Source organism: Microbacterium oxydans, from assembly GCF_000956525.1.
Lineage (GTDB): Bacteria > Actinomycetota > Actinomycetes > Actinomycetales > Microbacteriaceae > Microbacterium > Microbacterium oxydans_A.
In genome coordinates, this window is sequence record NZ_JYIW01000026.1 from 623,644 (window position 1) to 734,466 (window position 110,823).

Annotated in this window: 113 protein-coding genes, 3 tRNA genes, 1 other RNA gene and 1 pseudogene (2 of these 118 cut by a window edge); 41 read left to right on the plus strand and 77 right to left on the minus strand. The window is 68.0% G+C overall.

Going from position 1 to position 110,823, the window contains the following annotated elements; translation table 11 throughout:
• Both ffh and RS83_RS15640 read right to left on the minus strand, forming a co-directional pair.
• A protein-coding gene (gene ffh / locus RS83_RS15635; RefSeq protein ID WP_045280394.1) for a signal recognition particle protein crosses the window boundary here: on the minus strand, positions 1–66 show its start. It extends 1,494 nt beyond the left edge of the window; 66 of the gene's 1,560 nt are visible here — the first part of the coding sequence; the start codon lies at positions 64–66; the stop codon falls past the left edge of the window.
• Positions 67–124: 58 nt separating this feature from the next.
• Positions 125–709, minus strand: a complete 585-nt coding sequence (locus RS83_RS15640) for a TetR/AcrR family transcriptional regulator (RefSeq protein ID WP_045280395.1) — start codon at positions 707–709, stop codon at positions 125–127.
• 110 nt (positions 710–819) lie between these two features.
• Between RS83_RS15640 and lipB the strand changes: the two genes are divergently transcribed.
• A complete protein-coding gene (gene lipB / locus RS83_RS15645; protein ID WP_045280396.1) occupies positions 820–1,458 on the plus strand; it encodes a lipoyl(octanoyl) transferase LipB in 639 nt (212 codons plus the stop codon).
• Positions 1,455–2,444, plus strand: a complete 990-nt coding sequence (lipA, locus tag RS83_RS15650; RefSeq protein WP_045280397.1) for a lipoyl synthase — start codon at positions 1,455–1,457, stop codon at positions 2,442–2,444. Before lipB ends, lipA begins: the two co-directional genes overlap by 4 nt.
• A gap of 7 nt (positions 2,445–2,451) precedes the next feature.
• Here lipA and RS83_RS15655 read toward each other — a convergent pair whose 3' ends face one another.
• Both RS83_RS15655 and ftsY read right to left on the minus strand, forming a co-directional pair.
• Positions 2,452–2,952, minus strand: coding sequence for a DUF2004 domain-containing protein (locus RS83_RS15655; RefSeq protein WP_045280398.1), 501 nt, complete (start codon positions 2,950–2,952; stop codon positions 2,452–2,454).
• A 44-nt stretch (positions 2,953–2,996) separates the two neighbouring features.
• A complete protein-coding gene (ftsY, locus tag RS83_RS15660; RefSeq protein WP_045280399.1) occupies positions 2,997–3,869 on the minus strand; it encodes a signal recognition particle-docking protein FtsY in 873 nt (290 codons plus the stop codon).
• A 28-nt stretch (positions 3,870–3,897) separates the two neighbouring features.
• Between ftsY and RS83_RS15665 the strand changes: the two genes are divergently transcribed.
• Positions 3,898–4,614: an alpha/beta fold hydrolase gene (locus tag RS83_RS15665; protein WP_045280400.1), complete on the plus strand. Its 717-nt coding sequence runs from the start codon at positions 3,898–3,900 to the stop codon at positions 4,612–4,614.
• A gap of 55 nt (positions 4,615–4,669) precedes the next feature.
• Here the strand turns inward: RS83_RS15665 and smc are convergent, their stop codons facing one another.
• Positions 4,670–8,218 carry a chromosome segregation protein SMC gene (smc, locus tag RS83_RS15670; protein WP_045280401.1) on the minus strand — a complete coding sequence of 1,183 codons (3,549 nt, stop codon included), beginning with the start codon at positions 8,216–8,218 and terminating at the stop codon, positions 4,670–4,672.
• Between the two features lie 520 nt (positions 8,219–8,738).
• Here smc and RS83_RS15675 point away from each other — a divergent pair.
• The 5 genes from RS83_RS15675 (at position 8,739) to RS83_RS15695 (ending at position 13,295) form a co-directional block, all read left to right on the plus strand.
• Positions 8,739–9,011 carry a hypothetical protein gene (locus tag RS83_RS15675; protein ID WP_045280402.1) on the plus strand — a complete coding sequence of 91 codons (273 nt, stop codon included), beginning with the start codon at positions 8,739–8,741 and terminating at the stop codon, positions 9,009–9,011.
• A 12-nt stretch (positions 9,012–9,023) separates the two neighbouring features.
• A complete protein-coding gene (locus RS83_RS15680) occupies positions 9,024–10,112 on the plus strand; it encodes a GNAT family N-acetyltransferase (RefSeq protein WP_045280403.1) in 1,089 nt (362 codons plus the stop codon).
• Complete coding sequence (locus tag RS83_RS15685; protein WP_045280404.1) at positions 10,109–11,188, plus strand: GNAT family N-acetyltransferase; 1,080 nt, start codon at positions 10,109–10,111, stop codon at positions 11,186–11,188. The genes RS83_RS15680 and RS83_RS15685 overlap by 4 nt, the downstream gene beginning before the upstream one ends.
• A 101-nt stretch (positions 11,189–11,289) precedes the next feature.
• Positions 11,290–11,985 carry an ABC transporter ATP-binding protein gene (locus RS83_RS15690; RefSeq protein ID WP_045280405.1) on the plus strand — a complete coding sequence of 232 codons (696 nt, stop codon included), beginning with the start codon at positions 11,290–11,292 and terminating at the stop codon, positions 11,983–11,985.
• Positions 11,982–13,295 carry a hypothetical protein gene (locus tag RS83_RS15695; RefSeq protein ID WP_045280406.1) on the plus strand — a complete coding sequence of 438 codons (1,314 nt, stop codon included), beginning with the start codon at positions 11,982–11,984 and terminating at the stop codon, positions 13,293–13,295. Before RS83_RS15690 ends, RS83_RS15695 begins: the two co-directional genes overlap by 4 nt.
• 35 nt (positions 13,296–13,330) lie before the next feature.
• Here RS83_RS15695 and mutM read toward each other — a convergent pair whose 3' ends face one another.
• From mutM to RS83_RS15725, 6 genes are all read right to left on the minus strand, one after another.
• Positions 13,331–14,197: a bifunctional DNA-formamidopyrimidine glycosylase/DNA-(apurinic or apyrimidinic site) lyase gene (mutM, locus tag RS83_RS15700; protein WP_045280407.1), complete on the minus strand. Its 867-nt coding sequence runs from the start codon at positions 14,195–14,197 to the stop codon at positions 13,331–13,333.
• Complete coding sequence (gene rnc / locus RS83_RS15705; RefSeq protein ID WP_045280408.1) at positions 14,190–14,882, minus strand: ribonuclease III; 693 nt, start codon at positions 14,880–14,882, stop codon at positions 14,190–14,192. The genes mutM and rnc overlap by 8 nt, the downstream gene beginning before the upstream one ends.
• A gap of 16 nt (positions 14,883–14,898) precedes the next feature.
• Positions 14,899–15,108 (minus strand): 50S ribosomal protein L32, encoded by a 210-nt coding sequence (rpmF, locus tag RS83_RS15710; RefSeq protein WP_017830754.1) that lies wholly within the window; start codon positions 15,106–15,108, stop codon positions 14,899–14,901.
• 2 nt (positions 15,109–15,110) lie between these two features.
• Entirely contained in the window at positions 15,111–15,659 is a 549-nt protein-coding gene (locus RS83_RS15715) for a YceD family protein (RefSeq protein WP_045280900.1), read from the minus strand.
• A 62-nt stretch (positions 15,660–15,721) separates the two neighbouring features.
• The gene (gene coaD, locus RS83_RS15720; protein ID WP_045280409.1) at positions 15,722–16,219 is read right to left on the minus strand and encodes a pantetheine-phosphate adenylyltransferase; all 498 of its coding nucleotides are present in this window, start codon (positions 16,217–16,219) and stop codon (positions 15,722–15,724) included.
• 53 nt (positions 16,220–16,272) lie between these two features.
• Entirely contained in the window at positions 16,273–18,453 is a 2,181-nt protein-coding gene (locus RS83_RS15725) for an ATP-dependent DNA helicase RecG (protein WP_045280410.1), read from the minus strand.
• A 61-nt stretch (positions 18,454–18,514) separates the two neighbouring features.
• Between RS83_RS15725 and rsmD the strand changes: the two genes are divergently transcribed.
• A complete protein-coding gene (gene rsmD, locus RS83_RS15730) occupies positions 18,515–19,120 on the plus strand; it encodes a 16S rRNA (guanine(966)-N(2))-methyltransferase RsmD (RefSeq protein ID WP_045280411.1) in 606 nt (201 codons plus the stop codon).
• Here rsmD and thiL read toward each other — a convergent pair.
• Positions 19,090–20,085, minus strand: coding sequence for a thiamine-phosphate kinase (thiL, locus tag RS83_RS15735; RefSeq protein ID WP_045280412.1), 996 nt, complete (start codon positions 20,083–20,085; stop codon positions 19,090–19,092). The two genes, rsmD and thiL, sit on opposite strands and share 31 nt — an antisense overlap.
• A gap of 23 nt (positions 20,086–20,108) precedes the next feature.
• On the opposite strand from thiL, the gene RS83_RS15740 reads away from it, so the two are divergent.
• Positions 20,109–20,591, plus strand: coding sequence for a DUF3515 family protein (locus RS83_RS15740; RefSeq protein WP_045280413.1), 483 nt, complete (start codon positions 20,109–20,111; stop codon positions 20,589–20,591).
• A gap of 26 nt (positions 20,592–20,617) precedes the next feature.
• Here the strand turns inward: RS83_RS15740 and RS83_RS15745 are convergent, their stop codons facing one another.
• The 6 genes from RS83_RS15745 to leuC all read right to left on the minus strand — a co-directional run bounded on the left by RS83_RS15745 (position 20,618) and on the right by leuC (position 26,974).
• Positions 20,618–21,700 carry a D-alanine--D-alanine ligase family protein gene (locus RS83_RS15745; protein WP_045280414.1) on the minus strand — a complete coding sequence of 361 codons (1,083 nt, stop codon included), beginning with the start codon at positions 21,698–21,700 and terminating at the stop codon, positions 20,618–20,620.
• A complete protein-coding gene (locus tag RS83_RS15750) occupies positions 21,606–22,739 on the minus strand; it encodes an NAD(P)H-dependent glycerol-3-phosphate dehydrogenase (protein WP_082071695.1) in 1,134 nt (377 codons plus the stop codon). Before RS83_RS15750 ends, RS83_RS15745 begins: the two co-directional genes overlap by 95 nt.
• Positions 22,729–23,484, minus strand: a complete 756-nt coding sequence (locus RS83_RS15755) for a lysophospholipid acyltransferase family protein (RefSeq protein ID WP_045280415.1) — start codon at positions 23,482–23,484, stop codon at positions 22,729–22,731. Before RS83_RS15755 ends, RS83_RS15750 begins: the two co-directional genes overlap by 11 nt.
• A 5-nt stretch (positions 23,485–23,489) precedes the next feature.
• Positions 23,490–24,857, minus strand: a complete 1,368-nt coding sequence (murA, locus tag RS83_RS15760; protein WP_045280416.1) for a UDP-N-acetylglucosamine 1-carboxyvinyltransferase — start codon at positions 24,855–24,857, stop codon at positions 23,490–23,492.
• A gap of 66 nt (positions 24,858–24,923) precedes the next feature.
• The gene (gene leuD, locus RS83_RS15765; protein ID WP_045280417.1) at positions 24,924–25,520 is read right to left on the minus strand and encodes a 3-isopropylmalate dehydratase small subunit; all 597 of its coding nucleotides are present in this window, start codon (positions 25,518–25,520) and stop codon (positions 24,924–24,926) included.
• A 2-nt stretch (positions 25,521–25,522) separates the two neighbouring features.
• A complete protein-coding gene (leuC, locus tag RS83_RS15770; RefSeq protein ID WP_045280418.1) occupies positions 25,523–26,974 on the minus strand; it encodes a 3-isopropylmalate dehydratase large subunit in 1,452 nt (483 codons plus the stop codon).
• Positions 26,975–27,161: 187 nt separating this feature from the next.
• Between leuC and RS83_RS15775 the strand changes: the two genes are divergently transcribed.
• Together RS83_RS15775 and RS83_RS15780 are read left to right on the plus strand one after the other, a co-directional pair.
• Complete coding sequence (locus RS83_RS15775; protein ID WP_045280419.1) at positions 27,162–28,457, plus strand: O-acetylhomoserine aminocarboxypropyltransferase/cysteine synthase family protein; 1,296 nt, start codon at positions 27,162–27,164, stop codon at positions 28,455–28,457.
• Positions 28,454–29,767, plus strand: coding sequence for an LLM class flavin-dependent oxidoreductase (locus RS83_RS15780; protein ID WP_045280420.1), 1,314 nt, complete (start codon positions 28,454–28,456; stop codon positions 29,765–29,767). The genes RS83_RS15775 and RS83_RS15780 overlap by 4 nt, the downstream gene beginning before the upstream one ends.
• Before the next feature lie 22 nt (positions 29,768–29,789).
• On the opposite strand, the gene RS83_RS15785 is transcribed toward RS83_RS15780, so the two are convergent.
• Complete coding sequence (locus RS83_RS15785) at positions 29,790–30,287, minus strand: DUF427 domain-containing protein (RefSeq protein WP_045280421.1); 498 nt, start codon at positions 30,285–30,287, stop codon at positions 29,790–29,792.
• Between the two features lie 36 nt (positions 30,288–30,323).
• Here RS83_RS15785 and RS83_RS15790 point away from each other — a divergent pair, with 36 nt between their 5' ends.
• Complete coding sequence (locus tag RS83_RS15790; protein WP_045280422.1) at positions 30,324–30,920, plus strand: LON peptidase substrate-binding domain-containing protein; 597 nt, start codon at positions 30,324–30,326, stop codon at positions 30,918–30,920.
• Here the strand turns inward: RS83_RS15790 and RS83_RS15795 are convergent.
• Positions 30,883–31,233, minus strand: a complete 351-nt coding sequence (locus RS83_RS15795; protein WP_045280423.1) for a DUF2834 domain-containing protein — start codon at positions 31,231–31,233, stop codon at positions 30,883–30,885. The two genes, RS83_RS15790 and RS83_RS15795, sit on opposite strands and share 38 nt — an antisense overlap.
• 12 nt (positions 31,234–31,245) lie before the next feature.
• Positions 31,246–32,250, minus strand: a complete 1,005-nt coding sequence (locus tag RS83_RS15800) for a TerC/Alx family metal homeostasis membrane protein (protein ID WP_045280424.1) — start codon at positions 32,248–32,250, stop codon at positions 31,246–31,248.
• Positions 32,251–32,493: 243 nt separating this feature from the next.
• Here RS83_RS15800 and RS83_RS15805 point away from each other — a divergent pair, with 243 nt between their 5' ends.
• Both RS83_RS15805 and RS83_RS15810 read left to right on the plus strand, forming a co-directional pair.
• Positions 32,494–33,051, plus strand: coding sequence for an RNA polymerase sigma factor (locus RS83_RS15805; RefSeq protein WP_045280425.1), 558 nt, complete (start codon positions 32,494–32,496; stop codon positions 33,049–33,051).
• Positions 33,048–34,157 carry a DUF4349 domain-containing protein gene (locus RS83_RS15810; protein WP_045280426.1) on the plus strand — a complete coding sequence of 370 codons (1,110 nt, stop codon included), beginning with the start codon at positions 33,048–33,050 and terminating at the stop codon, positions 34,155–34,157. The genes RS83_RS15805 and RS83_RS15810 overlap by 4 nt, the downstream gene beginning before the upstream one ends.
• Positions 34,158–34,291: 134 nt before the next feature.
• Here the strand turns inward: RS83_RS15810 and RS83_RS15815 are convergent.
• Positions 34,292–34,364 (minus strand) — tRNA-Glu (locus RS83_RS15815).
• A gap of 151 nt (positions 34,365–34,515) precedes the next feature.
• On the opposite strand from RS83_RS15815, the gene RS83_RS15820 reads away from it, so the two are divergent.
• Both RS83_RS15820 and RS83_RS15825 read left to right on the plus strand, forming a co-directional pair.
• Entirely contained in the window at positions 34,516–35,154 is a 639-nt protein-coding gene (locus RS83_RS15820; RefSeq protein WP_045280427.1) for an MBL fold metallo-hydrolase, read from the plus strand.
• Positions 35,154–35,690, plus strand: coding sequence for a GNAT family N-acetyltransferase (locus RS83_RS15825; protein ID WP_156153230.1), 537 nt, complete (start codon positions 35,154–35,156; stop codon positions 35,688–35,690). Before RS83_RS15820 ends, RS83_RS15825 begins: the two co-directional genes overlap by 1 nt.
• A 7-nt stretch (positions 35,691–35,697) precedes the next feature.
• Here RS83_RS15825 and pepN read toward each other — a convergent pair whose 3' ends face one another.
• Entirely contained in the window at positions 35,698–38,190 is a 2,493-nt protein-coding gene (gene pepN / locus RS83_RS15830; RefSeq protein ID WP_045280428.1) for an aminopeptidase N, read from the minus strand.
• A gap of 99 nt (positions 38,191–38,289) precedes the next feature.
• On the opposite strand from pepN, the gene RS83_RS18400 reads away from it, so the two are divergent.
• Together RS83_RS18400 and RS83_RS15840 are read left to right on the plus strand one after the other, a co-directional pair.
• A complete protein-coding gene (locus RS83_RS18400) occupies positions 38,290–38,724 on the plus strand; it encodes a MarR family winged helix-turn-helix transcriptional regulator (RefSeq protein WP_052679146.1) in 435 nt (144 codons plus the stop codon).
• A 59-nt stretch (positions 38,725–38,783) separates the two neighbouring features.
• Complete coding sequence (locus RS83_RS15840; RefSeq protein ID WP_045280429.1) at positions 38,784–39,641, plus strand: 3-hydroxyacyl-CoA dehydrogenase; 858 nt, start codon at positions 38,784–38,786, stop codon at positions 39,639–39,641.
• Positions 39,642–39,671: 30 nt separating this feature from the next.
• Here the strand turns inward: RS83_RS15840 and RS83_RS15845 are convergent, their stop codons facing one another.
• Positions 39,672–42,146 carry a tetratricopeptide repeat protein gene (locus RS83_RS15845; RefSeq protein WP_045280430.1) on the minus strand — a complete coding sequence of 825 codons (2,475 nt, stop codon included), beginning with the start codon at positions 42,144–42,146 and terminating at the stop codon, positions 39,672–39,674.
• 151 nt (positions 42,147–42,297) lie between these two features.
• Here RS83_RS15845 and RS83_RS15850 point away from each other — a divergent pair, with 151 nt between their 5' ends.
• Both RS83_RS15850 and RS83_RS15855 read left to right on the plus strand, forming a co-directional pair.
• Complete coding sequence (locus RS83_RS15850; protein ID WP_045280431.1) at positions 42,298–42,792, plus strand: hypothetical protein; 495 nt, start codon at positions 42,298–42,300, stop codon at positions 42,790–42,792.
• Positions 42,793–42,795: 3 nt separating this feature from the next.
• A complete protein-coding gene (locus tag RS83_RS15855) occupies positions 42,796–43,800 on the plus strand; it encodes a hypothetical protein (RefSeq protein ID WP_045280432.1) in 1,005 nt (334 codons plus the stop codon).
• Here RS83_RS15855 and RS83_RS15860 read toward each other — a convergent pair.
• The 10 genes from RS83_RS15860 to RS83_RS15905 form a co-directional block, all read right to left on the minus strand.
• Positions 43,766–44,779, minus strand: a complete 1,014-nt coding sequence (locus RS83_RS15860; protein WP_045280433.1) for a DNA topoisomerase IB — start codon at positions 44,777–44,779, stop codon at positions 43,766–43,768. The genes RS83_RS15855 and RS83_RS15860 overlap by 35 nt on opposite strands.
• 113 nt (positions 44,780–44,892) lie before the next feature.
• Positions 44,893–45,405, minus strand: coding sequence for a hypothetical protein (locus RS83_RS15865; protein ID WP_045280434.1), 513 nt, complete (start codon positions 45,403–45,405; stop codon positions 44,893–44,895).
• A gap of 88 nt (positions 45,406–45,493) precedes the next feature.
• Positions 45,494–45,565, minus strand: a tRNA-Gln gene (locus RS83_RS15870).
• A 98-nt stretch (positions 45,566–45,663) separates the two neighbouring features.
• The gene (gene gltX / locus RS83_RS15875; protein ID WP_045280435.1) at positions 45,664–47,169 is read right to left on the minus strand and encodes a glutamate--tRNA ligase; all 1,506 of its coding nucleotides are present in this window, start codon (positions 47,167–47,169) and stop codon (positions 45,664–45,666) included.
• Positions 47,170–47,181: 12 nt separating this feature from the next.
• Positions 47,182–47,952, minus strand: coding sequence for a class I SAM-dependent methyltransferase (locus RS83_RS15880; RefSeq protein WP_045280436.1), 771 nt, complete (start codon positions 47,950–47,952; stop codon positions 47,182–47,184).
• Positions 47,949–49,208 carry an MFS transporter gene (locus RS83_RS15885; RefSeq protein WP_045280437.1) on the minus strand — a complete coding sequence of 420 codons (1,260 nt, stop codon included), beginning with the start codon at positions 49,206–49,208 and terminating at the stop codon, positions 47,949–47,951. The genes RS83_RS15880 and RS83_RS15885 overlap by 4 nt, the downstream gene beginning before the upstream one ends.
• Positions 49,205–49,981: a fumarylacetoacetate hydrolase family protein gene (locus tag RS83_RS15890; protein ID WP_045280438.1), complete on the minus strand. Its 777-nt coding sequence runs from the start codon at positions 49,979–49,981 to the stop codon at positions 49,205–49,207. Before RS83_RS15890 ends, RS83_RS15885 begins: the two co-directional genes overlap by 4 nt.
• Before the next feature lie 84 nt (positions 49,982–50,065).
• Positions 50,066–51,166 (minus strand): branched-chain amino acid aminotransferase, encoded by a 1,101-nt coding sequence (locus tag RS83_RS15895; RefSeq protein ID WP_045280439.1) that lies wholly within the window; start codon positions 51,164–51,166, stop codon positions 50,066–50,068.
• A gap of 61 nt (positions 51,167–51,227) precedes the next feature.
• Positions 51,228–52,271: a 3-isopropylmalate dehydrogenase gene (locus tag RS83_RS15900; RefSeq protein WP_045280440.1), complete on the minus strand. Its 1,044-nt coding sequence runs from the start codon at positions 52,269–52,271 to the stop codon at positions 51,228–51,230.
• Positions 52,272–52,346: 75 nt separating this feature from the next.
• The gene (locus tag RS83_RS15905) at positions 52,347–53,882 is read right to left on the minus strand and encodes an MFS transporter (protein WP_045280441.1); all 1,536 of its coding nucleotides are present in this window, start codon (positions 53,880–53,882) and stop codon (positions 52,347–52,349) included.
• Between the two features lie 87 nt (positions 53,883–53,969).
• On the opposite strand from RS83_RS15905, the gene RS83_RS15910 reads away from it, so the two are divergent.
• On the plus strand, positions 53,970–54,524 hold the full coding sequence (locus RS83_RS15910) for a TetR/AcrR family transcriptional regulator (protein ID WP_045280442.1): 555 nt from the start codon (positions 53,970–53,972) through the stop codon (positions 54,522–54,524).
• 55 nt (positions 54,525–54,579) lie between these two features.
• Here the strand turns inward: RS83_RS15910 and serA are convergent, their stop codons facing one another.
• The 3 genes from serA to RS83_RS15925 form a co-directional block, all read right to left on the minus strand.
• Complete coding sequence (gene serA / locus RS83_RS15915) at positions 54,580–56,184, minus strand: phosphoglycerate dehydrogenase (RefSeq protein WP_045280443.1); 1,605 nt, start codon at positions 56,182–56,184, stop codon at positions 54,580–54,582.
• Between the two features lie 114 nt (positions 56,185–56,298).
• Positions 56,299–56,667 (minus strand): hypothetical protein, encoded by a 369-nt coding sequence (locus tag RS83_RS15920; protein ID WP_045280444.1) that lies wholly within the window; start codon positions 56,665–56,667, stop codon positions 56,299–56,301.
• Positions 56,664–57,122, minus strand: coding sequence for a hypothetical protein (locus tag RS83_RS15925; protein WP_045280904.1), 459 nt, complete (start codon positions 57,120–57,122; stop codon positions 56,664–56,666). Before RS83_RS15925 ends, RS83_RS15920 begins: the two co-directional genes overlap by 4 nt.
• A gap of 77 nt (positions 57,123–57,199) precedes the next feature.
• On the opposite strand from RS83_RS15925, the gene RS83_RS15930 reads away from it, so the two are divergent.
• On the plus strand, positions 57,200–58,141 hold the full coding sequence (locus RS83_RS15930; RefSeq protein WP_045280445.1) for a hypothetical protein: 942 nt from the start codon (positions 57,200–57,202) through the stop codon (positions 58,139–58,141).
• A gap of 15 nt (positions 58,142–58,156) precedes the next feature.
• Here the strand turns inward: RS83_RS15930 and RS83_RS15935 are convergent, their stop codons facing one another.
• Entirely contained in the window at positions 58,157–58,819 is a 663-nt protein-coding gene (locus RS83_RS15935; protein WP_045280446.1) for a GntR family transcriptional regulator, read from the minus strand.
• Between the two features lie 75 nt (positions 58,820–58,894).
• On the opposite strand from RS83_RS15935, the gene RS83_RS15940 reads away from it, so the two are divergent.
• Complete coding sequence (locus RS83_RS15940) at positions 58,895–61,729, plus strand: FAD-binding and (Fe-S)-binding domain-containing protein (RefSeq protein WP_045280447.1); 2,835 nt, start codon at positions 58,895–58,897, stop codon at positions 61,727–61,729.
• A 76-nt stretch (positions 61,730–61,805) separates the two neighbouring features.
• On the opposite strand, the gene ilvC is transcribed toward RS83_RS15940, so the two are convergent.
• The 7 genes from ilvC to RS83_RS15975 form a co-directional block, all read right to left on the minus strand.
• The gene (gene ilvC / locus RS83_RS15945; RefSeq protein WP_045280448.1) at positions 61,806–62,834 is read right to left on the minus strand and encodes a ketol-acid reductoisomerase; all 1,029 of its coding nucleotides are present in this window, start codon (positions 62,832–62,834) and stop codon (positions 61,806–61,808) included.
• Positions 62,835–62,903: 69 nt separating this feature from the next.
• Positions 62,904–63,413, minus strand: a complete 510-nt coding sequence (gene ilvN, locus RS83_RS15950; protein ID WP_045280449.1) for an acetolactate synthase small subunit — start codon at positions 63,411–63,413, stop codon at positions 62,904–62,906.
• A 3-nt stretch (positions 63,414–63,416) separates the two neighbouring features.
• Entirely contained in the window at positions 63,417–65,219 is a 1,803-nt protein-coding gene (locus RS83_RS15955) for an acetolactate synthase large subunit (protein ID WP_045280450.1), read from the minus strand.
• Between the two features lie 73 nt (positions 65,220–65,292).
• On the minus strand, positions 65,293–67,011 hold the full coding sequence (gene ilvD / locus RS83_RS15960) for a dihydroxy-acid dehydratase (RefSeq protein WP_045280451.1): 1,719 nt from the start codon (positions 67,009–67,011) through the stop codon (positions 65,293–65,295).
• Between the two features lie 9 nt (positions 67,012–67,020).
• Positions 67,021–67,818 carry a trehalose-phosphatase gene (gene otsB, locus RS83_RS15965; protein WP_045280452.1) on the minus strand — a complete coding sequence of 266 codons (798 nt, stop codon included), beginning with the start codon at positions 67,816–67,818 and terminating at the stop codon, positions 67,021–67,023.
• A gap of 60 nt (positions 67,819–67,878) precedes the next feature.
• Positions 67,879–69,288 carry an alpha,alpha-trehalose-phosphate synthase (UDP-forming) gene (locus RS83_RS15970; RefSeq protein ID WP_045280453.1) on the minus strand — a complete coding sequence of 470 codons (1,410 nt, stop codon included), beginning with the start codon at positions 69,286–69,288 and terminating at the stop codon, positions 67,879–67,881.
• Between the two features lie 100 nt (positions 69,289–69,388).
• A complete protein-coding gene (locus RS83_RS15975; protein WP_045280454.1) occupies positions 69,389–70,636 on the minus strand; it encodes an MFS transporter in 1,248 nt (415 codons plus the stop codon).
• Between the two features lie 218 nt (positions 70,637–70,854).
• Here RS83_RS15975 and RS83_RS15980 point away from each other — a divergent pair, with 218 nt between their 5' ends.
• Entirely contained in the window at positions 70,855–71,154 is a 300-nt protein-coding gene (locus RS83_RS15980) for a hypothetical protein (protein ID WP_045280455.1), read from the plus strand.
• Between the two features lie 21 nt (positions 71,155–71,175).
• Here RS83_RS15980 and RS83_RS15985 read toward each other — a convergent pair whose 3' ends face one another.
• From RS83_RS15985 to RS83_RS15995, 3 genes are read right to left on the minus strand one after another with little or no spacing between them, the layout of a single operon-like run.
• Positions 71,176–72,390 carry an acetyl-CoA C-acetyltransferase gene (locus RS83_RS15985; RefSeq protein ID WP_045280456.1) on the minus strand — a complete coding sequence of 405 codons (1,215 nt, stop codon included), beginning with the start codon at positions 72,388–72,390 and terminating at the stop codon, positions 71,176–71,178.
• Positions 72,383–73,054 (minus strand): CoA transferase subunit B, encoded by a 672-nt coding sequence (locus RS83_RS15990; protein WP_197072142.1) that lies wholly within the window; start codon positions 73,052–73,054, stop codon positions 72,383–72,385. The genes RS83_RS15985 and RS83_RS15990 overlap by 8 nt, the downstream gene beginning before the upstream one ends.
• Before the next feature lies 1 nt (position 73,055).
• Positions 73,056–73,844: a CoA transferase subunit A gene (locus RS83_RS15995; protein ID WP_045280457.1), complete on the minus strand. Its 789-nt coding sequence runs from the start codon at positions 73,842–73,844 to the stop codon at positions 73,056–73,058.
• A 102-nt stretch (positions 73,845–73,946) separates the two neighbouring features.
• Here RS83_RS15995 and RS83_RS16000 point away from each other — a divergent pair, with 102 nt between their 5' ends.
• The 8 genes from RS83_RS16000 (at position 73,947) to RS83_RS16035 (ending at position 80,164) form a co-directional block, all read left to right on the plus strand.
• The gene (locus tag RS83_RS16000) at positions 73,947–74,732 is read left to right on the plus strand and encodes an IclR family transcriptional regulator (RefSeq protein WP_045280458.1); all 786 of its coding nucleotides are present in this window, start codon (positions 73,947–73,949) and stop codon (positions 74,730–74,732) included.
• A 57-nt stretch (positions 74,733–74,789) separates the two neighbouring features.
• Positions 74,790–75,227: a MarR family winged helix-turn-helix transcriptional regulator gene (locus RS83_RS16005; RefSeq protein ID WP_045280459.1), complete on the plus strand. Its 438-nt coding sequence runs from the start codon at positions 74,790–74,792 to the stop codon at positions 75,225–75,227.
• A complete protein-coding gene (locus RS83_RS16010) occupies positions 75,224–76,453 on the plus strand; it encodes an MFS transporter (protein WP_045280460.1) in 1,230 nt (409 codons plus the stop codon). The genes RS83_RS16005 and RS83_RS16010 overlap by 4 nt, the downstream gene beginning before the upstream one ends.
• Positions 76,454–76,552: 99 nt before the next feature.
• A tRNA-Lys gene (locus tag RS83_RS16015) sits at positions 76,553–76,625 on the plus strand.
• A gap of 146 nt (positions 76,626–76,771) precedes the next feature.
• Entirely contained in the window at positions 76,772–77,614 is an 843-nt protein-coding gene (locus RS83_RS16020; protein ID WP_045280461.1) for a hypothetical protein, read from the plus strand.
• A gap of 81 nt (positions 77,615–77,695) precedes the next feature.
• Entirely contained in the window at positions 77,696–78,310 is a 615-nt protein-coding gene (locus RS83_RS16025) for a hypothetical protein (RefSeq protein WP_045280462.1), read from the plus strand.
• A 458-nt stretch (positions 78,311–78,768) separates the two neighbouring features.
• Positions 78,769–79,578, plus strand: a complete 810-nt coding sequence (locus tag RS83_RS16030) for an inositol monophosphatase family protein (RefSeq protein ID WP_045280463.1) — start codon at positions 78,769–78,771, stop codon at positions 79,576–79,578.
• A gap of 19 nt (positions 79,579–79,597) precedes the next feature.
• A complete protein-coding gene (locus RS83_RS16035) occupies positions 79,598–80,164 on the plus strand; it encodes a hypothetical protein (RefSeq protein ID WP_045280464.1) in 567 nt (188 codons plus the stop codon).
• Positions 80,165–80,167: 3 nt separating this feature from the next.
• Here RS83_RS16035 and RS83_RS16040 read toward each other — a convergent pair whose 3' ends face one another.
• Genes RS83_RS16040 through RS83_RS16055 form a run of 4 tightly spaced genes read right to left on the minus strand, consistent with a single transcriptional unit; the run spans position 80,168 to position 84,110 of the window.
• Positions 80,168–80,980, minus strand: a complete 813-nt coding sequence (locus tag RS83_RS16040) for an ABC transporter ATP-binding protein (RefSeq protein ID WP_045280465.1) — start codon at positions 80,978–80,980, stop codon at positions 80,168–80,170.
• Positions 80,977–82,020, minus strand: coding sequence for a FecCD family ABC transporter permease (locus tag RS83_RS16045; RefSeq protein WP_231587795.1), 1,044 nt, complete (start codon positions 82,018–82,020; stop codon positions 80,977–80,979). Before RS83_RS16045 ends, RS83_RS16040 begins: the two co-directional genes overlap by 4 nt.
• A complete protein-coding gene (locus RS83_RS16050; protein ID WP_231587796.1) occupies positions 82,017–83,024 on the minus strand; it encodes an iron chelate uptake ABC transporter family permease subunit in 1,008 nt (335 codons plus the stop codon). Before RS83_RS16050 ends, RS83_RS16045 begins: the two co-directional genes overlap by 4 nt.
• Before the next feature lie 39 nt (positions 83,025–83,063).
• On the minus strand, positions 83,064–84,110 hold the full coding sequence (locus RS83_RS16055) for an ABC transporter substrate-binding protein (protein WP_045280466.1): 1,047 nt from the start codon (positions 84,108–84,110) through the stop codon (positions 83,064–83,066).
• Positions 84,111–84,271: 161 nt separating this feature from the next.
• Between RS83_RS16055 and RS83_RS16060 the strand changes: the two genes are divergently transcribed.
• Together RS83_RS16060 and RS83_RS16065 are read left to right on the plus strand one after the other, a co-directional pair.
• Entirely contained in the window at positions 84,272–85,057 is a 786-nt protein-coding gene (locus RS83_RS16060) for an AraC family transcriptional regulator (RefSeq protein WP_052679148.1), read from the plus strand.
• Between the two features lie 44 nt (positions 85,058–85,101).
• A complete protein-coding gene (locus RS83_RS16065; protein WP_045280467.1) occupies positions 85,102–85,629 on the plus strand; it encodes a GNAT family N-acetyltransferase in 528 nt (175 codons plus the stop codon).
• Between the two features lie 60 nt (positions 85,630–85,689).
• Here the strand turns inward: RS83_RS16065 and ssrA are convergent.
• Positions 85,690–86,059: a transfer-messenger RNA gene (gene ssrA / locus RS83_RS18620) on the minus strand.
• Positions 86,060–86,194: 135 nt separating this feature from the next.
• Between ssrA and RS83_RS16070 the strand changes: the two genes are divergently transcribed.
• The gene (locus RS83_RS16070; protein WP_045280468.1) at positions 86,195–86,860 is read left to right on the plus strand and encodes an SIMPL domain-containing protein; all 666 of its coding nucleotides are present in this window, start codon (positions 86,195–86,197) and stop codon (positions 86,858–86,860) included.
• 18 nt (positions 86,861–86,878) lie between these two features.
• Here RS83_RS16070 and hflX read toward each other — a convergent pair whose 3' ends face one another.
• Positions 86,879–88,384 carry a GTPase HflX gene (gene hflX, locus RS83_RS16075; RefSeq protein ID WP_045280469.1) on the minus strand — a complete coding sequence of 502 codons (1,506 nt, stop codon included), beginning with the start codon at positions 88,382–88,384 and terminating at the stop codon, positions 86,879–86,881.
• Between the two features lie 68 nt (positions 88,385–88,452).
• Here hflX and RS83_RS16080 point away from each other — a divergent pair, with 68 nt between their 5' ends.
• Positions 88,453–89,094, plus strand: coding sequence for a class I SAM-dependent methyltransferase (locus tag RS83_RS16080; protein ID WP_045280470.1), 642 nt, complete (start codon positions 88,453–88,455; stop codon positions 89,092–89,094).
• A 57-nt stretch (positions 89,095–89,151) separates the two neighbouring features.
• Here the strand turns inward: RS83_RS16080 and dapF are convergent, their stop codons facing one another.
• The 16 genes and pseudogenes from dapF to RS83_RS16160 all read right to left on the minus strand — a co-directional run bounded on the left by dapF (position 89,152) and on the right by RS83_RS16160 (position 104,187).
• Positions 89,152–90,024 (minus strand): diaminopimelate epimerase, encoded by an 873-nt coding sequence (gene dapF / locus RS83_RS16085; protein ID WP_045280471.1) that lies wholly within the window; start codon positions 90,022–90,024, stop codon positions 89,152–89,154.
• 22 nt (positions 90,025–90,046) lie between these two features.
• Positions 90,047–90,493 carry a GNAT family acetyltransferase gene (locus RS83_RS16090; protein ID WP_045280472.1) on the minus strand — a complete coding sequence of 149 codons (447 nt, stop codon included), beginning with the start codon at positions 90,491–90,493 and terminating at the stop codon, positions 90,047–90,049.
• 43 nt (positions 90,494–90,536) lie between these two features.
• Positions 90,537–91,067 (minus strand): dihydrofolate reductase family protein, encoded by a 531-nt coding sequence (locus RS83_RS16095; RefSeq protein WP_045280473.1) that lies wholly within the window; start codon positions 91,065–91,067, stop codon positions 90,537–90,539.
• Between the two features lie 34 nt (positions 91,068–91,101).
• Positions 91,102–92,040: a tRNA (adenosine(37)-N6)-dimethylallyltransferase MiaA gene (gene miaA, locus RS83_RS16100; protein ID WP_230113592.1), complete on the minus strand. Its 939-nt coding sequence runs from the start codon at positions 92,038–92,040 to the stop codon at positions 91,102–91,104.
• The gene (gene miaB / locus RS83_RS16105; RefSeq protein WP_045280474.1) at positions 92,037–93,584 is read right to left on the minus strand and encodes a tRNA (N6-isopentenyl adenosine(37)-C2)-methylthiotransferase MiaB; all 1,548 of its coding nucleotides are present in this window, start codon (positions 93,582–93,584) and stop codon (positions 92,037–92,039) included. The genes miaA and miaB overlap by 4 nt, the downstream gene beginning before the upstream one ends.
• Positions 93,585–93,699: 115 nt before the next feature.
• On the minus strand, positions 93,700–94,572 hold the full coding sequence (locus tag RS83_RS16110; RefSeq protein ID WP_045280475.1) for a regulatory protein RecX: 873 nt from the start codon (positions 94,570–94,572) through the stop codon (positions 93,700–93,702).
• Between the two features lie 2 nt (positions 94,573–94,574).
• A complete protein-coding gene (gene recA, locus RS83_RS16115; protein ID WP_045280476.1) occupies positions 94,575–95,627 on the minus strand; it encodes a recombinase RecA in 1,053 nt (350 codons plus the stop codon).
• A 377-nt stretch (positions 95,628–96,004) separates the two neighbouring features.
• Positions 96,005–96,124: pseudogene (locus RS83_RS19270) on the minus strand (DUF3046 domain-containing protein); the annotation flags it as partial.
• Between the two features lie 19 nt (positions 96,125–96,143).
• Positions 96,144–96,452 (minus strand): helix-turn-helix domain-containing protein, encoded by a 309-nt coding sequence (locus RS83_RS16125; RefSeq protein WP_045280478.1) that lies wholly within the window; start codon positions 96,450–96,452, stop codon positions 96,144–96,146.
• A 137-nt stretch (positions 96,453–96,589) separates the two neighbouring features.
• Positions 96,590–97,081: a CinA family protein gene (locus tag RS83_RS16130; RefSeq protein ID WP_045280479.1), complete on the minus strand. Its 492-nt coding sequence runs from the start codon at positions 97,079–97,081 to the stop codon at positions 96,590–96,592.
• Positions 97,078–97,653, minus strand: coding sequence for a CDP-diacylglycerol--glycerol-3-phosphate 3-phosphatidyltransferase (gene pgsA / locus RS83_RS16135; RefSeq protein ID WP_045280480.1), 576 nt, complete (start codon positions 97,651–97,653; stop codon positions 97,078–97,080). Before pgsA ends, RS83_RS16130 begins: the two co-directional genes overlap by 4 nt.
• A complete protein-coding gene (locus tag RS83_RS16140) occupies positions 97,653–100,370 on the minus strand; it encodes an FtsK/SpoIIIE family DNA translocase (RefSeq protein ID WP_045280481.1) in 2,718 nt (905 codons plus the stop codon). Before RS83_RS16140 ends, pgsA begins: the two co-directional genes overlap by 1 nt.
• Before the next feature lie 74 nt (positions 100,371–100,444).
• Complete coding sequence (locus RS83_RS16145; protein WP_045280482.1) at positions 100,445–100,939, minus strand: GNAT family N-acetyltransferase; 495 nt, start codon at positions 100,937–100,939, stop codon at positions 100,445–100,447.
• A 76-nt stretch (positions 100,940–101,015) separates the two neighbouring features.
• On the minus strand, positions 101,016–102,692 hold the full coding sequence (locus RS83_RS16150) for a ribonuclease J (protein WP_045280483.1): 1,677 nt from the start codon (positions 102,690–102,692) through the stop codon (positions 101,016–101,018).
• A gap of 54 nt (positions 102,693–102,746) precedes the next feature.
• On the minus strand, positions 102,747–103,724 hold the full coding sequence (gene dapA / locus RS83_RS16155; RefSeq protein WP_045280484.1) for a 4-hydroxy-tetrahydrodipicolinate synthase: 978 nt from the start codon (positions 103,722–103,724) through the stop codon (positions 102,747–102,749).
• A gap of 28 nt (positions 103,725–103,752) precedes the next feature.
• A complete protein-coding gene (locus RS83_RS16160) occupies positions 103,753–104,187 on the minus strand; it encodes an EF-Tu/IF-2/RF-3 family GTPase (protein WP_045280485.1) in 435 nt (144 codons plus the stop codon).
• A 45-nt stretch (positions 104,188–104,232) separates the two neighbouring features.
• Between RS83_RS16160 and RS83_RS16165 the strand changes: the two genes are divergently transcribed.
• Positions 104,233–104,781, plus strand: coding sequence for an NUDIX domain-containing protein (locus tag RS83_RS16165; protein ID WP_045280486.1), 549 nt, complete (start codon positions 104,233–104,235; stop codon positions 104,779–104,781).
• A gap of 47 nt (positions 104,782–104,828) precedes the next feature.
• Here the strand turns inward: RS83_RS16165 and RS83_RS16170 are convergent, their stop codons facing one another.
• Genes RS83_RS16170 through RS83_RS16180 form a run of 3 tightly spaced genes read right to left on the minus strand, consistent with a single transcriptional unit; the run spans position 104,829 to position 106,893 of the window.
• Positions 104,829–105,590, minus strand: a complete 762-nt coding sequence (locus RS83_RS16170) for an SDR family NAD(P)-dependent oxidoreductase (RefSeq protein ID WP_045280487.1) — start codon at positions 105,588–105,590, stop codon at positions 104,829–104,831.
• Entirely contained in the window at positions 105,590–106,087 is a 498-nt protein-coding gene (locus RS83_RS16175; protein WP_269429894.1) for a dihydrofolate reductase, read from the minus strand. The genes RS83_RS16170 and RS83_RS16175 overlap by 1 nt, the downstream gene beginning before the upstream one ends.
• Positions 106,084–106,893 (minus strand): thymidylate synthase, encoded by an 810-nt coding sequence (locus RS83_RS16180; protein WP_045280910.1) that lies wholly within the window; start codon positions 106,891–106,893, stop codon positions 106,084–106,086. The genes RS83_RS16175 and RS83_RS16180 overlap by 4 nt, the downstream gene beginning before the upstream one ends.
• 117 nt (positions 106,894–107,010) lie before the next feature.
• On the opposite strand from RS83_RS16180, the gene RS83_RS16185 reads away from it, so the two are divergent.
• The 3 genes from RS83_RS16185 (at position 107,011) to RS83_RS16195 (ending at position 108,535) form a co-directional block, all read left to right on the plus strand.
• Positions 107,011–107,424 carry a thioredoxin family protein gene (locus tag RS83_RS16185; protein ID WP_045280489.1) on the plus strand — a complete coding sequence of 138 codons (414 nt, stop codon included), beginning with the start codon at positions 107,011–107,013 and terminating at the stop codon, positions 107,422–107,424.
• A gap of 22 nt (positions 107,425–107,446) precedes the next feature.
• Positions 107,447–108,025: a DUF4395 domain-containing protein gene (locus RS83_RS16190; RefSeq protein WP_045280490.1), complete on the plus strand. Its 579-nt coding sequence runs from the start codon at positions 107,447–107,449 to the stop codon at positions 108,023–108,025.
• An 84-nt stretch (positions 108,026–108,109) separates the two neighbouring features.
• Entirely contained in the window at positions 108,110–108,535 is a 426-nt protein-coding gene (locus RS83_RS16195; RefSeq protein ID WP_045280491.1) for an OsmC family peroxiredoxin, read from the plus strand.
• A 60-nt stretch (positions 108,536–108,595) separates the two neighbouring features.
• On the opposite strand, the gene RS83_RS16200 is transcribed toward RS83_RS16195, so the two are convergent.
• The 4 genes from RS83_RS16200 to RS83_RS16215 all read right to left on the minus strand — a co-directional run.
• The gene (locus tag RS83_RS16200) at positions 108,596–109,033 is read right to left on the minus strand and encodes a hypothetical protein (RefSeq protein ID WP_045280492.1); all 438 of its coding nucleotides are present in this window, start codon (positions 109,031–109,033) and stop codon (positions 108,596–108,598) included.
• Positions 109,030–109,770 carry a 4-hydroxy-tetrahydrodipicolinate reductase gene (gene dapB / locus RS83_RS16205; RefSeq protein WP_045280493.1) on the minus strand — a complete coding sequence of 247 codons (741 nt, stop codon included), beginning with the start codon at positions 109,768–109,770 and terminating at the stop codon, positions 109,030–109,032. The genes RS83_RS16200 and dapB overlap by 4 nt, the downstream gene beginning before the upstream one ends.
• Positions 109,771–109,829: 59 nt before the next feature.
• The gene (locus tag RS83_RS16210) at positions 109,830–110,432 is read right to left on the minus strand and encodes a histidine phosphatase family protein (RefSeq protein WP_045280494.1); all 603 of its coding nucleotides are present in this window, start codon (positions 110,430–110,432) and stop codon (positions 109,830–109,832) included.
• Between the two features lie 69 nt (positions 110,433–110,501).
• On the minus strand, positions 110,502–110,823 hold the 3' end of the coding sequence (locus RS83_RS16215) for an aldo/keto reductase (protein WP_045280495.1). It continues 707 nt past the right edge of the window; 322 of the gene's 1,029 nt are visible here — the last part of the coding sequence; its start codon lies off the right edge, out of view — the gene reads right to left on this strand; the stop codon is at positions 110,502–110,504.

The following is a 110,823-nucleotide window of genomic DNA, read 5'->3' on the forward strand; positions in this document are numbered from 1 at the left end:
TCCCTTCGTGCGCAGATTGCGGAAGGTCTCGGTGAGCCGGTCGGAGAGCGTGCCAAAGGTAGCCATGGTGCATCGATTCTACGCGAGACGGCGAGCGGGAACGGCGCACACGGGCGCCCGCCGCTCAGGCCCAGGGAAGATCGTGGATCGCACCGAACGCGCTGAGCAGCACGCCATCCGGGCTGCCGAGCCCTGCGCCGTGCTCCGCCCATACACGGAGCGAGGTCATGACGGCCGCTGCGTGAGCGGCGCCGAGGATGTCGGCACGCACGATGTCGACGCCCGATGCGACCGCAGCCCGCGAGATCGCAGCGGCGAGCCGCGCGTGACGCAGTCCGGTGTCACGGACGAGCTCGTCCTGCACCCCCATCGCCGCTGCATTCCGCAGGGCGAGTGCGAGCGGGTCGGGCGCGAAGTCGCGCACGATGACGTGGAGGATGCCGCGCACGGCCGTGCCGTCCGCTTCGCCGCCGAGTGCCTCGAGCGCCGAGATCGCGGAGACGATGCGTTCATCGACACCAGACCACAACACGTCGCTCTTCGAGGTGAAGTAGTTGAAGAAGCTGGACCGGCTGACGCCAGCGCGCTGCGTGATGTCGGCAACCGAGGTCGACTCGTAGCCGCGCTCGAGGAACAGCTCGCACGCCGCCTCGGCGAGGGTCTCGCGGGATGACGCCTTGGGGCGCCCAGCACGGCCGGTCACAGTCATGCATTCACGGTACCGCGCGCCGTGGCGCGTGCGCCCACGTCGCCGACCAGGCGTATTGTTGGACTCGATACAACTAGCTGTCCCAGGACCCTTCGATGCGGAGAGACGCCATGCTCGACATCCTCAGACCCGGACTCGCCCCCCAGTACGTGCCGTACACGGAGGGGTGGGATCTGCAGCGGCAGGTGCATTCGGCGGTGGTCGACGGCACCCGACCCGACACGCTGATCCTGCTCGAGCACGAGGCCGTCTACACGGCGGGCAAGCGCACGGAGCCACAGGAGCGTCCGCAGGACGGCACCCCGGTGATCGATGTCGATCGTGGCGGGAAGATCACGTGGCACGGCCCCGGGCAGCTCGTCGGATATCCGATCGTGCGGCTGCCCGAACCGATGGATGTCGTCGCCCACGTCCGTCGCCTGGAACGACTGCTGATCGACATCCTCCGTCCGCTCGGCGTCGACGGATACCAGGTCGACGGTCGCAGCGGTGTCTGGGTCCGCCGCCCCCTGTCCGAGGACAAGGTCGCAGCGATCGGGGTGCGCGTCCAGCAGGGCGTCACGATGCACGGCTTCGCCCTCAACTGCGACAACACCCTCGCCGGCTTCCGCGGCATCATCCCGTGCGGGATCACGGATGCCGGCGTCACGACCGTGAGCGAGATCATCGGCGCCCACGTCTCCCCCACCGACATCGTCGATCGCGTCGCGATCGCCTTCACCGACGAGTACGCAGGAGTGACCGCATGACCGCCGCCCCCGAAGGACGCAAGCTGCTGCGTCTGGAGATCAGGAACGCAGAGACACCGATCGAGCGCAAGCCCGAGTGGATCAAGACCAAGGCGAAGATGGGTCCGGAGTACACGGCGCTGCACTCGCTGGTGAAGAGCGAGGACCTGCACACCGTGTGCCAGGAGGCGGGGTGCCCGAACATCTTCGAATGCTGGGAGGACCGTGAGGCGACGTTCCTGATCGGTGGCTCGCAATGCACCCGCCGGTGCGACTTCTGCCAGATCGACACCGGGAAGCCCGATGCCTACGACATCGATGAGCCTCGCCGCGTCGCGGAGAGCGTGGTGCGGATGAATCTGCGCTACGCCACAGTGACGAGTGTCGCCCGCGACGACCTGCCCGACACCGGAGCATGGCTCAACGCCGAAACCGTCCGGAAGATCCACGAGCTCAACCCGAACACCGGCGTCGAGCTGCTCGCGAACGAGCACAACGCCGATCCGGCTTTCCTCGGCCAGATCTTCGATGCCCGTCCTGAGGTCTTCGCGCACAACGTCGAGACCGTCCCACGCATCTTCAAACGCATCCGTCCTGCCTTCCGCTACGAGCGCTCACTCGATGTGCTCACACAGGGCCGGAATGCGGGGCTCATCACGAAGTCCAATCTGATCCTCGGCATGGGCGAAGAGCCGGAAGAAGTGGTGCAGGCGCTGCAGGACCTGCACGATGCCGGCTGCGACATCATCACCATCACGCAGTACCTGCGCCCGACCCCTCGCCACCTGCCGGTTGCTCGCTGGGTGAAGCCGGCGGAGTTCGTCGAGTTCAAGGAGGAGGCTGAGCGGATCGGCTTCCTCGGTGTGCTCGCCGGTCCGTTGGTGCGCTCGTCGTATCGCGCCGGACGCCTCTGGGCGCAGTCGATGGTCTCGAAGGGACGCGAGATCCCGCCGCACCTCGCGCACATCGCCGAGAGCGCAGACCTGGGATTCGCTCAGGCCGTGTGAGTGAGCGTCAGTCGGCGCTCATCACCGACTGCACGCCGCCGTCGGAGCCGAGGTTGACGAGCAGCACGTCATCCGTCGAATCGGCGTCGAGCGCGTACTCGAGCACCGCGAAAGGCTCGGACCCGCCGTGCTCGTCGGCGAGGATCGTCATGCTCATCAGCCGAAGCGAGCGGATGATGTCGACGGCCGGGTCGCCGGAGACGTCGACCAGGACGTCGGCGAGCTCGTCGCCGTAGGCCTCCTGCTGCTGCAGGATGTACTCGGTCACTTCGCTGGTGCGGTCATCCACCTCGGCGAGCATGCCTCGGCGAGCCGTATCGTCGACGCTCTCGAGCCCGGCGATGAGCGATGCGGCGATGTCGAGCGCCTCGGACGACACGTCGTCCTGGTCGGGCGCGGTCAGATCGACGGTGACGCTCTGGTCACCCAGCTCGACGGTCTCAGACCAGAAGATCGAGCCATCTGGACCGGACGAGAGCAGTCCGAAGTAGTCGTGTTCGATCGCCATATTGCTATGAAACCAGCCCTGTGCCCACGGCGGTAGTCCCGTCGTCAACCGACAAGGGACTGCACGAACACGTGAGGGGTGAAACCGGTCAGATCGTCGATGCCCTCGCCCTGTCCGAGCAGCTTGACGGGGATGCCGGTGCGCTCCTGCACTGCGAGCACGAACCCGCCCTTCGCCGAGCCGTCAAGCTTGGTGATCACCAGGCCGGTGACCCCAGCGTGCTCGAGGAACGACTCCGCCTGCAGCACCCCGTTCTGACCCGTCGTGGCGTCCAGCACGAGCAGCACTTCACTGATCGGCGCCTGCTTCTCGACGACGCGGCGGATCTTGCCGAGTTCGTCCATGAGGCCGCCCTTGGTGTGCAGTCGGCCTGCGGTGTCGATGATGGCGATCTCGATGCCTTCCCGCTTGGCGTATTCGATCGTCTGGAAGGCGACGGATGCGGGATCCTGCCCCTCCTGCTGCGGACGCACGATCGCCGCGCCGCCGCGCTGCGCCCAGGTGGCGAGCTGATCGACCGCTGCGGCACGGAACGTGTCTGCTGCGCCCACCACGACGCTGCGCTGGAACCCGCGCAGGAACTTGGTGAACTTGCCGATCGTCGTGGTCTTGCCGACGCCGTTCACACCGACGACCAGGACGACGGCGGGACGTTCGGTGAGCTTGAGCGTCGTGTCGAACTTCGCGAAGTGCTCTTCCAGGGTCTCCCGCAGCATCCGCTGCAGGTCCTTCGGGTCAGTCGTGCGATAGCGCTCGACCTTCTCGCGGAGTTCCTCGACGATCCGCTCGCTGATGTCGGGGCCGAAGTCAGCGGTGATGAGCGCAGTCTCGAGGTCTTCCCACGTCGTCTCATCGATCGTGGGCTTGACGAACATGCCGCGCAGTGCGCGACCGAGGGACCAGGACTTTTCCGCCATGACTCCAGACTACGGGTAGCATCCGGGGATGAATCGCGAACAGGACGTCGATCGCCTGTTCATCCATGGCGCGGGCCGCCGCGGCGCAGATGCGTGGCCTGGTTTCGCTTCCGGCGACTTCCTCGAGTTCCCGGCGACGTCAACGATCGATGCGCAGGTGGACATGCTCATCCACGAGCATTCCGCGAGGCGATCGATCGTGTTCGCACACTCGATCGGTGCGGTGCCCGCTGTGCTGGCGGCGGCCACAGGGCGCATGGACATCGTGGGGCTGGTGCTGGTCGAGCCGGCGCTCTACGACATATCCCGCGGCTCGGTCTCCATCGAACGGCACATCGGAATCGTGTCCGAGGCCCGTGCCCAGGCAACGGCCGGCGACCTTCGGGGATTCTGGCGGATTCTCCGCCCGCTGATGTTCGGGGGCCCGTTCGATGCCGCGAAGTGGAACGCAGAACGTCCGCTGGCCGAACGTTGGGCGAGCACGAATCTCCCCTGGGGACACGGCGTGCGTCCCTCGGCACTGACCGGAGTCCCGACCCTGGTGGTGACCGGAGGATGGAACGAGGAGTACGAAGCGATCGCCACCGTTCTCGCGGCGCACGGCGCAGAGCATCACGTCGTCCGCGGCGCGGGGCACCGAGCTCAGGACATGGCGGAGTTCGGTCCGATCGTCGACCGGTTTCTGCGTCGCACGATGCGTGACGACGGGGACGCGTCCGGCGAATCACACCGCGATCGTCGCTGACTGGGGCGCCGCGTCGAACAAGCCTCTGAGCCCGTGCTGGCGCAGTCCGCGCCGGTCAGCTCACCGCGGCGGCGGCCCGGTCGCCCACGCGCTGGCCGACCACCGCCGAGACGCCGTCCTGGCGCATCGAGACGCCGTACAGCGCATCCGCGATCTCCATCGTGCGCTTCTGATGCGTGATGACCAGCAGTTGCGAGCTCTCGCGCAACTGCTCGAACACGGTCAGCAGTCGCCCCAGGTTCGCGTCGTCGAGCGCGGCCTCCACCTCGTCGAGGATGTAGAACGGGCTGGGTCGCGCCTTGAAGATCGCGACCAGCAGGGCGACGGCGGCCAGGGAACGCTCACCGCCCGACAGCAGTGAGAGCCGCTCGATCTTCTTGCCGACCGGGCGCACCGATACCTCGATGCCGGTCGTCAGCATGTTGTCCGGGTCCGTGAGCGAGATGCTCCCCGTGCCTCCGGGGAACAGCAGCGGGAAGACCTCGCCGAACGCCTGCTTGGTGTCTTCGAACGCGCTCGCGAAGATCGTCTGCATCCGCTCATCGAGGTCGCCGATGATCGTCAACAGATCCTGGCGGGTCTGCGTGAGGTCTGTCAGCTGCTCGGTGAGGAATGCGTGCCGCTGCTCGAGAGCCGCGAACTCCTCGAGGGCGAGCGGGTTGACCCGACCGAGCTGCGCGAGCTTCCGCTCCGCCTCCGCGAGGCGACGCTGCTGAATGCGGCGATCGAACGGGATCGCGGTGTCGTCGACCAGCTCATCGTCCGCCGAACCAGTGCCCGGATCCTTGGGAACCAGCTGATCCGGGCCATATTCCGCGATGAGAATATCTTCATCGAGTGCGAGTTCGGAGGCGACGCGTTCGAGCAGGCTGTTCAGATGCAGCTTCTTCTCGTGGATCTGCAGCTCGAGTCCGTGCACGCTCTCGGTGAGCCCGGCGAGGCGCTCCCGCAACGAGGCCTCCTGGGCCCGGAACGCGGTCAGCTCCTCGTTCTGCGCGGACCGCGCGGCTTCAGCCTCACCGAGCGCGATCCGTGCCTCGGCGACCGAACGATCGAGCGAATCCAGGATGCGCGGCAGCTCAGCGGCGACACCGGATGCCGACTCACGCTGAGCCCGCCGGATCACCGCGCGCCGTGCCGCCTCAGCAGCCGCGTCTCGCTCCTGCTCGCGCTGACGTTCGAGGCTTGCGACGCGTGCCTGACCTGCTCGCACGCGCTCGCGCAGCGTCTCGATGTCGAGACGGGCCCTGACCTCCGCCTCGCGCGCCGCCTCGAGCGCTTCGAGCAGTCCGTCGCGAGCTGAGGCGTCGAGCACGGGCCGCGGTGCTGCGACTGCCTCATCGACCGCGTCTCGCGTCGACTGCGCCTTGGCTTCGGCGTCGGCGACCGCTGCCTGCGCTTGTGCAAGACCCGCTTCCAGGCGCTCGCACTCGGCGACAGCAGCTTCGTGCTGCACCGTGATCCGGTTCACCTGCTCGGCGTGGCTGGCGAGTGCCGCGTCGTGTTCGCGCAGCGCGCGCAACGAGTCCTTCGCATGCCGACGGGTCGTCTCGACCGCCTCATTCGCGTCTTCCCGCGCCTCCCGCAGGGAGTCGACCACGATCTGAATCTCGGCGAGGCGTTCCATGGCGGCGTCGCGCTCTGCCGCGAGTTCCAGACGAGAGCGTTCACCGCCCGACCCGGTCCGCAGCGTCTGTGCGGTGACCACGTCGCCAGTGACCGTCACGATGGTCGTGGTGGTATCCCCTGCGGCGTCGAGCGCCGTGCGGGCGGCACGCGCCGAGTCGAGGCTGTCGGCGATCAGCACGTGCGCGAGCACACCCAGCACGCCGTCGGGCGCACTGACCGTCTCGACCGCCGGCGTCACACCACCGATGCGGGGCAATTCGATCGAGGGTCGGGCCGCGTCGGCGACGACGAAGTCGATGATCCCCCGGCGCGCGTCGGCTGACTCCTTGGCGAGTGTGAAGGCATCAGCGGCGGTGTCGACGAGCACGCCTTCGGTCAGCGGACCGAGCACCGCGGCCACGGCGGCCTCGAAGCCTGCGCGAACCTGCACGGCGTCGCCCACGAGTCCACGGACACCGGGTCCACCGGCCTTCACGACCTCGGCGGCGCCGCCCGACAGCGCGAGCGCACTGCTGAGCGCGGCAGACTTCGCAGTCAGCGCGTCGACTTCGCGCTCTGCAGCGTGCAGGCGCTCGCGAAGGGACTCCCGCTCGGCCTCCGCAGCGGTCGCTGCCCGCTGCGCTGCGTCGTATGCGGCGGAGTGCTCGGCAGCGGATCCCTCCGGCGCCTCCGCGTCATCGATCGACTCGAGCGCCTCGGCAGCCCCGCGTCGGCGAGCGTCCGCGGCTTCCAGCGCGTTCTCCTGCCGGAGCACCGCGCCCCGAACGGCAGCGAGGGCTGAGGCTGCAGCATCTGCCGTTCCCCGCAGCGATGTGATTCGCATGTCGTACTGCGAGACCAGCGCGCTCTGCTCCGCGATGTCCACATCGAGGGTGTCGAGCTCGGCACGAGCGTGCATGACCTCGCGGCTCGCGGAAGCCGCGGCATCCTGCGCATCGCCCAGACCGGCGGAGATCTCGGTGATCTCGTCTTTGGCCTCGTCGATCGTGGCCTGCGTGACGGTGACTGCGGTGACTGCGGCGTCATCCTCCTCCGAACCGAGCAGCGCGAGCCGCTGGTTCGCAAGCGTGTACAGGCCGCGCATGCGCTCCTGCACCTGCTCCAGTCCGAACGTCACGCCCCTGGCATGGTCGACGGCGACCGAGTTCTGGTCCTGCTCGAGTCGCGCGATCCCGGCCCGCACCGCATCCGCCTGGTCAGAGAGCACCAGACGCTCGGTGTGCCGCTCGTGCTCGGTGCGGGTGTGGTCGGCGAGAGCCGTCCGCAGGGCGACGACGTCGTCGGCGAAGATGCGTGCCTTCGCGTCGCGCACGACCGCGGCGATCGTCTGGGCCTCGCGCGCGATCTCCGCCTGGCGACCGAGCGGCTTGAGCTGCCGCCGGATCTCGCCGGCAAGGTCGCTGAGGCGGGTGAGGTTGGTCTCCATGGCGTCGAGCTTGCGGAGGGTCTTCTCCTTGCGACGCCGATGCTTGAGAATGCCGGCAGCCTCTTCGATGAAGCCACGGCGGTCTTCGGGTGATGCCTGCAGCACGGTGTCGAGCCGGCCCTGTCCGACGATCACGTGCATCTCACGCCCGAGACCGGAGTCGCTCAGCAGTTCCTGCACGTCGAGCAGACGGCAGTTCTCACCGTTGATGGCGTACTCGCTGGATCCGTTGCGGAAGAGCGTGCGACTGATCGTCACCTCGGCGTAGTCGATCGGCAGGGCGCCGTCGCTGTTGTCGATGGTCAGTTGCACCTCGGCGCGGCCGAGCGGACCGCGCGTCGAAGTGCCGGCGAAGATGACGTCCTCCATCTTGCCGCCGCGAAGCGTCTTCGCTCCCTGCTCGCCCATCACCCAGGCGAGTCCGTCGACGACATTCGACTTGCCCGATCCGTTCGGTCCGACGATGCAGGTCACGCCCGGTTCGAAGACGAAACTGGTCGGCTGGGCGAACGACTTGAAGCCTTTGAGCGTCAAGCTCTTCAGATGCATGCGGGCACCGTTCGTCCGGGAAGATTCACGCCCATACGCTATCGGAATCCCGCGCCAGCGCTGGCATCCCGCGCGGACGGAGCACGATCCCGCCGGAGACGCGACACGCCGAAGGGACGCCCGAATGCTTGACGTTCGCCGTGAGCGTTCGCTACGGTAGGCCACCGGATCGCCACACGAAAGGAGGTTACCGATGATCACTCAGCTCAACGCACAGGCCACAGGCCTCGCCGCGCCAGCGCACTCAGCGCCGCGCCTTGCGCTCTCGGTAGCCACCGGCATCCGTCTCAGCGCACGCGGATAGAACCGTAGGCCGAGCCCTCCTCCCACCGGGAGAGGACTCTCTGCGATACGTCCGCCTCCTCGACCATTCGATCGTCTGATCATGGTCCTCGCCGCATCGGCATCCGTCGATCACCCGGCCAGGGGCTGCCCCCATCTCGGCGCATGTCCCGCCTCGACCCGCCCGTACCGGGCGACGCGTCGCCATTCTTCACCTCTCTGCCTCGAAGGAATCATCGTGAACACCACGCTGCCTCTCAGCGCTGTCCGCCCTCCCGATACCGAGGACCGTCAGGTCCTCCAGATCCCCGCTCCCGAGGAGCTGCGTGAACTCGCATTCTCGGATCGGCTCTCGTTCCGCATCGGCCTCTGGCTGATGGAACGGGCGCAGCGTCCGCACGGTCGACGTGCACGCCGCGTCTCCGATCCGCTCCTCGAGCGCGATCACTCCCTGTCACCGCGTGAGTCCATGGCACTGCTCACCTTCGATCTGCAGCGACAGCTGCGCTGATCGGAGACACGCATGGCCATCGACCTCGTCGCAGGTGCGACGCTGCATCCGCTCGTGCTTCCGGCACAGGCGGATGCAGCGGATGCGGGCGAGTTCCGCGAACTCGCCCGCATCCGCAACCTCGTCTACCGGGAAGTCACCGGACGGGACGAGCAGGACCTCTCCCCCGTCGAGCTCCTCCCGCTCCTCCGCTCCCGCCGCGAGCGCACCACGCATGTCTGGACGGTGCGACTCGACGGCGAACTCGTCGGGCGTACCGTCGTCGACATCCCTCACGATGAGGGCTCGCGCATCGTCCACGCGGCGATCGAGCTGCTACCCCGGGTCTGGGGTCGCGGTATCGGCACTGCCGTGCTGCCGCACATCGACGCCGTCGCTCGTGAGCACGGCCGGAACGTGATCCAGAGCTGGGTCGAGCAGCAGGCCGGCGACGGCCCGCGTCTCGAAGCGCCGACAGGATTCGGCAGCGTGCCGAACGACCACGTCGCCCGATTCCTGCAGAGCAACGGGTTCACGCTCGAGCAGGTGTACCGGGTGAGCAGACTCAGCCTCGTGGATGAAACCCGGGCGCACGTGCAGCGGATTCTCGAAGACGCGCAGGCAGCGTCATCCGGATATCGAGTCGTGCAGTGGACGATGCCGGCACCAGCGGACCGGCTCGAGGGGTACGCCTGGCTCAAGTCCCGCATGTCGACGGATGCGCCGGCAGCGGGTCTGGAGGTCGACGAGGAGAAGTGGGATGCGCAGCGTGTGACCGAGATGGAGCAGCGCGTCGCCCAGATGGGCCGGACGATCCTGGTGGTCGCCGCCGAACACATCGAGACCGGGGAGCTGAGTGCGTTCACCGAGCTGGGCATCGGAGCGGACCGGACCGCAGCAACGCACCAGGAGGACACACTGGTGCTCGCCACCCACCGGGGGCACCGTCTCGGGATGCTCGTGAAGTGCGCAGCCCTCCTCGCATGGGAGCGCATCGCGCCCGCGTCGCCCCACGTCATCACATACAACGCCGAGGAGAACCGGCCGATGCTCTCCATCAACGAAGCCATGGGCTTCGAAGCAATCGCCTACGAAGGCGTCTGGAAGAAGGAATTGACATGACGATCGCCGATCTGACGATCACCCCGCTCACCGTCCCCCGTTCGCTCGATGCGCCGGACGCGGCAGACTTCATCGCGTTCGGCGAGCTCAGCAGGCTCGTCTGCGACGAGGAGGTCGGACTGCCCGAACTCGCGCCGTCCGCCGCACAGATGCTCCCGTCGTGGCAGGACCAGTCCGATTCCCTGAGCATCGGTTTCGTCGCCCGCCGCGATAGCGAGATCGTCGGCATGGTCTCGCTCAGCTATTCGCAGGAGGAGCACGCCAGAGCAGCCGAGTTCGATCTGCTCGTCCCCGCCGCATATGCGGACGACCGGATCGCGGAGTCACTGCTCGTGTTCGCTGAGGACGACGCGCGACGTCGTGGACGTGACGTGCTGCAGACGTGGACACTGCATCGACCAGCAGGCACGGGCGAGTCCCTGACCCCGAAGACCGGATGGGGACGCATCCCGACGACAGCGCTGTCGGCGCTGCTCCAGGCACATGGCTACGGATTGGAGCAGGTGGAGCGCAACAGCGAACTCGATCTGCGGGCCGACCCGTCGACGCTGCAGCACGCGCTCGATGATGCGCTGGCCGCAGCCGGCCCGGACTACCGCGAACTCGGCTGGCAGTTGCCGACACCGCCGGAGCTGCGGGACGGCTACGCATCAGTGCTGGCGCGTCTCGTGACCGATGCGCCGAGCGGTGACATGGAGTTCGACGAGGAGACCTGGGATGCCGAACGAGTCGTGCGCCGCGACGGACGGCTGACGAGCGCGGGCCAGCTGGTCTCGGTCTCCGCGATCGAACATGTGCCGTCCGGTGAGATCGTCGCGTACAACGAGCTGTTGATCGGAGCGGATCGTGCCGGCGTGACGCACCAGTTCGGAACGCTCGTCGCACGCGAGCACCGCGGTCACCGCCTCGGCACGATCGTGAAGTGCGCCAACCTGCTGCGCTGGCGCGAGCTTGCTCCGCTGTCGACGCGGGTCTCCACGTTCAACGCCGAGGAGAACCGGCCCATGCTCGATATCAACGAGTCGCTCGGATTCGCGCCGGTCTCGTACGCTGGCGCCTGGCAGAAGAAGATCTGAGGTCGTGCGGCGCCGAACTCATCCTCCCGGATGACGCCGGCGCCGCACCTTCATCCGCCGGGCCGACGCTGCCTTGCCGCCCTGCGACGAGGCTGGAGAGTATGAACAGTCTCGTCATCGAAGCCCATGCACTCACCAAGTCCTTCGGTTCGACCCGTGCCCTCGCCGGCGTCGACCTCGCGATCGCGCGAGGTGAATCCGTTGCCATCATGGGAGCCTCCGGTTCCGGCAAGACGACACTGCTCCACGTGCTCGCCGGCATCACCACCCCCGACACGGGTTCAGTGGTGTTCCATCCGGCTCAGGGCTCGGCGATCGAGGTCACTGCGCTTCCGGAATCAGGACGCTCTCGGCTTCGGCGTGAACGCTTCGGGTTCGTGTTCCAGCAGGGGCTGCTGATCCCGGAACTCACGGCGGTCGAGAACGTCGCGCTCGCGTCGATGATCAACGGCGTGCCACGGAAGGATGCGGTCCCGCACGCAGCATCCTGGCTCGCTGCCCTGGGGTTGGGTGGCATGGAGGATCGGCGGATCGGCGAGCTCTCCGGCGGTCAGGCGCAGCGCGTCGCGATCGCCCGAGCGCAGGCGACCGGCGCCGAGCTCGTGTTCGCCGACGAACCGACCGGTGCGCTCGACTCGCAGACATCGGCAGAGGTGATGGACGCATTGCTGTGGTCGACGACCGGCCAGGGACGCACCCTCGTCGTCGTGACGCACGACGCGGATGTCGCGGCGCGCTGCTCTCGAACCGTCGCTGTCAAGGACGGCCGGATCGTCTCCTCGGCGGTGGCAGCATGAACCGTCACGTACTCGCACTGCTGCTCCGCCCCGGCTCGGGACAACGGAGTCTGATCGCGCTGCCGCTCATCGCCTTCGGCGTCGTGACGGCGCTCGTGCTCACGGTGATCGGGGGTGCGCAGTCGTTCTGGACGTGGACCGGCGAGATGGCGCCGATCTATCAGGCGCTCGCTGCCATCGCGCTCGTGCTCCTCGTCGTCCCGCTGATGTCGCTCGGCGGTGCTGCTGCACGCCTCTCCGCTCGGCGTCGCGATGAGCGACTGTCGACGCTTCGGCTGCTCGGGGTCTCCCCCGCCGGCGTCACTGTGGCGACCGTCATCGAGTCCGTGCTGCTCGCCGGAGCCGGCGCTGCCGCGGGTGTCCTGACGTATCTCGCGGCGAGTCCGCTGATCGCGCTGATCCCGTTCCGCGGCGAGGCGCTCGGGCTCGCCGGTGTCCTGCTCCCGCCCGCCCAGGTGGTGATGGTCGTGGCAGGCGTGCTGCTGCTCGCGGCCGCCAGCGCAGTGATCGGTCTCCGGAAGGTCGTGATCTCCCCGCTCGGCGTGCGCATGCGCAGCACCGTCTCGACAGTGCACTGGATCCGCGCCGTCATCGCGGTCGGCGTGCTCGCGATCGCATACGCACTGATCTCGGTGTTCCCCTCGGTCGCCGGCTTCGTCACCACCGTCGTCGTGCTCGCCGGACTCTTCGCCGCTGCGATCGCCGTGCTGAATCTGATCGGCCCCTGGATCCTGCGGGTCACCGCCGCCGCGCAGCTTCGACGAGCAGAGCGGCCCGATCGACTGCTGGCCGCGCGTATCGTGCTCGACTCGCCGAAGGCAGCATGGCGTCAGATCGGAGGCATCGCGATGGCGAGCTTCATCGCCGTCTTCGCCGGCACCGGCGTCTCACTCATGAACGTGATGGGCGCGGCCCAGGTCGAAGCCGAGCTCGCAGCGGATATGCGCACCGGCCTCATCATCACGCTCATCGGGTCGTTCCTCATGGTTGCGGTGTCGGTCGGTGTGAACCAGGCATCCGATGTGCTGGACCAGCGTGAGCTGCACCGGAGCCTGCACCACCTCGGGATGACGCTCGACACCGTCGACCGCGCCAGGCGCCGAGCGATCATGTCGCCGCTGCTCATCACCGCGATCGGATCAGCGGTGTGCGCCGGAGTGCTGGTATTCCCTCTGATGGGGCTCGCCCTGATCACGGCGCCGGAGTCGCTCCTGACGATCGTCGCGGTGGTGACCGCCGGTATCGTTATCGTCTGGCTCACGACGAGGGCGACACGTCCGCTGTTGGCCAGGTCCTTCGCGCCCGCATGATCGTGGAGCGTGGCCCGTCCGCGAGCGACGACGCTTCAGCGCAGGCGCCGCTGGCAGCGGGGGCAGTAATGGCTCGACCGGTTCATGAACGCCTCGCGGCGGATCGGGCCACCGCATCGAGGGCATGGCTCGCCGCCGCGTCCATAAGCGTTCAGCGAGTGAGCGAAGTAGCCGGCCTGTCCGTTGACGTTGACGTACTGCGCATCGAAGCTCGTGCCACCCTCGGCAAGGGCCTTGGCGAGCACGGATCGCACCTCGGCGAGGAGCCGGTGGACCGCGCGCGTCGACAGCAGATTGGCAGGGGACTCCGGGTGGATTCGAGAGGCCCAGAGGGACTCGTCGGCGTAGATGTTGCCGATTCCGCTGACGACGCCCTGATCGAGGAGCACGCGCTTGATCGCACTCGCCCGGTGCGCGAGCGCTGCTCGGAACCCGGCATCGTCGAACAGCGGGTCGAGCGGATCACGAGCGATATGGCGCACCTGAGCGGGGATCTCCGTCGGACCGTCCATCACGAGCGAGTCAACGGCCAACGAGCCGAAGGTCCGCTGATCGGCGAACACGATCGCAAGCTCGCCATGCGTCGGATGTTCGAGGCCGATGCGCACCCGTTCGTGTCGCTCCGGTCCAGCGTCCGGCGCACGCAACAGCATCTGACCGCTCATCCCGAGGTGCGCGATCAGCGCCGACTCCGGCGAATCCAGCGGCAGCCACAGGAACTTCCCGCGCCGAGACGCTCCGGTGAACGTGCGACCTTCGAGGCGCGAGACGAAATCCGCTGCGCCGGCGGCATGTCGGGTGAGCGCTCGTTCGTCGAACACGCTCACCGCAGTGATGACCGAACCGACGGCGGCCGGCGCGAGTCCGGCTCGCACGACCTCGACCTCTGGGAGTTCAGGCACGCTCGTTGAGCGTGCGCCAGGCGCTGAGCGCCGCAGCCATCTCCGCAGTCTTCTTGCTGCTGCCGACGCCGCGCATGCTCACGTCGCCGACGATGACCGTCGCCGTGAACCGTCGCTCGTGATCGGGGCCGCTCGCCTCGATGATGTACTCGGGCGGGGTCGCCCCCACACGTGCAGCGAGCTCCTGCAGGCTCGTCTTCGGATCCATCGCAGCGCCGTAGCGTTCGGGGTCGGCAAGCAACGGAGCCGTGAGTCTGAGCACGAGCTCGGTCGCGGCTTCCGGACCGGCGGACAGATACGTCGCGCCGATCACGGCCTCCATGGTGTCTGCGAGGATCGAGTCCTTGTCGCGACCGCCGGTCTGCTCTTCACCACGACCGAGCAGCAGGTGACTGCCGAGGTCGATGCCGCGGGCCACCTCCGCGAGGGCGATGGTCGAGACGACGCTTGCGCGCCGCTTCGCCAGCTGCCCCTCGGAGAGATCCGGGTGCGTGGTGAACAGCATCACCGTGACCGCCTGGCCGAGCACCGAGTCGCCGAGGAACTCCAGGCGCTCATTGTGCGGAATACCGCCGTGCTCGTAGGCATAGGAGCGGTGGGTCAAGGCCAACTCCAGAAGCTCCGCGTCGATATCGACGCGGAGCTTATCTGGGAGAGGTCTCGTCCCCCCGGGGACCTCGGTCACGATTGGTGGTCGTGATTCAGACGTCTGCGACCTTGCGGCCCTTGTACTCGAGGAACAGCTCAGTGCCCTGCGAGTCGGTGACGACCTTGGCCTGGTGAGGACGGCTGTAGACGACCTGACCGTTCTCGATGGTCTTGACGAGGGCGACGGGAGCCGCCTTCCACTGCGCGCGGCGCGAGCGGGTGTTCGAACGGGAGACCTTACGCTTCGGGGGGTTACCAGCCATGACTAGCTCTCTTCTTTCTCGGCGGCACGAGATTCATCCGTGCCGTCTTGGTCTGTGATCTGCTGGAGCGCGCTCCACCGAGGATCGATGGGAGCCGCCTGCTCCGTTCCGGTGCTCTCGGCCAGTCGTTCACCCGTTCTCGGGTCGAGACCCGGGCAATCCGGCTGACACACCGGCTGAAAAGGAAGCGACAATACGGCCGCATCCCTGACGAGAGTTTCAAGATCCACGTGGTCGTCTTGAACCTCGAAGTCAGTTTCTTCCTCACCAGGATACGCGAAAAGCTCCTGGAACTCGACTTCGACGGGCCGAGTGATGTCGATCAGGCATCTTCCGCACACGCCGACGTACTCCGCCTCGGCGTTTCCGGACACGAGAATGCCCTCGTGGACCGACTCCAGACGCACATCGAGATCGATCTCGCTGCCTGCCTCGATCGAGACGATGCCCTCGCCCCATCCTTCTTTCAGGGCCACGGAGAACTCATGTTCGCGCATCTCACCCGGACGTCGGACGATGTCGCGGACGGGGAGGATGAAAGGGCCGTTCAGTCGGGAGCGCACCTCTCCATGCTACCGGCTCCCCCTGGGCAGGGCCTCAGGGGCGTCTGTGATCAGAGGCCGCGCGAACCGGTGTCGAGGAAGGCAGCCACAGCCGGAGGGACGAACGGAGACACGTCTCCCCCGAGCGAGGCGACCTGTCGGACCAGCGAGCTCGACACCATCGCGTGCGAAGGGTCGGGCAGCAGGAACACGGTCTCGATGCCGGCGAGGTGTCGGTTCACGATCGCCATCGGCGACTCGTAGGCCACGTCGATCTGCGAGCGGATGCCCTTCACGAGCACGCCGGCGTTCACATCCCGGGCATAGTCGACGAGCAGACCCATGCTCCACGATCCGATCACGATGTTGCCGGTCATGCCGTCGTCTTCGATCGACCGTTCCAGCAGCTCGAGTCGATGTGTGATCGGCAGCATCGCTTCCTTGCCGGGGTTGTGCACCACCAGCACGTGCAACTCGTCGAACAGACCGGCTGCTCGTCGGATCACATCGAGATGACCCAAGGTCGGCGGATCGAAGGAACCCGGGACGACGGCGATCCGGCTGCTCATTGCACCAGCCTAGGGCACACCCGATCTCCGGACGCCGAGTCGGTCACGGAGCGTCAGTTCTTCGCGAGCGCGGCACGATCCTCGTCGCTGACGCGGCGGCCGATGACGTCGCGGAGTCCGTCGTGACGAGCAAGCTCGGGATCGTCGTCGAGAATCGCTTCTGCGATCTCCCTGGCGGCGGCGATCAACCCCGCGTCCTTCACGACGCGCAGCAGCTTGAGCGATGAGCGCACGCCGGCCTGTGCGGCACCGAGCACGTCGCCCTCACCACGGAGCTCGAGGTCGACCTCCGCCAGTGCGAAGCCGTCGAGTGTCGCGGCGACGGCCTCGACACGCTCCCGGGCGAGCGAGTCGGCCTCGGCTTCGGTGACCAGCAGGCAGAGGCCGGGCACACCGCCACGGCCGACACGACCGCGCAGTTGATGGAGCTGGGAGACGCCGAAGCGATCGGCGTCGAGCACGATCATGGTGGAGGCATTCGGCACATCGACGCCGACCTCGATCACGGTCGTCGCGACCAGCAGGTCGATCTCACCGCGCGCGAACGCCTGCATCACGGCGTCCTTCTCGTCTGATGGCATGCGCCCGTGCAGCACGGCTCTGCGGACGCCGCCCAGCTTCGGATGCGTCGCGAGCACCTCGTCGAGCTGCACGACGCCCCACCGCGGTCCGCTGGCTCCCTCTGGGGCGACCACGGGAACCGCGGGCTCGGCCTGCTCGGCAGGCTTCTTGGTCGTGTCGATCGCCGCGCACACCGCGAACACCTGTCGCCCCTGGGCGATCTCCTCGGCCGCGCGCTCCCAGACGCGGTTGAACCACCCCGGATGTTCGGCCAACGGCGCCACGAACGACTCGATCCCGGCGCGCCCGACCGGCATGGTGCGGATCACGGACGTGTCGAGATCGCCGAAGACGGTCATCGCGACGGTCCGCGGGATCGGCGTGGCGGTCAGGACGAGGGCGTGCGGACTCGAACCCTTCGCGCGCAGCGCCTCGCGCTGCTCGACGCCGAATCGGTGCTGCTCATCGACCACGACCAGACCGAGGTCGGCGAACGTGGTCTTCTCGCCGAGGAGCGCGTGCGTGCCCACGACGATCAGCGCCTGTCCGGAGGCCACGCGCAGTGCGGCCTTGCGGCGCTCAGCGGCCGGCATCTGGCCGGTGAGGAGGGTCGGCATCACCAGTGGAGCGAGCTGCGGACCGAGCATCTTCGCGATCGAGCGCAGGTGCTGCCCGGCGAGCACCTCGGTCGGTGCGATCAGCGCCGCCTGTCCCCCGCTCTCGGCGACCTGCAGCATGGCCCGGAGCGCCACGAGCGTCTTTCCGGATCCGACCTCTCCCTGCACCAGTCGATTCATCGGCCACGTGCCGACGAGGTCAGCCGCGATCTGCGCGCCGACCGTCTGCTGGTCCGGGGTGAGGGTGTACGGCAGCATCGCGTCGAAGCGCTCCAGCAGCCCGCCAGGTGAGGCGCTGCGTGCAGTGGCCGACAGTGCACGAACGGCAGCCCGCTGCTGCAGCAGCGCAGTCTGCAGAGTGAGCGCCTCGTGCATGCGAAGCGTGCGAACGGCCGGATCGATGTCGTTCTTCGTCCGAGGGCGGTGGATCCGCTCCAGCGCCTCCGGGGCGGTCAGCAGGTCCTCCTGCACCCGGACCGCTTCTGGCAGCGGGTCGGGGACGTCTGCGAGATCGTCGAGCACTCGACCGATGAGGCGGGCGATCTGCCAGGTCTGCAGCGTGGACGTGGCCGGGTAGATGGGGATCGGCACTGCGGCCCTGGCATCGGCACGGCGGCGTGCTGCGTCCTCATCATCGAACAGCTCGTACTCGGGGTGCGAGAACTGCGTCGTGTTGTTGAACATGCCGACCTTGCCGGAGAACACCCCACGGCGGCCGACGGCGAGGTCTTTCGCCCGCCACTCGGCAGCTCCGACGTTCTTCGCGAAGAAGGTCAGCGACATCCGCCCGATGCCGTCACCGATGATCACCTCGACCATCGCACCGGGCCGATTGCGCATGCGTCGGAAGCTCGACGACAGCACCTCGGCGACGATCGTGACCGTCTCACCGATCGGCAGATCGCGGATCGGGGTGAGTTCGCCCGGATCGGCGTAGCGGCGTGGATAGTGCGCGAGCAGATCGCCGACCGAGCTCATGCCGAACGCACGATCGAGGGTCTTGGCCGGGGCCGTGCCGAGGGCCTCGTCCAGCGACGAATCGAGCGTGAGCGACATGCTCCGAGTCTAGAGAACGCCGCGGACACCCCGACCCGCTCGCGGTCGGTATCGTGTTCGGGTGACCAGGATCATCTCCGGCAGCGCCGGCGGCGCCCGACTCGACGTCCCGAACGCCGGCACCCGGCCCACCAGCGACCGCGTGCGCGAGTCCCTGTTCGGTGCACTCGACGCGGCGGACGCGATCGAGGGAGCGCGAGTGCTCGACCTCTACGCGGGCTCAGGAGCCCTCGGGCTCGAGTCGCTCAGCCGGGGCGCGTCGAGCGTCGAGCTCGTCGAGAGCGGACGCGCTGCCGCCGCGGTGATCCGTCGGAATGCCGCGACCGTGGCACGAGCGGGGAAACTGCCGACCGCACGAGTGCACGAGAGCGCCGTGCGACCGTACCTGCAGCGTGCAAGCGGCCCGTTCGATCTCGTCTTCACCGATCCGCCGTACGACCTCGACGACGCCGCGATGGACGGCGACCTGCAGCTGCTCGCACCCCTGCTCTCGTCGGACGCGCTCGTCGTGGTGGAACGCGCGAAGCGGTCGACCGCGCCCGACCTGGCATCGGCCGGCCTCGAACTGATCCGGGAGAAGAGCTACGGCGACACCACCCTGTGGTGGGCGACGCCGGCGCGCGGCGGCAGCGAGACTCAGCCGGACGCCGAGTCCCAGTCGCGGTAAGGGTCCCAGCCGCTCACATCGACCGGCTCGTCGTCGCACAGCAGTGCCACCGGTCCCTGCTCGCACACCTCGCCGATCACGCGGAATCCAGGGGGAAGGATGCCCTCGGGGAAGGTGGCGAGCAGCGCGTGGTCCTCGCCGCCGGCCAGTGCGCCAGTCGGGTCGGCGCCCAGTGCAGCACTGTCGAGGGCGAGGGTGACCCGCGATGCCTCGGCCAAGCGTCCCGCATCGAGTGCCAGCCCGTCGGAGACGTCCATCATCGCCGTCGCGCCCGCTGTCGATGCCACGGGGCCGAGTCCGATCGGAGGCGACGGCCGCAGCTGCGCGTCGACCGCGCCCCGCTCTCCCGGTCCGAGCCTCGATGCGTCGACGGGCACGGGCGCCCCGTCTTCGGTGAACCGGCCGAACAGGATGCCGAGCCCGCGCGCGGCATGACCGAGCTCACCCGCCACAGCGACCACGTCACCGGGGCGCGCACCGGCACGGGTCACGGCGCGTCGACCACCCAGATCGCCGAGCGCCGTCACGGCCACCGTGAGCACGTCCGAGGTGGTCAGGTCGCCTCCGACGACCGCGCACCCCGGCGCGAGGGCGTCGCAGGCGTCGCGGAACCCGTCGGCCAGCCGTTCGACGAACGACAGGCGCAGATCGCGCGGGATCGCGAGGGCGACCAGCAGGGCGGTCGGGGTCGCACCCATCGCGGCCACATCGGCGAGGTTCACGGCCGCCGCCTTCCAGCCGAGGTCGTAGCCGTTCGTCCACGCGAGCCGGAAGTCGGGGCCGTGCACGAGGGTGTCGGTCGTCGCGACGACCGTGCCCGATGGTGCGGCGATCACGGCCGCATCGTCGCCGGGGCCGATCAGTGTGTGCGTCGCCGGCGCCGTCCGCGACAGGATCGCGTGCAGGATGGTGCCTTCGGAGAGATCGCCGAGGCGCGGATCATCGGCTTCGGGTCGGGAGGACATGCTGTCAAAGGTAGCCTGGAAGCATGTCCCGTCTTCACCGTCTCGCAGCCGCCGGTGCTGCGCTGACCGCGGTCGCGTTGCTCTCCGGCTGCTCGACCACGGTGCATCTCGAACCTGCGGCCGACGCGAACAATCCGGTCTGCGCCGCGGTGTCCGTGCTGCTCCCCGAGAACGTCGGCGGCTTCGACCGAGTGTGGACCGATGCGCAGGCCACCGGCGCCTGGGGCGACCCGACGATCGTGCTCCGTTGCGGCGTCGAACCACCGGCGCCGTCAGCGCTCGTGTGCACCACGCTCGGTGGCATCGACTGGCTCGTGCTCGACCAGGAGGACACCAGGCAGCGTCTCGTGACGTACGGTCGCGACCCCGCGATCGAGGTCAACATCAAGCGCGGCGAGGAGATCGACTTCGGGACGATCGTCGACAAGCTCTCGAAGAGCATCCAGTCCGGGCTCTCCCCCGCGACCGCGAAGTGCACGGATCGCGTCGAGTTCCCCGTCGGCTGAGCCTCAGGGAACTCGACGCCTGATCCTCAGCGCCGCAGACCCGCCTCGATGAGCTCGGAGATCAGGTCGCCGTAGCTGAGACCCGATGCGACCCAGCACTTCGGGAACATCGAGATCGGCGTGAACCCGGGCATGGTGTTCAGCTCGTTGACGACGAGACCGCCGTCGGGCGTCAGGAACATGTCGACCCGTGCGAGACCGCGTCCGTCGACCGCATCGAAGGCGCGAACGCCCGCATCCTGGATCGCGGCGAGCTCCTCGTGGCTGACCTCGGCGGGGCAGACCACGTCGACGCCGTCACCGCCGAGGTACTTGCCCTCGAAGTCGTAGAACCCGCGCGCGGTCAGCACGATCTCTCCAGGGAGCGAGGCACGGGTGCCGTCGGCGGTCTCGAGGATCGCGACCTCGATCTCACGCCCGGACACACCGGTCTCGATCAGCACCTTCTCGTCCTCCGCGAAGGCGATGGCGATGGCTGCGTCGAGCTCGTCGAGCGCCTCGACCTTCGAGACACCGACACTCGAGCCGGCGCGAGCAGGCTTGACGAACAGCGGGAGACCGAGCTCGGCCGCCGAGGCTCGCACGGCTGCGGCATCCGCATCCCACTGCCGGCGTCTCACCGTCACCCACGGGGCCACCGCGAGGCCGGCCGCCTGCAGTGCGATCTTCATGAAGTGCTTGTCCATGCAGAGCGCGGAGTCGAGCACACCGCCGCCCGCGTACGGCACCTCGAGGGTGTCGAAGTAGCCCTGGATCGTGCCGTCCTCACCGTGCGGGCCATGCAGGATCGGCAGCACGACGTCGATCTCGCCGAGGTCTTCGACGGAGCCGTCGGCACGCACGACTCGCAGTGTGCGGTCGCCGCCGGGCTCCGGCCACCGCACGCGGCTGCCGTTGTCGACGACCTCCGGCAGATGCTCGGCATCCAGCGGGAACTTCGCCGGCTCGTCGTCCTCGAGGACGAACGCTCCTTCACGGGTGATCCCGACCGGGATCACGGCGTAGCGGTCGCGGTCAATCGCGCCCAGCACGCCCCCCGCCGTTGCGGAACTGATCGAATGCTCGCTGGAGCGCCCTCCGAAGAGCACCACCACCGTCTGCTTGTCCATGGTTGGTCCTCTCCCCTTGCGGGGTGTCGTCGTCCGTCGTCAGGTGGGGGGCGATGTCACGGGGATCCATCTTGCCATCGAGCACCATCTTCACCTGCTCGACGATCGGCATGTCCACTTCGGATTCGCGCGCGAGCTGCAGCACCGGTGCGACGGACGCGAGGCCCTCCGCGGTCTGCTGCATCTGCTTCACGACGTCCTGGAAGCTGTAGCCCTGTCCGAGCAGCCGCCCGGCGGTGTTGTTCCGGCTCAGCGGCGATTGGCACGTCGCGATCAGGTCGCCGAGCCCGGCCAGCCCCTGGAGCGTCTCGGGGTGCGCGCCGTTCGCGACCGCGAAATCGGTCATCTCCACGAGGCCGCGCGTGATGATCGATGCCTTGGTGTTCTCGCCGTAGCCGACGCCGTCGACGATGCCGATCGCGACCGCGATCAGGTTCTTCAGCACGCCGCCGAACTCGGTGCCGATGACGTCGGTGTTCACGAAGGTGCGGAAGTAGCTGTTCCGAGCGGCCCGTGCGACGATCTCCGCCGTCTCCTGGCTGCGCGAGGAGATCACTGCGGCCGTCGGCTGCTCCCGAGCGATCTCGAGTGCGAGGTTCGGACCGGATGCCACGGCGATGCGGTCGGGATCGCAGCGGAGCTCCTGCTGGATCACCTGGCTCATGCGCAGCCCAGTGTCGCGCTCGACACCCTTCATCAGGCTCACGATCTTCGCATCGCTGTCGGCGAGCAGTGGCCGCAGCGCTTTGAGGTTCTCTCGCAGCGACTGGCTCGGCACCGAGAGGTACACCTGCTCAACGCCGTCGAGCGCCGTCGAGAGCTCGTGCGTCGCGGCCATCGACCGGGGCAGGTTGATCCCCGGAAGGTAGCGGGAGTTGCGCTTCGCTTCGTTGATCTCCTGCGCGAGCTCGGCACGCCGCGCCCACATCGTGACCTGCGCGCCGCCGTCGGCGAGGATCTTGCCGAAGGTGGTGCCCCAGCTGCCGGAGCCGATGACGGTCGCTCTCGGACCCGTCTGCACGATCTTCTTAGGAGTCAAGACGACCCGTCTCCTTCTGTCCGTGCGTCGTGGGGTTCCAGCGTTCGGCCGGAGCCTTCTCGTCGCGGAGCTGCTCGAGCAGCTCGGTGACCGCGTTCATCAGTCGGGTGGTCGCCTCATTGAGCGCCGCCTGCTCCCCCGCGCGTCCACGCAGGTCCGAGACGTCGATCGGGTCGCCGATGAGGACGCGGACCGGCTTGCGCAGCGGCCAGAGGCTCAGACCCTTCTGGTAGCGGCCCATGATCTCCTGCGTGCCCCACTGGGCCATCGGGATCAGCGGGATGCCATCAGCCAGCGCGAGGCGCACAGCACCGGACTTGCCACGCATCGGCCACAGCTCGGGGTCGCGCGTCAGCGTGCCCTCCGGGTACACGATGACGCCGCGGCCGTGCTCGACGAGCTCGGCAGACTGCTTCATGGTCTGCTTCGCGGCCGTGGCAGACGAGGTGCGAGCCACCGGGATCATGCCGGTGCGACGCATGATCCATCCGAGCACCGGGATGCGGAACAGGCTCTCCTTGGCCATGAACCGCGGAGCCCGGCCGGCTCGCCACACGGCGACCGCGACGACCAGCGGGTCGAACTCCGAGTAATGGTTCGGCGCGAGCACGAAGGACCCTTCGCGAGGCAGCTTCTCCGCGCCGACCACTCTGATCTTCGCGAGGAGCGACACCAGCGGGATCACGATCACCGCGACCGGCCAGAACAGGCTCGGTCGCGTGACCTCGGAGGACCGGGCACCCATGCGGGTCACCGGAGGACGTCGAAGTCGGCGCCGACCGCGTCGAGCTTGGCGAGGAACTTCTCGTATCCGCGGCTGAGGATGTCGACACCCGACACCTTCGATTCGCCTGCTGCCGTCAGCGCGGCGATCACGTGGCTGTATCCGCCACGGAGATCGGGGACGACGATGTCGGCACCATGCAGCGGGGTGGGACCCGTGATCACAGCGGCCTGCTCGAGGTCACGGCGCGGCACCCGGCGAGGGCCGTCCTGCAGGCCCCTCGGGTGCACGACGATGTCTGCACCCATCTTCACGAGCGCATCCGTGAAGCCGAGGCGGTTCTCGTACACGGTCTCGTGCACGACCGAACGGCCCTTCGCCTGCGTCAGGGCGACGACGAGCGGCTGCTGCCAGTCGGTCATGAAGCCTGGGTGCACGTCGGTCTCGATCACGACGGGCTTGAGCTCGCCGTCGCGACGGAAGAGGATGCCGTCCTCTTGGATGTCGAACCAGCCGCCCGCCTTGCGGAAGACGTTCAGGAACGTGAGCATCTCCTGCTGCTTCGCACCGCCGACGAAGATCTCGCCGTCGGTGGCCAGCGCAGCGGATGCCCAGGACGCGGCCTCGTTGCGGTCGAAGATCGATCGGTGGTCGTAGCCACGGAGCTTCTCGACGCCCTCGATCACGATGACCCGGTTGGGCTCGTACGAGATGATGGCGCCCATCTTCTGCAGCACCGCGATGAGGTCCATGATCTCGGGTTCGATCGCGGCGTTGCGGAGCTCGGTGGTGCCCTCGGCACGCACCGCCGTCAGCAGCACCTGCTCGGTGGCGCCCACACTCGGGTACGGCAGGTGGATGTTCGCTCCGTGCAGGCGAGCGCCGGGACGGGAGAGACGGATGCCGCTCGGGAGCTTCTCGACGATCGCACCGAACTTGCGCAGCGCGTCGAGGTGGAAGTCGATCGGACGGTCGCCGATGCGGCAGCCGCCGAGGTCGGGGATGAACGCCTGACCGAGACGATGCAGCAGCGGACCGCAGAACAGGATCGGGATGCGCGACGCACCGGCGTGGGCGTCGATCTCCTCGAAGTGCGCGGACTCGACATCGCTCGGGTCGAATACCAGCGAACCGGGTTCGTCACCCTCGGAGACGCGGACGCCATGCACCTCGAGCAGCGAACGCACCACGGCGACGTCGCTGATCGCGGGGACATCCCGCAGAGTGCTCACCGTCTCACCGAGCAGCGAGGCCACCATCGCCTTGGTGGCGAGGTTCTTCGCGCCCTTGACGTCGACACGTCCGCGCAGCGGGCGTCCTCCTCGGATGGCGAGGACGTCGCCGGTGAGCGCAGGGGCTCCGTCCGGAAGAGCATCGCGCACGGGTGTCGTCATTCGGAGCCTCACTTCATTCACTGATATCGGGGGCGGGCGCCCCCTTGACCCCCCGACCTGCCCCGACTACTGAATGGGGAGAGTGCGGGGCCGCCACGACTCGCGGCGGCCCTCGAACTGCGCGATCTTCTCTTCGTTGCGCAGTGTGAGCCCGATGTCATCGAGCCCTTCGAGGAGCCGCCATCTAGTGTAATCGTCGATCCCGATGTCGGCCTGGACGTCGCCGATCGAGGCGGTGCGCGCCTCGAGATCCACCGTGATGCTCGTGCCAGGATTCGCGTCGATCTCGGCCCAGATCCGCTCGAGATCCTCCTCCGAGATCGTGGCGGCCAGCAGGCCCTGCTTCCCCGAGTTCCCGCGGAAGATGTCGGCGAAACGCGGGCTCAGGACGACCGAGAATCCGAAGTCGCGGAGCGCCCAGACGGCGTGCTCGCGACTCGATCCGGTGCCGAAGTCAGGACCGGCGACGAGGACCGACGCGCCGATGAAGGGCGCCTGGTTCAGCACGAACTCCGGGTCCTGGCGCCAGCCGTAGAACAACGCATCCTCGAAGCCCGTCTTGGTGACGCGCTTCAGGAACACGGCGGGGATGATCTGGTCGGTGTCGACGTTGGAGCGCTTCAGGGGAGCAGCGATACCGGTGTGGGTGACGAACTTCTCCATGATCAGACCTCTTCCTCGATCAGCAGATCGCTCGGACTCGACAGCGTGCCGCGGATGGCTGTCGCTGCGGCGACGAGCGGCGAGACCAGGTGCGTCCGTCCGCCCTTGCCCTGGCGACCTTCGAAGTTCCGGTTCGACGTCGACGCGCAGCGCTCTCCTGGCGCGAGCTGATCGGGGTTCATGCCGAGACACATCGAGCAGCCTGCGAAGCGCCACTCGGCGCCGAAGTCGGTGATGATCTTGTCGAGACCCTCTGCCTCAGCCTCGAGACGCACCCGCGCCGAGCCGGGCACGACCATGACGCGAACGCCGTCCGCCTTCTTCTTGCCCTCGATGATGGAGGCGAACGCGCGGAGGTCCTCGATACGGCTGTTCGTGCACGAGCCCATGAAGACAGCATCCACCGGCACCTCCTTGAGCGGGGTGCCAGGGGTGAGGTCCATGTACTCGAGCGCCCGCTCGGCGGCGGCGCGCTCGTTCGGATCCGCGATCTCGACCGGGTTCGGCACCGAAGACGACAGCGAGCTGCCCTGGCCGGGGTTGGTCCCCCAGGTGACGAAGGGCTCGAGCTCGTCGGCATCGATGAAGACCTCTGCGTCGAACGTCGCGCCCTCGTCGGTGGGCAGCGTGCGCCAGTAGGCGACGGCGTCGTCCCAGTCCTGCCCCTTCGGCGCGTGCGGGCGGCCCTTCAGGTATTCGAAGGTCGTCTCATCGGGTGCGACCATGCCGGCGCGGGCGCCCGCCTCGATCGACATGTTGCAGATCGTCATGCGGCCCTCCATCGAGAGCGCACGGATCGCGCTGCCGCGGAACTCCAGGACGTAGCCCTGTCCGCCGCCGGTGGTGATCTTCGCGATCACGGCCAGGATGATGTCCTTCGCGGTGACGCCGGGGCGGAGCGTGCCGTCGACGGTGATCGCCATCGTCTTGAACGGCTTCAGCGGCAGCGTCTGGGTCGCCATCACGTGCTCGACCTCGCTCGTGCCGATGCCGAAGGCCATGGCCCCGAATGCTCCGTGCGTCGAGGTGTGCGAGTCGCCGCACACCACCGTGATGCCGGGCATCGTGAGTCCGAGCTGCGGGCCGACGACGTGCACGATGCCCTGCTCCGCATCGCCGAGCGAATGCAGTCGCACGCCGAACTCGGCGGCGTTGCGACGCAGCGTCTCGATCTGCGTGCGGCTGGTGAGGTCGGCGATCGGCTTGTGGATCTCGAGCGTCGGGGTGTTGTGGTCCTCGGTCGCGATCGTCAGATCCAGGCGACGCAGCGGACGGTTCTCGCTGCGGAGGCCGTCGAAGGCCTGCGGACTGGTCACCTCATGGACGAGGTGGAGGTCGATGTAGATGAGATCCGGTTCGCCGTTCTCGCCCTTGACGACGAGGTGGTCGTCCCAGACCTTCTCGGCGAGCGTGCGAGGGCGAACGGAATCGGCACCGGGTGCGGGGGTGTTCATTGCGTGTCTCCTGAGGATGGCGGTTCGGCCCACGATGGACTCCGCGACGAGGAGGGGCTCAGAACGAGATCTCGTCGCGGCCGCTAAGAAGGAGCACGATCCGCATGTCGCCAGATTACCACCGCTTCGGCGGGCGATGACGCGACGTGACACTCTACTGTTCACCCGATCGATCGAGAGGCTCCGCATGACCGTCGACTCCACGCGCTTCGTCACCCGGGCCGTCCACGCCGGGCGGGTCCGCGAGACGGCCGCAGCGCGCGCCACCCCGATCTATCTGACCGCCGGTTTCGAGTTCGAGGACTTCGACCATGCCGCCGACCACTTCGGCACCGGCACCGGCTTCGGATACACGCGAACCGGCAACCCGACGATCCGCGCTGTCGAGCGCCAGCTCGCCGCACTGGAGTCGGGTGCGGATGCCGTGCTGGTCGCCAGCGGGCAGGCCGCCGTCGTGACCGCGTTCCTCACCGTCGCCGGCGCCGGCGATCACATCGTCAGCTCGACGCACATCTACGAGGGCACGCGCGGTCTCCTGCTCGACAACCTGGCGCGACTCGGGATCGAGGCGACGTTCGTCGACGACATCGCCGACCCCGATGCCTGGCGTGCCGAGATCCGTCCCAACACCCGCGCGCTGTTCGGCGAGTCCATCGCGAACGCCCGCAACGACATCCTCGACATCGCGGCGATCAGCGCCGTCGCCGACGAGGCCGCGATCCCGCTGATCGTCGACAACACGCTCGCCACGCCGTACCTCGTCCGCCCGATCGAGCACGGCGCGGCGATCGTCGTGCACTCGGCCTCGAAGTTCCTCGCCGGTCACGGTTCGGTGCTGGGCGGTGTCCTGATCGACGACGGACGCTTCGACGCCGCACGTCACGGCCACAACGCACCGCACCTGGTGCTCCCCGGTCGAGGCGGCCTGCCCAGCGTCGCGTCTCGCCACGGCGGCAACGCCCGCATCGCGTATGCCCGCGAGTCCGTCGCACCGCGTTTCGGGGCATCACCGTCGCCGCTCAACGCCTTCCTGATCGGGCAGGGCACTGAGACGCTCGGTCTGCGCGTCGAGCGCCAGTCGCGCAACGCCCTCGAGATCGCGCGCTGGCTGGAGAGCCAGGACGCCGTCGAGAGCGTGGACTACGTCGGACTGCCATCGCACCCTGATCACGCCAAGGCGCAGCGCTATCTCGGCGGTGGCTCCGGATCGATCTTCACGTTCACGCTGCGCGATGGCCTCCCCGCAGCGCGGCGCTTCGTCGAGGGTGTGCAGGTCTTCACGCACATGACGCACATCGGTGATGTCCGCTCGCTCGTGCTGCACCCGGGAACGACCAGCCACGCGCAGCGCACTGCCGAGGAGCGCGCGGTCCTCGGCATCCGTCCTGGCACGCTCCGCGTATCGATCGGCATCGAAGACGTCGACGACCTGATCGGTGACCTCGCCCAGGTGCTGCAGGCAGTCGAAGAGGTCGTCGCGTGAGTCGGCCGCAGCACTTCGGCTGGTTCCTCGCCCGCGGTTTCGGCCCCCAGGGCTGGGGCTACCCGTCGCTCGACTGGGACTACGACTGGACCAGGCCCGAGATCTACCAGGAGGCCGCGCGAACGCTCGAGCAGGCCGGCTTCGATCTCGTCATCATCGAGGACAGCCCTTCGCTCGGTTCCCCCGAGACGATCGACCTGCGGGTCCGGCACGCGTTCGGCGGCCCCAAGCACGACCCGCTGCTGCTTGCGCCGTATCTCTTCCAGGTGACGAGGTACCTCGGCGTCGTACCGACCGTGAACCCCGCCGCCTCACTGCCGTTCACCTCGGCGCGGCAGTTCTCGACGTTGCAGCACCTCAGCGGGCACCGTCTCGGCCTCAACGTCGTCACCGACACCGGCAGTGCCCGGCACTTCTCCGACGCCCCGCCACTCGGGCACGGCGCCGCCTACGACCGGGCGACCGAATGGCTCGACGGCATCCGCTCCCTCTGGCGCAGCTGGGACGACGGGGCGCTCGTGGCCGACCGTGACACCGATGTGTACGCCGACGGCTCGAAACTGCGGGCGGTGCGACACCGCGGCGAACACTATGCCTTCGACGGCCCGCTCAATGCGCTGCCCTTCACCGACGGCGAGCCTGCGATCATCTCCCCCGGCGGATCCGGCCGCGGACTCGGCTTCGCCGGCGCGAACTCCGACGTCCAGCTCGCCCTCGCTCCGCTGCATGAGGCATCAGTCCGTGCGTACCGGACCAAGATCCACGACGCCGCGATCGCCGCAGGGCGACGCCCGGAGGACATCAAGATCCTCTTCGCGATCCAGCCCGTGATCACCAGCTCCGCGGAGGAGGCCGACCGTATCGTCGCGGCATCCGCCCGCCCCGATGAGGCCGCCCTGGTGCAGATCGCTCGGAAGCAGTCCAGCGATCTCGAGACCGACCTCACCTCGCTCGACCTCGACGCGCCGCTCGACCTGTCGATCTTCGGCGACCATGTCTCGCGCGGCAGCATCCAGCGTCTGATCGGCGACCGTGGCGAGGAAGCACCGCTCCGGGCACATCTCACCGCGCTCGTCCGAGCCGGTCGCATCAACGATCGCAGCGGCTTCGTGGGCACGGCGGAGGAGTTCGCCGACCTCATCGAGGAGCTCGGCGACTGGGGCAACGACGGTGTCCTGCTCTGGGGTGACTTCCACCCCGTGACGCTGCACCGAACGCTGGATGAACTCGTGCCGGTGCTCCGGCGCCGCGGCATCCTTCGTCGCGACCACGTCGACGGCGGACTCCGGGCGAACCTGCGCGCGTTCTGACCTGCCGCTACGCGCCTGGGCGCTACCAGCCCATCGAGCCCGGCACGCCCTTGAACGGGCCGACGACCGACGACGTGACCCATCCTCCGTAGAAGCCACCCGGCTGCGGGACGACGACCTCTCCGCCGACCGTGCACTCGTCCATGTGCTGCGCATACACGGCGACCCGGTCGACGAGCGACTCGAAGCCCGGCGAGGGATCCGGGTAGTTCCAGGCCGCGCCTTCGCGCACGGTTTCACCGCTGCGCACATCGAAGTACCGCGCCGCGCCCTTGAACTCGCAGAACGAGGTGCCGGACGAATCCACGAGCGCACCCGCGACGAAGTCTGACATCGGGACGTAGTAGACGGGAGGGTGGCTCGTCTCGAGCACCCGCACGGCGTTCCGGGTGTCGGCGATCAGCGCACCGCCGAGGCGGATGGTGAGGCGTTCAGGCACCGGCTCGACCCGCGGCGGCCTCGGATAGTCCCAGACGGATTCCTGGCCGGGAGCGGGAACGACGGGGCTGGGTCTGCGCATCTGTTCACTGTACGTCTCTCGGTGTTGACTGGGGCCATGGTCACGCTCGCGATGTTCCCACTCGGCTCGGTGCTGTTTCCGCACGCGCCGCTTCCGCTGCGCGTCTTCGAGCCCCGATACCTCACCATGGTCGGGCGACTGCTCGACGAGGACGACCCGCAGTTCGGTGTCGTGCTCATCGAACGCGGCCACGAGGTCGGCGGCGGCGACCGGCGCAGCGGTGTCGGCACGATGGCCAGGTTGGTGAGTGTCGCAGCGGGCGGTGACGTGTTGCACGCCGTGGCCGTCGGCACCGAGCGGTTCACGATCGATCAGTGGCTGGACGACGACCCCTATCCTCGCGCCGAGGTGACACCGCTGCCCGACCTCGAATGGAACGAGGCACTGACTCCGCTGCACTCCGAGGCCGAGGCGATCGTGCGTCGTGCGCTCGGCCGCGCACCGGAGGCGCGGTGGGACGCCGATACCGAACTCGCCGAGAACCCGCTCACGGCGGCCTGGCAGCTCGCTGCGATCGCGCCGCTCGGGGAGTACGACCAGTACACCCTGCTGCGCTCCACCACCGCGGGCGGGCTGCTCCGTCAGGTCATCGATCTCACGCTCGAGGCGGAGCTGCTGTGGTCAGCCGAGTGAGGTGCCGGTGGCGCATCGCCAGGAACAGCGGGAACACGAACGCGAAGGCCGTCACTCCTGCCAGCACCACGTAGAGCCAGCCGAAGCGCATCTCGAGCCGTCTCGCCTCGACGATGATGAACACGCTGCCGGCGATCGCCACCACCAGGAGGTCGACCGTGATCGACGACACCGCAGGGCCGCTGCCGAGCAGATCGACGATGAAGTCCGCCATCTGCGTGATCGCCATGACGTTGAAGGTCCAGGTGCCGATCAGGCCGGCCACCGCCAGCACGAGATACACGAGGGCCAAGGGCGTCCAGTGACGAGTCATGGCGCCATGATCTCACTCGGGGATCGAAACCTTCTTCGTCGCCCGCTTCTCCCGCGCGGCGGCGACCAGGCTCGCGATCGTCGCACCGGCCATCGCCACCACGATCACCGTGAGCGAGAGCCAGATGGGGATGTCGGGTGCCCACTCGATGTGCTCGCCGCCGTTGATGAAGGGCAGCTCGTTCTCGTGCATGGCGTGCAGGATCAGCTTGATGCCGATGAAGCCGAGGATGATCGCGATTCCGTAGTGCAGGTAGCGCAGCCGGTCGAGCAGATCGCCGAGCAGGAAGTACAGCTGGCGGAGACCCATCAGCGCGAAGATGTTCGCGGTGAAGACCAGGAAGCTGTTCTGGGTGATGCTGAAGATCGCGGGGATGGAGTCGATCGCGAACATCAGGTCGGTCACGCCGATCGCCACGAAGACGATCACCATCGGCGTCCAGATGCGCTTGCCGTCGACCACGGTGCGGATCTTGTTGCCGTCGTATTCGTCGCTGATATCGATGCGTCGGCGCAGCAGACGGACGATGAAGTTCTCGCGCTGCACCTCGCCGTCGTGGTCGCCCTCCGGCATCGCCTGGCGGATCGCGGTGTAGATCAGGAAGGCACCGAAGATGTAGAAGATCGGCGAGAAGTTCTCGATGATCGTGACACCGAGCATGATGAACAGCCCGCGCAGCACGAGCGCGATGATGATGCCGACCATCAGCACCATCTGCTGCAGCCGTCGCGGCACCGCGAACTGCGCCATGATCAGCACGAAGACGAACAGGTTGTCGATCGAGAGGCTGTACTCCAGCGCCCACCCGGTGAGGAACTCCCCCGCGAACTGCCCACCCGCGAAGACCGCGAGCAAGCCGGCGAAGACGAGCGCGAGACCGACGTAGAACGCGACCCAGAGCGTCGACTCCTTGGTCGAGGGGATGTGCGGACGCAGGCGCACCAGCATCAGGTCGCCGATGAGGATGAGGACGAGCACGACGAGGGAGCCGACTTCGAACCAGATGGGGATGTTCACGCGCGCACTGCGCCTTTCGAGAGGGGTCGACGATTCCCGAGAGTCTCTCCCCCGCACAGATGTGCGGCGCGCGCCCGGAGCAGCGATGGCGGTGCTCGTGATGACGTTACGCGCGGATTCGGGATACTCCCCCTCGCGAGGACCATGCTAGCGCCTGCGAGGCGCACTGGATCGCACATCGATTCTGAGACGATGAGGCATCCATCGACACTTGCATGGTGAGAGACACCGAACGGAAACAGGATGCCCGTGCAGACGAGTGATCAGAAATGGGCGGCGCAGGCCGCGGCAGGTGACGAGAGCGCCTTCCGCGAGCTGTACCGCGCACATGTACGTCCGGTCTACTGGATCGCCAACGGCATTCTCGCGTCGCCGGCCGACGCCGAGGATGTGACCCAGGAGACCTTCGTGGTGGCGTGGCGCAAGCTCCCGGGCTTCGCGTTGCAGGGCGAATCGATCCTGCCCTGGCTGGCGACGATCTGCCGCTTCCAGGCGGCGAATCGGCTCCGGCAGCGGCGACGCGACCAGGCGAACACGACCGAGATGCTCGATGACCGGCTGCCCGACACGGTCAGCGTCGAGGAGCAGGTGATCACGGCTGCCCTCGCCGCGCGCATCGCGGCAGAGGTCGGCACCCTGAGTGAGCTCGACCGCGAGATCCTCCGCCTGTGCGCCTCGGAGGGATACGCCTACCAGGCGGCAGCCGAGGAGCTCGGGGTCAGCCACGCCGTCGTCCGGAACCGTCTCTCGCGAGTGCGCACCCAGTTGCGGGGCGCCGTCAAGGAAGTGAGAGACGCATGAACGACCAGCCCGAGTTCGACGAACTCCCCGCGCTGTCCGATGAGACCATCGCCCGCATCGAGAACGCGGTGTTCTCGGAGATCGCCGAGGAACGCGCCCCCGTCGCCATCGCGACCACCCGCGCACGCGCCCGTCGTCGCCGGTGGTTGACCGGCGTCGGCATCGCGGCCGCCTTCGCGATCGGTGTCGTCGTGACGCCCCCGATCCTCGGTGCTGTCGGCGGCGGGTCGGCCATGAGCACGGCCGACGGCGGCTCCTCCGTCGCGGCCGTTCCGGAGTCCGTCGCCGGCGCCCCGGACCGAAGCGCCGATGTCGCCCCCGACGCGGCATCGAGCGACAGCGCCGGTCTCACGATGGCAGGCGGAGAGGCAGCGGATGCCGGACGCGACATCATCGCGACCGCGAATGCGACGCTCCAGGTGAAGGACATCGGGAAGGCCGCAGACGCGATCACCGCGCTCGCGGAGCAGCACGGCGGCTACGTCGAGAGCACGGAGGTCGGCAAGGCGCTCGCGCTGGACGACACCTCCGCTCCGATACCGGCGGATTCCGGGTACGGCTGGATCAGCATCCGGGTGCCGTCGGCCGATCTCCCCGACGTGATCGCCGAGCTCGCGGACTCCGGCGAGGTGCTGTCGTCGGCGATCTCACGCCAGGATCTGACCTCGGTCGCCGTGGATCTGCGTGCGCGGGTCGATGCGACCAGGGCATCGGTCGAGCGTCTGACCCAGCTGATGGCGCAGTCCGGCAGCGTCTCCGAGCTGATCGAAGCCGAGGTCGCGCTGACCGACCGCCAGGCTCAGCTCGAGTCGTACGAGCAGCAGCTCGCATCGATCGACGACCAGGTCGCGATGTCGTCGCTGTCGGTGCAGCTCACTCGCACCGACACGACCGTCGCAGCCGACCCCGCAGGCTTCGGTGACGGCCTGCTCGCCGGATGGAACGGTCTCGTCGTCTCGCTCAACGCGCTCGTGATCGCCGTCGGCTTCATCCTCCCCTGGGCCGGCATCGCAGCGGTCGTGGTGCTGGTGGCGTGGCTGATCCGTCGTGGCATCCGTGCCCGTCGAGCATCCGCGAAGGCGCCTGCCGCTCCGAGAGCCGACTGAGAGGTTCAGCACGAAGGCCGCCCCGCCGCCAGGCGACGGGGCGGCCTTCTCTGCATCCGCCGCGCATCGTGGGCGAGGCAGACGCCCGGATACGACGAAAGCCCTTGGAGAACCGAGGGCTTTCGTGTGTTGTGTGACCCCAGCGGGATTCGAACCCGCGTTACCGCCGTGAGAGGGCAGCGTACTAGGCCGCTATACGATGGGGCCGTCTGGCGGAACGTTTCCGTGCCGCGACAACCGTTCAAGTATGCCACGGGGATTCTTGCTGCGCCAAATCGAGGCCGCCGGTGCGCGGCGCCCGGGCGTGGCGCACGCGGAATGGTTTGCCGAGTGGGCCGAGAAGGAGTTGACTCATCACATGCGCGTCACCAAGTTCGAACATGCCGCCCTCCGCATCGATGAGGGAAACGAGACCCTGCTGATCGACCCCGGGTCCTTCACGACCCCGCACGACGATCTCGGCGGTGTCGTCGCTGTCGTCCTCACCCACGAGCACCCTGATCACTGGACACCAGAGCACCTCGACCGCATCCTGCGCGCCGCGCCGGGCACGCCCATCTACGGGTCGGCGGGCGTCGCTCGGGCCGCGTCCGACTACGAGATCACGGTGGTCGCCCCCGGCGACACCATCGAGGTCGGCCGTTTCACGCTCCGCTTCTTCGGCGGCACCCACGAGGTCATCCATGCCTCGATCCCGACGATCGACAACGTCGGCGTACTCGTGAACGAGACGCTGTACTACCCCGGGGACTCCTACGCGGTGCCGGAGGGCGTCGCGGTCGACACCCTCGCCGCACCCCTCGGAGCACCCTGGCTGAAGGTGGGCGACGCGATGGACTACGTGCTGGCCGTCGCGCCGCGCCGGGCGTTCGGCACACACGACATGACGCTCTCCGTCGCAGGCAAGACGATGCACCGCCAGCGCCTGCAGTGGGCGACGGAGCAGGGCGGCGGCGAGTTCTTCGTTCTCGAGCCCGGCGACACGCTCGACGTCTGATGCAGGGTCCGCGCCGACTGCTCCCCCGACCGACGCCCCGTCTGCGGTTCCGTGAGATGACGGTCGACGACCTCGACGACATGGCGGAGCTGCTCGGCGATCCGCGCGTGATGGCGTACTACCCCGCGCCGAAGACGCGGGAGGAGAGTCTCGACTGGATCGAGCGGATGCAGACGCGATACGTCGAGCACGGTCACGGTCTGTGGGTCATCGAGACGCACGACGGCGAGTTCCTCGGTGACTGCGGACTGACCTGGCAATCGGTGAACGACAGTCCGGTGCTCGAGGTCGGCTACCACGTCCGCGCAGACCGGCAACGTCAGGGGCTCGCGACCGAGGCGGCCATCTCGTGCCGTGAACTCGCACGCGTCGAGTTCGCCCCGACCCTGCTGACCGCCATCATCCACCCGCAGAACGTCGCCTCCCGCACGGTCGCCGAGCGCCTCGGGATGACCCACATCGACGACGACCGCGCGCATCCATGGATCGTGCGCACGGTCATGGGCATGCAGCTCGCACCGGTTGCGACGGACTGACCGGAGCTCAGTTCCCCGCGTACCGTGCGCGCACCCCGAGCTCGCGTTCGAGGTGATCACGCTGCTCGATCACGATACGGCGGAGCGCGGCCGGGGCGTCCTCATTCTCAGCCAGCCAGGCGTCGACCCGATCGGTCGAATCGGTCGCTGGGAAGAGTCCGATCACGAGACGCTTCGCGAGCTCGATGCTGCGTGTTCCCCACACAGCGCCGATCCGATCGAAGTACTCGGCATCGAAACGCTCGATGAGATCGCGGCGGCCACCGGCGCGGAAGCCTGCGATCTCTGCATCCAGGTGATCGTTGCTCAACGAGAGGTCAGTCCAGGCCGCCTCCCATGCAGCACGGCGCACGTCGGCCTCAGGGCGAGAAGCCGATGCACGCCTGGCCGCGGTTCGGCCGGTGCCGGTGTCGTCACGCGCGAGTTCGGCAGCGATCTCATCGGCGCCGGCATGGCCGGTGGTGACGAGAGCCGTCAGCAGCTGCCACCGCAGATCGGGGTCGACGGTCAGCCCTTCGGGGGCACGGCCCTCCCACAGCGCTCGGACGTCCGCAGCGCGCACGTCATCGGCGGCTGACGCAGCAGCGAAAGCGCGCGCCCAGGACAGCTGGGCGTCGCTGCCGGCAGCGGCTCCCTGCAGGGCGCTCCACGACGCCTCAGTCCACGCGCGCAGCTCATCCGACCTGCGAGCATCATCGACGAAGTGCCGCACGGCGTACGCCGCATTGGCGAGCACCCCCGTGAGCAGTCCGATGTTGGGCTCGTGCGGCGCATGCGCACGCACCACCGCGAGGTACCGCACCGGGTCGAGCTCGCCGTCGCGCGTCGCATTCCAGAGCGACGACCAGACGAGCGCGCGGGCGAGCGCATCGTCGATCGCCGACAGCGACGCCTCGACGGTCACCAGGGACCGCTCGTCGAGCCGCGCCTTCGCGTACGTGAGGTCGTCGTCGTTCAGGAGCACGAGCGGGGCATCCGCCAGCTCGACGGCCGTCCGCTCCTCCGCGATGTCGAGAGCGACCTGCTCACGACGGACCAACCGATCCCCCACCCAGTCGTACATGCCGATCCGCAGACGATGCGGGCGCGCATCCGTCTGCACGAGCACCTGCCCGCCGCCGTCACCGGCAGCTTCGAGCCACAACGTCGACATGCCCGTCGTCTCGAGCCAGGCAGCTGACCAGTCGCGCATGTCGCGGCCGGAGACCGCACTCAGCTGCGTAAGCAGATCATCGAGCGTCGTGTTGCCGAACGCGTTGGCCGCGAAGTAGCGACGGGCACCCTCGAAGAACGCGTCCTCGCCGACGAACGCGACGAGCTGCTTCAGCACCGATGCGCCCTTCGCGTAGGTGATGCCGTCGAAGTTCAGCTTCGCGGCCTCGAGGTCGGTGATGTCGGCCACGATCGGATGCGTCGTCGGCAGCTGATCCTGCTGATACGCCCATGCCTTGCGACTCGCGGCGAACTTCACCCAGGCATCGGTGAAGCGGGTCGCCGCCGCCGAGGCGTGCGCGCCCATGTAGTCGGCGAACGACTCCTTGAGCCACAGGTCGTCCCACCAGCGCATCGTCACGAGGTCGCCGAACCACATGTGGGCCATCTCGTGCAGGATCGTGTTCGCCCGAGCCGCGCGCTGCGCGTCGGTCGCGGCGCCGCGCGAGAGGTACGCCTCAGTGAAGGTGACGAGGCCCGGGTTCTCCATGGCGCCGAGGTTGTACTCGGGCACGAAGATCTGGTCGTACTTGCCCCACGGGTACGGGTACGCGAAGGCGTCGGTGAAGAAGTCGAGGCCCTGGCGCGTGATATCGAGGATCTCGTCGGACTCCAGGTGCTGGGCGAGCGAGCGGCGGGCGAACACGCCGAGGGCGATCCGCTGCTCATCCCGCGTCCATTCTCCGTCGACCCGGGTGTACGGACCGGCTGCCACTGCGGTGATGTAACTCGAGACGGGCAGCGTCGGAGCGAACTCGACGCGCTGCACCCCGACGCCGCGGTCGGTGTGCACCGGAGCCTGGTTGGACAGCACCTCCCACTCGGCGGGCGCGTGCACCACGAACGTGTAGGCGGCCTTGATGTCGGGCTGCTCGAAGCACGCCATCACGCGGCGCGAGTCCGCCGGCTCGTACTGGGTGTACAGGTATGTCTCGCCGTCTGCCGGATCATGGAACCGGTGCAGCCCCTCGCCGGACCGACTGTACGTCCCGATCGCTTCGACCACCACGGTGTTCGACGCCTCGAGCCCGGTGAGCCGGATACGGGCGCCGTCGTATCGGACGTCCTGCGGTTCGCCGTTGACCGTGACGCTGCGGACCGAGTCCCCGATGAAGTCGAGCCACGTGTGCGTCGTGCTCGCGTCGAAGTCGAGCGTCGTCGTGGTCGCGAACCCGATACGGGCCTGTTCGGGCGCTCCGGTGAGATCGAGTTCGACGCGGATGCTGCGCGCGGTGATCGCAGCGGATCGCGCGGCGGTCTCCTCACGGGTGAGATTGGCGGTGTCCATGCGTCCATCCTGTCACCCGGTACTCCGCTCGCCCATCTCACCGTGTTGCGGAATGCAACAGACGGGCGTAGCGTTGCATTCAGCAACAGGAGGTCGGACATGCACGCAGATGCACGCGGTGAGCACAGCGAGACAGTGCTCCGCGCACTCGTCGCGATCTCCCGTCGAGGGCTCGCCGACGCACGCTTCGGCGACGCCCCGCTCTCGGTCACCGATCAGTCGATCGTGATGGCGATCGCCGAACAGCCGGGCATCCGCTCGATCGACATCGCCCGCATGTTCCGCCTGAACAGGTCGACCGTCTCCCGACAGCTCTCGGCCCTCATCGCACTCGGCATCGTCCGCGAGGCTCCGGTGGAGTCCGGCCGGGGGCGCCCGCTCGAGCTCACCGATGCGGGGTCCGCCGCGTACCGCGGCACGCTCGCATCACTCCAGCAGATCATCGACGCGCACCTCGAGCCATGGACGGACGACGAGGTCGCCCGTTTCGCACACGACCTCGAGCGCTTCGACCACAGCACCGGCCTGTCCTGACCGGGCAGCGCGGCGCACCGCAGAACCCGACCCACAAGGTCACCAGAGAAGGAAGAGCAATGAAGAACATCACCGTCCTCGGCACCGGCGTCCTCGGATCGCAGATCGCGTTCCAGACCGCCTTCCACGGCTTCGACGTCGTGGCCTACGACATCGATCAGCCAGCGCTGGGTCGCGCAGCGGAGCGCTTCACCGGGCTCGCAGCACGGTACGAGGCTGACAGCGTCGAGGGCGCGGCAGACGGCGGCGCGACCGCCGCGATCGGGCGCATCCGCCTGACCTCGGACCTGGCTGATGCGGTCGCAGCGGCCGATCTCGTGATCGAGGCCGTCCCCGAGAACCTCGAGCTGAAGCAGGGCATCTACCGCACGATCGGCGCAGCCGCTCCGGCGACCACGGTCTTCGCGACGAACTCGTCCACGCTCCTGCCGAGCGCCCTGGCCGAGTCGACCGGCCGCGCGGACCGGTTCCTGGCACTGCATTTCGCGAACGAGATCTGGTCCCACAACACCGCCGAGGTCATGGGCACCGCAGCGACCGCCCCCGAGGTCTACGCCGCGGTCGTCGAATTCGCCCGTTCGATCGGAATGGTGCCGATCGAGATCAAGAAGGAGAAGGCAGGCTACCTGCTGAACTCGCTCCTGGTCCCGTTCCTGCAGGCAGCCGGCGAGTTGCTCGTCGGCGGCATCGCAGAGCCCGAAGCGATCGACGCGACCTGGCGGATCGGCACCGGCGCGCCTGCCGGGCCGTTCGAGATCTACGACATCGTCGGCCTCACGACCGCGTACAACATCTCGCGGATGGGCGATGCGAAGCAGCAGGCGTTCGCCGACCTCATCAAGGAGCGCTACATCGACCAGGGCAAGCTCGGCGTGGCGACCGGCGAGGGCTTCTACACCTACCCGCGGAGCAACTGACCAGCGGAGCACGCTGACTGAGGCGGCCGTTCACGGAGACGTGACGGCCGCTTCGTCGTGTGCGGGTGCCAGCCGATGGCCGAGTTCGAGATACAGGGCGTCTGCCGCGGCTCCTCTGACCGCGGCCTCTTCCGCATCACCGCGAGCGAGCGCGATCAGGGCGAGGGCACGATCGCTGCGCGCGACCTCGGCGCGGTCCCCGGTCGCTTCCGCGGTGCCGCGCGCCTCCAGCGCGTGTCGCTCGGCTGCGCGCAGCGAGTCCTGGTCCGCGTCGACTGTCGCCGCGACCAGCAGGATCTCGGCCAGCGAGTTGGCTGCCTCAGTCGCGATCAGCGGTGAACCGGCCCGTTCAGCCGCCCTCAGTGCACCGTCCGCGGCCTCGAGTGCACGTGCGTGCCGACCTGCCCGCGCGTCGATGCGCGCCCCGAGGAGGATCAGGTCTGCCGCCGTGCCGTACTCCGCATCGCGCTGCGCGGGATCGAGCGCATCGCCGATCCACTCCAGCGCGCGAGCGTCGTCTCCCCTGGCTTCGGCGACCAAGGCCATGGTCCGTCGCACATACGGCAGCGAGCGACCGCCGGACCCGTCGAGCAGCTCCGCCAACGCATGCTCGGCCTCCTCGAGGCGTCCGACGGCGAGCATGTGCAGGGCCCGGTTCCCGCGCACGATCGTGATGTTCAGCTCATCACCCGCAGCCACTGCGATTGCCAGCGCTTCGGCGTACTCGCGCTCGGCCTCCGGATACCGCGCGAGGATCCGCAGGGTGTCAGCATGGTTGCCCGTCGCCCGTCCCTCGACGACGCGGTCGCCGGCCGTTCTGGCGTGATCGATCGATCGCCCGTACGAGGCCAGCGCTTCGTCGAGGTGACTCATCCAGCGCTGGACATTGCCGATCTGGTTCCAGGTGCGCGCGAGCGCTGCGCCCGTCGCGATCCGACGCACGCGGTGCAGCGTCACGAGCGCCTCGTCGAACCGGCCCAGCTTCTCGGCGCACTGCGCGATGCCGAGCGCGATGTCCGGCACCAGATCCAGTCCGGCGCTGCGGGCGGCGAGGTCGTGCAGCCGCATCGACTCGTTCCACAGCGACCACCGGACGAGCGTCGGGTGCGCGGCGATCGCGAGCTGCTCGACGATCGCGTCCAGTCCGTGTTCACGAGCGGCGCCTGCGACTGCGAGCACGGTGCTCACCTCGTGGGCAGCGTAGTCGTCGTCCACGGTGAGCACTTCGAGCACAGCGGCCCCGAGTCGTGCCACGAACGCTCGTCTGGCCGACGACGGCCGCAGCGCGCGGGATCGCTCGGCTGCGAACGCGAAGACCGTGGCGTGCATCTGCACACGGCCGTCCTGGCGCTCGACGAGGTGCCGTGCTCGAAGCCGTTCGAGTCGCCGGACGGTCTGGGCACCGCCTGCGGCGAGCAGCGCGCGCTCGTCGAGGTCCCGGTCGATCAGAGCGAGGTCTGCCAGCAGCTCCGCCTCGTCGGCCGGCAGCGATCTCGTCGCCGCGTCGAGCACGGGACGGATGCGTGCATCCCGTGGCTCCTGCTCGAAGCGGGAGGCGAGGTCGTCGAAGGTCCACCCTGGGTGCTCGTGCACGATGCCGGCGAGCATCGCCAGATCCAGTGGGAGTCCGGCGGCCACCGTCACGATCCGATCGATCGCCGCATCCGCCACCTGAAGCGGCGCGGCGGTGTCGCCGGCACGCGAAGGATCCAGGAGATGCACGAGCAGCCTGCGTGCGTCGACCGTCTCCAGCGGAGCAACCGGAACATGCACCGCCGAGATGCCGCTCCCCCGCAGCTGCGACGCCGAGGCGGAGAGATCACCGCGTGAGGTCACGACGTATCGCACACCCGGCACGATCAACGACAGGAGCCGTGCGGCAGGTCCGGCATCCTCCAGAATGACCGTCCGGTCTCGGATCTCCGCACGAAAGCGCTCCCGCAGTCGAGAGAGCTCGTATGGCAGCGAGCGGTGTCCGAGAGCACCGAGCATCCGCCGCAGGACGTCGACCGGATCGGCCACCGGACGGTCGGTGTCCGACGCGCGCAGGTCGACGGTGAGAACCGCATCCGCAGGCGCCAGCGCTGAGGCCAGCGTGCTCTTGCCGACACCGGGCAGTCCGGTGAGCAGGATGACGTCGACGGCCGGAAGACTCTGGATGAGCGCCTCGCGTCCGATCGCCGCGTCGTCCCGGTGCCGCACCGCGAGCGAGACCTCGATGTGCACGCCGGCTCGCTGGCCGTTCAGCGTCCGAGCACGATCCCGCCACTCGCTCGCGTCGTCGGGAGCAGCCCCGAGGACGGTCGCGATATCACCGATGAGTCGGTCGTCGACGCGGCGTCGTCCGGGCCTGAAGCAGTCGTAGACCGTGACCTTCGCCGGCTCCTCGCCGCCGCGCAGTCGACCGATCCGACGGGCGATCTCGGCATATGACGGAGCACCGGCCGCGGAACGCAGGATGCCGAGCGCGGCGCACAGCTCATCGAGGGTGTGCGCATCGGGCATGAGTCGAGCCTATGACAGTCGAATTGCCGCCAGGACATCGGGGCGTTCGGACTCGTTCGGACTCGCGCGGCGCTGGCAGTCCGGCTCCTAGGCTCGGGCTCGCTGTGGGCGATGCGCGCCCGCTCGAACGAACCCGGACGAAAGAGATTCGATGACCACCCGTGCTGAGATCACCGCCAAACTCGACGACTTCGCCTTCCAGAAGGTGAACTTCGGTGGATTCCTGATGAACAAGCGGGCGAAGAACTCGCACGCGCTCTGGACGCGGAACAGCGACAAGGGCGTGACCGAGCTCAGCATCCTCGCAACCCGTGACTACGGCGACAACAACATCTACGACGTGGCTGCGTTCACGCTCGAGGGTTCGGTGCCGGCCGAGGTGCTCGCGGAACTGGCGCCGCAGGCCGAGGCTCTCGCGGATCGCATCAACCTCCGCGAGCACGGCTACGTCTATTCCTGCCTCGAGCCATGGGACGGCGGCGGCAGCATCTGGATCTCGAAGAAGCCGGAGTTCCGCGCCCTCAGCCGCCTCGACCAGGGCATCTACGTCATTCCGATCCAGCGTCTGTCCGGCGACCAGCCGCGATGGCTGTCGTGGGTTCGCGAGAGCGGGCAGCTCAACATCGCCATCGTCTACAAGCCCTGACGGATGCCGCCACTCTCGCCGTTCAGCGTCGTCGCCCGCGTGCCCTCGGGCCGCGGCGGCGCACTGATCGCAGCGCTGTCGCTGGCGTATGCGGTCGTGGTCGCCCCGGTCGCGTTCTATCTCCTCCCGGTCGGATTCGAGCTCACCGGCGCTGCTCTGATCGCCGGGCAGCTCGGCGTGATCGGGGCGGGCGCGGTCCTGGTGCTGTTCTCCGCCGCGCGGATCCTTCGGGATGCGCGACGGAGAGCACGCCTGGTCGAGCTTGCGCACGCCGCAGGATGGGACTACCGACAGGATGTGAGCGACTGGATCTGGGGAGGTTCCGTCGACGAGCAGATCGAGCGCACCGGCCGCTCGTCCCGCGACCACATCGACGCCCGCGGCAGCGACCTCCCGTTCGACTCGGCTGAGCGCACCGTCGTCGTGGGCGACCGCGAGGGGGCCACCGTCCACACGATCAGGGCCGTGCGCATCCCGCTCTCCGCCGAGGCGCCGCGCATCACGCTCCGGTCGCGGCGAGGCGGCGGCGCCCTCAGCCTCCTGCCGAGGCGTCCGAGCGGGCGCAGCGAGCTGCGACTCGAGGGGAACTTCAGCGACGTGTTCGAGGTGTCGGTGCCGGCCGGCTACGAGACCGACGCCCTGTATCTGCTCACGCCCGATCTGATGGTGATCCTGCTCGACGCGAGCGCCGATCTCGACCTGGAGATCGTGGACAGCACGTTGCACGTGTATTTTCCGGCGATCGATCTCACCGACCCAGCGGTCCTCGCGCGCGTGCTCGGCGCGATCGCCGCGCTGCACGAGCGGTTCGGACGCCGGACGCTGCTGTACCGCGACGAGAGGGCGCCTGCACTCGATCCGGCCGTCTCCCGCAGGAACGGCGACACGCTCGCCGCAGCGGCCCGCACACTCGACACGCGTCTGCGCATCGGCCCGATCGTGCTGGCGGTGCTCACGCCACTCATCCCGATGCTCATCGCGTTCGCTTGGCTGCACCTCGCCGGGTGACCCTGCGTCCGGTCTTCTCGCTGATCAGCAGGCGTCGGACGGCGGTCTCCGGTGCCACGGTGAGATCGAGCGTCTTGCCGCGCGAGTACAGGCTGAAGACACGCGGATCGATGTAGCTGCCGCGTGCGACGGCCGTCGTATTGCCCAACGCGGTCGCCGTGGCCTGCACCGCGAGCCGCTCGGCACGCTGCCGGTCGGCTCTGGTGTCGAGCGGACCGATCCGAGCGAGGGCGTCGGCGGCCAGGATCGTGCCGTGCAGCGTGCGGAAGTCCTTGGCCGAGAACACGCCGCCGGTGACATCGCGGAGATAGGCGTTCACCTCGGTCGGCGTGATCCGCATCCGTCGCCGCCCCTTGCGGTAGGCGAGCAGCAGTGACCCGGCCGACCCGCGCGAGAGTTCGGTGAGCACCTCGGCGAGCGGTGCGTCGGAGATCTCGATCGCCGCCGTCTGGCCGCTCTTCGCCGGGAACGACAGGGCGACGGTGTCGCCGTCGATCTTCACGTCACGTCGGCGCAGGGTGGTCAGCCCACGACTGCCGTGCTTCACGAGGTAGCGCTCCGACCCCACTCGCAGCGCCGCGTCGTCGAGGAGCCGGAACGCGGTCGCCAGCACTCGCTCCTTCGTCAGTTCATCGCCGCTCAGCGCGCGGGTGACGCGAGCACGGGCACGGGGCAGCCGCTCCGCGAGGTCCAGCGCACGACGGAACTTGCTGCGGTCCCGTCCGACGCGCCACAGCGGGTGATAGAGGTACTGACGTCGCCCGGCTTCGTCGGTGCCCACAGCCTGGATGTGCGCGAGCGGATCAGCAGCGATCCAGACATTCGTCCAGGCGGGCGGGATCACGAGATCGTGAATGCGCTCGCGATCAGCCTCGCCGGCGGAATCCCCGTTCTGGTCGAGGTAGCGGAAGCCCGAGCCGGACTTGCGCCGGTGGAACCCGAGGTCCTCCCCCGGGACGACACGGACGAGCGCACTCACGCGGCGCCCAGCGAGGTCAGCGGTCGGGCGGGAGCGGCGAATGGGTGCATGCCCTCAGGATGCCGCCGGAATACCGGTCAGGAGAAGGGGCTGGCCCCCGTCACGCCGTCCTGCTAGGTCGCCGCGCCCTCAGACGATGCCGCGGCGGCGGGATCGCGGAACGCCGCCCGCATGTGATCGCTCGTGAGGAAATCGGCGATGCCGATCATGATGAGGCTGAAGATGATCTGCTCCGTGACCATCCAGACCGGGTAGAGGTTGGGAATCGCCGCGATCACGAGCGTGATCACCGGGAAGATCTGCGAGAACAGCCGAAGACGCAGGTACGCCCAGCGCCAGCCTTTCGCCGCACGCCAGGCGAAGTAGAACAGCGTGGCGGTCATCGCCAGGACGATCACGGTGCGCATCCACACCGCGAGCGACACCGGCTCACCGTTCACGGCGAGCAGCAGCGCGATGACGACCGCACCGAGACCGAGCACCAGCTCGACGAGGAGCAACCAGAAGATCCAGGTGAATGCCCGCCGCGTGCGCGGATGCGTGCGATCGCTCGCACTGATCGAGACGCCCGCCTGGCGTCCAGCGGCGATGCGATCGAGACGGAGCAGCAGCGATTCCAAGGCCATGCTCGGAGCCTATGCCGAGAACTCCTCCCGAGACGAGAACGCAGCCGGATACGACAAAACCCCCGCTGATGCGGGGGTTTTCATCGTGCTGGGGTACCTGGACTCGAACCAAGAATAACGGAACCAGAAACCGTCGTGTTGCCAATTACACCATACCCCAAGGGGCGAAAATCGCTTCCCGCACCGAGAGTCAAGCTTACCCGAGCGGCGACCGAACACCAAAACCGGCCGCGTCCGTCGCCGCTCGGGCGCGTCGCGTCAGCTCGAGAGCGTCGCGGACAGTCCGCGCAACCGGCGCAGCGACTCATCCTTGCCGAGCAGTTCCATGGACTCGAACAGCGGCGGCGAGATACGACGACCCGTGATGGCGACGCGAGGCGGCCCGTAGGCGACGCGCGGCTTGAGCTCGAGGTTCTCCACGAGCGCGATCGCCAGCGCCTCCTGGATCTTCTCCGGCACGAACTCCTCGAGCGGCTCGAGGGCGACGACGCAGGCGTCGAGCACCTCTGCAGCGTTCGCCGGCAGCCCCTTCAGTGCATCGGCGTCGTACGACACCTCGTCCGTGAAGAGGAAACCGACCATGCCTGGCACCTCACCGAGCAGCTGCACGCGCTCCTGCACGAGCGGCGCGACCCGGAACGCCATGACGAGCTGCTCGTGGGTGGGCTCGTCGAACAGGCCGGCTGCCGCCAGGTACGGCACCGTGCGCTCCGCGAAATCCTTCTCCGCGAGCATCCGGATGTGGTCGCCGTTGATCGACTCGGCCTTCTTCTGATCGAAGCGCGCCGGGTTCGGGTTGACGTTCACGATGTCGAACGCGGCGGTGAACTCGTCGAGCGAGAAGATGTCGCGGTCGGGTCCGATGGACCAGCCGAGCAGCGCCAGGTAGTTCAGGAGCCCCTCGTGGATGAATCCGCGGTCGCGATGCAGGAACAGGTCTGCCTGCGGGTCGCGCTTCGACAGCTTCTTGTTGCCGGTCTCGCCGAGCACGAGCGGCATGTGCGCGAAGCGCGGCACGAAAGTGGTGACCTCCGCATCGATCAGCGCGGCGTACAGCGCGAGCTGGCGGGCGGTCGACGGCATCAGGTCCTCGCCGCGCAGCACGTGGGTGATGCCCATCAGCGCATCGTCGACCGGGTTCACGAACGTGTACAGCGGCACGCCGTTGGGGCGGACGACCACGAAGTCGGGGAAGGATCCAGCCGGGAACGTCACCTCGCCGCGGATGAGGTCGACGTAGGTCAGATCCTCGTCCGGCACCCGAAGACGCAGCGCCGGCTGACGACCGTCTGCGCGGAACGCATCCTTCTGCGCATCCGTCAGATCGCGGTCGAAGTTGTCGTAGCCGAGCTGCTTCGCGCGGCCGTTCGCCTCGTTGCGCGCGTCGATCTCGTCCGCGTTCGAGAAGCTCTCGTACAGCGCGCCAGCCGCGAGGAGCTTGTCGATCACGCCGCGGTAGATGTCGTGACGCTCGGACTGGCGGTACGGCGCGTGCGGACCGCCGACCTCCACGCCCTCGTCCCAGTCGATCTTGAGCCAGGTGAGCGCGTCGACGAGCTGTCGGAAGCTCTCCTCGCTGTCACGGGCGGCATCGGTGTCTTCGATGCGGAAGACCATCTTGCCGCCGTTGTGGCGGGCATAGGCCCAGTTGTAGAGCGCGGTGCGCACCATGCCGACGTGCGGCAGGCCCGTCGGCGATGGGCAGAAGCGGACGCGGACGTCGGCACCACTTGCGGTCGTGGTGAGGGGGTGAGGAGTAGCCATAGCCCTTCGATTCTAGGCCGCGCTGCCCAAGGCCACCGCCGCGGTGTGGCGGAGCGGGATGGCTCCGTCCTGCGCGCGTTCGCCGCAGAGCGCATCGAATCCCCGACGGAACCGCCGACGCTCGTCATCGCCGAGGCCCCGGTAGAACAGACCAGCCGATGCCACTCCCCCTTCAGCCGATCGCCACAGCGCCTCGGGAGCCGCGCGCCACGTCCAGGACTCCTCGACTGCGGCCACCGTCTGCCAACCTGCTTCGGCGAGCATGCCGGCGAAGCCGAACGCCGTGCGTTCGAACTCCTTGTCGGGCTGAAGCAGCTCGCCGGTCGCCGGCACGAGGTGAGCGCGTTCGCACACCTCGCGCCAGAACCATGACGGCGAGTCGATCCAGATCGTCGCCGCCAGTGGCGCTGACGGCACCGCCACCCGCGCCATGCCTCGCGCCGCGAGCCGGGGGTCCGCCACGTGGTTCAGGACGAAGTTCGCCGTCACCGCATCGAAGGAGCCGTCTGCGAACGGCAGATCGGGCAGGCCGCCGCGGACGAAGCGGACGTCGGGATGCTCCCGCTCTGCGACCGCTCGCATCGAGTCCTCCGGCTCGCACCCGATCACGTCCCAGCCGAGGTCGGCGAATCGTGCTGCGAGGTCTCCGGTCCCAGAGCCGACGTCGAGCATCCGGCGCCCGGCTGCGTCACCGAGCAGCTGGATCAGCGTGTCACCGGTCCCCGCGCACAGGACGGCGTACGAGGCCGCGTACGCCGCTCCGACCCCATCCCAGGACTTCACCGTGCGCTCATCCGTCCGAGCGGAGCAAGCGCCACGATCACGAGCACGAGGGCGAACGCGGCGATCCCGAGCCCCGCGTACTGGAAGTTCGACAGGATCACGCCCGCGAGCACCGCGCCGGCCGCCGCGCTCAGGCTCATCAGTGAATCGCTGCGCCCCTGCCTGCGCGTGCGGAGCTCGGGAGCGGATGCCTCAGTGAGCAGCGCGGCTCCGGCCACCGTCGCGGCGCTCCAGCCGAGACCGAGCAGGATCAACGCGGTCATCACACCCCATGCCTGGTCGTTCGTGAAGATCGCGAAGCCGAGCGACGCTGCCAAGAGCGCCTGTCCGAGCAGCACCACCCGCAGTCGTCCCCAACGGTCGGCGAGCACCCCGAACACCGGCGAGAGCGCGTACATCCCCGCCACATGCAGCGCGATCGTGATGCCGACGAGCTGCGACACGTCCGCGGGTGTCGCCTCCATGCCGTGAGCGCCGTGCGCCATGTGCGAGAGGTGCACCGGAGTCATCGCCATGACCGATGCCATCACCACGTGCGAACCGGCGACCGCGAACATCGCGTATCTCGCCACCCTGGGGCGATCGACGAATGGCACCGCGGTGGTCGCTGCGGCCGCAGATGCGAGCCGTTGAGCCGCCAGCAGCGGATCGGGGCGCAGCGCCACGAGATACAGCACGAGAGCCGCGGCCTGTGCGGCGAACGAGAACGCGTAGGAACCGGTCTGCGGCGGCATCCCGATCGCGTGCCCGACCACCTCTCCCGGGCCGAGCAGCAGCGGGCCGGCGACGCCGCCGACCGTGGTCGCCCAGACCACGATCGAGAGATCGCGGCCCCGATGGACCGGCGCAGCGAGGTCTGTCGCTGCGAATCTCGACTGGAGGTTGCCGGCGTTGCCCGCGCCGATCATGAGGATTCCGATGAGCAGCAGCGGGAACAGCCGAAGCGATGCGGCGAGGATCACGACGGAGATGCCCAGCAGCGCGAACAGGTTGCCGAGCGTCAGCGCGCGTCGACGTCCGAGCCGGGCGGCGAGCCGAGCCAGCGGGATCGCGCACAGCGCGGCACCGAGCGTGACGGATGCGGTGGCGAGACCGGAGAGCGCGTCGCTGCCGGAGATGTCGGCGGCCAGGAGCGCGCCGAGCGAGACCGTCGCGCCGAACGCCGTGCCGCCGAGCACCTGCCCGATCGAGAGGACCAGCACCGTCCTGCGCTGGACGGCCGCCTGTTCGGCTGCCGTCAGCGCGACGGTCGTCATGCCGCGGGTACGGCGTCGCGCACGGCGCTGCGCAGGATGCCGAGGCCGGTGATCTCGACCTCGACCGTGTCGCCGGCGCTGAAGGTGCCGACGCCGGCCGGCGTGCCGGTGAGGATCACATCTCCCGGCAGCAGCGTGAAGACCGCGGAGGCGTACGCGATGATGTCCTCGACCGAGTGGATCATGTCGGTGAGCGGCGCCTGCTGGCGGACCTCGCCGTTCACACGCGTCTGGATCGTCGCCGTGGTCGGGTCGAAGTCGGTGCTGATGGTGGGGCCGAGCGGGCAGAAGGTGTCGAAGCCCTTGGCTCGCGACCACTGACCGTCCTTGCGCTGCAGATCGCGGGCGGTGACGTCGTTGCCGATCGTGTACCCGAGCACGTAGTCCAGCGCATCCGCTGCCGACACGTTCTTCGCGACCTTGCCGATCACGACGGCGAGTTCGCCCTCGTGCTCGGTCTGCTCGGAGATGGCGGGACGCACGATCGTGTCGCCAGGACCGATCACGGCCGTGTTCGGCTTGAGGAACAGCAGCGGCTCCTCCGGAGCGACTCCCCCCATCTCGGCGGCGTGGTCGTGATAGTTCTTGCCGACGCAGACGATCTTCGAGCGCGGGATCACCGGGGCGAGCAGCACGGCATCCGCGATCGGCACCCGCACACCGGTCGGCTCGTACCCGGCGAAGAGCGGGTCGCCGGAGAGGACGACGAGATCGGTCTCGTCGACGATTCCGAACAGGATGGCGTCGTCATGGCTGAATCGGGCGATCTTCATGCCACCAGCCTAGCCAGCGCAGACACGAAGACCCCGCTTCGCAGCCTTCGCGAAGCGGGGTCTCGAGGTTGGTCGGTGCCGGCGTCAGGCGTCGAGACGCAGGAGCCAGCCGTGCTTGTCCTCACGACGGCCGTACTGGATGTCGGTGAGCTCCTCGCGCAGCGAGAGGGCGAGCTCGCCGAGCGGCTGCGGCTCGTCGAAGCCATCGCCGACGAGCGCGCCGATGGGGGTGACGACGGCAGCCGTGCCGCAAGCGAACACCTCGACGATGTCACCCGAGGCCACGCCGGAGCGCCACTCGTCGATCGAGATCGGACGGCGCTCCACCGTGTAGCCGCGGTCTTCGGCGAGCTGCAGCAGCGAGTCGCGCGTGATGCCGTCGAGGATGCTGTCGGACTGAGGCGTCACCACACGACCGTCCTTGAAGACGAACACGACGTTCATGCCGCCGAGCTCTTCGACGTTGCCGTTCTCATCGAGGAAGACGACCTGATCGCAGCCCTTCGCGCTCGCGAGCGTCTGCGGCAGCAGGCTGGAGGCGTAGTTGCCGCCGGTCTTCGCCTTGCCGGTGCCGCCACGGCCGGCACGGGAGTGCTCCTCCGAGAGCCAGATGCGCACCGGCTTCACGCCACCGGTGAAGTATGCCCCGGCAGGGCTCGCGATCACGTAGTAGGCGACCTTCTGCGCAGCACGCACGCCCAGGAAGGCCTCCTTGGCGAACATGAACGGACGCAGATACAGGCTCTGGTCAGCACCGGAGGGCACCCAGCGACCGTCGACCGCGATCAGCTCGCGCAGCGACTGGATGAAGTACTCGGTCGGCAGCTCTGGCAGTGCGAGACGCCGAGCGCTCTGCTGCAGGCGTGCCGCGTTGCGGTCGGGGCGGAACGTGTGGATCGAGCCGTCGGCGTGGCGGTAGGCCTTGATCCCCTCGAAGATCTCCTGCGCGTAGTGGAGGACGGATGCCGCGGGGTCAAGGGCGATCGGGCCGTACGGCTGCACGCGCGGGCGGTGCCATCCGCCCTTGGCGGACCAGCAGATGTCGACCATGTGATCGGTGAAGACGACGCCGAAGCCCGGGTTCTCGTGCACCTCTGCCACGCGCGCCGGCGAAGCCGCCGCGAGGTTCTTCGTGACAGCGAAATCGAGCGGCGCCACGGCCGCCTGTGCATCGATGGTCGTCATGTTCCTCATCCGTTCCTTGGGTATGGCGCGTCCTCGCGCGCTATCAGCCTAACGCCGCAGGTCAGAGCCGTGCCGTGATCGCGGAGCCGATCTCCGCCGTGGAGCGCGCACCGGTGCGTGCGGCGATGTCGGCCTCGACCGCTGCGGTCACGCGAGCGGACTCCGCCGCGAGACCGAGGTGGTCGAGCAGCAGCGCGATCGACAGGATCGCTGCCGTCGGGTCAGCCTTCTGCTGCCCTGCGATGTCGGGCGCCGAGCCGTGCACCGGCTCGAACATCGACGGGAACGCGCCGTCCGGGTTGATGTTGCCGGAGGCAGCGAGACCGATGCCGCCGGTGACGGCACCGGCGAGGTCGGTCAGGATGTCGCCGAACAGGTTGTCGGTGACGATCACATCGAAGCGAGAAGGGTCGGAGACCAGGAAGATGGTGGCGGCGTCGACGTGCAGGTAGTCGACGGCCACGTCGGGATGCTCGGCCGCGACCTCGTCGACGATGCGCTTCCAGATCGCGCCGGCGTGCACGAGCACATTGGTCTTGTGGACCAGCGTGAGCTTCTTCCGGCGACGTTCCGCGAGCTCGAAGGCGTAGCGCACCACCCGCTCGACACCGAAGGCGGTGTTGACCGAGGTCTCGTTGGCGACCTCGTGCGGCGTGCCGACGCGGATCGCACCGCCGTTGCCGACATATGGTCCTTCGGTGCCCTCGCGGACGACGACGAAGTCGATCTCACCCGGGTCGGACAGCGGACCATGCGCGCCGGTGAACAGCTTCGATGGGCGCAGGTTGACGTAGTGGTCGAGCGTGAACCGCAGCTTGAGCAGCAGACCGCGCTCGATGTTCGCGTCCTTCAGGCGCGGGTCCCCCGGCGTGCCGCCGACGGCGCCGAGCAGGATCGCGTCGTTGGCGGCGATCGCGGCGAGGTCCTCGTCGGTGAGCGTGTCACCGGTCTCCAGGAATCGTGCGGCGCCGAGCGAGAAGCGGGTCTTGTCGAAGCGCACATCGCTCTCGGCGGTGACGGCGTCGAGCACCTTCTCCGCTTCGGCGATGACCTCGGGGCCGATGCCATCCCCGGGGATGACGGCCAGCTTCACGACACGCGACATGACACTCCTTCAGGCGGGTGGGAACCGGCCCGGTGTCCTCACGGATCCCTCAGGCCGGTCCCACCAGCGTAGTGCTCAGCGCGAGGTGCGCGTGCGCAGTGTGACGCCCGCGATCACACCGGCGACCACGACCAGTCCTGCACCGATCAGCGACGTCACCATGACGCCGGAGCCGAACGCGTCGGCAGCGGCATCCCACAGCGCGGTCCCGACCTCACCCTGGAGCTTCTCGGCCGCGATGTAGGCGCCGGCGAGCGTCTCGCGGGCAGCGTCCGCGACCTCGGTCGGGAGTCCGGCCGGCAGCACCAGCGCGCCACGGTAGAACGCGGTGATCAGGCCACCGAGCACGGCAGTGCCCAACACGGCACCCAGCTCGTAGGCCGTCTCCGACACCGCACTCGCGGCGCCGGCCTTGGCGGCAGGCGCGCTCGACAGGATCAGCTCGTTCGAGATGGTCTCGGCCGCGCCGATGCCGATGCCCAGCACGATGAAGGCGATGACGAGCGGTGCGACACCGTGCTCGTGCGTGGTGAATGCGACGATCAGGTAGCCGGCGACCGAGAACACCAGCGCCGACGGCACCAGGATGTGCGGCGGCACACGACGCGAGATCGGCACGACGCTCAGGCCGGCGATGATCATCGCGACCATCCCGGGGACGAGCGACAGCCCGGCGACCATCGGCGACAGCCCCAGCACCAGCTGGAGGTGCTGCGACACGAAGTAGAGGAAGCCGACGAGCGCGACGACGCTGAGCAGGTTCACCAGGATCGCCCCGGAGAACGTTCCCCGCCGGAACAGCGCCATGTCGAGCATGGGGATCTCGGCCCGCAGCTGTCGGCGCACGAACAGCACACCCATCAGGATGCCGAGCAGCGCCCAGGCGCCCGCGACCAGGCTCGGACCGTCGACGGCGAGGGACTTGATCGCGTAGACGACCGGGATCATCGCCGCCATCGAGAGCACGATGCTGATCGGGTCGATACGGCCGGGATGCGGGTCACGGCTCTCCGGCACCAGCAGCGGTGCCGCGATGAGCAGCGGGATCAGCACCGGCACGGCGATCAGGAAGACGGAACCCCAGGCGAAGTGCTCGAGCAGGAACCCGCCGACGACAGGGCCGAGCGCTGAACCCGCGGAGAAGGCGGATGCCCACACCGCGATGGCCAGGCGGCGCTGATCACGGTTCTGGAAGATCGAACGCAGCAGCGAGAGCGTCGACGGCATCAGCATGGCGCCGAAGAAACCGAGGAGTGCGCGCGCGGCGATCAGGAGTCCGGCGGTCGGCGCGAAGGCAGCGAGTGCCGAGACCAGGGCGAATCCGGTGGCGCCGATCAGCAGCATCCTGCGGCGTCCGAAGCGGTCGCCGAGCGTGCCCATGGTCACGAGGAGTCCGGCGAGCACGAGCGGATAGACGTCGATGATCCACAGTTGCTCTGCTCCGGTCGGCGAGAGCGCGATGGAGATCTCGGGGAGCGCGAAGCTCAGCACCGTGTTGTCCACCGAGACCAGCAGGACCGGCAGCATCAGGACGACGAGCGCCGCCCAGCCGCGTGCTCCGGCGCGCGGAGCATCCGTCTCTGTCGTCGGGATCGACGCAGTACGGTTCATGGAACACCTCTCTGACGTGATGACGATCTGAAACTAAACCGTCCAGCTGGTATAGTAACAGAATTCACCGAGTGAACGGACTCCCCCATGCCCCGACCTCCTCTCGCCCGCGAGCGCGTGCTCGACGCGTTCGAGTCGATCGTGATCGCCGAGGGTGAACGGACCGCCACGCTGGACGCGACGGCGAAGGCGGCCGGAGTGTCGAAGGGCGGACTGCTCTACCACTTCGGCTCGAAGGACGAGCTCGAGGCCGGACTGCTCCAGCGGCTGGAGGCACTGACGCTCGCCGATCTCGAGCGCATGCGAGCGGCCTCCGAAGGTCCGGTCGCGTACTACGTGCGCACTTCGGTGATGGAGGATGACGCCCTCGACCGCGCGCTCATCGCCGCCTCGCGGCTGGCGCAGGGCGGATCGGCGGCGGCCGGCGACATGCTGCGGCACACCCGCCGTCTCTGGGAGGACGAGATCCGTCCGCACGTGCGAGACATCGCGAGTCTCGATCTCGTGATGCTGCTGAGCGATGGGCTCTACTTCAACAACTCGCTCGATCTGAACGGCCCCGAACGCCTGGTCCCCCGTCACGGTGAGCTCGACGAGCTGATCGCACTCGTGCTCCGCGCCACGGCGCCCGAAGTCTCCTGACACGACGAAGGCGGGAGCGCCGTCGCGCCCCCGCCTTCGATCCGAGCTCTGAGACTCAGACCTCGGTGATCTCGATCTGGCGGAACAGATCGGCGTCGATCGCGGCGCTCACGTCTTCCAGCAACTCTTCCGACACCGGGGAGTCGAGCGTCAGCACGCTGAGCGCCTGCGCACCTGCCGCCTGACGGGCGATCTGCATGCCGGCGATGTTGATACCGGCCTCGCCGAACTTCTGTCCGTAGACCGCGACGATGCCGGGGCGGTCGGTGTAGAGCATCACGACGTGGTGCTTCTCGATCGGCAGCTCGAGCGTGTGGTCGTTGATCCCGACCAGCTTCTCGGCCTGCTTCGGACCCGTGAGCGTTCCGGAGACCGAGAGCTGCGAACCGTCCGAGAGCGCACCGCTCAGCGTGATCACGTTGCGGTACTCGTCGCTCACGTCGTCCTTGATCAGACGCACCGCGATGCCGCGCTGCTCGGCCAGGAGCGGAGCGTTCACGTACGAGACGGTCTCGCTCACGATGTTCGTGAACACGCCCTTGAGCGCTGCGAGCTTGAGCACGCTCACGTCGTAGTCGTTCAGCTCGCCGTGCACCTCGACGTCGAGGCTCGTGAGCGGCGAGGTCGCGAGCGAAGCGAAGATCTGGCCGAGCTTCTCGACGAGCGAGATCCCGGGGCGCACATAGGGGTCGATCACACCGCCGGCGACGTTCACTGCGTCCGGCACGAGGTCGCCGCCGAGCGCGAGGCGCACCGACCTCGCGACCGAGACGCCGGCCTTCTCCTGCGCCTCTTCCGTGCTCGCACCGAGGTGCGGGGTCACGACGACGTTCGGCAGATCGAGCAGCGGACGCGCCGAACCGCCCTCTGCCGGGGGCTCTGAGGTGAACACGTCGAGTCCGGCGCCGGCGATCTCACCTGCGACGAGCGCCTCGTGCAGGGCCGCTTCGTCGATCAGTCCGCCGCGGGCGACGTTGACCACGAACGCGGTCGGCTTCATCGCGGCGAACTGCTCCGCGCCGATCATGCCGGTGGTCTCCGGGGTCTTGGGCATGTGGATCGTGAGGAAGTCCGACTCGGCGACGAGCTCGTCGAGCGTCAGGAGCTGCACGCCGAGCTGCTGGGCGCGAGCCGAGGTGACATAGGGGTCGTACGCGACGACGCGCATGTCGAACGCGGCGAGGCGCGCGGCGACGAGAGCGCCGATGCGGCCGAGTCCGACAATGCCGACGGTCTTCTCGAAGAGCTCGGCGCCGGTGAAGGAGCTGCGCTTCCACTGCCCTGCGGAGAGCGAGGCGTGCGCGGCCGGGATGCGACGCGCGAGGCTGAGGATATGACCGACCGTCAGCTCAGCGGCCGAGACGATGTTCGAGGTCGGCGCGTTCACGACCATGACACCGGCGGAGGTCGCGGCCTTGATGTCGACGTTGTCGAGTCCGACACCGGCGCGAGCGACGACCTTCAGCTTCGGCGCGTGGGTGAGCGCCTCCTCGTCGATGCGGGTCGCGGAGCGGATCAGCACTGCATCCGATTCGGCCAGCGCCGAGAACAGCGCCTCGCGATCGGTGCCGTCGACGTGACGGACATCGAAGTCGGGACCGAGTGCCTCGATCGTGGCGGGAGAGAGCACTTCGGCGATGAGGACAACGGGCTTCGGCACAGAGAATCCTTCTGGGAACGCGACAGGCGGGAGGGGCCGATGCGCCGCACACCAGGGGGCGCGATCATCTCCACTGTACCCGAGCGGTTTCCCCGCTCCGTGCCGTGTGACGCGTTACGACAGCGGCGCGACGTCGATGAGCTCCCGCATGTTCAGCACGCTGTAGCCGAGCAGGCTCAGCCAGAACACGGCAACCACACCGAGTCCGGCGAGCAGCACGAGTGCGAGTTCGCCGATGCTGCGGCGGCGGCCGATCACGAACGCGAACGCGAACACGAGCGCGGGGAAGATCACGCCGAAGAGCAGCGTCACCCAGCCGATGCCCGTCAGCCCGCTCCGTGCGAAGCCGACGAGGTGCGCGACCGCGTTCCACACGGCATAGGCGTAGAAGAGACCGGCGAGGCCGAGGACGAGGCCGGTCAGCCAGCGCGGACCGCGGCGGGCTCCGGATGCTTCCGGGGCTTCGATGCGTGCGTCGCTCATGATCCGATCACTCCCACCGTGACGAAGGGCCAGGGCACCAGGAGTACGACCCCCAGGAGCAGCACGCTGATCCTGATCCATGTCGCCCTCCCCCGGGTGAGCATCCAGGATGCAAGGAACCAGAGCAGCGGGGCGGCGACCGCGAGCACGAACCAGGGCACGAACATCGCGTCGGCGACGATGAGGTTCGCGAGCGGCTTGAGGCGCAGTCCCCCGATCACCCAGCCGATCGTGTACAGCAGATACACGCCACCGACCACGCCGAGCACGAGCAGCAGTGCCGTGCTGAGCGCAGGTGCTTCGTCTTCCGTCACGACGGAGCCGTCGGCCTCGAGACGCCCGACAGCCTCGCTGCCCTTCCCGACGGCATCCCACCCCTTCGGCAGGGCCGCAGCAGGGCGTGCCGCGTCGTCGTCGCCGTCCCAGCTCAGGGCGTCATCGGAATCGGAAGTCATCTCCCCAGCGTAGGACACCAGGTCCACTAGGCTCGGGGCATCCGGGCCCTGCGGCCCATCGTCGGGGAAGGAACACCGTGGCCGAGCAGAACAAGAAGGTCGCCACCGGACAGCACACGCCAGCAGCGGATGCCGTCGGCGAACCCCCGGCCGGGTGGGTGCCGACTGCCGCGGCGAAGCAGAAGGCCACGACCTTCCGCTGGATCGCCGCCGTGCTGTGGGCGCTCGCGATCATCGGGGAGGCCGTCTCGATCTTCTGGCTGCTCCATCAGCGCGAGTTCGTCGGGGAAGACGGCACGCTCGTGCGCGACCCCGACACCGGACTGCTGCAGGAACAGGGCGTCACCGCGACATTCCCACAGTGGGCGTTCATCGCACTGCTCGTCGCGCTCGTCGTGATCGCCGCCCTCGCGATCACCGGTTCGGTGCTCTGGAAGAAGGCGAATCGCCTGGACCCTGCCCGCAGGTCCGAGACGGTGCGCTTCTTCGTGCAGAACCAGCTCGGCGCCATCATCGCGATCGTGGCGTTCCTGCCGCTCATCATCCTGATCTTCCTGAACAAGGACATGAGTAAGGGCCAGAAGACGACGGCGGGCATCATCGGCATCGCCCTCGCCGCTCTGGCGACGATCATCGGCGTCGACTTCAATCCGCCGTCCGTCGAGCAGTACACCGCTGACCAGTCGGCCGTGATCCAGCTTCTCGGCAAGGACGAGGTGGTGTGGGTCGACGGGGGCGCCGTGTACCACGTGTGCGACGAGGTCTCGGCGATCCAGACCGGCAGCGAGATCCGCACCGGCACGACTGCCGAGGCGATCGAGGCGGGCAAGATCCGGCTGACGCTGCAGTTCACGTCGGAGCTCAACGCCTGCGGTCTGGCCGTTCCGGAGAACACCGACGAGATCACCGAGGCGCTGCGCGCGATCCAGGCCGGGCAGGTCGACACCGTCCTCCCCGCTCCGGTCTGGGCGGACCCGGCCGACGCGCCGATCGAGGTCGCGGAAGCACCTGCCGAGTGACGCAGGCGATCCGCGCTATTCGGCGCGGATCGCCTCCACCAGCCGCTCTTCCGCGGAGGAGAGGTGGTGGTGCAGCACCTCGACCGCTCGCTCCCCCGCGCCGGCCGCGACAGCCTCGAGGATCTCAGCGTGCTGCGCCGCGATCACCCCTGCATCGAGCAGTCGCCTGCCCTGCACCTGCGCCATGCACAGTCGTGCCTCATCGAGCACGCTGCGATACATCCGGCCAGTGCGGTCGCTGCCGAGCGCGTCGATCAGCGCGGTGTGGAATCGCAGGTCCGGGTCGACGGTGCCGGCATCCGGGCCTGGAGGCATCGCCAGGATCTCCGCGTTCGCCTCGACGGCCGGCTGTGGCACCGTGCGCGTGGCTGCGAGTTCGCGCAGCGCCGCGCTCTCCAGCCTGGCCCGAGTGCGATAGACGTCACGGACCGCGTCAGGGTCGATCGCACCGACGCGCGCGCTGCGGTGCGCTGTGCGCACGAGGAGGCCGGAGGCGACGAGCTGCTCGATCGCGGCCTTCGCGCTCGGTCGGGCCACACCATAGGTCTGCGAGACCGCGGATTCGGTCAGCGGTGCGCCGGCACGGATCTCGCCGCTGAGGATTCGGGTGCGCAGCTGCGCCGTGACGGCATCCACCACACCCACGATGCCGAGCGCGGCATCCGAAGTCGTCGTCATGCCGTCAGCCTATCGACCGCACCACATCTCGGTACACTTGTCTGACAATCTGTTGCGCCATCCCTGGAGGACACTGTGCCCACCACCCTCGCCGACCCGCTCGACGCCGCCCTCCTCGGCGAGGCGACGCAGATCCACACGCGCTCGATCGATCGATTCGCCCGAGCGCACGACGCCTCGCACTACCTCTTGATCCCGGATGCCGTGCTGTCGCCGGCGGACGCTGAGGGCGTCGCCCGCGCCTTCACCGCTGTGCGCGCGGCCGGGCGCACCATGACATTCCGCTCCGGCGGCACGAGCTTGTCGGGGCAGAGCGTGAGCGGTGACATCCTGGTCGACACGCGCAGCCACTTCCGGCACATCGCCGTGGAGAACGGCGGCGCGAGCGTCCGCGTGGGCCCTGGCGCGACGGTGCGTCAGGTCAACACCCGCCTCGTCCGCCATGGCCGCAAGCTCGGCCCCGACCCGGCGAGCGAGATCGCCTGCACGATCGGCGGCGTCGTGGCGAACAACTCCAGCGGCATGGCCTGTGGCATCACCGAGAACTCGTACCAGACCATCGAGTCGATGCTGGTCGTGCTGCCGAGCGGCACGATCCTCGACACCGCGCACCCGGAGGCGAATGCGCTGCTCCGAGCCGCCGAACCCGAGCTCGCCGACGGCCTGCTCACACAGCGCGCCCGCCTGCTGGCCGACCCGGAGCACGTGGCGTTCCTGCGGCAGCAGTTCTCAATGAAGAACACGATGGGCTACGGCCTGAACGCACTGCTCGACTTCGACGATCCGGTCCGGATCCTCGAGCACCTCATCATCGGCTCGGAGGGCACGCTCGCCTTCGTGGCCGAGGCTCGGTTCCGCACGATCGAGGTTCGCCCGTCGATCGCCACCGGACTGCTCGTGTTCGAGACGCTCTCCGACGCGATGACCGCGCTCCCCGCGCTGACCGAGCTCGGACTGGCGACCATCGAGCTGCTCGACGCCGCCTCGTTGCGAGTCGCGCAGGGGCTCAGCGACGTACCTGAGACGATCGCCGAGATCGAGGTCGTCGACCATGCGGCGCTGCTCGTCGAAGTGCACGCCCGAGACACCGACGCCCTGGCCGAGGCCCGCACCGCCGCGCAGCAGCACTTCGACTCACTGCCGCTCGCCGTCGCCCCACGCCTCACGACGGATGCCGCAGAGCGCGCGGCGCTCTGGCACGTGCGGAAGGGGCTGTACACGGCTGTCGCAGGCGCACGCCCGTCAGGGACGACGGCGCTGCTCGAGGACATCGTCGTCCCGGTCGACCGCCTGCTCGTCACCTGCGAGCGCCTGATCGAGCTCTTCGCAGAGCACGGGTACGAAGGCTCCGTCATCTTCGGGCACGCCAAGGACGGCAACGTCCACTTCCTGCTGAACGAGCGCTTCGACGACCCCGCGAGCGTCGCCAGATACCGCCGCTTCACCGACGACCTGGTCGAGTTGGTGCTGGGCCAGCAGGGGTCGCTCAAGGCCGAGCACGGCACCGGGCGCATCATGGCGCCGTTCGTGCGACGGCAGTACGGCGATGCGCTCACCGACATGATGTGGGCGATCAAGCGGCTGTTCGATCCGGACCTCATCCTCAACCCCGGCGTCGTGCTGTCCGACGACCCGGACTCGTACCTCAAGGATCTGAAGCGCGTGCCGACCGTCGAGTCGGAGGTCGACCGCTGCGTGGAGTGCGGCTACTGCGAGCCGACGTGTCCGAGCAAGAGCATCACACTCACGCCTCGGCAGCGCATCGTGATCCGCCGCGACATGGCCTGGGCCGAGGAGCAGGGCGACACCGAGCTGCTGGCGGACCTGCGGTCGGACTACGACTACGACGGCGTGCAGACGTGCGCCGTCGACGGCATGTGCGGCGTGGCCTGCCCGGTCGACATCAACACGGGCGACCTGGTGCGTCGGCTGCGCGCCGAGGAGTCGTCGAAGGTCGAAGACGCGGCGTGGGATGCCGCAGCGAAGGGATGGGGCGCCGTGACGCGCATCGGCGGCACTGCGCTCTCATTCGCAGCCGCGATGCCCGCACCGCTGGTGAAGGGCGTCACGCAGCTCGGCCGTGCGGTCCTCGGCGCAGACACCGTGCCGCTGTACGACGGCGGACTCCCCCGAGGCGGCAGCAAGGCGCCGGCGGCGCAGAATCCGACGGATGCCGGTGCGGTGTTCTTCGGCGCCTGCATCGGCACGATGTTCGGCGCCGAGGGACATGGCTTGGGTTCCCGGGACGCGGTGCGCGCGCTGCTCGACCGTGCCGGGATCGCCGTCGTGATCCCTGACGACACCGGCGGGATGTGCTGCGGCACCCCGTGGAAGTCGAAGGGCCATCTCGCCGGCTACGACCGGATGACGGAGCGCGTGCTCGCTTCGCTATGGTCCGCCAGCCGGCACGGCGAGCTGCCGGTCGTGTGCGACGCGGCGTCCTGCACCGAGGGCCTGCACACCATGCTCGCGAAGTCCCTCGTCGAGTACCCCGAGTACGCCGACCTCGTGATCGAGGACGCGACGACCTACATCGCCAGAGAGGTGCTCCCCCGCGTGACGGTGTCGTCCAAGCTCGACAGCGTCGCGGTCCATCCGACCTGCTCGACGACTGCGCTGGGAGCGAGCGGGGCGCTCACCGAGATCGCCGCGGCCGTGGCATCCGATGTGTTCGTGCCGGACGGCTGGGGATGCTGCGCCTTCGCGGGAGACCGCGGCATGCTGCACCCGGAGCTCACGGCCAGCGCGACCGAGGTCGAGTCGGCCGAGGTCCGCGCCGCGGATGCCGACCGCGGCGGCTTCGACGCGTTCGTGTCGGCGAACCGCACCTGCGAGATCGGCATGACCCGGGCGACCGGTCAGCCCTACCGCCACGTGATCGAGGTGCTCGAGGAGCTCACGCGCGGCTGACACGAGGCCGGACGACGAAAGAACGGGCGCCCCTCGCGGGACGCCCGTTCTTCGTGGTTCAGATCAGCGGATCAGATCAGCGCGCAGCGCTGCCGTCGACGTAGTCCTCGTCCTGCTGCTTCCATGCGAAGAGCGAACGCAGCTCCTTGCCGGTCACCTCGATCGGGTGCTGCTCCTCCTTGGCGCGCAGCGCCAGGAACTCCTCGGCGCCGTTGTCCTGGTCGTCGATGAAACGCTTCGCGAAGGCACCGGACTGGATGTCCGCGAGGACGCCCTGCATGCTCTCCTTGACGCGAGCGTCGATGACGCGCGGGCCGGAGACGTAGTCGCCGAACTCGGCGGTGTCGGAGATCGACCAGCGCTGCTTGGCGATGCCGCCCTCCCACATCAGGTCGACGATGAGCTTCAGCTCGTGCAGCACCTCGAAGTAGGCGATCTGCGGCTGGTAGCCGGCCTCGGTGAGGGTCTCGAATCCGGCCTGCACGAGGTGGCTGACGCCACCGCAGAGCACTGCCTGCTCGCCGAAGAGGTCGGTCTCGGTCTCTTCGGTGAAGGTGGTCTTGATGACGCCGGCGCGGGTGCCGCCGATCGCCTTCGCGTACGAGAGCGCGAGGTCCCAGGCCTTGCCGGAAGCGTCCTGCTCGACCGCGATGATGTCCGGGATGCCGCGACCGGCGACGAACTCGCGACGAACCGTGTGACCGGGGGCCTTCGGAGCGACCAGGATCACGTCGACGCCCTCAGGAGCGTCGATGTAGCCGAAGCGGATGTTGAAGCCGTGCGCGAAGGCGAGGGTCTTGCCCGCGGTCAGGTTCGGGGCGATCGACTCGCTGTAGATGATGCGCTGGTGCTGGTCCGGCGCCAGGATCATGATGACGTCGGCCCACTCGGTCGCCTCGGCGACGGTCTTCACGGGGAAGCCGGCCTCTTCAGCCTTCGGGGCGGACTTGGAGCCCTCCTTGAGCGCGATGGCGACCTCGACGCCCGAGTCGCGCAGGTTCTGCGCGTGGGCGTGACCCTGCGATCCGTACCCGACGATCGCGACCTTCTTGCCCTGGATCAGGGACAGGTCGGCGTCTGCGTCGTAGAAGATCTCGGTGCTCACAGTGTGTTTCTCCTTGTTCGTGGTTTTGTCGGGGCCGTCGACATGTTCGGGACCCCAGGGAAGTTGGTGTCAGCCGCGCAGGACGCGCTCGGTGATGCTCTTACCGCCGCGCCCGATGGCGAGCAGCCCGGACTGCGCGATCTCCTTGATGCCGAAGGGCTCGAGCGCACGCAGCAGCGCGTCGATCTTGCCCTTGTCGCCGGTCACCTCGATGACCAGCGCATCCGAGGCGTAGTCCACGACGGACGCGCGGAACAGGTTGGCGACCTCGATCACGTTCGACCGGGTCGAGTTATCGGTGCGCACCTTCACGAGCATGTGCTCGCGCTGCACCGACGTCGGGAAGTCGAGCTCGACGATCTTGATGACGTTGATCAGCTTGTTGAGCTGCTTCGTCACCTGCTCGAGGGGCAGGTCTTCGACATCGACGACGACCGTGATCCGCGAGATGCCGGGCACCTCGGTCACGCCGACCGCGAGCGAGTCGATGTTGAAGCCGCGTCGGGCGAACAGCCCGGCGACTCGGGTGAGCAGGCCTGGGGTGTTCTCCACCAGCAGGCTCAGCACGTGGGTCGACATGGCTCAGGCCTCCTGGTCGAACGTCGGCGCGTGGTCGCGCGCGTACTGGACATAGCTGTTGCTGACGCCCTGGGGAACCATCGGCCACACCATGGAATCGGCGCTCACGACGAAGTCGATCACGACGGGGCGGTCGTTGGTGTCGAGGGCGAGCTGGATGGCTGCATCCACCTCGTCCTCCTTCTCCACGCGGATCGCGAGGCAGCCGTACGCCTCGGCGAGCTTCACGAAGTCGGGGATGCGGACGGTGCCGTGCCCCGTGTTCAGGTCGGTGTTCGAGTGGCGTCCGTCGTAGAACAGCGTCTGCCACTGGCGCACCATGCCGAGCGAGGAGTTGTTGATGATCGCGACCTTGATCGGGATGTTGTTGATCGCGCAGGTCGCGAGTTCCTGGTTGGTCATCTGGAAGCAGCCGTCACCGTCGATCGCCCACACAGCGCGGTCGGGCTCTGCGACCTTGGCGCCCATCGCCGCAGGCACCGAGTAGCCCATGGTGCCCGCTCCACCGGAGTTGAGCCAGGCATTGGGGCGCTCGTACTTGATGAACTGCGCGGCCCACATCTGGTGCTGGCCGACGCCAGAGGCGAAGACGCCCTCAGGCCCGGTGAGCTCGCCGATGCGCTTGATGACGTACTGCGGTGCGAGCAGACCATCGCTGGACGGCGCGTATCCCAGGGGGAACTCGGCACGAAGCCCGTTCAGGTACGACCACCACTCCTCGGTGTCCGGCGTCGCATCGCCGATCGCGGTGCGGAACGCCGCCTCGAGGTCGACCAGCACGTCGCGGACGTCGCCGACGATCGGGACGTCGGCGGTGCGGATCTTCGAGATCTCGGCAGGGTCGATGTCGACGTGCACGACCTTGGCATTCGGCGCGAACAGGCTGGCCTTGCCGGTGACGCGGTCGTCGAATCGTGCGCCGAGCGAGATGAGCAGGTCGGACTCCTGCAGCGCGAGCACCGCGGGCACCGTGCCGTGCATGCCGGGCATGCCCAGGTGCTGCTCGTGCGAATCGGGGAACGCGCCTCGTGCCATCAGCGTCGTCACGACGGGCGCACCGGTCGCCTCGGCGAGCTGGAGCAGCTCCTTCGACGCGCGGCCGCGGATCACGCCGCCACCGACGTACAGCACCGGCTTCTTCGCAGCCGCGAGCAGCGCGGCTGCAGCCTGGATCTGCTTGCCGTGCGCCTTGGTCACGGGGCGGTAGCCGGGGAGGTCGATCTTCGGCGGCCAGACGAACGGCGCCGAGTTCTGCTGCGCATCCTTGGTGATGTCCACGAGCACGGGGCCCGGGCGACCGGTCGAAGCGATCTCGTATGCTGCCGCGATCGCAGCGGGGATGTCTGCGGCATCCTTCACGAGGAAGGAATGCTTCGTGATCGGCATCGTGATGCCGACGATGTCGGCCTCCTGGAAGGCGTCGGTGCCCATCAGCGTCGAGAAGACCTGGCCGGTGATCGCCAGCAGCGGCACCGAGTCCATGTAGGCGTCGGCGATCGCGGTGACGAGGTTCGTCGCACCGGGACCTGAGGTCGCGATGGCGACGCCGACCTTGCCGGATGCTGCGGCATAGCCCTCGGCTGCGTGCCCGGCGCCCTGCTCGTGACGCACCAGGATGTGGCGCAACTGGTTGTCACCCATCAGGGTGTCGTAGAGCGGCAGCACAGCACCACCGGGAAGACCGAACACATCGGTCACCCCGAGGAGCTCGAGCGAGCGGACGACGGCCTCTGCGCCGGTGAGCTCAGGAGCGGTGGATTGGCGGGATGGCGGCCGCGGCACGGCCGACGCGGATTCAGCGGTCATGGGGTTCCTTCATCGTGATCTGTGGCGAGGCCTGGCCGAGCACGGAACTCGGTCCTGCATCTGTCGAAGGGTGTCAGCCTGTGGTCGCTCCCTCGGCGGCGGACCGCACGAGGCGCGAGTACTTGGCAAGAACGCCACGGGTATAGCGCGGGGGAAGCGGCTCCCAGCCGGAACGGCGGGAGGCGAGCTCCGCCTCGTCGACGAGTAGGTCGAGAGAGCGAGCTGCGATATCGACCCGTATCAGATCACCATCGCGCACGAAGGCGATGGGACCTGCGTCCACCGCTTCGGGTGCTATGTGGCCGATGCACAGGCCGGTTGTGCCGCCTGAGAATCGTCCGTCCGTCAAGAGTAGTACATCTTTTCCGAGTCCAGCGCCCTTGATGGCCGCGGTGATCGCGAGCATCTCGCGCATACCGGGTCCGCCCTTCGGGCCCTCGTAGCGGATGACCACGACATCGCCGGCCTTGACCTCGCCGTTGGCCAGCGCGTCCATCGCACCGCGCTCGCGCTCGAACACTCGGGCAGGGCCTTCGAACACGTCGGCGTCGAAGCCGGCGGACTTCACGACCGCGCCTTCCGGAGCGAACGATCCGTGCAGGATCGTGATGCCGCCGGAGGCGTGGATCGGGTTGTCGAAGGTGTGGATGACGTCGCCGTCGACCGGGGCGGGGTTCAAATCGCGAAGGTTCTCGGCGACGGTCTTGCCGGTGACGGTGAGTGCATCGCCGTGCAGCAGCCCCTCGTCGAGCATCGCCTTCATGAGCACCGGGATGCCGCCGTGGCGATCGACGTCGTTCATGACGTACTTGCCGAAGGGCTTCATGTCGGCGACGTGGGGCGTCTTGCTGCCGATGCGGTTGAAGTCGTGCAGGTCGAGGTCGATCTCGGCTTCACGGGCGATCGCGAGCAGGTGGAGCACGACGTTGGTCGAACCGCCCAGTGCCATGGCGATCGCGATCGCGTTCTCGAAGGACTCCTTCGTCAGGATGTCCTTGGTCGTGATCCCCTGGCGGAGCAGGTTCACGACGGCCTCGCCGGAGCGGTGCGCGAAGTAGTCGCGGCGTCGGTCGGCAGAGGGCGGAGCCGCAGAACCGGGCAGGCTGAGGCCGAGTGCCTCGGCCACGGACGCCATGGTGTTGGCGGTGTACATGCCGCCGCACGCTCCCTCACCGGGCGCGAAGGCGCATTCGATGCGCTTGAGGTCCTCTTCGGTCATCCGACCCGCACGGCATGCGCCGACACCCTCGAAGGAGTCGATGATCGTGATCTCCTTCTCGGTTCCGTCCGAGAGCTTGACCCAGCCCGGCGCGATCGAGCCGGCGTAGAGGAAGACACTCGAGAGACCGAGACGGGCGCTGGCCATGAGCATGCCCGGGATCGACTTGTCGCAGCCGGCGAGGAGCACCGTGCCGTCGAGGCGCTCGGCCATGATCACGGTCTCGACCGAGTCGGCGATGACCTCGCGCGAGACGAGCGAGAAGTGCATGCCCTCGTGCCCCATCGAGATGCCGTCCGAGACGGAGATGGTGCCGAACTGCAGCGGGTACCCGCCACCGGAGTGCACGCCCTCCTTGGCACCCTGCGCGAGGCGGTCCAGGCTCAGGTTGCAGGGGGTGATCTCGTTCCAGCTGGACGCGATGCCGATCTGCGGCTTCTCCCAGTCGGCGTCGCCCATCCCGACGGCGCGGAGCATGCCGCGGGAGGTCGTGGCCTCGATGCCGTCGGTGACGACGCGGCTCCGGGGCTTGATGTCGATGGGCGCGCTGGGGGCCGACTCGTTCGAGGACATGCAGGAAGTCTATTCCTGCGCCGCGGCCCGCTCGTCCGCGAGCGCCTCCAGAAGCTGTGCCATCTGTTGTGGATTCTCCACACGCAGGGCGGCGTGGCTCTCCCCCGGCCCGACCCGCACGCCGAGATCGCCGGCTCCGAGCACGCGGATGCCGTCCTCGTCGGTCACGTCATCGCCGGCGAACAGGATGCCGGTCGCGTCGAACTTCTGGCGGAGCGCAGCCATCGCGGTGTCCTTGCCCTCGGTGCGGGACGAGAACTCCAGCACGCGGTGGCCGGCACGTCGGCGCCAGTGCGGGAACCGCTCTGCGACCAGCGCGTCGATCTCGGCGAAGACCTGCTTCTCGACGTCACGGTCCGCGCGGCGGGTGTGCACGCCCATGCCGAACGTCTTGGGCTCGAATTCGGCGCCCTCGTAGCGCTCGATGATCGGACGCGCTGCATCCCAGAGCGCCTCGCGCGCGCCTTCCTCGGTGGCCTCACCCGTGGCATCCGCCTCGCCTTCGCCGGGGAACCAGTACTGCGCTCCGTGGGAGCCCGCGAGGACGATCACGGAGTCGTCGTCGTGCTCGGTGATGATGCGGAGGTCGTGCAGGCTGCGGCCCGAGACGTAGGCGACGACCGTGTTCGGCATGGCGGCGAGCCGCGCGACCTGGGTCGCCACCTCAGGCAGCGCTCGCGCGGCCATCGGGTCGGGAACGAGCGGGGAAGCCGTGCCATCGAAGTCGAGAGCGACGACCAGTCGCTCGGTGCGGGCGATCGCCTGCAGGTCGTCGTCGGTCTCACCGGGGGTCCACTGGCGCGTCACAGGGTCTCCATTCTCAGGGGGGTCGTCTCCAGTATGGCCGTGCGCGGACGGCCATCGGATTCAGTGCGGGTGCACCTCGTCGAGCGCGGCGAGGAATGACGAGGACCAGGCGTTCACATCGTTGTCGAGCACCCGCCGTCGCAGCGAGCGCATGCGCTTGGACTGCTCGGCCGGCGGCATCTCGACCGCGGTCATGATCGCTTCCTTGACGCCTTCGATGTCGTGAGGGTTCACGCGCACCGCCTGCCGCAGCTCATCCGCCGCGCCGGTGAACTCGCTGAGCACCAGCACGCCGCGGTTGTCGGCTCGGGTCGCGACGTACTCCTTCGCCACGAGGTTCATGCCGTCGCGGAGCGCGGTGACGAGCATCACGTCGGCGGCGAGGTACAGCGCCACCATCTCCTCGCGCGGGTACCCCTGGTGCAGGTAGCGGATCGCCGTGTGCCCCATCGTGTCGGTGTCGCCGTTGATACGGCTCACCGCGAGCTCGATCTCATCGCGCAGATGCACATAGGCGTCGACGCGCTCGCGGCTCGGACTCGCGACCTGCACGAGCGTGACGTTCTCGACCTTCAGACGACCCTCGGCGAGCAGCTCCCCGTAAGCCTTGATGCGGTGGCGGATGCCCTTGGTGTAGTCGAGCCGGTCGACGCCGAGCAGGATGCGATCGGGGTTGCCGAGGCTCTCGCGGATCTCGATCGCCCGCGCCTTGATGTCCTCGCGCTCTGCGAGCTCGAGGTAGGGCGCGGTGTCGATCGAAATCGGGAACGCCTTCGCGAGCGCCGTCCGCGTGCCGCCCTGATCGTCGGGAACCGCGACGTGCGAGCCCTTGACCTCGTACCGCAGTCGGCGCTTGACGGCGGTGAGGAAGTAGGTCGCATCCTGGACGCGCTGGAACCCGATCACGTCGGCGCCCAGCAGCCCGCGCAGCACCTGGTCGCGCCACGGCAGCTGCGCGTAGAGACCGTGTGCGGGGAACGGGATGTGGTGGAAGTAGCCGATCGTGACGTCAGGGCGCAGCTCGCGCACCATCTGCGGCACGAGCTGCAGCTGGTAGTCGTGCACCCACACCGTGCCGTTCTCGCCGACGGCGGCGACCGCGGCCTCGGCGAAGCGGCGGTTCACCGTGACATAGGCGTCCCACCATTCCCGGTGGAACTGCGGCGGTGCGATCACGTCGTGGTAGAGCGGCCAGATCGTGTCGTTGGCGAAGCCCTCGTAGTATTCGGCGACCTCGGCTGCGCTGAGCGAGACCGGGATGAGGTGGATGCCGTCGTGCTCGAACGGGGCGACGTCGAGGTCAGGTTGACCTGCCCAGCCGACCCAGGCTCCGTGCACGCGACGCATCATCGGCTCGAGTGCTGCGACGAGCCCGCCCGGCGACACGCGCCAGTGCTCCTCGCCGTCTGGACCTTCGACTCTGTCGACCGGAAGTCGATTGGCGACCACCACGAATTCTGCAGCGACCAAGAGGACTCCTTACACCGGGGTTCACCCCGGGCTGTCGAGGATCACTCCTCGCACCGGGGATCACCCCAGGCTATCGAGGAAGGCGCCCGGCGGTGGCCAGTCACGCCGTGACGGTGTGCCGACGACGACGCGGGTTGCTCAGGACCCAGTTCACGATGCCCGCGCCGAACGCGACGGCGGCAGCGAACATCGGCAGCACGAGCGCCGCCGAGGTGCCGACGTTCTCGGAGATCTCGCCCGCGATTGCCGCACCGATGGACTGGCCGACGACGATCCCGGATCCGAGCATCGTCATGACGGTCGCCGAGCGACCCAGCGGGCTGAGCGCAGCGCCGAAGCTGTACTGCGTTACGAGCGTCGGGCCGATGCCGATGCCCATGATGGCCAGGGCGAGCATCATCATCGCGGGTGAGTCGACGAGGCCGAGGAGCAATGAGCCGCTGAGCAGGATGCCGGAGAAGACGAGCCAGCGCGCCCGCAGCGAGAACGCGGGCGGCAGCCAGGCGACACCGAGCGCGAGCAGCGCTGAGCCGACGCCCATGACGCCGTAGAGGAGCCCGGCCTGCTCGGCAGCACCGCGATCCGCCATGAACGAGGTCAGCGAGGTGAGCATCGTGCCGAAGAACATGCCGACACCGAGGATGCCGAGGATCACGACGAGCAGTTGCGGGCGGAACAGCTCGGAGACCGATGAGAGCGCCTTGCCGTCTTCTCCCCTGTCCTTGGAGACGTGACGCCCGCTGGGATGGAGGGCGAACGCGCCGACGAACACGACGGTGAGCACGGCCGCTCCGACGAGCGGCGCCCACGGAGCGATCACGGAGGCGAGGATGCCGACGATGAACGGACCGAAGACGAAGACGGTCTCATCCGCCGCTGATTCGTACGCCATGGTGCCGGAGACGGTCTTCGCGCGCTGCTGCTCGGGCATCCGATCGCGGATGATCGTGACCAGACGCGAACGCGACAGCGGTGCGACCTGCGGCGCCGTGGCACCGATGCCGACAGCGGCGAGGAGCACGAAGGCATCAGCCGCCGTTCCGTAGACGACGACTGTGAACAGCACGAGCATCGAGCCGTTGGCGACGGCGAGGATGCTCAACACCAGGCGCTGTCCGAAACGGTCGGCCGCGGCGCCGAGCAGCGGCCCGAAGCAGGCGGTGCCGAGGCCGACGGCCGCGGAGGTGAGACCGCCGAGCGACAGCGAGCCCCTCGCGGAGACGACGACGGTCAGGACGCCGACCACCATCATGGCGAACGGAAGCCGCGCGATGAACGCGATCAGGAAGTAGGGGAATCCGGCGATGCGGAGGAGGCTCGGCTCGGCCGAGGTCTGCGTGTGTGTCATGGCTCTCGCGCGCCCGCGGACGCGGTGTCGGGTGCCGCCGCTGTCCGCCGGAATGCCGGCGGCCGGTAGATACACGGTGTGCGGCCGCGGACGAGCCGCGACTCTCCCATGGTAGCGCGTGGCGCTCCCGAGCGCCTGGGAATGCGTCACCTTCTGGGATGCGCAGCCAGTTGTCAAGCCTCGGGACACCGCGAGCTGCTGGCGGGTACCGTAGGAGCATGCGCTACCTCTTCAGCACCGGACTCATCGCCGCGATCTCCGCCGGGATCTCGCTGCTGCGTGGCACCCGTCAGGAACCCATCACGTGGCGCGCCGCGCTCTCCTGGGTGAGCTGGGGCATCACCATGGCCCTCGCGGTCGGTGCAGCGGTCGACATGAACCGCGAGCGCCGGGGCGCCCGAGTCGACGCCGACTCCCCGCAGTCGGTCAAGAAGTCGAAGAAGGCGCAGCGTCTCCAGTTCCGCTCGCAGAAGGCGCTGGCGGACGCCCAGGGGCACGCGCAGGGCAAGCGGTCCTGACCTCGCGCACCCCTCGCCGAGTCAGCGAGTGAGGATCAGCGCCTCGCCCTGACCGCCTCCTCCGCAGAGCCCGACGGCAGCGGTGCCGCTGCCACGGCGCGCGAGTTCGTGCGCGATGTGCACCACCAGGCGGTTGCCGGATGCTCCGATCGGGTGTCCGATCGCGATTCCCCCGCCATGGATGTTCACGATCTCCGGGTCGAGCCCGAGTTCGACCTGCGACCGCGCCACGACGGCACCGAATGCCTCGTTGATCTCGACGAGGTCGAGGTCGGCCGGCGTGATCCCCTGCTTCTCGCACGCGCGTTCGATGGCGCGAGCGGGCTGCGCCTGCAGGGAGTTGTCGGGGCCGGCGGTCTGGCCGCTCGCACCGACCGTGACCAGCACCGACCAGCCCTTCGCCGCGGCGACCGCCCGCGACGTCACGACGACCGCCGATGCGCCGTCGGAGATCTGCGAGGAGTTGCCTGCCGTGATCGATCCGCCCTCCGCGAAGGCGGCGCGGAGGCCTCCGAGCGTCTCGACCGTCGTGTCGGGACGAACGCCTTCGTCGGCCGTGACGACGACCGGCTCGCCACGACGCTGCGGTACCGACACCTCGACGATCTCGTCGGCGAAGACTCCAGCCGATTGCGCGGCGGCGGCCCGCTGGTGCGAGCGCGCCGCGACGGCATCCTGCGCCTCTCTGGTGAGTTCGTACCGGGCGTTGTGCCGCTCGGTCGAGGCGCCCATGCTCTCCCGGTCGTACGCATCGGTGAGTCCGTCGTACGCCATGTGATCGAGCACCTCGACGCTGCCGTAGGCCCAACCGTCGCGCGAGCCCATCAGGAGGTGCGGCGATCGCGTCATCGATTCCATGCCCGCGGCGACGACGACCTCCGCGTCACCGGTGCGGATCATCCGCGCGGCGTCGATGATCGCGGTGAGCCCCGACAAGCACACCTTGTTGACGGAGTGCGCTGGGACATCCCAACCGATCCCCGCGCCGATCGCGGCCTGGCGTGCAGCGTTCTGCCCGGAACCTGCGGCGAGCACCTGCCCGACGATGACCGCGTCGACATCCGCCGGATCGATCGACCCCTGCTCGAGCGCACCCGCGATCGCGAACGAACCGAGCTGCGGCGCCGTGAATGAGGCGAGCTGCCCCTTCAGCCGTCCCTGCGGGGTGCGCGCGGCTGCGACGATGACGATGTCCGCGCCGGTGTCGTCGTTCTCAGCAATGACTGCCTCAACCATGGTTCGCTCCTGTGCTCTGATTCCTGAGTTCGGTGTGGACGGTCAGCGGAGGCTCGGTCGCCGCGATCACGTCATCGATCGTGACGCCTGGAGCCGTCTCGACGAGCACGAGCCCTCCATCCGTCACATCGATGACCGCAAGATCCGTGATGATGCGATCGACGACGCCACGGCCGGTCAGTGGCAACGAGCACTCGTGCACGATCTTGGCGGAGCCGTCTTTGGCGACGTGCTCCATGAGCACGATCACCCGGCCGGCGCCATGGACGAGGTCCATCGCGCCACCCGGCCCCTTGACCATCTTGCCCGGGATCATCCAGTTCGCCAGGTCACCGCCGGCCGACACCTGCATCGCGCCGAGGATCGCAGCATCGATCTTGCCGCCGCGGATCATGCCGAAGCTCGTCGCCGAGTCGAAGAACGCGGCTCCCGGGAGCACCGTCACGGTCTCCTTGCCGGCGTTGATGAGGTCGGGGTCGACCGCCGCCTCGCTCGGATACGGGCCGACGCCGAGGATGCCGTTCTCGGACTGCAGCACGACGGTCACGCCTGCCGGTACGTGGTTGGGCACGAGCGTCGGCAGACCGATGCCGAGGTTCGCGTAGGCGCCATCCTGCAGCTCTGCGGCTGCGCGGGCTGCCATCTCGTCTCGAGTGAGTGCCATCTCAGGCTCCTTCCGTCGCCGCTGCGTGGTCGGAGACCGTGCGCCGCTCGATGCGCTTGGGAATATCGACGCCCACCTCGACGATCCGATGCACGAAGACCCCGGGGAGGTGGATGCGGTCGGGGTCGAGTTCCCCGGGTTCGACGAGCTGTTCGACCTGCGCGATGCAGACCCGGCCGGCCATGGCCGCGAGCGGGTTGAAGTTGCGAGCCGCCTTGTTGAAGATCAGGTTGCCGTGCCGGTCGCCCACCAGAGCGTGCACGAGCGCGTAGTCGGTGGTGATGGCCTCTTCCAGCACGAAGTCGCGGCTCTCGCCGTCGACCTCGAACGAACGCACGTCCTTGGGCGGCGATGCGACCGCGATCGTTCCGTCTGGGCTGTAACGCCGCGGGAGTCCACCTTCGGCGACCTGTGTGCCGACACCGGTCTGCGTGAAGAACGCGGCGATGCCGGATCCGCCTGCCCGGAGCTTCTCGGCCAGCGTGCCCTGCGGGGTGAGCTCGAGTTCCAGCTCGCCGCTGAGGAACTGCCGCTCGAACTCCTTGTTCTCGCCGACGTAGGACGAGGTCATCTTCCGGATGCGTCCGGCGCCGAGCAGCACTCCGAGACCCCAGTCGTCGACGCCGCAGTTGTTGCTCACGACGCTCAGATCGCTGGTGCCCTGCGCGAGCAACGCCTCGATCAGCGCGATCGGGTTGCCGGAGAGGCCGAACCCTCCGACCGCGAGCGACGCCCCGTCCGGGATGTCGGCGACAGCATCCGCCGCCGTGGACCATTCTTTGTCGATCACGCGCACTCCTTCGAACCGTGTGATTCCAGCCTCGCCCCGTGTCGTCCGCGAGCGATAGCCGGTTCTTGCGATGTGGTCGATCCGGGGGCTAGCGTCCACATTATGGAACCAAATCGAAGCGTGCCCGGAGCGCAGGCGATCGCCCGAGCCGCCCGCCTGCTCCGGCTCGTGACAGCAAGCGGTCCGGGTGGCGCAGCACTGCAGGAACTCGCACGCGACGCAGACCTCTCCCGCTCCACAGCGCATCGCTTGCTGACCGCGCTCAGAGCTGAGGGCCTGGTCGACCGGGACGACGACAGCACCCGCTGGATGCCTGGGCCTGAGCTGTTCCTGATGGGCACCGTGGCCGCAGCACGCTACGACGTCACGGCGCTCGCCCGCGACCTGGTGCGCTCGCTCGCGGTCAAGACCGAGGAGAGCGCGTTCTTCTCGGCGAGGCGCGCCGATGAGACCGTCTGCCTGCTCCGCGAGGAGGGGTCATTCCCGATCCGTTCGTTCGTGTTGAGCGAGGGCGTGCGCTTCCCTCTCGGTGTCGCGAGTGCAGGACTGGCGATCCTGGCCTTCCTGCCGGACCACGATGTGGATGCCTACCTCGAGCGCCATCCCGAGCTCGAGGAGAGCTGGGGCGGCCAGCACCGCGAGGGCCCGCTGCGCACCAGGCTCGCTGAGACGAAGGGGCGCGGGTATGCGATCAACCCCGGGCTCATCGTCGAGGGCAGTTGGGGCATGGGGGCCGCCGTCTTCGATCGCGCCGGCCGTCCGGAATGGGCGCTGAGCTTGACCGGCGTGGCGTTCCGCTTCGGCCCTGAGCGCATCGCCGAACTCGGTCGCACGCTGCTCGCCCACGCGCATGAGCTCTCGGCCCGCATCGCGAACGCTCGGCGCTGACACCTCTGGATCCATACGACACGACCGTTGCATACCAACAGGTATATACTCTTTGGTATGGAACGTGTTGACGTCATCCCCTCTCTCGTCCTCTCCGCGTATGCACTTGCCCGCATCGCGGCGCAGGATGCCGGTAACGAAGCCCCAGCCGCCCAGTGGCGCGTCCTGAGCCTGCTCGAGCAGCAGGGCGGCCGACGAGTGGGTGAGCTCGCCCAAGCGGCCCGCACCACGCAGCCGGGGATGACGCGACTGATCGGCACGCTGGAACGTGACGGGCTGGTCAGCCGCTCCCCCGATGCCGCCGACTCCCGCGGAATCGTCGTCGACATCACGAAGGCCGGAGCGTCCGCGCTGACCGCCTGGCGGGCGGAGTTCCGCGACACGCTGGCCCCACGCTTCGCCGGACTGGGCGACGAGGACTGGGCCGCCATCACCCGCGCTGCGGAGATCCTCGCAGCGCACACCGACACCGAACGAGATGGAGCACACCGATGAGCGGCACACCCACCGCATCCCCTTGGAAGCAGCCGGCGCAGGTCTGGGCGGTCGCATTCGCGTGCGTCGTGGCCTTCATGGGCATCGGCCTGGTCGACCCGATCCTCCCGGCCATCGCGGAGTCCCTGCAGGCGAGCCCGGTCGAGACCGAGCTGCTCTTCACGAGCTACCTTCTGGTCACCGGACTCGCGATGCTCGTGACGAGCTGGATCTCGAGCCGCATCGGCGCGAAATCGACCCTGCTGATCGGCCTCGGCCTGATCGTCGTGTTCGCATTCCTGTGCGCGATCAGCGGGAGCGTCGACGCCGTGATCGGTTTCCGCGCCGGTTGGGGTCTCGGCAACGCACTCTTCATCTCGACCGCCCTCGCCACCATCGTGGGCGCGGCATCCGGTGGCAGCAGCGCCGCGATCGTCCTGTACGAGGCCGCGCTCGGCCTCGGCATCGCGATCGGCCCGCTTCTCGGCGGTCTCCTCGGCGAGCAGAGCTGGCGCGGACCGTTCTTCGGCGTGGTCGTCCTGATGGCCATCGCCTTCGTCGCGGTGCTCGTGCTGCTGCGCGGCCCGCGCGAAGAGCGGAAGCCGATCGCGTTCTCCGCGCCGTTCACGGCACTGCGTCGCCCAGCACTCGCGATCCTGGCGGTCGCCGCACTCTTCTACAACATCGGCTTCTTCGTGCTGCTGGCGTTCTCGCCGTTCCCGCTCGGCTTCGGCGCGATGGGCATCGGTCTCACGTTCTTCGGCTGGGGCGTCGCACTCGCCGTCACGAGTGTCTGGGTCGCGCCGGTGCTGATGCGCCGGATGCCCCGCACGCGCATCATCCTGCTCGTCCTGCCGCTGCTCGCCGTCGATCTCGTCGTCGCCGGCCTGGTCGTGGGCAGCGCCGGCGCCCTCGTCGCCTGCATCGTCGTCGGCGGTCTGCTCCTCGGCGTGATGAACACCGTGCTCACCGAGGCCGTGATGGAGGCGACGGATCTCCCCCGCTCGGTGGCATCCTCGTCGTACTCCGCCGTCCGCTTCCTCGGCGGGGCGATGGCTCCCCCGATCGCCGCACTGCTGTGGCACGCGACCAACGCGACGGTGCCCTACCTGTTCGCTGCCGCCGCGGTCCTGGTGGCAGCCCTGACGGTGTTCCTCGGCCGTAAAGTGCTCGCGCACATCGACGATGCGCCGGCTGACGCCGCTGTCGAAGACGCCGAGGCGATCCTCATCGGCGACGCGGCCTGACCCGCGACGCGCCCGGGAGGCACACTGGCCGAGCTCGATTTCACATGCCGTCGATCGACTGGTAATGTAATTCCTCGGCCGGGGTTCTTCCCAGGCCACGCACCTCTAGCTCAATCGGCAGAGCAACTGACTCTTAATCAGTGGGTTCTCGGTTCAAGTCCGAGGGGGTGCACGGATCAGCCTCGATGACTCTCGCCAGTCATCGAGGCTTTTCTGCTTCCTGCCTCTGATGCTGGTGCACCGGCTGACTTGGCGACAGCGCGAAACCAGCGCGTGTCTCAGTGGGGCAGGGTTCGACGCATCGGAGAGGATGGGCGTATGGCTTGGTATCCGATTGGCAGCACTCCCGAGAAGCAGGCGGCCCTTGTCTCTGGTATCCCGATGTGGATGCGTCGCCCACTGGCCGGGTGGTTGGAGCCGCTCATCACGCCGACGGGTTCGCGCGAAGCCAAGGTGTTGCGCGTCTTTGACCAGAAGCGGCGCATACCCGGCGTCCTGTACAGCGGACTGATGGAGGACTACGGTTTCCGCCAGCTCGAATCACACCTCAACGACTATCCGAGCGAGTACATCCAACTACTGGACTTCATGGTCTACACGCTCACGGCTGCTGAGTACGATTCCACGCTCAGCGATTTGGATCGGATTCTCCTCGACTGTGGGTCAGAGTGGAAAATCGGCATACGCGCCGGATTGGCTGGTCTCGAGAAGCGCGTTCCCGAGGGAGTGCAGGAGGCCGCAGACACGGCGATGTCAACACCGGGGCACGCTGGCCCCCTGCTCTCGGAGGCTTGGCACGCCGTTTTCGGGGTGGACCCCAAGCCCGAGACGGGTTATCGTCAAGCGGTGCTCGCGGTCGAGGCCGCTGCGATCCCGACCGTGATTCCGTCCGACCCGAACGCGACCCTCGGCAAAGTTTTCGCGGTGATGCGTGATCAGAAAGACTGGGCGCTCGATATCAAGAAGCAGCACAAGGACCACCCGAGCACAGCTGTGCTCCTGGGCATGGTGCAGATGCTCTGGGCAGGTCAGGGTCGTCACGCGGGCCAGCCGGACTGGGCGCCTAACACACAGGCTGAGGCTGAGGCTGAGGCGGCAGTGATGCTGGCAGTACCGCTGGTGCAGTGGTTCTCGTCTGGTGCTATCGCCCGTCGCCCCTAGACTGCCCGGCCGTAGCGGAGTTACGTTCGCGGCCTGCGCCCCAGCTGGACGGGTGTCGGCGAGCTAGGGCAGTATGAGCACATGCGCATGGATGTAGACGACGCGATCGTCGCAGTATCGATGGCGGACGTCTGGATTCAAGCCACCATCGCGCTCGTGACCCTCGGCGGTATCATCGCGTCCATCTGGATCGCGCGGAGCGGTCAGAAGAATGACCTCAAGCTTGCCAAGGGCGAGGCGGACAGGGCCGAGCGTGCCGACGCAGCCAGCCAAGCGGCATCCGAGCGTTCTGAGGCCGCGAGCCGACTCACCATCGACACCATGACGCGAATTGCGGACGCGCTGGATAAGCTCGCCTCCGACGGGATCAATGTCGGCGATCTGCATGTTTTAAGCGCGCCCGCCCCGACGAAAGTCAGTTGGTCGCTGACTCACTTCCAGGGCGACATGTATTTGCTCGAGAACACCGGTGAGGCGAGCGCCTTCGACGTCGTGCTCTCCGCAGACGAGACGATGCTCCAGGGTGGCGAGTGGCAGCGTGAAGGGGAGCTGAAGCCCGGCGAAGGGATCCAGTTCATGGCCGTGCGGACGATGGGCACTCGAGACTCGACCATCACTGTTCAGTGGCGCAACGCTCCTGAAGGTGAAGAGCAGACATGGCGTTATCCGCTCCCGCCACGTCCGCCCCGCCGCTAGCCAAGTCTTCTCAGCGGAGTGATGACGACCGAGTCCTCGGCCGCGCGCATGACGTCGTCCAGCACGTCCACGTTCGGCTTCGTCTGGAGTAGGTGCCCATAGACGTCTACGGTCGTCTGGCAGCTCGCGTGGCCCATCCAGCGACTCAGCGGTGGTCTCGGGTTCGCTCTCTCAATTCCCGAACACGGGTGCAGACTTCGGTCGCTTCCCGATCTGGGTTCGAAGGTCATCCGGGAGGTGCGGCGGGATGGGTGCCTCGCGGATGCCCGCACGGGTCTTGGGTCTCTCCGATAATAGGAGCGCGCGTGCCGTTGACCGTGAGCGTCTTCGTGATCGAGATTCGACGTCACTCTCGCCAGTCATCGAGGCTTTTCTGCTTTTCAGGCAGAGGCTCCCCCGCGCTTCTCCCTGTGACGCCGCCGCATGCTGCCAGGGCACGCCTGACGTATCCTGAGTGCGTGACCGCCTCCCCCAGCGCCGACGCCGTTTCCCCAGTCCATGACGCCGACCTGACGCTCGCCCTCCGCCTCGCGGATGCCGCCGACGCGCAGTCGTTCCCGCGCTTCGACGCGGCCGATCTCGTCATCTCGACCAAGGCCGACAACTCGCACGTGACGGACGCCGATCTCGCCACCGAGCGTGCCATCCGCGAGATCCTCGCGGTCGAGCGCCCGGATGACGGCATCTTCGGTGAGGAGTTCGGCGCCGAGGGCGACACGCACCGGCAGTGGATCATCGACCCGATCGACGGCACCGCGAACTTCCTCCGCGGAGTCCCCCTGTGGGGCACCATGATCGCCCTCGCGATCGATGGCGTGCCGCAGGTCGGCGTGGTCAGCATGCCCGCGTTGGGACGCCGCTGGTGGGCATCCTCGGGCGCCGGCGCCTGGACGAACACGCAGACCGAACCGCGCCGACTGCAGACCTCGGCAGTCTCCTCACTGGACGACGCCAGCGTCAGCTTCCAGAGCATCGGACAGTGGACCGCCTCCGGTCACCGCGACCAGCTGCTCGCCCTCGCCGACCGGGTCTGGCGCGACCGTGCATACGGCGATGTCTACGCGTACATGCTGCTCGCCGAAGGGCGGGTCGACATGGTCGCCGAGTTCGACGTCAAGGAGTACGACATCGCTGCAGCAGTGGCGATCGTGCGCGAGGCCGGCGGCCGGATGACCTCGTTCGACGGCGTCGAGACGATCTCGGCGCGCTCGACACTCGCAACCAACGGCATCCTCCACGATGCATTCCTGACGCTCCTGCACGAGTGAACCGACCCAGAGGCCAACGATGAGAAGCCGCACCACGTCAGCAGCAGCCGGAGCCCTGCTCCTGCTGGCCGCCCTGACCGCGTGCTCGGCCCCTGCCGCCCCCGAGGAGGCGACGTCGCCGTCGACGTCGCCGCGTTCCGAACCGAGCGCGGCGCCGGCAAGCACGCCGACACCGGCCGCGACAGACGCCCCGATCTCCTGCGAGTCGATGATCTCGGCTGGCACGGTGCAGGCGCTCACGGATGCCGGCTGGACCGCCGAACCCACCGCGTTCGTGATCGGTGACGTCGAACTGACGGAGGGTCTGCTGTGCTTCTGGGGGGACTACTCGGTCGGCTCCGACCACGGACAGCTCTACGGCTGGTCGGAGATCAGCCCAGAGGACGCCACGAAGGCGCAGTCGTCGCTGCTCGCCTCCGGGTGGACCCGAGAGGACGGCCCCGAGGGGACGTACTTCACTGAGGACCCCCGGTTCTCGATGGGCACCGACGATGACGGGTACGGCATGACCTACCTCTTCGACGACGGCTGGGTGAAACTCGCAGACACCAAGCAGAGCCTCCTACTCATCGGATGGAACGGCTGAAGCTCACCGCTCGCGCTGAGCGCGCATCCGCCCGATCGGTACGACACTCGGCTTCCCGGTGATCGGATCCGGAACCACGATGCACGGCAACCCGAACACCTCCTCGACGAGTTCGGCCGTGACGATCTCGCTCGGGCTCCCCTCGGCGACCACGGCTCCGTCCTTCATCGCGATCAGGTGCGTGGCATAGCGGGCCGCGTGGTTCAGGTCGTGCAGCACGGCGACCAGCGTGCTTCCCGCCTCGTGCAGGTCGGTGAACAGCTCGAGCAGCTCGATCTGGTGCGCGATGTCGAGGAACGTCGTCGGTTCGTCGAGCAGCAGCAGCGGCGTCTGCTGCGCAAGGACCATGGCGACCCAGACGCGCTGCCGCTGCCCGCCGGAGAGCTCGTCGACCAGACGCCCAGCGAGCGCAGTGACCCCGGTGGCGGCCATCGCCTCGTCGACAGCGACCTCATCGGCATCCGACCATGGCCGCAGCATCGTCTGGTGGGGGTAGCGGCCACGGGCCACGAGGTCGGCGACACGGATGCCGTCGGGCGCCAGCGAACTCTGCGGGAGCAGTCCGACGCGGCGGGCGACCTCCTTGGCGCGGTAGTCGTGGATGTCCTTGCCATCCAGCAGCACGTGGCCCTTCTCCGGATCGATGAGCCTCGACAGCGCACGCAGCAGCGTGGACTTGCCGCACGCGTTCGGACCGACGATGACCGTGAACGATCGGTCGGGGATGTCGACCGACAGGTCGGCGGAGATGATCCTGCGGTCGTAGCCGATGGTCACGTCTGCGGCGCGGAGACGTGCGGTGTGCGATTCGGTCATCGACGGAATCCTTCCCTGATGAGCAGCCAGGCGAAGTAGCCACCGCCGAGCACGACGGTGACGAGCCCGACGGTGATGTCGATCCGCTGACCGATGAAGTCCGCTGACACCAGGAGCAGCGCGCCCATGATGCCGGCGCTGACCAGATCGAGGCCAGGTGAACGGACGAGTCGGCGCGCCACCTGCGGTGCGACGAGTGCGACGAACGCGATCGGCCCTGCGGCGGCCGTGACGATGGCGGTGAGCGCCACCCCGAGCACGGTCATCGTGAGACGCGTGCGCTCGACGCCGACGCCCAGCGCTTTGGCGGCGTCATCACCGAGCTCCAACTGCGCGAACCCGCGCCGCGTGATCGCGATGAACGGCAGAATCGCCGCGAGCACCAGCACGAACGGCAGCAACTGCTCGTACCCCAGGGCCGAGAACGAACCGAAGCCCCAGGCGACCGCAGCTCTCGCCTCCTGGATACCGGTGCTGATGAGCAGGTAACTGTTGATCCCGACGAGGAAGGCGGAGACGCCGATTCCGACGATGATGAACCGGAAGCCCTGGATGCCGCGGCGATAGGCCAGGAGGTACACGAGGAGCGCGGTGATCACGCCGCCGAGGACCGCGCCGGTGGCGATCACGGCGTACGAGACGCTGCCGAGCACGAGCATCACGATCAGCGCCCCGGTGTACGATCCCGCGTCGAAGCCGATGACGTCGGGGCTGCCGAGCGGATTCCTCGTGAGCGACTGGAAGATCGCGCCGCTGATCCCGAGTGCGAGCCCGCCGAGCACGGCGAACAGCACCCGCGGCAGGCGCCACTCCACCACGAGCTTCCTGATGGTGTCCTCTCCTCCGCCCGAGAGCGCTGACAGCACCTCGGATGCGTCGAGCTGGTACGTGCCGATCGTGAGCGCTGCGACACCGACGGCGAGGAGCAGCGCGACCAGGACGAACCTGATCACGAGCGTGCGCAGTTCCACACGCCAGATGCCGCCGCCGACGCGGAGCGAGAGCATCCGCGGCGCGTCGTCAGGGATCACGGCGCTCACAGCCCGCTCACCCGCTTCCGACGCGCGAGCAGGATCAGCACCGGAGCCCCGATGACCGCGGTCACGATGCTCACCTGCAGCTCACCGGACGGGAGGACCACTCGACCGATGACGTCGGACAGCAGGAGCATGCTCGGCGCGACGATGGCCGAGTACAGGATGATCCAGCGCTGATCCGGCCCGGTGAACCACCGGACCGCGTGCGGCACCATGAGACCGATGAACGCGATCGGGCCGGCAAGCGCGGTCGCACCGCCTGCCAGGATCGTCACGCCGATGATCGCGATCACCCGTGTGCGGACGAGGCCGGCGCCCAGCGTGCGTCCGAGGTCATCGCCCAGCGCGATCGCGTTCAGCGGACGCGCGATCAGGAACGAGGTCACCAGGCCGATCGCGATGAACGGCGCGATGATCACGACCGCACTGTCGTCCCTCCCGCCGAGGCTGCCGAGTCCCCAGAAGCGAAGCGTGCTGAACACCTCGAGGTTCTTCAGCATCACGATCGAGGTGATGCCGCTGAGCACCGCGCCGATCGCGACACCGGCGAGCGTCATGCGCCCAGCCGACGGGCCACTGCGCCCCGCAGCGCCGATGAGGTAGACGACGAGTGTCACCAGGAGCGCGCCGATCAATGCGAACCAGACGTACGCGTTCGGTCCGCGCACGCCGAGGAGTCCGACGCCGATGGTCACTGCGAAGGTCGCGCCGGCATTCACCCCGAGGATGCCGGGATCCGCGAGCGGGTTCCGCGTGAACGCCTGGATCAGCGCGCCGCACACGCCGAGTGCCGGACCGACCACCAGACCGACGACTGTGCGAGGAAGTCTCGAATCACGGACGATCGCCTGCGCGTCGGATCCGTCGAAGTCGAAGAGGGCCGCGATGACCGTCGCGGGGGCAAGTGCCTTTGCCCCGACCATCAGACTCAGCAGCACGGCGACGCCCAGCACCACCAGGGCGATGACCAGGCCCCCAGTGCGCGCGGCCGCGCCGCGAGACGTCACAGGACGCTCCGCGGTGCGGCTCACCAGCATCGACACCGATCAGTTCGCGGCAGGAACCGCGCTCGCGAGGGCGTCGGCGAGGTCATCGATGGTCGAAGGGATGCTCAGCACGCTCGGCGCGGTCGTCGCCCACGCCAGGCGCTGGTCTACGAAGAAGTAGTACGAGCCGGCGGCGATCGGCGCCCAGCGTGCGACCAGCGGATCCTCGATCGTGTGGGTCACGTCGGCCGGCGTGTTCGCCCAGCCGACATGGAACTGCGACTCGATGTCGCCGAGCTCCTCGAGGCTGACGTTCGCGTAGAACTCCTTCGTCGTCCCCTCGAGCGCGGCGATATCAGGCGATCCAGTGAAGCCGAGCTCTTCCAGCAGCGGGACGCGCGGGTCCCGGGGCAGGTACAGGCCGAGCGAGGTCTCCCCCTCGCCGAGGAACCAGCCGTAGCTGAAGACGATGTCCTGGAACTCGGGGTGGGCTGCGGCGGCAGCGGCGACGGCGGCATCCGCGTCGTCCAGCAATTGCTGCGCCTCGTCCTTCTTGTCGAGCACGGAACCGACGGTGAGGGTGAGCTGCTCCCGATCAGAAGCCCACGTCGACTCGGCGAACGCGACCGTCGGCGCGATCTCCGTCAGGCGCTTGTAGTCCGTCTCGGTGATGCCGGAGTGGTTCGCGAGGATCACGTCTGGCGCGAGGGCCAGGATCTGCTCGAAGTCGTACTCGCCGGCATCCGTGAACTGGATGATCTCGGGGAGCTCGCCACCGAGCTCCTCGACCTTGTCGGCGAACCAGGGCAGGTACGTGTCCACGTTGCCCCAGCTGAAGTCCTCGACGCCGACCGGCACCTCACCGAGCGCCGCCACGACGTCCTGCGAGTACCAGCCGAGCGTCACGATGCGCTGCGGCTTCTCGTTGATCGTGGTCTCACCGTAGACGTGCTCGACGCTGACGGGGTAGCCGTCGGAGGATGCCGCGGAGCCGGGGCCGCTCCCTTCGGCGTCGGTGGGGGCGCACGCCGAGAGCATGGAGGCGGCGACGGTGAGCGCTGTGAGCACGACGAGCGCGCGCTGGGCGCGCCTGACAGGGCGGGACATGGGACTCCTCGGGTGGAATGCACGGGTGACGAGGCACCAACATAGTAAAGGCTTACCTAATCCGCTATCGTTCCGAGTGGACATGAATCCGCCTCGACCACGTCCTGGATGTCCGTTCAGTTCGATCGAACCCGAAGATCGGCCTTGCGAAACGAGAACCTGTGCCTGGAGCGACATCCGAGAAATTCGAAGCGCATCACGAGAGAGTCGCACCGGACCAGTACTTCGAGCCGCATGTGCACGCGGCCGACCAGCTGGCACTGATTCCCGGCGGCGCTCGAGTTCGGGTCGGCGACTCCCGATGGCATCTGCACGGCGACCATTTCGCGTGGGTGCCGGCTCTGGTCGAGCACGAGATGCAGATGGTGGGTGCAGAAGACATGTTCAGCCTCTACCTCGAACAGAGCATCCGACTCCCCCAGCAGCGGTGGGGTCGCCCACTCGTGCTCCCTGCCGACCCCGTCGGCATCGCGATCGTGCAGAGCCTCTGCGCCCGCCAGTTCCACCACGCGCGGTTGGATGCCTCGCTGGCGCTGCTGCTCGAGATCCTGTCATCGACCGAGGAGAGCTACGACGCCCTCGCCGTGCCTGCAGATCCACGCGCGCGACAGGTGGCAGAGGCGATCCTCCATGACCCGCAGGAACAGCGTGACCTCGCGGACTGGTCCGCCGCGCTCGGGGTCAGCAGCAAGACGCTCCACCGCGCGTTCCTCGCCGATACGGGCCTCTCGTTCACGCAGTGGCGGACTCGCGCACGCGTGTATGCGGCAGAGCGGCTGCTGGTGGATGGGACCTCCGTGCAGGAGACCGCCGAGATCATCGGCTACGGCACGACGACCGGGTTCATCAAGGCGTTCCGGCAGGTGTTCGGCTCCACCCCTGCGGTGTACATCCGCGCGAAGCGTCGTGCCCGCACCGGCATGCCGGCCAGGCGCAGTCCGGCTTGATCGCGCGCCGCGGCGTTGTCGGAGGCCCATGCCAGGCTGCATGCATGTCCTCCTTCGCACTGCGGCTCTGGCACGACGACGATCTCCCCCTGCTGTACCGCGCGAACACGCCCGAGATGACCGCGCACCTGAACGGACCCGAGACCGAGGAATTGCTGCTCGACAGGCACGAACGCTATCTCCGTCTGGTCGCGACGCGTGAAGCTCGAATGTTCGTGATCGAGTCCGACGGGCAGCCGCTCGGCTCCATCGGGCACTGGAAGACGCGTTGGCGCGATGAGGACGCACTCGAGACCGGTTGGTTCGTGCTGCCGGAGGCCCAGCGGCAGGGCGTCGCCGGTCGGGGCCTCGGGCTGCTGATCGCTGATGCGCGCGCGCACGCTGACGGCAGGAGGCACCTCGTCGCGTTCCCGGAGACGACGAACCCGCCGTCGAACGCGCTCTGTCGGAGCGCCGGCTTCCGGCTGGCCGGCACGATGACCGCGGCCTTCCGTGGGGCCGGTCTCACGATGAACGAGTGGGTGCTCGATCTTGACGAGAACCCGTCCCGCGCTGGTCGACCCCGGGTATGACAAAGGCCTCGGACCCGCTGTTCCCAGCGGCCCGAGGCCTTCGTTCTCGCGACAGCAGCTTGGTGGAGCTGGGGGGAATCGAACCCCCGTCCAACGCTGAAAATCCACGCCTTCTCCGGGCGCAGTCTGTGAAGACGTTCTGCTCGGCTCCGACCTTTGTCACAGACACCTAAGTCGACAAGCCCAGCCTGGGAAGAGTCCCGCGTGACGTCCAGACGCCGTCACACAGCAAGATTCCTAAATGACGCCAGGGTCCGTGACGGAATCACACACGGTCTGACGGACTATCGGGCTCGCTTATGCAGCGAGGGCGAAGTCGTTGCGCTTGGTTTCGGCAACTATTTTTTTGCAGAGAGCGTTTACGAGATAACTCTGCATCCTCGGCCCGCTTCTCGTGGATGTACAGACGCTGTCGAAACCGATCAGCCCCGTATTCCTTCTTCGAAGGAGCCGCTGTCGCACTGTTGAATTGTCACTTCCTGGGATTCGGGAACCCCAGCATCACAGGATACAACGGATGCCGCGGCCACGCCATTCCCGAAGGCCGCTGGCGTAGAGTCGGCGCATGAGCGAAGTGACTGTCACCGTCCGCGGCGAGCACGAGGCGAGGGTCGCCCCTGAACGGGCCACGATCAGCGTGAGCATCCGCACCGAGGGGCCGGAGCGCGCCGCTGTGGTCGACGCGGTGATGCGGCTGACCGAACCGGTGCGCACGAGCATCACGGAGCGATCGGATGCCGGCACGGTCGTCGACTGGAGCAGCAAGCGGCTGTCGGTGCGCGCCGAGCGCCCCTGGAACGCGGACGGCAAGCGGCTCGCGCCGGTGTACTACGCCAGCGTCGACCTCACAGCGACCTTCACCGAGGCCTCTGAACTGTCGGTCTGGGTGTCCGATGTCTCCGCCTGGGATGGCGTGGAGGTGGGCTGGGTCGACTGGCACCTCACTCCCGAGACTCGCGCTCGCGTCGAGAGCGAGGTCGCCGCCGCTGCCGTCGGCGTCGCGGTCGCCCGCGCCACCGCCTATGCGAACGCCCTTGGTCTCGCCGAGGTCACGCCGCAGGAGATCGCCGATGTCGGACTCATCTCCAGCGGCCAGCCGAGCCCTGCGGCTCCCATGATGCTGAAGGCTCGCGGCGCGGCGTTCGCCGCTGACTCCGCGCCGGCGATGGACTACGAACCTGAGGAGATCGTCGTCGCGGCGACGGTGGAAGCCCGGTTCATCGCGCGCTGAGTCAGCGCGCGTCCGTGATCATCGCGTGTACGGCGCGAGCTCGGCTGCCAGACGCTCCGAGACCCTGGCGTGCACGGCCGTGCCGTCCTCCTGGTGCTCGACGGCCAGCAGCATGCCGGTCTCATGGATCGCTGCGACGAGATCGCCGCGGTCATACGGCACCACCGCGTTCACCTCGACGGCGGGCTTCGGCAGCGCCTCCTCGATCGCAGCGCGCAACTCCGGCACACCCTCGCCCGACCGCGACGAGACGAAGTGCGCATTCGGCTGGAGTCCGCGAAGCACGAGACGCTCGTCGTCGGGGATCAGGTCGGCCTTGTTGAAGACCACGATCTCCGGCAGGTCGCGCACACCCACATCGCCCATCACATCGCGGACCGTCTGCAGCTGACCCGCGGGGTCCGGGTGCGAGCCGTCGACGACGTGCAGCACGACGTCTGCCTCGCCGACCTCTTCGAGCGTCGAGCGGAAGGCTTCCACCAGCTGCGGCGGCAGGTTGCGCACGAAACCGACCGTGTCGGTGATCGTGTAGACGCGACCGTCAGCGGTCTCGGAACGACGGACCGTCGCATCGAGCGTCGCGAACAGTGCGTTCTCGACCAGGACGCCGGCGCTCGTCAGCGCGTTGAGCAAGCTGGACTTCCCGGCGTTCGTGTACCCCGCGATCGCCACGGAGGGGATCGTGTTGCGACGACGCTCGGCGCGCTTCGCCTCGCGCGCGGGCCCGAAATCACGGATCTGCCGACGTAGCAGCGCCATCTTCGTGCGGATGCGGCGGCGATCGAGCTCGATCTTCGTCTCACCAGGACCACGCGACCCCATACCGGCGCCGCCGGCGCCGACCTGGCCACCCGCCTGCCGGCTCATGGAATCACCCCAGCCGCGCAGGCGCGGGAGCAGGTACTCGAGCTGCGCGAGCTCGACCTGAGCCTTGCCCTCGCGGCTCTTCGCATGCTGGCTGAAGATGTCGAGGATGACAGTCGTACGGTCGATGACCTTGACCTTGACGACGTCTTCCAGGGCGCGACGTTGGCTCGGAGCGAGCTCCGTGTCGGCGATCACGGTGTCGGCGCCGACAGCGGCGACGATGTCCTTGAGCTCCTGCGCCTTGCCGCGCCCGAGGTACGTTGCGGCGTCCGGGTGCGGTCGGCGCTGCAGCACGCCATCGAGCACGACGGCTCCTGCGGTCTCGGCGAGGGCGGCGAGTTCGCGGAGCGAGTTCTCGGCATCCTCCTGCGCGCCCTGCGGGTACACGCCGACGAGCACGACGTTCTCGAGGCGCAGCTGTCGATACTCGACCTCGGTGACGTCTTCGAGTTCGGTCGACAGACCGCCGACTCTCCGAAGTGCGTGCCGGTCCTCCAGGTCCCACTGGTTGCCGTCCGAGGAGGTGTGCGCCGCGGTCGAGCTGTCTTGCAGCGCCTGTGCTGCACCGAAGACTCGAGCCTCTGTGCGCGTCTCCGCATTCGCGAGTACGCGATCGAGTGCCTCATCGCCGGTGTGGGGTGTACTGGTGTCCGTCATCCGTCCCTTGTCTCTGCCTTCTGTTACGAGCCTTAACCTTATCCCCCGGTGTCCGGTACGCTCACCGTATGGGGTCTGACCACTACTTCACTGCGACCCCGGCAAGTTCCGAGAACCTGCGCGCGATCCGTGTGACGCTCGCGGGCCGCGAGCTGGACCTCACCACCGCTGGTGGCGTCTTCAGCCCGGATCGCCTGGATGCCGGTACTGCAGTGCTTCTCGCCAACACGCCTCCGGTACCGCCGGGAGGTCACCTTCTCGACCTCGGCAGCGGGTGGGGACCGATCTCGCTCTCGATGGCGCTCGCGTCGCCGCATGCCACCGTGTGGGCCGTGGACGTGAACGAGCGGGCGCTCGATCTCGTGCGCCGCAATGCCGCATCGCTCGGCCTCACCAATGTCAACGCTTCGCTGCCCGATGATGTTCCCGCCGACGTCACCTTCCGGACGATCCGCTCGAACCCGCCGATCAGAGTGGGCAAGAACGAGTTGCACGGACTGCTCGAACGCTGGATCCCCCGGCTCGACGAACGCAGTGAGGCGTGGCTCGTGGTGCAGCGCAACCTCGGCGCCGATTCGCTGCAGCGATGGATCGGGTCGACGTTCCACCCCGGGTTCAGCGTCTTCCGCACCGCCACCGGCAAGGGCTATCGCGTGCTGAAGGTGCGCAAGCACGGCACGCCGCCGACCGAACCCATCTCGATCGCCTGATCGGCACCGTCTCCGCGCCGGCTGCTCCGCAGCCCGGCGGGGCAGGTCGGGAGGAGTTCAGATCAGGTCGACTTCACCCTGGAACACGAGCTGCGCCGGCCCCGACAGAGCGACATGCTCGCCGTCTTCCGCCGGGAACATCCGAACTCCGAGCGTGCCGCCGGGGACCTCGACGCGCCAGTGGTCGGGGGCCTGCGCGCCGGCCCAGTACCGGACGGCCAGAGCGGTGGCTGCGACGCCGGTGCCGCAGCTGAGCGTCTCACCGACGCCCCGCTCGGAGACGCGCATGCGCACGTGACCGATCCCGTCACGGACGAGCGGGTCACCGGGGACGACGAATTCGACGTTCGCGCCCGCGGGGAGCGCGGGGTCGAGTTCGGGTGCTCGATGCAGTTCGAGCGACGCCAGCTCGACGTCGGATGCGAGGGCGACCACGACATGCGGGTTGCCCACGTCGATGCCGAGCCCCGGACGCGCGACGGGCAGGCCGTCGGTGGTCACGAGCGGGTCGGTGCCGGTGAGCCGCCAGCGACCGAGATCGACCTGGTAACCGGACTGACTGCTGGTCACATCCCGCACGCCTGCGCGAGTGCCGATCGGCAGGGTCGAGCCGGGTTCGATGGTCGCGAGCCCGGATCGCACCAGGTAGTGCACGAACACGCGGATGCCGTTGCCGCACATCTCGGCGATGGACCCGTCGGCGTTCCGGTAGTCCATGAACCACTCGGCCGCAGGCTCCTCAGCAAGGCTCGCAGCCCCCTCATGGATCGCTGTCGAGCGCACGACACGCAGCACACCGTCGGCGCCGATCCCGAAGTGCCGATCGCACAGAGCGGCCACCTGCTCGGCCGTGAGGTCGAGCTCACCGTCAGGGTCCGCGATGATGACGAAATCGTTGCCGGTGCCATGACCTTTGGTGAATGCGACCATGCCCTCAGTCTAGGGAACAGGATCAGGCGTCGACGACGAGACGCTTGCCCGTCTGTGACACCGAGAAACGTTCGTAGACGAGCGCATCGTAGAAACCGAGCACCGCTTCATTGCCTTCCCGCACCATGAGTTGCACCTTCGGGCAGCCCATCCGGGCGAGCAGCGCTTCCGCAGCCTCCACAAGGCTCCGGGCCACGCCGAGACCGCGATGCGACTTCGCCGTGGCGAGATAGTAGAGCCAGCCGCGATGACCGTCGTAGCCGGCCATCACGGATCCGACCACGGTATCCGTGTCTTCATCGTCGGATGCCGGGGCGACGGCGACGAGGAAGGACTCCGGTTGCACGGCCTTCTTGCGCTCGATGTCGAGGCGCGGATCGTTCCATGGACGCGTGAGTCCGGCTTCTTCCCACAGCGCCACGACTGCCTCGGTATCGACTTCGTCGAACGCCCGGATGCTCCATTTCATGAACGATCCTCCTTCTCCAACCTTCGAGTGTAGGATCTGTTGCTCAGTCCTTCTGCAGGCGGTACCGCCCGCAGAGGAAGTTGCGATTGCGAGCAACGTCGAGCAACTCGAGATCCAGCACTCGCGGCAGCAGCGGCTGACCGGTACCGAGCGTCACCGGGGCGTACTGCACCCAGACCTCATCGAGCAGGTCGGCGTCCGCGAACTGCCCGACCAGGTCTCCTCCGCCGACGATCCAGATGTCCTTCGCACCCGCTGCCGTCGTCATCTCGCGGTGCGCGGATGCCACGTCGCCCTGAACGAACCGGACGTCTGCGCCCTCGGGAATCGGCAGCTCTCGATGGGTGAACACCCAGATCGGCTGCGAGTACGGCCAGGCGCTCCCCGCCTCGTTTCGCAGCACCCACTCGAAGGTCGAGGCTCCCATCGCCAGCGCCCCGATACCTGCTTCGAAACCGCCGTAGGACATCGGGCCCTCCTGGTCGATGTCTTGCTTGAGCAGCCAGTCCAGCGAGTGATCGGTCGTCGCGATGAATCCGTCGAGGCTCGATGCCGTGTAATAGTGCGTGGTCATGCCGCCAGAATGCCATCGACCACCGACATCGAGGTCAATCCGCCAGCAGCGAGCGGGCGTCGACCGGCGGCTGATGCCAGGTGAGGCCGCGGTACCGCTTGAACCAGGAGACCTGCCTGCGCGCGTAGCGCCTGGTGAGGGCCTGCGTCTCTGCGATGGCCTCCGATTCGCGGAGTCTGCCCTCGATCTGCCCGAGGGCCTGCGCGTAGCCGATCGCCTTCCGCGCCGTCACGCCGGCATCGAGCCCCTTGACGCGCAGGTCATCGACCTCGTGCACGAGCCCGTCTCGCCACATCCGCTCGACGCGTGCATCCAACCGCTCGACCAACAGGGCACGTTCCACGTGCACACCGATCAGTCGGGTGCGGGGATGCCAGAGCACGGGTTCTTCAGGGAGCGCAGCGCCATGCGTGCCGCTCCCCTGTTGCAAGACCTCGAGAGCACGGATCACCCGACGGTCGTTCTTCGGGTCGATGCGCGCCGCGGTCTCGGGGTCGAGCTCGCGGAGTCTGGCGAGGAGCGCATCGATACCGTGGGATACGAGCTCCGCTTCGAGCCGAGCTCGCAGCGCCGGGTCACGAGGCGGAAACTGGAAGTCATAGACGACGCTCGACACGTAGAGCCCGGAGCCACCGACGAGGATCGCGTCGCCGCCGCGAGCATGGATATCGGAGACGGCAGCTCGCGCGAGCGGCTGGTACCAAGCGACCGCGGCCTCTTCCGTGACGTCTCTGACGTCGAACAGGTGGTGCGGGATGCCTCGACGTTCATCCAGCGGCAGCTTCGCGGTTCCGATATCCATTCCACGGTAGAGCTGCATCGCATCCGCGTTGACGATCTCCGCCGGGTTGCCTCGCGCCCGAAGCTCCTCAGCCAGATCGAGCGCGAGGTCGCTCTTCCCTGTGCCGGTCGCCCCGACGATCGCCCACAGCTGTGGCAGCGTGCCGGCCTCCGATGCGGAGATGTCGCTCACACGCCGACGCGCAGCGTCGGGAGCCCGAGCGAGACTGTCCGCTTCGCCTCGCCGTCAGCAGGAGCGGGCACAGCGCACGATTCGGACTGCGCGCGGTCCCAGGCGTCGCCACCGCGGGTTCGACGGATACGCAGCGGGTTGCCGCTGGGGTCGTCGGCGAGCAGGTGGAACGGCGCTGCGTGCGTGATCGTGACGGTCACGACGTCGCCCGGACGCGGCAGGTCCGACCCAGGAGTGACTTCGAAGTGCACCAGGCGGTTGTCCTCCGCGCGACCCGTCAGACGGTGGGTCTCCGCATCCTTCTTGCCTTCACCCGTGGAGACGAGCACCTCGACCTCGCGGCCGATCTGCTTGTGGCTCTCTTCGAGCGAAATGCGCTCCTGCAGGGCGATCAGGCGGTTGTAGCGCTCCTGCACGACGGCCTTGGGGATCTGATCCTCCATGGTCGCCGCGGGTGTGCCCTCTCGGATCGAGTACTGGAACGTGAACGCACTCGAGAACCTCGCCTGCTCGACGACGCGCATCGTGTCTTCGAAGTCCTCGTCGGTCTCACCGGGGAACCCGACGATGATGTCGGTCGTGATGGCCGCGTGCGGCATGCGTTCGCGGACGCGATCGAGGATGCCGAGGAACCGCTCGCTCCGGTAGGAGCGGCGCATCGCCTTGAGGATGCGGTCGCTGCCGGACTGCAACGGCATGTGCAGCTGCGGCATCACGTTCGATGTCTCGGCCATCGCATCGATCACGTCGTCGGTGAACGCGGCCGGGTGCGGGCTCGTGAAGCGCACGCGCTCGAGACCGTCGATCTCGCCGGTGGCGCGGAGCAGCTTGCCGAATGCCTGACGGTCGCCGAACTCGACGCCGTAGGAGTTCACGTTCTGTCCCAGCAACGTGACCTCGATGGCCCCATCTTCGACCAGCAGCCGGATCTCGTTGAGGATGTCGCCGGGACGACGATCCTTCTCCTTGCCACGCAGGCTGGGGACGATGCAGAACGTGCAGGTGTTGTTGCAGCCGACCGAGATCGAGACCCAGCCGCTGTGCGCGGCGTCGCGCTTGGTCGGGAGCGTCGAGGGGAACACCTCGAGCGACTCGAGGATCTCGAGCTCCGCCTCGCCGTTGTGGCGCGCTCGCTCGAGCAGCCCGGGCAGCGACCCCATGTTGTGCGTGCCGAACACGACATCGACCCACGGCGCCTTGTCGAGAACCGCCTGCTTGTCCATCTGTGCGAGGCAGCCGCCGACGGCGATCTGCATGCCGTCCTTGCGCCGCTTCACACCGGCGAGCTGACCGAGTGTGCCGTAGAGCTTGTCTGACGCGTTGTCACGAACGGCACAGGTGTTGATGATGACCACGTCGGCCTCATCGCCGGGCGTCGCACGGACATACCCCGCGCTCTCGAGGGAGCCGGAGAGACGCTCGGAGTCGTGCACGTTCATCTGGCACCCGAAGGTGCGCACTTCATAGGACCTGTGTCGTCCGTCGACGTCGACGGACGCGGACGACGCCGTGATGATCGTCGGTTCGCTGCGAGGGATAGTCATGATCGTCCCATTCTACGAGCGCTTTCCAGGCCTGCTCTCGGGGCTCGCGCCGCACCGTGCTTCATGCTCCAGTCCTGTTCAGGACGCAAGCCAGATCAGACCACGTCGACGCGGATCAGTCGGAGTCGACGAACCTGACACCCGTCGGCCGACCGCCGCCGAACGTCACCTCTGCCAGCGCGGTCTTCGCAGCGGTCATCGCGACGGACCCGCCGTAGCCACGTCGCGCCAGCTGTCCCATGAGCCGCCGCAGCGCTGTATCCCCATCGAGGCGACTGAGTGAGCGGGCCTTGGTCCGCGCGAAGTCGAGGGCGCGCTCGGCATCATCGTCGGGGAGCTCATCGAGCGCCGCGTCGGCCACGTCGCGCGGGATGCCGCGCTGCGCCAGCGCGCGGGAGAGGGCCACACGACCCTGCCCCTTCCGCTGCGTCCCCGACTCGACGAGCTGATTCGCGAGCATCACATCGTCGAGGTAACCCCGGCGACAGAAGTCGTCGATCACGTCGTCGATCTGCCCCGCGTCGAGGTGGTGCCCTCGCAGCACCTGCCGTGCCTCGGAGATCGAGAGCGACCGGGTGCGGAGCTTGCGGACGAGACTCTCGGAACCGGCCTCGCGCACTTTCTCGGGATCGGGGACATCGTTCTCGCTGTCGGACGTATCGGCGTCCTGAGGAACTACACGGAGCTTCGGAGCCGGAGCTCCTGCTCCCCCACGTGCGGGATGCCGCTCGCTCGGCGTGCCGCTGGGCTCAGAGTCCACGGTGCGCGGCAGCGTTTCGGATCGCTTCGCGATCTGAGTCCACGTCGTGGGCGCATCCGTGATCGGAGGCAGCGCCTCAGGCGTCTCATCTGCCGCGAGCGACGGTGCCTCTACGGCCGCGAGCGACTCGGATCCCTTCGGCCCCTTCCGGGCGCCGCCGAACAACGGGATGACGGGGGCGAGTCGCTCGTCGGACGAATTCGACCCGCCCCCGCTGGTGTCAGTCATGATCAGGCCGGGCGACGCTCGGCGAGCTCGTCGGCCGCCGCCGGCGCAGCAGGCGCCTGCGGACCGATGCCGAGCTTCTGCTTGATCTGCGTCTCGATCGCCAGCGCGACGTCTGCGTTGTTCAGCAGGAAGTTCCGGGCGTTCTCCTTGCCCTGGCCCAGCTGGTCTCCGTCGTACGTGTACCAGGAGCCGGACTTCTTCACGATCGCGTGCTCGACACCGAAATCGATCAGGCTGCCTTCACGCGAGATGCCGATGCCGTACAGGATGTCGAACTCCGCCTGCTTGAAGGGCGGTGCCATCTTGTTCTTGACGACCTTGACGCGCGTGCGGTTACCCACAGCGTCGGTTCCGTCCTTCAGAGTCTCGATGCGACGGATGTCGAGTCGCACGGAGGCGTAGAACTTCAGCGCCTTACCGCCGGCGGTGGTCTCGGGCGAACCGAAGAACACGCCGATCTTCTCGCGCAGCTGGTTGATGAAGATCATCGTGGTGTTGGTCTGGTTCAGCCCACCGGTGAGCTTTCGCAGTGCCTGCGACATGAGTCGTGCCTGCAGACCGACGTGGGAGTCACCCATCTCACCCTCGATCTCGGCGCGCGGCACGAGTGCGGCCACCGAGTCGATCACGATGAGGTCGATGGCACCGGAGCGCACGAGCATGTCGGCGATCTCGAGCGCCTGCTCACCCGTATCGGGCTGCGACACGAGGAGTGCATCGATGTCGACGCCGAGCTTCGCCGCGTAGTCAGGATCGAGTGCGTGCTCCGCATCGATGAAGGCGGCGATGCCGCCGGCACGCTGTGCGTTCGCGATCGCGTGCAGCGTGAGGGTCGTCTTACCGGAGGACTCCGGGCCGTAGATCTCGACGATGCGGCCTCGCGGCAGGCCTCCGACGCCGAGAGCGACGTCGAGGGCGATGGAACCGGTGGGGATCACGGCGACAGGAGCACGCTCGTCGCTGCCGAGACGCATGACCGAGCCCTTACCGAACTGTCGGTCGATCTGGGCGAGTGCTGTCTCGAGGGACTTCTCGCGGTCGGCGGGTGATGGCATGGTGTTGCTCCTTCTGCTCGCGTGATGCCGCCTGTAGGCTGCCGCGGCACTCCCGAGTGGGAGCAACTCTCCGGCAAGGCGTATGGCTCATCGGCCATGTCTTCACCGTACGAGGGGCCACCGACATCGCGTCGTGCTGTCCTTCAAACGGTGGAGAACATGTACTCCGAACCACTTGTGCAGAAGACTACGCCCGATTCGAACAGATATTCGACGACACGCCGTCATCGGCGTGTCGTCATCCGGATGTCTCGAACGTCGTGCCGACGAGCTCAGCGCTTGCGCGGCTCGAGTCGACCAGCGCCGTGACGGCGCGATTCCGGGACATCCATCTCATCGCACAGAGCGAACCAGATCTGTCGCGGCGGCGTGCCGTCGGCAAGCGCCTCGGCCGCTGTGCGACCTGCGAGCGGCGAGAGCACGAGGTCATTCACCAGGGCAGGAGCACGACCGTCGAACTCTGCTTCAACGGCTCGGAGGAACTCGCTTCGACGCATTCGAGAGCTCGAGGCGGGTTCAGCGGAGCGAGAGCTCGGGCTCGACGGAGGCCACGAGGTCGTCGGGAACGACGTCCGGGAAGACCTGGATGCCCTCGAGGACGGAGATGCGATCCCCGACTTCACGCATGATCGTCGAGATGGGGACGTCGAGGGCGTCAGCGACGGAAGCGAGGATTTCGCTCGACGCTTCCTTCTGACCGCGCTCGACCTCGCTGAGGTAACCAAGAGCGACAGACGCCTTGCTTGCGACCTGCCGGAGGGTGCGCCCCTTCTGCAGGCGGAAGTCCCTCAGCACATCGCCGATTTCCTGTCGTACAAGAATCATCGGAACCTCCTCCCAGTTACCACTGCCGGGATATCCCCCAGCGAGATCGCCAGTCTAGTCCTCCTGGCATGCACAGAATCTACCGTTTCACTCTGTGGTTTGAATGTGAACACGTCACCGATAACGGCACCGAGTCCTCAGCTATTCCCGAGCACTTCGAGCAACGCGGAGAGCGCCGCTTCGACCGAGGCTGCGCGGATCTCGGCGCGATCGCCTTCAAGGTGCAACTCCACCGCGACCGCCACGTCCGGGGTGACGATCCCGACATGCACGGTCCCGACGGGCTGCCCGTCCGGCGAGTCGGGTCCGGCGATCCCCGTGGTCGAGATGCCGACGTCGGCGGGACGCCCGTCCACCGCGACCACTCTGCGCACGCCGTCGGCCATCTGCAGGGCGACATCGGGGTGCACAGGACCGGTGCGGGCCAGCAGGTCGGCTTCGACACCGAGGAGCGACTCCTTCACCGGCGTGGCGTAGGCCACGACACCGCCCCAGAGCACGGCTGACGCCCCAGCCACCGACACCAGTTCGGCACAGACGGCGCCGCCGGTGAGCGACTCGGCCACGCCCAGCGTCCACCCCCGCAGATGCAGCGCATCCAGGGCGGCGGCCGCCTGCGATGAGGTCATGACTTCTGACGGGATCCGCGCGCCTGCGCGACGATGTAGTCGATCCCGCTGGCGACCGTGAGAATCAGGACGACGACCATCAGCACCGCCGTGATCGCGGTCCAGACCGGCAGGCCGATCAATTCGTGGAGCGGCAGCAGCGCCCACCCGAGCGCGACGCCCTGGAAGGCGGTCTTGATCTTGCCCATCCAGGCGGCCGCGACGACATGCTCCTTCGCCACGACGAGGCGATGGACCGTGATCCCCCACTCGCGCACGAGGATGATGATGACGATCCACCACGGCACCTCGCCGAGGATCGCCAGACCGATGAAGCCGGATCCGGTCAGGAGTTTGTCGGCGATCGGGTCCCACAGCTTGCCGAAGTCGCTGACGATGTCGTAGCGGCGGGCGAGATACCCATCGACCCAGTCCGTCGAGATCGCGATGATGAACAGGATGCCGGCAGCCCAGCGGATGCCTGGCTCCGGGATGCCGTACATGCCCCCGATGAGGAGGAGCACGAAGAATACGACTGCCAGCGGGATGCGGGCGATCGTGATCGCATTCGGCAGCTGCCGGGGAATGGCCATCAGTCGCGTCCCGTCAGGCCCCAGGCGTCTTCATCGCCCTCGGCCTCGACCACCGGCAGTCCATCGAACTGCGCCTCGATCGGGTCAGCCGATGCGACAGGGGCAGGAGCCGCCGGAGCAGCGGCTGGGGCCGGCGGAGCATCCTCACCACGAAGCTTCGCCATCACCTGCGGCAGCTGCTCAGCGGTCGCGAGCACGTCGCGCGCCTTGGACCCCTCGGACGGGCCGACGATCTCACGCGATTCGAGCAGGTCCATCAGGCGTCCTGCCTTGGCGAAGCCGACACGCAACTTGCGCTGCAGCATCGAGGTCGAACCGAACTGCGAGGAGACGATGAGCTCGGCGGCCGCGAGCAGGAGCTCGAGGTCGTCTCCGATATCCTCGTCGACCTCCTTCTTCTTGGCCGGCTCCATGGCCTCCTGGACGTCTGAGCGGTACTCGGGACGTGCCTGACGCGTGACGTGCTTGACGACCGCGTCGATCTCCTTCTCATCGACCCAGGCGCCCTGCAGACGGAACGGCTTCGACGATCCCATCGGCGAGAACAGAGCGTCACCCTGACCGATCAGCTTGTCGGCTCCCGGACTGTCGAGGATGACCCGGCTGTCGGTGACGCTGGTCACGGCGAAGGCGAGACGGGACGGCACGTTCGCCTTGATCAGGCCCGTGACGACGTCGACGCTGGGTCGTTGCGTCGCGAGCACCAGGTGGATGCCGGAGGCGCGCGCGAGCTGTGTGATGCGCACGATGGAGTCCTCGACGTCGCGCGGCGCGACCATCATGAGGTCAGCGAGCTCGTCGACCACGACCAGCAGGTACGGGTAGGGCTTGAGCACGCGCTCACTCCCGACAGGGAGATCGATCTCTCCCGCGCGGACGGCGCGGTTGAAGTCGTCGATATGACGGAAGCCGAACGACGCGAGGTCGTCGTACCGCATGTCCATCTCCTTCACGACCCACTGGAGTGCCTCTGCGGCCTTCTTCGGGTTCGTGATGATGGGCGTGATCAGGTGCGGCACGCCCGCATAGCTCGTGAGTTCCACGCGCTTCGGGTCGATCAGGACCATCCGGACATCGGCGGGCCGAGCGCGCATGAGCAGGCTCGTGATCATCGAGTTCACGAAGCTGGACTTACCGGAGCCGGTAGACCCGGCGACCAGCAGGTGGGGCATCTTCGCGAGATTCGCGATCACGATGTTGCCGCCGACGTCCTTGCCCACACCGATCGTCATGGGGTGCGTGCTCTTCTGCGCGGCCTGAGAGCGCAGCACGTCGCCGAGGGCCACCATCTCCTTGTCGGCGTTGGGGATCTCGATGCCGATCGCGCTCTTGCCGGGGATCGGCGAGAGGATTCGGACGTCGTTCGACGCGACCGCGTAGGCGAAGTTGTTGCTCAGCTGCAGGATCTTCTCGACCTTGACGCCGTGGCCGACCTCGACCTCGTACTGCGTCACTGTCGGGCCGCGCGAGAACCCGGTGACCTTCGCGTCGACCTTGAACTGCGACAACACGCTCGTGATCTGCTCGATCACCTTGTCGGTCGCCTCGGAGCGTTCGACCGGCGCGGGGCCTTCGACCAGGAGACCGGGCGACGGGAGGATGTACGGCGCGACCGGCGCCTGCGGTCCGCGATCGCCCGGACCCTCCGTGCCGAAGCCGTCGAGCCCCGGGAGCTCGGGCACCTCACCCGTGTCGGACTCGTCGTCGAGCAGCGCGGTGGTCTGCTGACCAGCCAACGATTCGGTGACCGAACGGACCTCGGACAGGATCTCGGTCGCGGCCTCATGTGCGTTGGCCACGATCACGGCCTGGTCGTACGCGGGAGTCGGCTCCTGCGTGGACAGCAAGGCGGTGATGTCGTCGGAGCCGAGGGTCCCCTCATCCGGGTCTTCCTCGCGGCCGGTCTTGTTCCGCCGCCACCAGGGCAGCACATCCGGGTCATCGACCTTGTCGGCCTCGTCGACCGCTGCGGAGTCCTTCGCGGCTGCATTCTTCGCCGGCTTCTCGATGCGCTCCGCGTCGAACATCCAGGCATAGAGGTCGCCGAGTCGCGAACCGATCCGGTTCGGCGGAGTCTTGGTCAGGATCAGCACGGACAGCACGGTCAGCGCCGCCAGCACCGTGTACGCCGGGATCAGCGTCAGGTAGCTGAGCGGCTGCGCCAGCAGCCACCCGAACAGACCGCCCGCTCCACTGAGCGCAGTGATCTGCGGCTGCGGCTGCGGCTGTCCTCCTGCGAGATGACAGATTCCGGCGAGCGTGATGAGGAACAGCCCGAAGCCGAAACCGATTCGTCCGTTGTCATGGGTGGAGGAAGGGTGCCGGAACAACCAGCCCGCGAGGATGAGCAGGAGCAACGGCATGACGAACGCCACCCGACCGACCAGCAGACCGACCGAGTATGCGCTGATGTTGGCCGCGACCTCGTTGCCGATGAAGAACCATTCGTTGACCGCACCGGCGATCGCGAGCAGCACGAGCAGGAACGGGAAGCCGTCGCGACGGTCGTCCTTCTCCAGCGTCTCAGGGCCGAACGCCCGGAACAGTCCGCCGACGCCATGGGCTAGACCGACCCACGCCCTGACCGCCAGCGGCGGCTTGTCCATCTCGTCGATGTACTTCTTCGGCGCTGGCTGAGCCTTCGGAGCCGCCTGCCGCTTCGGACGCGCGGGCGCGCTCTCGGATGCGCGCGCAGATTTCGTGGTGCTCCTGGCCATGCTTTCACGTTACGCGCCGACGCCGACATTCCCCCGCAATGACGCGGCTTTCCGGCGATCCGGGACCGCGAGGTTCAGATGGTGCTGCGCACCATCGTGTCGCGCAGCGGACCCTGCGCCGAGACGGTGAACCCCTCGGACCGGTACAGCGCGCGGGCGAAGTTGTCACGCTCGACGCTCAGCGCGATACGGGCATGGCCCCGCTCCCCCGCCAGCTGCACGACGCCGCGCAGGAGCATCCGTCCCACTCCCCGCGCGCGCCACAGCGGGTGGACGCCGACGATGAGCTCGGGCACCGCGACGGCGACGAAACCGAATCCCGGATCGTTCTGCGGGAGCATCCGGTACCACGCTGCACCGATCGGAATGCCTTCGCTGTCGATCGCGACCAAGCCGTCATCGGCCGAACGCTTCCACCCTGCGATGTACCGTCGGTGCTCGGCAGAGGTCAGCACCTCATGCCGCGGGCGCGCTCCACCGGCCCTCCAGTTCGCCGCCTCGACCAGCATGTCGCCGAGGAAGACGGCGTCGGACTGCGCGGCCGCCCTCGTCGAGAATCCCGTCAACATGACGTGAGCATAAGCCCGTGGTGTTACACGCCGATGTCGGTCAGCCGTGAAAGACTGACCGACCGGCGCGGAGCGATCAGGCCTCGATGACGAGCGGCACGATCATCGGACGGCGACGCAGTCGCTGGTTGACCCAGCGGCCGATCGTCCGACGGACGACCTGCGAGAGCGAATGCGTGTCGCGGACACCGTTCCCCGCGGCCTCCTTGAGTGCCGCCACGATCTTCGGAGTGACATCGTCGAAGACCGAGTCGTCCTCAGCGACGCCTCGTGCATGGATCTCCGGCCCGGAGATGATGCGGCCGGTCGCGGCATCCACCACCACGATCACGGAGATGAAGCCCTCCTCCGCGAGGATGCGGCGATCCTTGAGGTCCGCGTCCGTGATCTCGCCGACCGTGGAGCCGTCGACGTACACGAACCCGAGATCGAGCTGCCCGACGACGCGTGCGTCGCCGTCCTTGAGGTCGATCACGGTGCCGTTCGAGGCGATGATGGTCCGCTCGGCGGGAATCCCGGTGTCCTGCGCCAGTTTCGCGTTGGCGATCAGGTGGCGGTACTCGCCGTGCACGGGGAGGACGTTCTTGGGCTTCAGGATGTTGTAGCAGTAGATGAGCTCACCGGCCGCAGCGTGCCCGGAGACGTGCACCTTCGCGTTCGCCTTGTGGACGACGTTGGCGCCGAGCTTGGTGAGCCCGTCGATGATGCGGTACACCGCGTTCTCGTTGCCGGGGATCAGGCTGGACGCGAGGATGACGGTGTCGCCCTCGCCGACCTCGATCGCGTGATCCATGTTCACCATGCGGCTGAGCACCGCCATCGGCTCGCCCTGCGACCCGGTGGACATGTAGACGATCTGATCGTCGTGAAGGTCGCGTGCCTTCTTGTAGTCGATCAGGACGCCGTCCGGAACCTTGAGGTAGCCGAGCTGCTCGGCGATGGTCATGTTGCGGACCATGCTGCGGCCGAGGAAGGCCACTCGTCGCCCGTTCGCGTAGGCCGCGTCGATGACCTGCTGCACGCGATGCACATGACTCGAGAAGCTCGCGACGATGACGCGGCGAGGTGCCTTGGCGATGACCTGGTCGAGAACCGGCCCGATCGAGCGCTCCGTCGGCGTGAAGCCGGGAACGTCGGCGTTGGTCGAATCGACCAGGAACAGGTCGACGCCCTCCTCGCCGAGACGAGCGAATGCGCGCAGATCGGTGATGCGGCCGTCGAGCGGCAGCTGGTCCATCTTGAAATCACCGGTCGCGAGCACCATGCCGGCCGGCGTGCGGATCGCCACGGCGAGAGCATCGGGGATCGAGTGGTTCACCGCGACGAACTCCAGGTCGAAGGGTCCGACCCGCTCCTCCTGGCCTTCCTTGACCGTGAGGGTGAACGCCTTGATCCGGTGCTCTTTGAGCTTCGCCTCGACCAGGGCCAGCGTGAGGCCGGACCCGATCAGCGGAATGTCGCTCTTCAGGCGCAGCAGGTAGGGCACCGCGCCGATGTGGTCTTCGTGTCCGTGCGTCAGCACCACGCCGACGATGTCGTCGAGGCGCCCACGAAGGGGTTCGAAATCGGGCAGGATCAGGTCGACACCCGGCTGGTGCTCCTCAGGGAAGAGCACGCCGCAGTCGACGATCAGGATCTTGCCGTCGTACTCGAAGATGGTCATGTTGCGACCGATCTCACCGAGACCGCCGAGCGGCGTGACGCGCAGGGTCCCTTCTTCGAGCGCGACGGGATCTGCGATGGGGATGGACATGGTGTCTCCTCAGTCGGACGCCGTTCGCGTCCGTTCGTTCTTCGTGACGCGCGCTCAGCGCGTCGTACCGTGCACCTTTGGCAGGGCGCCACCCGCGGCCGCATTGCGGTCGGGGCGGAAGTTCGAGAAATCGGCACCGGCGACACCGGCGACGAGATCGAGCTCGTCCTCGATGAGCGCGGCTTCCCACTCTTCGGGACCGACGAGCGGCAGGCGCACGCGGGGGCTCGAGATACGGCCGAGGCCGTGCAGGATGTACTTCGCGGCGACCGTGCCGGGCACATGCGTCATCACGGCACGCACGAGCGGCTCGAGGCGCTTGTGCTCGGCGGTCGCCGTCGCCAGGTCGCCGGCGTTCACGGCGTCGATGATCGTGCGGTACGGCGCTGCGGCGACATTCGCGGTGACGCCGATGAGTCCGGTCGCACCGATCGCGAGATGCGGCAGCACGTTCGCGTCGTCACCGGAGAAGTACATCAGATCGGTCTGGTTGAGCACGCGGCTCACCTCGGAGAAGTCGCCCTTGGCGTCCTTCACCGCGAGGATGTTCGGGTGCTTCGCGAGGCGCAGGATCGTCTCGTACTTGATCGGCACACCGGTGCGGCCCGGGATGTCGTACAGGATCACGGGAAGATCGGTCGCATCGGCGACGAGACGGAAGTGCGTGAGGATGCCGGCCTGCGTCGGCTTGTTGTAGTAGGGCGTGACGATCATGATGCCGTCGGCGCCGGCCTTCTCGCTGGCCTTGTAGAGCTCGATCGCATGGGCGGTCTCGTTCGAGCCACCACCCGTGATGATCTTGGCTCGCCCCGCTGAGACGGACTTGCCGACCTCGACCAGCTTGAGCTTCTCGGGGTCGGTCAGGGTTGAGGTCTCGCCGGTCGTTCCCGTCACGACGATGCCGTCCGCTCCTGCGGTGATCACGTCATCGATGTGCTTCTCGACGGCGGGCCAATCGACTTCACCGTCGGCCGTCATCGGAGTGACGAGCGCGACGAGAACCTGTCCGAATGGGTTGCCCGAGTGCGTCATGCACCCAGCGTATCGCCTCGGATGCCGCTCACGCGGACGCGGCAGCACGGATGACGTCACCCCGGGTGATGTCGACCTTGTCCTGCAGCAGCAGTCCCGCCATGGCACCGGTCGTGACCTCGGTCGCATGCGCGCGGAACATCTCGATCCCTGTGATCGCCGTCTCGGCGACCGACGATCCTGACCGCACGACCGCGACGCGGTCGCCGACGCGGATCACACCTCGGATGACGTGCCCCGTCGCGACCTGCCCGCGCCCGGTGATCGTGAAGACGTCCTCGACCTCGAACTCCGCAGTCGACGCCGACGCCGTGACGGTGACCGGCGCGGCAGCCGTGCTCGACGATGCAGCTGAACCGCTCCCCTGTCTGACGCCGTCCAGACGCGCGGCTTCCGCTTCGTTGTACCTGCGGAGCACCTCGTTCGCGTCCTGCGGATCGCGCTTCTTCCCGAACCAGCCCATGGGATCGATCCTAGGGATCCGTCGCGCGGTGTCTAGGCTCGTCCCATGAGCTGGGTGACGCACGGATCCGAGACGAAGTACTCCAACGCCTGGATCCACGTCCGCGAGGATCAGGTGACCGGGCCGAGCGGCGACGGGATCTACGGGGTCGTGACGATGAGGCATCCAGCGGTGTTCGTGGTCGCGATGGACGCAGACGATCGCGTGTGTATGGTCACACTCGACCGCTACACGACCGGCCTCTCCGTCGAGGTGCCGGCCGGCGGCAGCGACGGTGAGGAGCCGGTCGTGGCTGCCCGGCGCGAACTCCTCGAGGAGACGGGGTTCGAAGCATCCGACTGGACCGAGATCGGCACCATGCACGCGCTGAACGGGATCGCCGACGCGACGGAACATGTGTTCCTCGCGCGCGGACTGCGGCGAGCGTCGTCGAATGGCGACGCAGCCGACTCACAGGCCGAGGAGGGCATCACGGCAGTGGCATGGGTGCCGTTCGCCGAGGTGCTCAGGATGATCGCTGACGGCGAGATCACGGACGGCGAGACCATCGCGGCGATCGCCTACGCCGGGATCGGGCTCGCCAGGTTCAGCTGAGGCTGTTCGACTGCGACCGAACGACCGGCACCTCGAGGACCGCCTGCTCAGACGCGACCGCGGCGAGCGACGCCGGCCGTCAGCGAGCTCGGGAGCACCTTGGTGAGCGCGACGAGCGCCTTGTAACGGAGCGACGGCACCGACACGGCTCTCCCCAGCGCGGCGTCACGGAGACCGGCTCGAACGACGTCTGCCGCGTTCAGCCACATGAGGGTCGGCACGCCCTCGTCGCCGACCGCGAGGCCCATGCGCTCGTGGAAGCTGGTGTGCGTGAACCCCGGGCAGAGCGCGGTGACGCTGACACCGTCGCGGGCATACTCGACGTTGGCCCAGCGGCTGAAGCCGATCAGCCAGGACTTGCAGGCTGAGTACGTGGATCGAGAGATGAACCCGGCGACCGAGGCGACGTTGATGATCCGCCCGCCGCGTCCTCGCATCGTCTGCAGCGCGGCATGCATCAGCCGCATCGACGCCTCGACGTGCACGCGCAGGTGGCGGACCTCGTCGTCGATGTCGTTGTCGGCGAACTGCAGCGGCAGTCCGAAGCCGGCGTTGTTGACCAGCAGGTCGATCGGGTCTGCACCGTCCCTGAGACGGGCAGCCACGAGTTCGGCGCCGGCTTCCTCGGCGAGGTCAGCCGTGAGGACCTCGACCGCGACGCCATGCGCGCTGCGCAACTCGGCGGCCAATGCTTCGAGCGCATCCGCCGACCGTGCGACGAGGATCAGGTCGGCCCGACGGCGTGCGAGCTGGCGTGCGAATTCTGCGCCGAGTCCGGCGCTCGCTCCGGTGATGAGTGCGGTGGGCATCAGCGCTCGTATCCGAGGAAGCGGTATCGCACGCCTGAACGCGAAGTCTGCCACTCCCCCTCATCGATCAGACGCCAGCCCACCTTCGACGGCGCATACGCATCACCGTCGACCTCGAGGTCGAGCTCCGTGACCTCGAGCCGGTCGGCATCGCCGATGACCTGACGGAAGATCTCCGCGCCGCCGATGATCCAGACCCGGTCGAGCCCGCGAACGGCCTCGGCGACCGTCGCAGCGCGTCGTGCGCCTGCAGCCGACCAATCCTGTTGGCGGGTGATCACGATGTTCTCGCGACCGGCGAGCGGACGGAACCGTTCGGGTAGCGAATCCCAGGTCTTCCGCCCCATCACGACCGGCGAGCCGAGCGTGACCTCCTTGAAGTGGGCGAGGTCCTCAGGGACATGCCACGGCATCCCGCCTTCGGCTCCGATGACGCCACCGTTCGCCTCGGCCCAGATCAGGCCGACCATCATGGTTCCATCAGGGGCCGTGCTCATACCGCCACCGCCGCGCGGATCGCCGGGTGGTGCTGGTAGTCCTCGATCACGAAGTCGTCGAAGCGGTAGTCGAGAATGGACTCGGGCGTGCGCGCGAAGCGCAGCGACGGAGCCGGATAGGCGTCGCGCGTGAGCTGTTCGCGCACCTGGTCGACGTGGTTGTCGTAGATGTGGCAGTCGCCACCGGTCCAGACGAAGTCGCCGGGTTCGAGCCCCACCTGCTGCGCGACCATGAGGGTCAGCAGCGCGTAGGAGGCGATGTTGAACGGGACGCCGAGGAAGAGGTCGGCGCTGCGCTGGTAGAGCTGGCATGAGAGCTTGCCATCGGCGACGTAGAACTGGAACAGCGCATGGCACGGCGCGAGTGCCATGTCGGGGATGTCCGCAGGGTTCCAGGCCGACACGATCAGGCGTCGGGAGTCCGGCGTCTGTCGGATCTGCTCGATGACGTCGGACAGCTGGTCGATGCTCTCGCCGTCAGGCGTCGGCCACGAGCGCCACTGCACCCCGTAGACAGGGCCGAGATCGCCGGATGCGTCTGCCCACTCGTCCCAGATCGTCACGCCGTTCTCCTGCAGCCAGCGCACGTTCGAATCACCACGGAGGAACCAGAGCAGTTCGTAGGCGATCGACTTGAAATGCACGCGCTTCGTCGTGACGAGCGGGAAGCCTGCGGCGAGGTCGAATCGGATCTGCCTGCCGAAGACACTCGTCGTGCCGGTTCCAGTGCGATCGGACTTGTGGGTGCCGGTCTCCAGCACGTCGCGGAGGAGGTCTTCGTACGGCGTCTGGACGGCTGCGCTCATGACAGCCACGATACCTTCCCCTGCACGCGAAGGGGCTGTCGGCGCGACGGCGCGATGCACGTCGTCATGCGATGAAACATCGACCCTCGGCGCGTCTGCGGCGCGTACTCTCGACGCATGTCACCTCTGCTCGCTCTGGCGATCGCGACAGCACTCCTCGTGCTCGCCGCGCTGATCGGCGTGGTGCTGCGCCGACGCGACGGGCGACGGCGGGATGCCGGTGCGCTTCGGTTCGATCCGCAGGATGTCGAGGCTGGCAGCCTCGGCAGCCGTGCGACGCTCGTGCAGTTCAGCACCGAGATGTGCACACGGTGCCCGCAGGTGCGGCGGATGCTGCACGGCTACACCGAGCACCACGACGGGGTGCAGCACGTCGAGGTGGACCTCACCCACCGGCCCGACCTCTCGACGCGGTATCGCGTGCTGCAGACACCGACCACGTTCGTCGTCGATCACACCGGCGCGGTCCGCGCACGGTTCCACGGCGTCCCGCAGCGTGACGCCCTGACCGAGGCCCTCGCCGCCGTCTGAGGCGCGCAGACAGGAGCACACCATGAGCACTCCAGCAGGCATCGACCCGCGAGGACCCCGGTTCGCGGCCACCATCACGACGGTGCTGTTGTTCGTCGCGACCTTCCTGGCCCTGGTCGGGATCTCGACGCAGTCCGGTGCCGCGTCCTTCGGGTGGTTCGCGTATCAGCCGCTCGCGGACTCCGCCTTCGTGCCGGGTGGCGGCTGGTCGATCACTGCCGCGACGATCGGACAGCGTGCACTCGATCCAGGCTTCCTCCTGACCGCCGTGATCGCGCTCCTGTTCCTCTGGAGCGTCATCTCACCGAGGACGGCACCGTGGGGCGTCGTGTTCCGCAGCATCATCCGTCCGCGTCTCGCTCCCCCGACCGAACTCGAGGACCCTCGTCCTCCCCGCTTCGCTCAGGGTGTGGGGCTCGTCGTCGTCACGATCGGGATCGTCCTGCATCTGGCCGGCGTGCCGTGGGCACTGCCGATCGCGACGGCGGCCGCCTTCATCGCCGCGTTCCTGAACGCCGCGTTCGCGTTCTGCCTCGGCTGCCAGATCTACCTCGCCCTGCAACGAGCGGGAATCCTCGGACGCGCGACGTCGACCGCCTGAGGACGGTACCCGTCGACGGGTGCGGTCGCTAGGCTTGCCGGAACGCGCACCGCATACCGAGCGCGCGCGAGAACCGGAGGAATCATGCCCGTCACCAGCGAAGCGACCACCACCTGGACCGGATCCCTCGCGGAGGGCTCGGGCACCGTCGCGTTCTCGTCGTCGAACCTCGGCACCTTCCCCATCAACTGGAAGGCACGCAGCGAGGGCAGTGACACCACGACGACCCCCGAGGAGCTCATCGCGGCGGCACACGCGTCGTGCTTCAGCATGGCGCTCTCACACGCGCTGAGCGAGAACGGCACCCCGCCGGAGCGGGTGAACACCAGCGCATCCGTGACCTTCAAGCCGGGCGTCGGGATCAGCGGCAGCCACCTGAACGTCAACGCCGTCGTTCCCGGCCTCTCCCCCGAGGCGTTCCAGCAGATCGCGAACGAGGCGAAGACCGGTTGCCCCGTCTCGCAGGCACTCGCAGGTATCGAGATCACGCTCGAGGCAACGCTCGCCTGAAGCGTGATCGCCTGAGCCGCGGTGTCGCCTGAGCGACCTCACGGCTTCGTCACTGGGACGTCAGGAGCGGGAGAGGCGGATCGCCTCGCGGATGCTCGCCCTGGCGTCCTTTCGACGTCCGGCGGCGTCCTGCACGACACCGAGCCGGAATCGCGCACGCCAGTCATCCGGAGCCGCATCCGCCTCCGCGCTGTAGCGGGCGACCATCGGATCGGCGTCCTCACGGGCGAGACGCCCGCTCGGCGTCAGGTCGGTCTCCGCCGCCGGCATGCCGCCCTCGGCATCCAGTGCCTTTCCTAGCCTGTCTGCCGCGAATCCGAACTGCATCTCTCTGATGAGGGCCCAGGCGCCGATCAACGGCATGACCAGGAGCGCCACACCGATCGCGATCGCGATCGGTTCCCCGGTGGTGAGCATCAGGACCGCTCGCTGACCGACGACGACGATGTACAGCGCAAGACAGAGCGCCATGATGCCGACGCCGATCCGAGGGATCATGAACGGATGCCGATGTCGATCATGTTCTCGAGCCCCACGACGACGCCGCTCGCCTGCGCGGCGAACGGGACGGCAAGGCGGATCCCCGGCGCATAGGCCAGCGCTGGTTCGATCGTGTCGTGTGTGAACGTCAGCGACTCGCCCGGCCCCGAGAGGATGACCTCCTGCTTGGCGACGACCCCGGGGCGACGCAGCGAGTGGATCGGCACGCTGCCGACCTGCTGACCACGTGCGCGCTGATCGGCGTGCGGAGCGCTCACAGGACCCTGCTCGGCGCGGGCGGCTGCGAGCAGCTCGGCCGTGCGCACGGCAGTGCCGCTCGGCGAGTCGATCTTGGTCTCGCGGTGGGCCTCGATGATCTCGGCCGATCCGAAGAACGGTGCGGCCGCGGCGGCCAACGCCGAACCGAGGACGGAACCGAGCGAGAAGTTCGGGATGAAGACGACGCCGGTGCCGGCCGCGTCGACCAGCGGCCGCACGAGGGCGATCCGCTCAGCGGACCAGCCTGAGGTCGCGACGAGCACGTTCAGGCCGCGCTCGACGGCCGTGCGCACCACGTCGATGCTCACCTGCGGTGTGGATGCGTCGACGACGAGATCTGCGCCGGCGAGCTCTGAGAGATCACTGCTCGAGGTCAGCACACGGCTCACCTCGAACCCCTCGAGCTCGTCGATCACCGCGTGGATGATCGAGCCGAGCTTCCCGGTTCCGCCGACGAGTGCGACCTGCGTTGTCATGCGTCCAGTCTATTGAGCGGAGCATGTGCGCCCGCCGGGGGCGCGCGGAGCTCGCTGGATCAGACGGGCATCACGTCGGGGATACCGGTGCGCAGCTCGACGGGCAGGTGTCCGGTGTCGTTGTGGGTCAGCAGCGTCCACGGGCGGCCCTGCTTCTGCGCGATCACCGTCAGGCCGCAATGCGCCTGATTGAGCGTCATCCATCGCCACTCGGGCGCACCGAGCACCTCACGCACGAACCAGGCGATCACGAAGTTGTGGGTGATGAGCACCTCGTGCACGTCGCCGTTCTTGCGCACCAGGAATTCGTTCACGGCGTCGTACATCTGCGCGCCGCCGGCCTCGATCTCGGCCTCCGTCACCGAGCCGAAGAACGGCTCGAACGCGGCTGGCGTGTCTTCCGTCATCCCTGTCGGGATGCAGTCGAACAGCAGGGCGGTGGGCTCGGGGTCGACCGACGGCAGGCGGCCGGCGATCGCACGAGCGGTCTCGTTGGCCCGCAGCAGCGGCGAATGCCAGACGGCATCGAGCGGGAGCCCCGAGAGACGGTCGGCGATCAGCTCGGCCTGTCGCTGCCCCCGAGGAGAGAGTGGACCGTCGGCGAGACCGTGCTCTGCGTCCTGATGTTCACCGTGTCTGACCAGATAGATGTAGTGCGTCACAACCTGCTCGCTTCATAGCCAGCATCTGCCGGACTTCTCTTCCACCCTATGCCACGGGTGCGACGTCGGTCAGTTGCCTGCACGGGTCAGCTCGGCGAGCTGCGCACGCGACAGCAGCACGCCGGCGCCCTGCATCAGCTCGTCCACGTGCTCGGTGGCGAACGTGTTCACGATCGGTGCTGCGATCGTGCGCTGCGCGAGCAGCCACGCGATCGAGACGGCGGCGACCGGGACCGACAGCTCTTCCGCGACCTGATCGAGCGCTCGCAGGATCTTGGTGCCACGTCGGTTCAGGTGACCGCGCAGCTGCTCCCCTCGCACGCCCGGCGATGTCAGCGCCTTGCGGCGATGGCGCCCGGAGAGGAAACCGTGCTCGAGTGCATGCGACGGC

What these genes read in the sequence shown, in the direction of transcription:
- dapA (WP_045280484.1), bottom strand. Translation starts at nt 103,724, where the DNA reads ATGACGCACTCGGGCAACCCATTCGGACAGGTTCTCGTCGCGCTCGTC.
- lipB (WP_045280396.1), top strand. Translation starts at nt 820, where the DNA reads ATGCTCGACATCCTCAGACCCGGACTCGCCCCCCAGTACGTGCCGTAC.
- RS83_RS16035 (WP_045280464.1), top strand. Translation starts at nt 79,598, where the DNA reads ATGAGAAGCCGCACCACGTCAGCAGCAGCCGGAGCCCTGCTCCTGCTG.
- RS83_RS15775 (WP_045280419.1), top strand. Translation starts at nt 27,162, where the DNA reads ATGACCGTCGACTCCACGCGCTTCGTCACCCGGGCCGTCCACGCCGGG.
- ilvN (WP_045280449.1), bottom strand. Translation starts at nt 63,413, where the DNA reads ATGTCGACCCACGTGCTGAGCCTGCTGGTGGAGAACACCCCAGGCCTG.
- RS83_RS15810 (WP_045280426.1), top strand. Translation starts at nt 33,048, where the DNA reads ATGAACGACCAGCCCGAGTTCGACGAACTCCCCGCGCTGTCCGATGAG.
- RS83_RS15795 (WP_045280423.1), bottom strand. Translation starts at nt 31,233, where the DNA reads ATGACTCGTCACTGGACGCCCTTGGCCCTCGTGTATCTCGTGCTGGCG.
- gltX (WP_045280435.1), bottom strand. Translation starts at nt 47,169, where the DNA reads ATGGCTACTCCTCACCCCCTCACCACGACCGCAAGTGGTGCCGACGTC.
- RS83_RS15855 (WP_045280432.1), top strand. Translation starts at nt 42,796, where the DNA reads ATGCCGCCACTCTCGCCGTTCAGCGTCGTCGCCCGCGTGCCCTCGGGC.
- RS83_RS15925 (WP_045280904.1), bottom strand. Translation starts at nt 57,122, where the DNA reads ATGACTTCCGATTCCGATGACGCCCTGAGCTGGGACGGCGACGACGAC.
- RS83_RS16110 (WP_045280475.1), bottom strand. Translation starts at nt 94,572, where the DNA reads ATGACTGACACCAGCGGGGGCGGGTCGAATTCGTCCGACGAGCGACTC.
- RS83_RS15935 (WP_045280446.1), bottom strand. Translation starts at nt 58,819, where the DNA reads ATGACGACGACTTCGGATGCCGCGCTCGGCATCGTGGGTGTGGTGGAT.
- pepN (WP_045280428.1), bottom strand. Translation starts at nt 38,190, where the DNA reads ATGGACACCGCCAATCTCACCCGTGAGGAGACCGCCGCGCGATCCGCT.
- RS83_RS15885 (WP_045280437.1), bottom strand. Translation starts at nt 49,208, where the DNA reads ATGACGACCGTCGCGCTGACGGCAGCCGAACAGGCGGCCGTCCAGCGC.
- RS83_RS16010 (WP_045280460.1), top strand. Translation starts at nt 75,224, where the DNA reads ATGAGCGGCACACCCACCGCATCCCCTTGGAAGCAGCCGGCGCAGGTC.
- RS83_RS16195 (WP_045280491.1), top strand. Translation starts at nt 108,110, where the DNA reads ATGCCCGTCACCAGCGAAGCGACCACCACCTGGACCGGATCCCTCGCG.
- RS83_RS15695 (WP_045280406.1), top strand. Translation starts at nt 11,982, where the DNA reads ATGAACCGTCACGTACTCGCACTGCTGCTCCGCCCCGGCTCGGGACAA.
- dapB (WP_045280493.1), bottom strand. Translation starts at nt 109,770, where the DNA reads ATGACAACGCAGGTCGCACTCGTCGGCGGAACCGGGAAGCTCGGCTCG.
- RS83_RS16160 (WP_045280485.1), bottom strand. Translation starts at nt 104,187, where the DNA reads ATGGGCTGGTTCGGGAAGAAGCGCGATCCGCAGGACGCGAACGAGGTG.
- smc (WP_045280401.1), bottom strand. Translation starts at nt 8,218, where the DNA reads ATGCATCTGAAGAGCTTGACGCTCAAAGGCTTCAAGTCGTTCGCCCAG.
- RS83_RS16130 (WP_045280479.1), bottom strand. Translation starts at nt 97,081, where the DNA reads ATGACCTCATCGCAGGCGGCCGCCGCCCTGGATGCGCTGCATCTGCGG.
- RS83_RS16070 (WP_045280468.1), top strand. Translation starts at nt 86,195, where the DNA reads ATGAGCGAAGTGACTGTCACCGTCCGCGGCGAGCACGAGGCGAGGGTC.
- RS83_RS15755 (WP_045280415.1), bottom strand. Translation starts at nt 23,484, where the DNA reads ATGGGTGCCCGGTCCTCCGAGGTCACGCGACCGAGCCTGTTCTGGCCG.
- RS83_RS15825 (WP_156153230.1), top strand. Translation starts at nt 35,154, where the DNA reads ATGCAGGGTCCGCGCCGACTGCTCCCCCGACCGACGCCCCGTCTGCGG.
- thiL (WP_045280412.1), bottom strand. Translation starts at nt 20,085, where the DNA reads ATGTCCTCCCGACCCGAAGCCGATGATCCGCGCCTCGGCGATCTCTCC.
- RS83_RS16040 (WP_045280465.1), bottom strand. Translation starts at nt 80,980, where the DNA reads ATGACCGAATCGCACACCGCACGTCTCCGCGCCGCAGACGTGACCATC.
- RS83_RS15640 (WP_045280395.1), bottom strand. Translation starts at nt 709, where the DNA reads ATGACTGTGACCGGCCGTGCTGGGCGCCCCAAGGCGTCATCCCGCGAG.
- RS83_RS16020 (WP_045280461.1), top strand. Translation starts at nt 76,772, where the DNA reads ATGGCTTGGTATCCGATTGGCAGCACTCCCGAGAAGCAGGCGGCCCTT.
- RS83_RS15840 (WP_045280429.1), top strand. Translation starts at nt 38,784, where the DNA reads ATGAAGAACATCACCGTCCTCGGCACCGGCGTCCTCGGATCGCAGATC.
- rpmF (WP_017830754.1), bottom strand. Translation starts at nt 15,108, where the DNA reads ATGGCTGGTAACCCCCCGAAGCGTAAGGTCTCCCGTTCGAACACCCGC.
- RS83_RS15955 (WP_045280450.1), bottom strand. Translation starts at nt 65,219, where the DNA reads ATGACCGCTGAATCCGCGTCGGCCGTGCCGCGGCCGCCATCCCGCCAA.
- RS83_RS15655 (WP_045280398.1), bottom strand. Translation starts at nt 2,952, where the DNA reads ATGGCGATCGAACACGACTACTTCGGACTGCTCTCGTCCGGTCCAGAT.
- RS83_RS16190 (WP_045280490.1), top strand. Translation starts at nt 107,447, where the DNA reads ATGAGCACTCCAGCAGGCATCGACCCGCGAGGACCCCGGTTCGCGGCC.
- lipA (WP_045280397.1), top strand. Translation starts at nt 1,455, where the DNA reads ATGACCGCCGCCCCCGAAGGACGCAAGCTGCTGCGTCTGGAGATCAGG.
- leuD (WP_045280417.1), bottom strand. Translation starts at nt 25,520, where the DNA reads ATGGAGAAGTTCGTCACCCACACCGGTATCGCTGCTCCCCTGAAGCGC.
- RS83_RS15740 (WP_045280413.1), top strand. Translation starts at nt 20,109, where the DNA reads ATGTCCCGTCTTCACCGTCTCGCAGCCGCCGGTGCTGCGCTGACCGCG.
- RS83_RS15905 (WP_045280441.1), bottom strand. Translation starts at nt 53,882, where the DNA reads ATGAACCGTACTGCGTCGATCCCGACGACAGAGACGGATGCTCCGCGC.
- miaB (WP_045280474.1), bottom strand. Translation starts at nt 93,584, where the DNA reads ATGACTATCCCTCGCAGCGAACCGACGATCATCACGGCGTCGTCCGCG.
- RS83_RS15665 (WP_045280400.1), top strand. Translation starts at nt 3,898, where the DNA reads ATGAATCGCGAACAGGACGTCGATCGCCTGTTCATCCATGGCGCGGGC.
- RS83_RS16145 (WP_045280482.1), bottom strand. Translation starts at nt 100,939, where the DNA reads ATGTTGACGGGATTCTCGACGAGGGCGGCCGCGCAGTCCGACGCCGTC.
- RS83_RS15725 (WP_045280410.1), bottom strand. Translation starts at nt 18,453, where the DNA reads ATGTCGCTCACGCTCGATTCGTCGCTGGACGAGGCCCTCGGCACGGCC.
- RS83_RS16125 (WP_045280478.1), bottom strand. Translation starts at nt 96,452, where the DNA reads ATGATTCTTGTACGACAGGAAATCGGCGATGTGCTGAGGGACTTCCGC.
- RS83_RS15900 (WP_045280440.1), bottom strand. Translation starts at nt 52,271, where the DNA reads ATGTCGCGTGTCGTGAAGCTGGCCGTCATCCCCGGGGATGGCATCGGC.
- coaD (WP_045280409.1), bottom strand. Translation starts at nt 16,219, where the DNA reads ATGAGCAGCCGGATCGCCGTCGTCCCGGGTTCCTTCGATCCGCCGACC.
- RS83_RS16080 (WP_045280470.1), top strand. Translation starts at nt 88,453, where the DNA reads ATGGGGTCTGACCACTACTTCACTGCGACCCCGGCAAGTTCCGAGAAC.
- RS83_RS16165 (WP_045280486.1), top strand. Translation starts at nt 104,233, where the DNA reads ATGAGCTGGGTGACGCACGGATCCGAGACGAAGTACTCCAACGCCTGG.
- RS83_RS15845 (WP_045280430.1), bottom strand. Translation starts at nt 42,146, where the DNA reads ATGCCCGATGCGCACACCCTCGATGAGCTGTGCGCCGCGCTCGGCATC.
- RS83_RS15975 (WP_045280454.1), bottom strand. Translation starts at nt 70,636, where the DNA reads ATGACACACACGCAGACCTCGGCCGAGCCGAGCCTCCTCCGCATCGCC.
- dapF (WP_045280471.1), bottom strand. Translation starts at nt 90,024, where the DNA reads ATGGTCGCATTCACCAAAGGTCATGGCACCGGCAACGATTTCGTCATC.
- leuC (WP_045280418.1), bottom strand. Translation starts at nt 26,974, where the DNA reads ATGAACACCCCCGCACCCGGTGCCGATTCCGTTCGCCCTCGCACGCTC.
- RS83_RS15690 (WP_045280405.1), top strand. Translation starts at nt 11,290, where the DNA reads ATGAACAGTCTCGTCATCGAAGCCCATGCACTCACCAAGTCCTTCGGT.
- RS83_RS15990 (WP_197072142.1), bottom strand. Translation starts at nt 73,054, where the DNA reads ATGGCACTCACTCGAGACGAGATGGCAGCCCGCGCAGCCGCAGAGCTG.
- ftsY (WP_045280399.1), bottom strand. Translation starts at nt 3,869, where the DNA reads ATGGCGGAAAAGTCCTGGTCCCTCGGTCGCGCACTGCGCGGCATGTTC.
- RS83_RS16200 (WP_045280492.1), bottom strand. Translation starts at nt 109,033, where the DNA reads ATGATCCCTCGGATCGGCGTCGGCATCATGGCGCTCTGTCTTGCGCTG.
- RS83_RS15980 (WP_045280455.1), top strand. Translation starts at nt 70,855, where the DNA reads ATGCGCTACCTCTTCAGCACCGGACTCATCGCCGCGATCTCCGCCGGG.
- RS83_RS16185 (WP_045280489.1), top strand. Translation starts at nt 107,011, where the DNA reads ATGTCACCTCTGCTCGCTCTGGCGATCGCGACAGCACTCCTCGTGCTC.
- RS83_RS16055 (WP_045280466.1), bottom strand. Translation starts at nt 84,110, where the DNA reads ATGTCCCGCCCTGTCAGGCGCGCCCAGCGCGCGCTCGTCGTGCTCACA.
- RS83_RS15910 (WP_045280442.1), top strand. Translation starts at nt 53,970, where the DNA reads ATGCCCCGACCTCCTCTCGCCCGCGAGCGCGTGCTCGACGCGTTCGAG.
- RS83_RS16095 (WP_045280473.1), bottom strand. Translation starts at nt 91,067, where the DNA reads ATGACCACGCACTATTACACGGCATCGAGCCTCGACGGATTCATCGCG.
- RS83_RS16090 (WP_045280472.1), bottom strand. Translation starts at nt 90,493, where the DNA reads ATGAAATGGAGCATCCGGGCGTTCGACGAAGTCGATACCGAGGCAGTC.
- RS83_RS15745 (WP_045280414.1), bottom strand. Translation starts at nt 21,700, where the DNA reads ATGGACAAGCAGACGGTGGTGGTGCTCTTCGGAGGGCGCTCCAGCGAG.
- RS83_RS16180 (WP_045280910.1), bottom strand. Translation starts at nt 106,893, where the DNA reads ATGAGCGCAGCCGTCCAGACGCCGTACGAAGACCTCCTCCGCGACGTG.
- RS83_RS16000 (WP_045280458.1), top strand. Translation starts at nt 73,947, where the DNA reads ATGGAACCAAATCGAAGCGTGCCCGGAGCGCAGGCGATCGCCCGAGCC.
- ilvD (WP_045280451.1), bottom strand. Translation starts at nt 67,011, where the DNA reads ATGTCCTCGAACGAGTCGGCCCCCAGCGCGCCCATCGACATCAAGCCC.
- RS83_RS16170 (WP_045280487.1), bottom strand. Translation starts at nt 105,590, where the DNA reads ATGCCCACCGCACTCATCACCGGAGCGAGCGCCGGACTCGGCGCAGAA.
- murA (WP_045280416.1), bottom strand. Translation starts at nt 24,857, where the DNA reads ATGACGACACCCGTGCGCGATGCTCTTCCGGACGGAGCCCCTGCGCTC.
- RS83_RS15865 (WP_045280434.1), bottom strand. Translation starts at nt 45,405, where the DNA reads ATGGCCTTGGAATCGCTGCTGCTCCGTCTCGATCGCATCGCCGCTGGA.
- RS83_RS16005 (WP_045280459.1), top strand. Translation starts at nt 74,790, where the DNA reads ATGGAACGTGTTGACGTCATCCCCTCTCTCGTCCTCTCCGCGTATGCA.
- RS83_RS15805 (WP_045280425.1), top strand. Translation starts at nt 32,494, where the DNA reads ATGCCCGTGCAGACGAGTGATCAGAAATGGGCGGCGCAGGCCGCGGCA.
- RS83_RS15850 (WP_045280431.1), top strand. Translation starts at nt 42,298, where the DNA reads ATGACCACCCGTGCTGAGATCACCGCCAAACTCGACGACTTCGCCTTC.
- RS83_RS16065 (WP_045280467.1), top strand. Translation starts at nt 85,102, where the DNA reads ATGTCCTCCTTCGCACTGCGGCTCTGGCACGACGACGATCTCCCCCTG.
- RS83_RS18400 (WP_052679146.1), top strand. Translation starts at nt 38,290, where the DNA reads ATGCACGCAGATGCACGCGGTGAGCACAGCGAGACAGTGCTCCGCGCA.
- RS83_RS16140 (WP_045280481.1), bottom strand. Translation starts at nt 100,370, where the DNA reads ATGGCCAGGAGCACCACGAAATCTGCGCGCGCATCCGAGAGCGCGCCC.
- hflX (WP_045280469.1), bottom strand. Translation starts at nt 88,384, where the DNA reads ATGACGGACACCAGTACACCCCACACCGGCGATGAGGCACTCGATCGC.
- RS83_RS15890 (WP_045280438.1), bottom strand. Translation starts at nt 49,981, where the DNA reads ATGAAGATCGCCCGATTCAGCCATGACGACGCCATCCTGTTCGGAATC.
- pgsA (WP_045280480.1), bottom strand. Translation starts at nt 97,653, where the DNA reads ATGGCCATTCCCCGGCAGCTGCCGAATGCGATCACGATCGCCCGCATC.
- RS83_RS16025 (WP_045280462.1), top strand. Translation starts at nt 77,696, where the DNA reads ATGCGCATGGATGTAGACGACGCGATCGTCGCAGTATCGATGGCGGAC.
- RS83_RS15785 (WP_045280421.1), bottom strand. Translation starts at nt 30,287, where the DNA reads ATGCGCAGACCCAGCCCCGTCGTTCCCGCTCCCGGCCAGGAATCCGTC.
- RS83_RS16175 (WP_269429894.1), bottom strand. Translation starts at nt 106,087, where the DNA reads ATGAGCACGGCCCCTGATGGAACCATGATGGTCGGCCTGATCTGGGCC.
- RS83_RS15680 (WP_045280403.1), top strand. Translation starts at nt 9,024, where the DNA reads ATGGCCATCGACCTCGTCGCAGGTGCGACGCTGCATCCGCTCGTGCTT.
- RS83_RS16150 (WP_045280483.1), bottom strand. Translation starts at nt 102,692, where the DNA reads ATGTCCATCCCCATCGCAGATCCCGTCGCGCTCGAAGAAGGGACCCTG.
- RS83_RS15985 (WP_045280456.1), bottom strand. Translation starts at nt 72,390, where the DNA reads ATGGTTGAGGCAGTCATTGCTGAGAACGACGACACCGGCGCGGACATC.
- RS83_RS15685 (WP_045280404.1), top strand. Translation starts at nt 10,109, where the DNA reads ATGACGATCGCCGATCTGACGATCACCCCGCTCACCGTCCCCCGTTCG.
- recA (WP_045280476.1), bottom strand. Translation starts at nt 95,627, where the DNA reads ATGCCATCACCCGCCGACCGCGAGAAGTCCCTCGAGACAGCACTCGCC.
- RS83_RS15790 (WP_045280422.1), top strand. Translation starts at nt 30,324, where the DNA reads ATGGTCACGCTCGCGATGTTCCCACTCGGCTCGGTGCTGTTTCCGCAC.
- RS83_RS15895 (WP_045280439.1), bottom strand. Translation starts at nt 51,166, where the DNA reads ATGACGACCATCGATGCACAGGCGGCCGTGGCGCCGCTCGATTTCGCT.
- RS83_RS15820 (WP_045280427.1), top strand. Translation starts at nt 34,516, where the DNA reads ATGCGCGTCACCAAGTTCGAACATGCCGCCCTCCGCATCGATGAGGGA.
- RS83_RS15920 (WP_045280444.1), bottom strand. Translation starts at nt 56,667, where the DNA reads ATGAGCGACGCACGCATCGAAGCCCCGGAAGCATCCGGAGCCCGCCGC.